At 41.9% G+C, this 115,343-nt stretch carries 92 protein-coding genes and 1 tRNA gene (1 of these 93 running past the window's edge); 56 read left to right on the top strand and 37 right to left on the bottom strand.

Annotated features, from left to right (window positions below):
- Both HX021_RS13000 and HX021_RS12995 read left to right on the top strand, forming a co-directional pair.
- Nucleotides 1-2,004 carry the 3' portion of a glycoside hydrolase domain-containing protein gene (locus HX021_RS13000; RefSeq protein WP_286590812.1) on the top strand. Its footprint begins 1,002 nt before the window's first position, so 2,004 of the gene's 3,006 nt are visible here — the last part of the coding sequence; its start codon lies off the left edge, out of view; the stop codon is at nucleotides 2,002-2,004.
- Nucleotides 2,005-2,029: 25 nt separating this feature from the next.
- Entirely contained in the window at nucleotides 2,030-5,062 is a 3,033-nt protein-coding gene (locus tag HX021_RS12995) for a DUF5107 domain-containing protein (RefSeq protein ID WP_286590811.1), read from the top strand.
- 114 nt (nucleotides 5,063-5,176) lie between these two features.
- Here the strand turns inward: HX021_RS12995 and HX021_RS12990 are convergent.
- The 3 genes from HX021_RS12990 to HX021_RS12980 all read right to left on the bottom strand — a co-directional run bounded on the left by HX021_RS12990 (nucleotide 5,177) and on the right by HX021_RS12980 (nucleotide 6,304).
- Nucleotides 5,177-5,250 (bottom strand) — tRNA-Pro (locus HX021_RS12990).
- Nucleotides 5,251-5,474: 224 nt separating this feature from the next.
- Nucleotides 5,475-6,038, bottom strand: coding sequence for a porin family protein (locus tag HX021_RS12985; protein ID WP_286590810.1), 564 nt, complete (start codon nucleotides 6,036-6,038; stop codon nucleotides 5,475-5,477).
- Nucleotides 6,039-6,151: 113 nt separating this feature from the next.
- On the bottom strand, nucleotides 6,152-6,304 hold the full coding sequence (locus tag HX021_RS12980; RefSeq protein WP_286590807.1) for a hypothetical protein: 153 nt from the start codon (nucleotides 6,302-6,304) through the stop codon (nucleotides 6,152-6,154).
- Between the two features lie 113 nt (nucleotides 6,305-6,417).
- Here HX021_RS12980 and HX021_RS12975 point away from each other — a divergent pair, with 113 nt between their 5' ends.
- From HX021_RS12975 to HX021_RS12965, 3 genes are read left to right on the top strand one after another with little or no spacing between them, the layout of a single operon-like run.
- On the top strand, nucleotides 6,418-6,951 hold the full coding sequence (locus HX021_RS12975) for an RNA polymerase sigma-70 factor (protein ID WP_286590806.1): 534 nt from the start codon (nucleotides 6,418-6,420) through the stop codon (nucleotides 6,949-6,951).
- A complete protein-coding gene (locus HX021_RS12970) occupies nucleotides 6,948-8,063 on the top strand; it encodes a FecR family protein (protein ID WP_286590805.1) in 1,116 nt (371 codons plus the stop codon). The genes HX021_RS12975 and HX021_RS12970 overlap by 4 nt, the downstream gene beginning before the upstream one ends.
- Before the next feature lie 35 nt (nucleotides 8,064-8,098).
- On the top strand, nucleotides 8,099-9,790 hold the full coding sequence (locus tag HX021_RS12965) for a peptidase associated/transthyretin-like domain-containing protein (RefSeq protein WP_286590804.1): 1,692 nt from the start codon (nucleotides 8,099-8,101) through the stop codon (nucleotides 9,788-9,790).
- Nucleotides 9,791-9,906: 116 nt separating this feature from the next.
- Here HX021_RS12965 and HX021_RS12960 read toward each other — a convergent pair whose 3' ends face one another.
- The 3 genes from HX021_RS12960 to HX021_RS12950 form a co-directional block, all read right to left on the bottom strand.
- On the bottom strand, nucleotides 9,907-10,359 hold the full coding sequence (locus HX021_RS12960; protein WP_286590803.1) for a KTSC domain-containing protein: 453 nt from the start codon (nucleotides 10,357-10,359) through the stop codon (nucleotides 9,907-9,909).
- A gap of 55 nt (nucleotides 10,360-10,414) precedes the next feature.
- Nucleotides 10,415-10,636: a VF530 family protein gene (locus HX021_RS12955; protein WP_286590802.1), complete on the bottom strand. Its 222-nt coding sequence runs from the start codon at nucleotides 10,634-10,636 to the stop codon at nucleotides 10,415-10,417.
- Nucleotides 10,637-10,706: 70 nt separating this feature from the next.
- Nucleotides 10,707-11,225 carry an NADPH-dependent FMN reductase gene (locus HX021_RS12950; protein ID WP_286590801.1) on the bottom strand — a complete coding sequence of 173 codons (519 nt, stop codon included), beginning with the start codon at nucleotides 11,223-11,225 and terminating at the stop codon, nucleotides 10,707-10,709.
- Nucleotides 11,226-11,599: 374 nt separating this feature from the next.
- Here HX021_RS12950 and HX021_RS12945 point away from each other — a divergent pair, with 374 nt between their 5' ends.
- The 8 genes from HX021_RS12945 (at nucleotide 11,600) to HX021_RS12910 (ending at nucleotide 21,643) form a co-directional block, all read left to right on the top strand.
- On the top strand, nucleotides 11,600-12,157 hold the full coding sequence (locus HX021_RS12945; protein ID WP_286590800.1) for an RNA polymerase sigma factor: 558 nt from the start codon (nucleotides 11,600-11,602) through the stop codon (nucleotides 12,155-12,157).
- Nucleotides 12,158-12,343: 186 nt separating this feature from the next.
- Nucleotides 12,344-13,447 carry a FecR family protein gene (locus tag HX021_RS12940; RefSeq protein WP_286590799.1) on the top strand — a complete coding sequence of 368 codons (1,104 nt, stop codon included), beginning with the start codon at nucleotides 12,344-12,346 and terminating at the stop codon, nucleotides 13,445-13,447.
- A 168-nt stretch (nucleotides 13,448-13,615) separates the two neighbouring features.
- A complete protein-coding gene (locus HX021_RS12935; protein ID WP_286590798.1) occupies nucleotides 13,616-16,891 on the top strand; it encodes a SusC/RagA family TonB-linked outer membrane protein in 3,276 nt (1,091 codons plus the stop codon).
- A gap of 12 nt (nucleotides 16,892-16,903) precedes the next feature.
- Complete coding sequence (locus HX021_RS12930; protein ID WP_286590797.1) at nucleotides 16,904-18,499, top strand: SusD/RagB family nutrient-binding outer membrane lipoprotein; 1,596 nt, start codon at nucleotides 16,904-16,906, stop codon at nucleotides 18,497-18,499.
- A 71-nt stretch (nucleotides 18,500-18,570) separates the two neighbouring features.
- Entirely contained in the window at nucleotides 18,571-19,056 is a 486-nt protein-coding gene (locus HX021_RS12925; RefSeq protein ID WP_286590796.1) for a hypothetical protein, read from the top strand.
- 208 nt (nucleotides 19,057-19,264) lie between these two features.
- Nucleotides 19,265-19,822 carry an RNA polymerase sigma factor gene (locus HX021_RS12920; protein ID WP_286590795.1) on the top strand — a complete coding sequence of 186 codons (558 nt, stop codon included), beginning with the start codon at nucleotides 19,265-19,267 and terminating at the stop codon, nucleotides 19,820-19,822.
- Nucleotides 19,812-20,642 carry a hypothetical protein gene (locus HX021_RS12915; RefSeq protein WP_286590794.1) on the top strand — a complete coding sequence of 277 codons (831 nt, stop codon included), beginning with the start codon at nucleotides 19,812-19,814 and terminating at the stop codon, nucleotides 20,640-20,642. The genes HX021_RS12920 and HX021_RS12915 overlap by 11 nt, the downstream gene beginning before the upstream one ends.
- A gap of 101 nt (nucleotides 20,643-20,743) precedes the next feature.
- Nucleotides 20,744-21,643, top strand: a complete 900-nt coding sequence (locus tag HX021_RS12910; protein ID WP_286590793.1) for a DUF4097 family beta strand repeat-containing protein — start codon at nucleotides 20,744-20,746, stop codon at nucleotides 21,641-21,643.
- A gap of 50 nt (nucleotides 21,644-21,693) precedes the next feature.
- Here HX021_RS12910 and HX021_RS12905 read toward each other — a convergent pair whose 3' ends face one another.
- The gene (locus HX021_RS12905) at nucleotides 21,694-22,401 is read right to left on the bottom strand and encodes a class I SAM-dependent methyltransferase (RefSeq protein ID WP_286590792.1); all 708 of its coding nucleotides are present in this window, start codon (nucleotides 22,399-22,401) and stop codon (nucleotides 21,694-21,696) included.
- Entirely contained in the window at nucleotides 22,388-23,569 is a 1,182-nt protein-coding gene (pncB, locus tag HX021_RS12900; RefSeq protein WP_286590791.1) for a nicotinate phosphoribosyltransferase, read from the bottom strand. Before pncB ends, HX021_RS12905 begins: the two co-directional genes overlap by 14 nt.
- Nucleotides 23,570-23,856: 287 nt before the next feature.
- On the opposite strand from pncB, the gene HX021_RS12895 reads away from it, so the two are divergent.
- Nucleotides 23,857-24,876, top strand: coding sequence for an IS110 family RNA-guided transposase (locus tag HX021_RS12895; RefSeq protein ID WP_286590790.1), 1,020 nt, complete (start codon nucleotides 23,857-23,859; stop codon nucleotides 24,874-24,876).
- Between the two features lie 122 nt (nucleotides 24,877-24,998).
- On the opposite strand, the gene HX021_RS12890 is transcribed toward HX021_RS12895, so the two are convergent.
- Nucleotides 24,999-26,444 carry a DUF6600 domain-containing protein gene (locus HX021_RS12890; protein WP_286590789.1) on the bottom strand — a complete coding sequence of 482 codons (1,446 nt, stop codon included), beginning with the start codon at nucleotides 26,442-26,444 and terminating at the stop codon, nucleotides 24,999-25,001.
- A 256-nt stretch (nucleotides 26,445-26,700) separates the two neighbouring features.
- Between HX021_RS12890 and HX021_RS12885 the strand changes: the two genes are divergently transcribed.
- The 6 genes from HX021_RS12885 (at nucleotide 26,701) to HX021_RS12860 (ending at nucleotide 30,780) form a co-directional block, all read left to right on the top strand.
- On the top strand, nucleotides 26,701-27,459 hold the full coding sequence (locus HX021_RS12885) for an MlaE family ABC transporter permease (protein WP_209579062.1): 759 nt from the start codon (nucleotides 26,701-26,703) through the stop codon (nucleotides 27,457-27,459).
- Nucleotides 27,460-27,465: 6 nt separating this feature from the next.
- The gene (locus HX021_RS12880; RefSeq protein ID WP_286590787.1) at nucleotides 27,466-28,239 is read left to right on the top strand and encodes an ABC transporter ATP-binding protein; all 774 of its coding nucleotides are present in this window, start codon (nucleotides 27,466-27,468) and stop codon (nucleotides 28,237-28,239) included.
- Nucleotides 28,240-28,244: 5 nt separating this feature from the next.
- A complete protein-coding gene (locus HX021_RS12875) occupies nucleotides 28,245-29,249 on the top strand; it encodes an MlaD family protein (protein ID WP_286590786.1) in 1,005 nt (334 codons plus the stop codon).
- Nucleotides 29,250-29,359: 110 nt separating this feature from the next.
- Complete coding sequence (locus HX021_RS12870; protein WP_286590785.1) at nucleotides 29,360-30,061, top strand: RluA family pseudouridine synthase; 702 nt, start codon at nucleotides 29,360-29,362, stop codon at nucleotides 30,059-30,061.
- Between the two features lie 27 nt (nucleotides 30,062-30,088).
- Complete coding sequence (locus tag HX021_RS12865; protein ID WP_286590784.1) at nucleotides 30,089-30,358, top strand: CAMCR motif-containing small membrane protein; 270 nt, start codon at nucleotides 30,089-30,091, stop codon at nucleotides 30,356-30,358.
- 23 nt (nucleotides 30,359-30,381) lie between these two features.
- Complete coding sequence (locus HX021_RS12860; protein WP_286590783.1) at nucleotides 30,382-30,780, top strand: DUF983 domain-containing protein; 399 nt, start codon at nucleotides 30,382-30,384, stop codon at nucleotides 30,778-30,780.
- Nucleotides 30,781-30,804: 24 nt separating this feature from the next.
- Here the strand turns inward: HX021_RS12860 and HX021_RS12855 are convergent, their stop codons facing one another.
- Entirely contained in the window at nucleotides 30,805-31,095 is a 291-nt protein-coding gene (locus HX021_RS12855) for a DUF4286 family protein (RefSeq protein ID WP_286590782.1), read from the bottom strand.
- A gap of 181 nt (nucleotides 31,096-31,276) precedes the next feature.
- Here HX021_RS12855 and HX021_RS12850 point away from each other — a divergent pair, with 181 nt between their 5' ends.
- The 9 genes from HX021_RS12850 (at nucleotide 31,277) to HX021_RS12810 (ending at nucleotide 40,252) form a co-directional block, all read left to right on the top strand.
- The gene (locus HX021_RS12850; protein WP_286590780.1) at nucleotides 31,277-33,121 is read left to right on the top strand and encodes an alpha/beta hydrolase family protein; all 1,845 of its coding nucleotides are present in this window, start codon (nucleotides 31,277-31,279) and stop codon (nucleotides 33,119-33,121) included.
- 9 nt (nucleotides 33,122-33,130) lie between these two features.
- Nucleotides 33,131-34,789 carry a sensor histidine kinase gene (locus HX021_RS12845; protein ID WP_286590779.1) on the top strand — a complete coding sequence of 553 codons (1,659 nt, stop codon included), beginning with the start codon at nucleotides 33,131-33,133 and terminating at the stop codon, nucleotides 34,787-34,789.
- A gap of 102 nt (nucleotides 34,790-34,891) precedes the next feature.
- Nucleotides 34,892-35,590, top strand: a complete 699-nt coding sequence (locus HX021_RS12840) for a response regulator transcription factor (protein ID WP_286590778.1) — start codon at nucleotides 34,892-34,894, stop codon at nucleotides 35,588-35,590.
- Nucleotides 35,591-35,815: 225 nt separating this feature from the next.
- Nucleotides 35,816-36,289: a transcription elongation factor GreA gene (gene greA / locus HX021_RS12835; RefSeq protein WP_286590777.1), complete on the top strand. Its 474-nt coding sequence runs from the start codon at nucleotides 35,816-35,818 to the stop codon at nucleotides 36,287-36,289.
- A 145-nt stretch (nucleotides 36,290-36,434) separates the two neighbouring features.
- The gene (locus HX021_RS12830) at nucleotides 36,435-36,851 is read left to right on the top strand and encodes an HIT family protein (RefSeq protein ID WP_286590776.1); all 417 of its coding nucleotides are present in this window, start codon (nucleotides 36,435-36,437) and stop codon (nucleotides 36,849-36,851) included.
- Between the two features lie 141 nt (nucleotides 36,852-36,992).
- Nucleotides 36,993-37,643, top strand: a complete 651-nt coding sequence (locus tag HX021_RS12825; protein ID WP_286590775.1) for a DedA family protein — start codon at nucleotides 36,993-36,995, stop codon at nucleotides 37,641-37,643.
- 7 nt (nucleotides 37,644-37,650) lie between these two features.
- Nucleotides 37,651-38,193, top strand: a complete 543-nt coding sequence (locus HX021_RS12820; protein ID WP_286590774.1) for an inorganic diphosphatase — start codon at nucleotides 37,651-37,653, stop codon at nucleotides 38,191-38,193.
- 8 nt (nucleotides 38,194-38,201) lie between these two features.
- Nucleotides 38,202-39,515 (top strand): hemolysin family protein, encoded by a 1,314-nt coding sequence (locus tag HX021_RS12815; protein WP_286590773.1) that lies wholly within the window; start codon nucleotides 38,202-38,204, stop codon nucleotides 39,513-39,515.
- Between the two features lie 20 nt (nucleotides 39,516-39,535).
- On the top strand, nucleotides 39,536-40,252 hold the full coding sequence (locus tag HX021_RS12810; RefSeq protein ID WP_286590772.1) for a 16S rRNA (uracil(1498)-N(3))-methyltransferase: 717 nt from the start codon (nucleotides 39,536-39,538) through the stop codon (nucleotides 40,250-40,252).
- A 27-nt stretch (nucleotides 40,253-40,279) separates the two neighbouring features.
- On the opposite strand, the gene HX021_RS12805 is transcribed toward HX021_RS12810, so the two are convergent.
- The 3 genes from HX021_RS12805 to HX021_RS12795 all read right to left on the bottom strand — a co-directional run bounded on the left by HX021_RS12805 (nucleotide 40,280) and on the right by HX021_RS12795 (nucleotide 43,042).
- Nucleotides 40,280-40,756 carry a hypothetical protein gene (locus HX021_RS12805; protein WP_286590771.1) on the bottom strand — a complete coding sequence of 159 codons (477 nt, stop codon included), beginning with the start codon at nucleotides 40,754-40,756 and terminating at the stop codon, nucleotides 40,280-40,282.
- A 71-nt stretch (nucleotides 40,757-40,827) separates the two neighbouring features.
- The gene (locus HX021_RS12800; RefSeq protein ID WP_286590770.1) at nucleotides 40,828-42,237 is read right to left on the bottom strand and encodes an ABC transporter permease; all 1,410 of its coding nucleotides are present in this window, start codon (nucleotides 42,235-42,237) and stop codon (nucleotides 40,828-40,830) included.
- A gap of 163 nt (nucleotides 42,238-42,400) precedes the next feature.
- Nucleotides 42,401-43,042: an ABC transporter ATP-binding protein gene (locus HX021_RS12795; RefSeq protein WP_286590769.1), complete on the bottom strand. Its 642-nt coding sequence runs from the start codon at nucleotides 43,040-43,042 to the stop codon at nucleotides 42,401-42,403.
- 387 nt (nucleotides 43,043-43,429) lie between these two features.
- Here HX021_RS12795 and HX021_RS12790 point away from each other — a divergent pair, with 387 nt between their 5' ends.
- On the top strand, nucleotides 43,430-44,671 hold the full coding sequence (locus HX021_RS12790; RefSeq protein WP_286590768.1) for a beta-helix domain-containing protein: 1,242 nt from the start codon (nucleotides 43,430-43,432) through the stop codon (nucleotides 44,669-44,671).
- A 97-nt stretch (nucleotides 44,672-44,768) separates the two neighbouring features.
- Complete coding sequence (locus HX021_RS12785; protein ID WP_286590767.1) at nucleotides 44,769-47,594, top strand: TonB-dependent receptor; 2,826 nt, start codon at nucleotides 44,769-44,771, stop codon at nucleotides 47,592-47,594.
- 83 nt (nucleotides 47,595-47,677) lie between these two features.
- Here the strand turns inward: HX021_RS12785 and HX021_RS12780 are convergent, their stop codons facing one another.
- Nucleotides 47,678-48,874, bottom strand: coding sequence for a hypothetical protein (locus HX021_RS12780; RefSeq protein WP_286590766.1), 1,197 nt, complete (start codon nucleotides 48,872-48,874; stop codon nucleotides 47,678-47,680).
- Nucleotides 48,875-49,026: 152 nt separating this feature from the next.
- On the opposite strand from HX021_RS12780, the gene HX021_RS12775 reads away from it, so the two are divergent.
- Both HX021_RS12775 and rlmB read left to right on the top strand, forming a co-directional pair.
- A complete protein-coding gene (locus HX021_RS12775; protein ID WP_286590765.1) occupies nucleotides 49,027-50,931 on the top strand; it encodes a DNA polymerase III subunit gamma/tau in 1,905 nt (634 codons plus the stop codon).
- A gap of 247 nt (nucleotides 50,932-51,178) precedes the next feature.
- Entirely contained in the window at nucleotides 51,179-51,967 is a 789-nt protein-coding gene (rlmB, locus tag HX021_RS12770; protein WP_286590764.1) for a 23S rRNA (guanosine(2251)-2'-O)-methyltransferase RlmB, read from the top strand.
- 20 nt (nucleotides 51,968-51,987) lie between these two features.
- Here rlmB and HX021_RS12765 read toward each other — a convergent pair whose 3' ends face one another.
- The 6 genes from HX021_RS12765 to HX021_RS12740 form a co-directional block, all read right to left on the bottom strand.
- On the bottom strand, nucleotides 51,988-53,751 hold the full coding sequence (locus tag HX021_RS12765) for an AMP-dependent synthetase/ligase (protein ID WP_286590763.1): 1,764 nt from the start codon (nucleotides 53,749-53,751) through the stop codon (nucleotides 51,988-51,990).
- A gap of 209 nt (nucleotides 53,752-53,960) precedes the next feature.
- A complete protein-coding gene (locus HX021_RS12760) occupies nucleotides 53,961-55,793 on the bottom strand; it encodes a DEAD/DEAH box helicase (RefSeq protein WP_286590762.1) in 1,833 nt (610 codons plus the stop codon).
- A 249-nt stretch (nucleotides 55,794-56,042) separates the two neighbouring features.
- Nucleotides 56,043-57,374, bottom strand: a complete 1,332-nt coding sequence (locus HX021_RS12755; RefSeq protein ID WP_286590760.1) for an OmpA family protein — start codon at nucleotides 57,372-57,374, stop codon at nucleotides 56,043-56,045.
- A gap of 146 nt (nucleotides 57,375-57,520) precedes the next feature.
- Nucleotides 57,521-58,858, bottom strand: a complete 1,338-nt coding sequence (locus HX021_RS12750) for an OmpA family protein (protein WP_286590997.1) — start codon at nucleotides 58,856-58,858, stop codon at nucleotides 57,521-57,523.
- Between the two features lie 92 nt (nucleotides 58,859-58,950).
- Entirely contained in the window at nucleotides 58,951-59,793 is an 843-nt protein-coding gene (locus HX021_RS12745; RefSeq protein ID WP_286590759.1) for a universal stress protein, read from the bottom strand.
- Nucleotides 59,794-59,805: 12 nt separating this feature from the next.
- On the bottom strand, nucleotides 59,806-60,654 hold the full coding sequence (locus tag HX021_RS12740) for a universal stress protein (protein WP_286590758.1): 849 nt from the start codon (nucleotides 60,652-60,654) through the stop codon (nucleotides 59,806-59,808).
- Nucleotides 60,655-61,075: 421 nt separating this feature from the next.
- Between HX021_RS12740 and alaS the strand changes: the two genes are divergently transcribed.
- From alaS to HX021_RS12710, 6 genes are all read left to right on the top strand, one after another.
- On the top strand, nucleotides 61,076-63,691 hold the full coding sequence (gene alaS, locus HX021_RS12735) for an alanine--tRNA ligase (protein ID WP_286590757.1): 2,616 nt from the start codon (nucleotides 61,076-61,078) through the stop codon (nucleotides 63,689-63,691).
- A 71-nt stretch (nucleotides 63,692-63,762) separates the two neighbouring features.
- A complete protein-coding gene (locus tag HX021_RS12730) occupies nucleotides 63,763-64,860 on the top strand; it encodes a TlpA disulfide reductase family protein (protein WP_286590756.1) in 1,098 nt (365 codons plus the stop codon).
- 103 nt (nucleotides 64,861-64,963) lie between these two features.
- A complete protein-coding gene (locus tag HX021_RS12725) occupies nucleotides 64,964-65,659 on the top strand; it encodes a response regulator transcription factor (protein ID WP_286590755.1) in 696 nt (231 codons plus the stop codon).
- A gap of 112 nt (nucleotides 65,660-65,771) precedes the next feature.
- Nucleotides 65,772-67,109, top strand: a complete 1,338-nt coding sequence (locus tag HX021_RS12720; protein WP_286590754.1) for a dihydroorotase — start codon at nucleotides 65,772-65,774, stop codon at nucleotides 67,107-67,109.
- A gap of 9 nt (nucleotides 67,110-67,118) precedes the next feature.
- Nucleotides 67,119-68,174 (top strand): S66 peptidase family protein, encoded by a 1,056-nt coding sequence (locus tag HX021_RS12715; RefSeq protein WP_286590753.1) that lies wholly within the window; start codon nucleotides 67,119-67,121, stop codon nucleotides 68,172-68,174.
- Between the two features lies 1 nt (nucleotide 68,175).
- On the top strand, nucleotides 68,176-69,585 hold the full coding sequence (locus HX021_RS12710) for a M14 family zinc carboxypeptidase (protein WP_286590752.1): 1,410 nt from the start codon (nucleotides 68,176-68,178) through the stop codon (nucleotides 69,583-69,585).
- 63 nt (nucleotides 69,586-69,648) lie between these two features.
- Here the strand turns inward: HX021_RS12710 and HX021_RS12705 are convergent, their stop codons facing one another.
- The 4 genes from HX021_RS12705 to HX021_RS12690 all read right to left on the bottom strand — a co-directional run bounded on the left by HX021_RS12705 (nucleotide 69,649) and on the right by HX021_RS12690 (nucleotide 76,953).
- A complete protein-coding gene (locus HX021_RS12705; protein ID WP_286590751.1) occupies nucleotides 69,649-71,136 on the bottom strand; it encodes a RagB/SusD family nutrient uptake outer membrane protein in 1,488 nt (495 codons plus the stop codon).
- A 124-nt stretch (nucleotides 71,137-71,260) separates the two neighbouring features.
- A complete protein-coding gene (locus tag HX021_RS12700) occupies nucleotides 71,261-74,452 on the bottom strand; it encodes a SusC/RagA family TonB-linked outer membrane protein (RefSeq protein WP_286590750.1) in 3,192 nt (1,063 codons plus the stop codon).
- Nucleotides 74,453-74,664: 212 nt separating this feature from the next.
- Nucleotides 74,665-75,720, bottom strand: coding sequence for a dipeptide epimerase (locus HX021_RS12695; RefSeq protein ID WP_286590749.1), 1,056 nt, complete (start codon nucleotides 75,718-75,720; stop codon nucleotides 74,665-74,667).
- A gap of 6 nt (nucleotides 75,721-75,726) precedes the next feature.
- Nucleotides 75,727-76,953 carry a C40 family peptidase gene (locus HX021_RS12690; protein WP_286590748.1) on the bottom strand — a complete coding sequence of 409 codons (1,227 nt, stop codon included), beginning with the start codon at nucleotides 76,951-76,953 and terminating at the stop codon, nucleotides 75,727-75,729.
- Between the two features lie 296 nt (nucleotides 76,954-77,249).
- On the opposite strand from HX021_RS12690, the gene HX021_RS12685 reads away from it, so the two are divergent.
- Both HX021_RS12685 and msrA read left to right on the top strand, forming a co-directional pair.
- Nucleotides 77,250-78,281, top strand: a complete 1,032-nt coding sequence (locus HX021_RS12685; protein ID WP_286590747.1) for a glycosylasparaginase — start codon at nucleotides 77,250-77,252, stop codon at nucleotides 78,279-78,281.
- Nucleotides 78,282-78,537: 256 nt separating this feature from the next.
- Nucleotides 78,538-79,053: a peptide-methionine (S)-S-oxide reductase MsrA gene (gene msrA / locus HX021_RS12680; RefSeq protein ID WP_286590746.1), complete on the top strand. Its 516-nt coding sequence runs from the start codon at nucleotides 78,538-78,540 to the stop codon at nucleotides 79,051-79,053.
- 57 nt (nucleotides 79,054-79,110) lie between these two features.
- Here msrA and HX021_RS12675 read toward each other — a convergent pair whose 3' ends face one another.
- Entirely contained in the window at nucleotides 79,111-81,825 is a 2,715-nt protein-coding gene (locus HX021_RS12675; RefSeq protein ID WP_286590745.1) for a DNA gyrase/topoisomerase IV subunit A, read from the bottom strand.
- Nucleotides 81,826-82,588: 763 nt separating this feature from the next.
- Here HX021_RS12675 and HX021_RS12670 point away from each other — a divergent pair.
- Nucleotides 82,589-84,892 (top strand): TonB-dependent receptor, encoded by a 2,304-nt coding sequence (locus HX021_RS12670; RefSeq protein ID WP_286590744.1) that lies wholly within the window; start codon nucleotides 82,589-82,591, stop codon nucleotides 84,890-84,892.
- A gap of 14 nt (nucleotides 84,893-84,906) precedes the next feature.
- Nucleotides 84,907-86,316 (top strand): exo-alpha-sialidase, encoded by a 1,410-nt coding sequence (locus HX021_RS12665; RefSeq protein ID WP_286590743.1) that lies wholly within the window; start codon nucleotides 84,907-84,909, stop codon nucleotides 86,314-86,316.
- Nucleotides 86,317-86,383: 67 nt separating this feature from the next.
- On the opposite strand, the gene HX021_RS12660 is transcribed toward HX021_RS12665, so the two are convergent.
- The 4 genes from HX021_RS12660 to HX021_RS12645 form a co-directional block, all read right to left on the bottom strand.
- On the bottom strand, nucleotides 86,384-87,061 hold the full coding sequence (locus tag HX021_RS12660; protein ID WP_286590742.1) for an ABC transporter ATP-binding protein: 678 nt from the start codon (nucleotides 87,059-87,061) through the stop codon (nucleotides 86,384-86,386).
- Complete coding sequence (locus HX021_RS12655) at nucleotides 87,058-87,972, bottom strand: hypothetical protein (protein ID WP_286590741.1); 915 nt, start codon at nucleotides 87,970-87,972, stop codon at nucleotides 87,058-87,060. The genes HX021_RS12660 and HX021_RS12655 overlap by 4 nt, the downstream gene beginning before the upstream one ends.
- Nucleotides 87,973-88,042: 70 nt before the next feature.
- Entirely contained in the window at nucleotides 88,043-89,212 is a 1,170-nt protein-coding gene (locus HX021_RS12650; protein ID WP_286590740.1) for an MFS transporter, read from the bottom strand.
- A gap of 32 nt (nucleotides 89,213-89,244) precedes the next feature.
- The gene (locus HX021_RS12645) at nucleotides 89,245-89,994 is read right to left on the bottom strand and encodes a TrmH family RNA methyltransferase (RefSeq protein WP_286590739.1); all 750 of its coding nucleotides are present in this window, start codon (nucleotides 89,992-89,994) and stop codon (nucleotides 89,245-89,247) included.
- Between the two features lie 8 nt (nucleotides 89,995-90,002).
- Here HX021_RS12645 and tamL point away from each other — a divergent pair, with 8 nt between their 5' ends.
- Nucleotides 90,003-92,354, top strand: coding sequence for a translocation and assembly module lipoprotein TamL (gene tamL, locus HX021_RS12640; protein ID WP_286590738.1), 2,352 nt, complete (start codon nucleotides 90,003-90,005; stop codon nucleotides 92,352-92,354).
- A gap of 61 nt (nucleotides 92,355-92,415) precedes the next feature.
- Here tamL and HX021_RS12635 read toward each other — a convergent pair whose 3' ends face one another.
- From HX021_RS12635 to HX021_RS12625, 3 genes are all read right to left on the bottom strand, one after another.
- Entirely contained in the window at nucleotides 92,416-92,943 is a 528-nt protein-coding gene (locus tag HX021_RS12635; protein WP_286590737.1) for a hypothetical protein, read from the bottom strand.
- Between the two features lie 178 nt (nucleotides 92,944-93,121).
- Entirely contained in the window at nucleotides 93,122-94,003 is an 882-nt protein-coding gene (locus tag HX021_RS12630) for a hypothetical protein (RefSeq protein ID WP_286590735.1), read from the bottom strand.
- A 311-nt stretch (nucleotides 94,004-94,314) separates the two neighbouring features.
- Nucleotides 94,315-94,917, bottom strand: coding sequence for an SMI1/KNR4 family protein (locus HX021_RS12625; protein ID WP_286590734.1), 603 nt, complete (start codon nucleotides 94,915-94,917; stop codon nucleotides 94,315-94,317).
- 166 nt (nucleotides 94,918-95,083) lie between these two features.
- Between HX021_RS12625 and HX021_RS12620 the strand changes: the two genes are divergently transcribed.
- Together HX021_RS12620 and HX021_RS12615 are read left to right on the top strand one after the other, a co-directional pair.
- Nucleotides 95,084-96,112: a PDDEXK nuclease domain-containing protein gene (locus tag HX021_RS12620; protein WP_286590733.1), complete on the top strand. Its 1,029-nt coding sequence runs from the start codon at nucleotides 95,084-95,086 to the stop codon at nucleotides 96,110-96,112.
- Between the two features lie 101 nt (nucleotides 96,113-96,213).
- The gene (locus HX021_RS12615) at nucleotides 96,214-96,474 is read left to right on the top strand and encodes a hypothetical protein (RefSeq protein WP_286590732.1); all 261 of its coding nucleotides are present in this window, start codon (nucleotides 96,214-96,216) and stop codon (nucleotides 96,472-96,474) included.
- A 228-nt stretch (nucleotides 96,475-96,702) separates the two neighbouring features.
- Here the strand turns inward: HX021_RS12615 and HX021_RS12610 are convergent, their stop codons facing one another.
- Together HX021_RS12610 and HX021_RS12605 are read right to left on the bottom strand one after the other, a co-directional pair.
- A complete protein-coding gene (locus HX021_RS12610; protein ID WP_286590730.1) occupies nucleotides 96,703-97,116 on the bottom strand; it encodes a hypothetical protein in 414 nt (137 codons plus the stop codon).
- Nucleotides 97,117-97,183: 67 nt separating this feature from the next.
- The gene (locus tag HX021_RS12605) at nucleotides 97,184-97,798 is read right to left on the bottom strand and encodes a SprT family zinc-dependent metalloprotease (protein ID WP_286590729.1); all 615 of its coding nucleotides are present in this window, start codon (nucleotides 97,796-97,798) and stop codon (nucleotides 97,184-97,186) included.
- Between the two features lie 388 nt (nucleotides 97,799-98,186).
- Here HX021_RS12605 and recN point away from each other — a divergent pair, with 388 nt between their 5' ends.
- Nucleotides 98,187-99,848 carry a DNA repair protein RecN gene (recN, locus tag HX021_RS12600; RefSeq protein WP_286590728.1) on the top strand — a complete coding sequence of 554 codons (1,662 nt, stop codon included), beginning with the start codon at nucleotides 98,187-98,189 and terminating at the stop codon, nucleotides 99,846-99,848.
- Between the two features lie 45 nt (nucleotides 99,849-99,893).
- Here the strand turns inward: recN and HX021_RS12595 are convergent, their stop codons facing one another.
- Both HX021_RS12595 and HX021_RS12590 read right to left on the bottom strand, forming a co-directional pair.
- On the bottom strand, nucleotides 99,894-100,313 hold the full coding sequence (locus HX021_RS12595) for a hypothetical protein (protein ID WP_286590727.1): 420 nt from the start codon (nucleotides 100,311-100,313) through the stop codon (nucleotides 99,894-99,896).
- Nucleotides 100,314-100,447: 134 nt separating this feature from the next.
- Nucleotides 100,448-102,973 (bottom strand): ATP-dependent Clp protease ATP-binding subunit, encoded by a 2,526-nt coding sequence (locus HX021_RS12590; protein WP_286590726.1) that lies wholly within the window; start codon nucleotides 102,971-102,973, stop codon nucleotides 100,448-100,450.
- 184 nt (nucleotides 102,974-103,157) lie between these two features.
- Here HX021_RS12590 and ettA point away from each other — a divergent pair, with 184 nt between their 5' ends.
- The 9 genes from ettA (at nucleotide 103,158) to uxuA (ending at nucleotide 113,800) form a co-directional block, all read left to right on the top strand.
- Complete coding sequence (gene ettA, locus HX021_RS12585; RefSeq protein ID WP_286590725.1) at nucleotides 103,158-104,840, top strand: energy-dependent translational throttle protein EttA; 1,683 nt, start codon at nucleotides 103,158-103,160, stop codon at nucleotides 104,838-104,840.
- Nucleotides 104,841-104,849: 9 nt separating this feature from the next.
- Entirely contained in the window at nucleotides 104,850-106,046 is a 1,197-nt protein-coding gene (locus HX021_RS12580) for a PAS domain-containing sensor histidine kinase (protein WP_286590724.1), read from the top strand.
- 18 nt (nucleotides 106,047-106,064) lie between these two features.
- Nucleotides 106,065-107,129: a response regulator gene (locus HX021_RS12575; RefSeq protein WP_286590722.1), complete on the top strand. Its 1,065-nt coding sequence runs from the start codon at nucleotides 106,065-106,067 to the stop codon at nucleotides 107,127-107,129.
- A gap of 210 nt (nucleotides 107,130-107,339) precedes the next feature.
- Complete coding sequence (locus HX021_RS12570; RefSeq protein WP_286590720.1) at nucleotides 107,340-107,750, top strand: Rossmann-fold NAD(P)-binding domain-containing protein; 411 nt, start codon at nucleotides 107,340-107,342, stop codon at nucleotides 107,748-107,750.
- A 12-nt stretch (nucleotides 107,751-107,762) separates the two neighbouring features.
- The gene (gene hemN, locus HX021_RS12565) at nucleotides 107,763-109,127 is read left to right on the top strand and encodes an oxygen-independent coproporphyrinogen III oxidase (protein WP_286590996.1); all 1,365 of its coding nucleotides are present in this window, start codon (nucleotides 107,763-107,765) and stop codon (nucleotides 109,125-109,127) included.
- Nucleotides 109,128-109,135: 8 nt separating this feature from the next.
- The gene (locus HX021_RS12560; RefSeq protein WP_286590718.1) at nucleotides 109,136-111,529 is read left to right on the top strand and encodes a heavy metal translocating P-type ATPase; all 2,394 of its coding nucleotides are present in this window, start codon (nucleotides 109,136-109,138) and stop codon (nucleotides 111,527-111,529) included.
- A 5-nt stretch (nucleotides 111,530-111,534) separates the two neighbouring features.
- A complete protein-coding gene (ccoS, locus tag HX021_RS12555) occupies nucleotides 111,535-111,699 on the top strand; it encodes a cbb3-type cytochrome oxidase assembly protein CcoS (RefSeq protein WP_286590716.1) in 165 nt (54 codons plus the stop codon).
- A 108-nt stretch (nucleotides 111,700-111,807) separates the two neighbouring features.
- A complete protein-coding gene (locus HX021_RS12550; RefSeq protein WP_286590715.1) occupies nucleotides 111,808-112,626 on the top strand; it encodes an SDR family oxidoreductase in 819 nt (272 codons plus the stop codon).
- A 13-nt stretch (nucleotides 112,627-112,639) separates the two neighbouring features.
- Complete coding sequence (gene uxuA / locus HX021_RS12545) at nucleotides 112,640-113,800, top strand: mannonate dehydratase (protein WP_286590713.1); 1,161 nt, start codon at nucleotides 112,640-112,642, stop codon at nucleotides 113,798-113,800.
- Between the two features lie 170 nt (nucleotides 113,801-113,970).
- Here uxuA and HX021_RS12540 read toward each other — a convergent pair whose 3' ends face one another.
- Nucleotides 113,971-115,119, bottom strand: coding sequence for a LacI family DNA-binding transcriptional regulator (locus tag HX021_RS12540; RefSeq protein WP_286590711.1), 1,149 nt, complete (start codon nucleotides 115,117-115,119; stop codon nucleotides 113,971-113,973).
- Nucleotides 115,120-115,343: the final 224 nt, after the last annotated feature.

The raw sequence follows: 115,343 nt of genomic DNA, 5'->3' as shown, positions 1-115,343 counted from the left end.
GTCAGTGACGGAATCCTGGACAATCATGGTGCAGATCAGCCCTGGAAGATGACGCGGCTACCCTGGCTCAATTCGACACTGGCACAAAAAAATACGGTCATAGCACCTTATACTGCAGTGAAGCTCAAGGCGGATTCAACCTTGCAGATCCTGGGGCGTGAGGTGAAATTAAGCCCGACGGGGCTGCCTCAGCAGATCAGCACATTTTTTACGCCGGAATTGACATCCATAGCAAGCCAGCCAAATGCCTTGCTCTATGAACCCATGCATTTTCATTTTTATCGGGGAGCAGATGGAAAGGAGATACAACTGAAGGCCTCAGGGGTTCAGTTTACAGCAAAAAATGACGGAGAATATAGCTGGGTTGCCAACAATAGGTCCACGGATCTCTCCATGGATGTGGAAGGAAAACTGGAGTTTGATGGTTATCTGCATTATGTCGTCAAAATCACGGCGCTGAATGATATTGCCCTAAAGGATGTCAATATGCATATCCCGATGAGGCCACAGTATGCCGAATACTTTATGGGGTTGGGACAGAAGGGAGGCAAGCGGCCTGAGCAGCTGACCTGGAAATGGGATGTCGCCAATAAGAATCAGGATGGTGGATGGATCGGGGCTGTCCATGGTGGCTTACAGTTCTCCTTGCGTGATGAACACTACTCACGGCCACTCAATACCAATTTTTACCTCCAGAAGCCATTGGTATTGCCCCAATCTTGGGGCAACGGAAACAAGGGGGGAATTGATGTGGGGCCTAAGGGAAAATCCATCCTGGTGAATAATTACAGTGGAAGCAGGACGCTGAAAAAAGGGGCGGTGCTTTACTATAATTTTAACGTATTGATTACCCCCTTCCATCCGTTAAATACCGAAGCGCAATGGAATGAACGTTATTACCATGCCTACAAACCAGTGGATTCGGTGCTGGCCAGTGGATCCAATGTCATCAATATTCACCATGGCAATGAAATTAACCCCTATATCAATTACCCTTTTATTGCTACCCGTGAAATGAAACAATATGTCGATCAGGCCCATGCAGCAGGATTGAAAGTTAAGATTTATAATACGGTGCGTGAAGTCTCGAACAGGGTATATGAGCTGTATCCACTGCGGAGTCTTGGTACTGAAGTATTCTCCCCGGGAAAAGGCGGCGGATACTCCTGGCTGCAGGAACATGTAGGCAAAAATTATATTGCGGCATGGTATGTCCCTCAGTTTAAGGATGCAGCCATCATCAACAGTGGGATGAACAGGTGGCATAACTATTATGTTGAAGGCATGAACTGGCTGGTAGACCATATTGGTATCGACGGGATCTATTTAGATGATGTAGCCTTTGACCGCGTCACCATGAAGCGGATCAAGCGTGTGCTGACCAAGAATGGAAAACCAGGACTCATAGACCTACATTCTGCCAATCAGTACAATAAGAATGATGGGTTCAATAACAGTGCTAACCTGTACCTGGAGCATTTCCCTTATATCAACAGGTTGTGGTTTGGCGAGTATTTCGATTATGAAAACAACCAGCCTGATTTCTTCCTGACCGAAGTGAGTGGAATTCCCTTTGGGTTGATGGGTGAGATGCTTCAGGATGGGGGTAATCCCTGGCGGGGCATGTTGTATGGGATGACCAATCGGATGCCTTATCAAAAGCTGACACCTGCCGGTCTGTGGAAGGCCTGGGACGAGTTTGGCATCAAAGGTAGTAAGATGGTCGGCTATTGGTCGCCAAATGTTCCGGTGAAAACCGACCATGAAAAGGTCTTGACGACGGTATACAGCAAAGCGGGGAAAGCCATGGTGGCGATTGCCAGCTGGGCAGAAAGCGATGTCTCGGTACAATTGACGGTAGATTGGGCCCAACTGGGCATCGATGCAAAGAGGGCTAAATTATCGGCTCCGGTCATCAAGGATTTCCAGTCGGGAGCAACCTATCAGATTGGCGACGCCATCCCTATCGTAAAGAATAAAGGTATGATCCTCATCATCGAATAATGTCATGGGCGTATTAAAGAAATGTATGGCACTATGGGCACTGAGCACATGTATGTTCGGTGCCATGGCCCAAAATCCAACACAGATTACCGAAATAAAGAAACGTTATGTCACGTATCCATTTTCGGACCCTGATCCCATAGCTGCAGCACAAAAGTTGTATCCTTATTTTCGTTTCGATGGTTTCACGAGTAAGGCCACTGAAAAGGAATGGACGGCTGTTATATTAGAAAACGACTATATCCGTGTGCAGATAATGCCCGAGATCGGCGGGAAGATCTGGTCTGCCTATGATAAGGTAAACAAGCGGGACTATATTTACAATAATGGGGTGGTGAAATTCAGGGATATTGCCATGCGCGGCCCCTGGACCAGTGGTGGTATTGAAGCAAATTATGGTATTATTGGGCACACCCCCAATACTTCAACACCGGTAGATTACCTGCTGCGGGAATACCCAGATGGAAGTGCAAGTTGCTTTATCCATGCTTTTGACCTGTTGAGCCGCAGCAGCTGGACGCTGGAGATCCGGCTGGAAAAGGACAAGGGGTATTTTTCAACGCGTTCTTTTTGGTCCAATAGCCAAGCGATAGAACAGCCTTATTATACCTGGATGAACCTGGGAGTAGCTGCTGGCGATGATCTACAATTTCTATATCCGGGCAACCGGTATATTGGGCACGACGGTGATGCTCATCCTTGGCCTATGGATGAGCAGGGACGGGACCTGTCCAAGTATGTGGAAAATGCTTTTGGGAGCTCCAAATCATACCATGTTTTGGGGGCACATAGCAATGCTTTTGGGGTGTATTATAAAAACCGTGATTACGGTATGGGCCGTTATGCCCTGCGTGAAGATAAGTTAGGGAAGAAAATATTTCTGTGGTCCCAGGCCGGGGATGGCCAAATATGGGAAAAGTTGCTGACGGACAAGAGTGGACAGTATGTCGAGATCCAGAGCGGAAGACTGTTTAACCAAAATGTGGTATCGAGCAGCTTCACTCCCTTTAAGCAGGTGGGGTTTGCACCTTACCAGAGTGACAGCTGGACTGAGTATTGGCTGCCATTTGCGGGGATCGGAAAACCTAGTGCCATTCAGCCATCGGCAGCCATCGAAGCGAAAATGGCGGGGAATAAGTTGCTGCTGCATATTGATCCAAAGCGACGGTTAAAAGACAGTATTCTTGTCCTTGACAGTTTGGGCGCTATACTACAGGGCAGTTTTATACAGGCTCAGGTAGCTGAAGTGCAAGAGATGGGCTTTGAACTGAAAACAGGGCAGCGGCCTTATTATCTCAAAATAGGAAAGGACTATGTTGATCTCAGGTTATCAGCTGCTGAAAAACAGCTCCATCGTCCTGCCGAAATAGATCCTGAAGTTGCTGCAGATTCGGCCCAGGTCAAGTTGTTTGAAGTGCGGGACCTGATCCGTTTTCGGCAGTATGAACTGGCCGAGATGAAACTGAAAGAACTGATGTTGATGCAGCGGCCTAGCCTTCCCCTATATTTGGAACAGGCTAAGTTGGCTTGGTTCAAAATGAACTATCAGCAATGTTATGACTATGCACGACAAGCATTGTCTGTCGATGCTTATCAGGGAGAAGCAAACTATTATTATGGGCTGGCGGCCCTGAAAATCGGCAGAGAAAATGATGCTCAGGATGGTTTTGAGGTGGCTTCACTGGACCCTGCCTGGCGGAGTGCAGCTTATCTGCAGCTGGCTAAATATTATTATCGGATAAAACAATACGAATCGGCATTTGGCTATTCGGTCAGGTCCTTGCAGGCCAATGGCCTGAATATCGATGCGCTGCAGCTGCAGTGTCTGCTGCAGCTAAAATATGGCCTGGGTAAAGGACAGGAGCCTGCGGCTGTGCTGGCAGAACATGATCCTTTCAATACATTTATGCAGTTTGAAACGAACAAGAAGATTCGTTCAAGACAGGAGTTTGCCTCGGAAAAGATCATGGAACTGGCGGTATGGTATGCTGATCTGAATGAATATGAACGTGCTGCCGATGTGCTCGTACAGGCAAAACAGACACCTGAAACGCTGTGCTGGCTGGCCTGGCTGACCCGGATGGACCCCGCAGCCAGCCAGGAATGGATTGCACAAGCCGAAGTCAGCAGTGCGGCTTTTGTTTTCCCATTCCGTGAGGAAAGTGAAGCCATATTCCAATGGATGAAGGAAAGGAGCACAAGCTGGAAGGTGGATTATCTGCTGGCCCTGCTCTACCGCTTCAGAAACCAGCCACAAAAGGGACAGCAGCTATTGGCAAATGTACAGCATGAGCCCCAGGATTTTGCCGCATATTATGCCCTGAAATCTAGCTTGAATGCCGTAGACCATATTCCGCTGGCTGTAAAGGAAATGCAGCAGGCCTGTAGGGTAGCACCCGATGAATGGCGCTATGGCCTTCATCTGGTAGAACTGCAAAATCAGCAGGCCGCTTTTGCCGGTGCCCTCAAGAACAGTACGGCCTATCATAAGAAATTTCCGGACAACTATATCCTGACGCTGGCCCATATCCGAACCTTACTGCTCAACAGGGACTATGCCAGTGCCGAACGGGAGCTGCAAGGGGTAGAAATACTTCCATTTGAAGGAGCGACAGAAGGACATAGGTATTTTGTACAGGCTAAACTTATGCTGGCTTATCAATATATCCTGCAGAAGAAATATGCTGAAGCAAGCCAAAAGCTGCAGGAATCACGGCTATGGCCAATAAACCTGGGGGCTGGTGAACCCTATGATTCGGAGAAAAACGAACTGTTGGCCGATTGGCTTTCAGCTTACCTGAAAAAACAGGCTTCGGATCAGGAAGGGGAGCAGCACTTGTTGAAGAAGATCGTGGCGAATAAAAAGACAAAAAATAGCTATGAACTGCTTCTCCAACAAATTGCCAGCGAAAGGCTGGGACAGGGAAATAGGGGCACCTTATCGACTACAACATTAAATGAGAGCTTAGTGGAGCATGTACGAAAGGATGCACTGGCACAATATTGGCCTGAGTTGATCCGAAAAATTTATTTTGAAAAAGATCAACGGATGTTCTGATCCACCGATAGGCGGATATGCTTTTTGTTTCCCCAAAAAAGGCATATCCCCTACAAAGCTGATGCTTAGCATCAGCTTTGTAGGGGATATCGTTTCATAAGAATTGAGTAAAAGTCGGGATGGCCGGATTTGAACCGACGACCTCCAGCACCCCATGCTGGCGCGATACCGGGCTACGCTACATCCCGTGTTATTCCCTGATGTAATGAAATCGGATGGTAATCAACCAGGCCTTTATCTGGAATAATTTTTTGGTAGCGCTAAAATAGTAATTATTGACAAAAAATAAAATCTATTTTTCATTTGACGGAAAAATAGACGACCATGATGCTGAAATGAACGGTGGTTGCCCTAAGGTACCCAGGTCATGCGGTTAAGGATGACCTGGGACGATGTTGGCTGAAGGTGAAAATTAAAATTTATAACCGACCATAATACCAATGGTTCTATTTTTGGCATCCAGGGTCTTGTCCACACTGGTAAATCCATGACTATAATAGGCATCCAGTGTCAGGTTGCTGAAGTCAACACCAACACCTGCCCGGCCGTCAAATGAAAACTTCTTATAGTCTGTATGCGCACTGGACTTAACGGTCTTTAGATCGTAATTCAGTTGTGGCCCCAGCATTCCTCGCACCTTAAAATCGCCGTTCTCCAAAAAATTGTACCCGACCTGTAGCGGCATGTTAAGCTGGTAAAATTCAGGTGCTTTCTGCACATTTTCGAACTTGTATTCTTTACGCAATAGGCTGGCCCCGATACCTGGTTGAAAAAAGAGACGGTCTCCGATACGGGCAAATCCAGCTATAGAAACACCTACTTTGCCATTGTGGTCTTTTACGGACTTATTGCCAAAAGAGGTCATGTGATAGTTGCTTCCGACCTGTATACCATAAGTTACCTCCTGTGCTTTTGTCCTGCTTGCCAGACCTACTAATGTCAATCCCAAAAGGATCACTTTGAATGTTGCTTTCATGTTTAATGTTATTTTTGTTTATACTGTACGCTTTCTTTTATGACAATGGAACATTCACATACCCTTAGAAAAAAAACATTTTTTATTTTTAACAGGGATAATTTAAACAGATATTATCTGATAGTCAGTTGATTATATAAAACAATACACCAATCGTTGGATGGGGATGGTGGTGGCAGCCCGATGCATTTTGTATAGGTATAGGTATAGGTATAGGTATAGGTATAGGTATAGGTATAGGTATAGGTATAGGTATCGAAGGCCACAGGAAAGATGAATTTGGGGAAAAGAAAAAAAGTGAAAAATAAATAAGGGTAACGACGGATTGTGTTGTCTTAGTAATAAAGAAGATTGTTTAATCCTATGGTAGATTTGATCAATGTCGGAAAATAAAGAGAAGAATTTCGAGCAGCTTTTTCGAGCGCACTACAAAGAATTGCATGGCTATGCGTTCAGGTACCTGGGCGATAGTGATGTGGCCGAGGAGGTCGTGCAACAGGTGTTTTTAAGGCTTTGGGAGCGGGATTGGGAAGAGCAGATCCATACTTCGCTGAAGGCGTATCTGTACCGTGCCATCTATAATGAGAGCATGAACCAGCTCAAGAGAGAGCAGCGTAAGCTGAAGTATCAGTCTTATGGGCAACATCGGCAGGATTTTGAACCGGCAGTAGATGAAAGTAGCAAAGACCTGGACAAAAAATTACAGATTGCACTGGCTGAACTGCCCGAAAAAAGTCGTACAGTCTTTGAACTGAGCCGTTTTCAGGAAATGAAATATAAAGATATCGCAGCGACATTGGATCTTTCCATAAAAACCGTCGAAGGACATATGAGTAAAGCGCTGCGGCATTTGCGCACAGAGCTAATGGATTATTTAACCCTGATTATTTTCTATCTTATCTATATGCTATGAATAAGGAATTGTTAGAAAGATATATCATTGGCGGGACCAATGAAGTAGAGAATATGATGGTACAGGAGTGGTTGGACAAAGACGCCAATAATCGGGTGGAATACCTGAAAATGAAAGAGATATTTCAATCTTATCTGTATGCTATGAATAAAGAATTGTTAGAAAGATATATCGTTGGAGAATCAAACGAAGCGGAACGTCTGATCGTACAGGAGTGGTTGGACAAAGACGCCAATAATAGAGAGGCATACTTGAAAATGAAAAAACTATGGGATAGCTTACCGAAACCTGTGGAGGTGCCGGATGTGGACGTGGACAAAGCCTGGGGGGACTTTAAGGCCATGAGGGATAAGCGGGCATTGGAACGATCCGATATCCCGAATAAGAAAACCAAGGTGATCCAATGGAACTGGTGGGCAGCAGCGAGTGTATTGATCCTCTGTGCACTGGGGTTTTACCTGTTTGATCGGGCGCACCGAGAGACCATGCTTCTGTCAAGCCATGATGTGGTCCGAAAAGACTCTTTACCCGATGGATCTGTGGTGACACTCAATAGAAATACCGAACTTGCCTATTCCAGTGCATGGACCAGTACATACAGGAATGTAGCCCTGAAGCAGGGAGAAGTATTTTTTCAGGTCCATAAAGATCAGCAGCATCCTTTTGTGATTGAGACTGGAAAAAGTAAGATCACTGTATTGGGCACGAGCTTCAATGTACGCCGCATGTCCAATGCCACGGAGGTGATCGTATCCACAGGGCTTGTACGGGTGAACTATGGCAATAAAGAAGTGCTCCTGCGGCCCGAACAAATGATCACGATCAGGGATTCGGATACTACCAAAGCCGAAACAAAGCGGGTGAAGGATCAATTCTATAAATATTATGTGGACCGGGAGCTTCTGTTTGAGAATACGCCATTACAACGTGTGGTCGAAGTGTTGGAAAGGGCTTATGGTTATAAAATTGAAATAGACCACCCTGCTGACCGAAAGCTTTTATTGACGGCAACATTTGAACAAAACAGCCTGACTGAAATATTGAAAGTGCTGAGGGATACATTTGCCCTAAAAATTGTCGCGAAGGACAAAGAAATCCATCTAACAAGATAATTATGTTTTCGGAACCAAATTGTAGCGTTATTAACATGATACCACTGATAAAGAACGTAAGAAGTTATATTCTATTTTTAATGCTGTGCTGCTGCCATGTAGGCTATGCTCAGCAGAAGCTTGCGGCTGAGGTTAGGCTACCGGCTTTTTCGCATACAACCGTGGGAGAAGTATTTCACTTGCTGAAAGAACAGCAGGATGTTTTATTCTCCTTCAATGGAAATATTTTACAGATGGACAGTGTGATCCATACCGGGCCTTACCGGGGCACCTTATATGGCTACTTGGATAGGATACTGGGAAAAGAATATAGTTTTAAAGAACTTGGAAAACATATCATTGTTCAGTTTACACCCCAACGTATGTCGGTGGATGTTGAAGTACAGACACCCAGTAAACATAAGACCGTCATCACTGGATATATCAAGAATATTCGAACCAACAATCCAGTCTCCGATGCCAGTATCTTTGACCGTAGTGCCTTGCTGTCTACCCTGACCGACGAGAATGGTTATTTTGAACTGGACGTAAAGAAAAAAAGCAATCTTATCGCGGTGAATGTCAGCAAAGAAACTTTCCGGGATACCAGTGTGATGGTGATTTTTCCGATCGAGGCAAAGGTGGGGGATAAAAAGAAACGTGAATATGGTTATTTTGAAGGCTATGAGGAGGATAATGGTTTGTATCGGTCTTTCTTTGGCAGGTTATTTCTTTCCCCGGCCCAACGGATCCAAAGCATGAATCTGGGCGGGATGTTTTTATACAGTCCTTATCAAATTTCGATGACCCCTGGGCTGAGTTCACACGGTTTTATACGGTCTCAGATCGTCAATAAATTTTCGCTGAACATCATTGGTGGGGCCACCGCCGGAGTTAAGGGGCTTGAGCTTGGGGGCGTGTTTAATATCAATCAGTACGATATGCAGGGCTTTCAGGCGGCAGGTGTATTCAATGCCGTAGGCGGCCATGTAAAAGGTATGCAGATGGCGGGAGTATCCAACCGTGTTTTTGGCCATGTGAATGGCCTGCAGCTGACAGGTGTCTGGAACAAAGCTGATACGGTCAAAGGGATGCAGATCGCCGGAATCGCCAATACCATCAAGGAAGGGCGTCGGGCAACACAAATCGCCGGAGTATTCAACCATAGCCGTGGAACTGTTGGCAATCAGGTGGCAGGTATTGTCAATAGCGCCAGGAAAGTTAAAGGGATCCAGCTGGCGGCGATTGCCAATATTGCAGATAGCAGCGACTATCCGATCGGCCTGGTGAATGTGATCAAAAACGGTGAGATGAACCTATCTCTTGCCATAAACGAAGACAGTTATCTAGGGCTGCAATTTCGTTCGGGTGGGCGGGTCCTTTATAGTATACTGTCGATGAATGTGGCCCTAGCCAACGATAGACAGGCAAAATATGCATTCGAAGCTGGACTGGGGGCAATATTGTTGAACCGGTCTCCATTTACCCTGCGAACCGAGATCGCGACGCGCAACCTGCTGACGGATAAATTTAAACTATTGGATCACAATCAATATACCTTCCGCGTGATCCCGGCCTACAGGCTGGGCAAAAACTTGTCCATATTTGTGGCGCCAAGTTTTAACTATGCAGAGAAGGACGACAATATTATTTCTACGGGCGGAACCCGTTGGAAAGCTTGGGGGCGCGACAGGACAAGAAATACCTTTTATGGCGGTGGGATGGCCGGTCTGATGTTAAAATTATAAGACCCAAACTATTTGAGCACCAGGGTTGTTCTATAAGTAGCTTTTAACATTTAACATTTGGTGAGCGCCTGCTATTCGTTGGATAGCGGGCGCTTATCTTTTTGTACCTCAGTAGCTTATTTGGTCGCTGCGGTACTTTTTAAGACATTTCGGTAAGGATAGGAATGAAAAACATGCCTCCGGGCAAAACGTCCTAAGGAATCGGCATTGATAAACTTGATATAGTCGTTTCTTTGGACACCAAAGTATTCATACTGGCTACCATCGTGGAAGGTAACGGTCAATACCTGTGCTTTCCAATCAATATCCTGAATACTAGAATTGCTGATGGTCTCGGTATATATTGGCAGTTGTTGTTCCAGGGTCTCCGGGCAGATGCTGACCAAAAAATGATAAGCTTCAATCATGGCGACACTTTTCTCTTCGGCAGCCAAGCGACCCGCTTCGTCGTTGACAAATTTATCGGGATGGCATGCTTTCATAATGTTCCGATAAGTGGATTTAAGTGTTTTGAGATCCACAGACTTATCCACATTTAGCAACTTACGGTAGTCGGCAATTTTTTTCATGGCGGCAAAGGTATGCTTAATAATCAGATTATTTGCATCGGCTGCATAAATTAACTTATTTTTTGTGTAGGGTCTTTATATACAGCTGTTCTACTTTTTCACGTGCCCAGGGTGTCTTGCGGAGAAAGGTGAGCGAAGATTTGACGCTGGGGTTATCGTTGAAGCATCTGATGGATATTCTCCGGCCAAGTTCTTCCCATCCATAATAAGCGACCAAATGCTCAATGATGGCGTCTAATCTTTTTCCGTGTAAAGGATTATTGATCTGTTCCTGCATGATGTAAAGATAAGAATCTTTTGGTGTTAATTGCGGTGACTTATACGGTTGTGGGGCAAATAACTGTGTCTTAGGAGCTTTTTAAGTACTCTGCCAGCTGGTCCAGCTGAATGTCGAGTTGTTGATCCCAGATATTTCCCGCTGCATCGAATTTTCCTTTGACCCCCTGAATAAGAAGGTTGCTTTCTGCATGGAGCCGGGCCCCCAAACCTCGCATAATACGCTGTAATTCCGCGTGTCCAGTTTCGCCCTGCGCAGCGGCGGTAATGATGCTGACTGGTTTATCCGTGAACACGGTGGTCGCAGCACACCATTCCAGCAGGTTTTTTAATCCGCTCGGTATGCTGAAAATATATTCTGGACTGCTGATCAAGACCAGGTCGGCATCTTGAATGACCTGACGCAGGGCAATAATTTCAATCGGCGGCTGTGATCGGCTTTCTTCAGGATCAAAATGGGGCAATTCTTTGAGACGATCAAAGACGGTGAGGTGAACTTCAGGACTTAGCTTATGTTGGAGATGGCGAAGCACCTGATGATTGGACGAATCTTGACTGGCACTACCGATAATAGCAAAAATAGTTTTCATAGCCGCTGTTACTGTGATGGACCCGAAAGCCCGGATGTCTGTTTTTTTAAGGATGAATTCTTCAAGGGATCTGCACCGCGCAGGATGCTGCATACCGAAAAGCTAAATTACATATCTTTTTCTGTTTTTTTGACACTTGCTCCACTAAAAATGCACTGACATGCGCATGCGCCTAGAGCCATCATGTGATCACCAATAGGGGACGGCCGATCTAAAAAAAAATGTCAGCAATGGCTGCCCCTTAGGACGGCTGTTTCTTAATTTTGATTGACAGGGTATAACCTAAAGATAAAAACTTTTTCCTTTTACGGATTAAGTTTATACTTTTGGAAAGCAAGACTTATTATTGGCTTAGACGGATTATATGCTTTGTTATGAAAAATAAAATGGGGTACCGCTTATTGTGGGAGCGTATTCGTACAGGAGACGAGACGGCTTTCTTTGACCTCTATGCGGCACTCTACCAGGAGCTTGTAAATTTTGGAATCCGAACCTGTGGCGATACCGACCTGGCGAGCGAAGCCACGGACCAAGTCTTTGTCAAGATCTGGGAAAGAAGGGAGCAGCTCGAACGTGTTGAACATGTAAAGGCTTATCTGATTACCTTTTTAAAACGCCGCATCCTACGCCTGATCGAGAAACAGCATAAAATCAATACAGCCTTACAGCATGTTAAAGCTGAGGATGATTGGATCGAAATGTCCTATGAAGAATTTATCATCAAAGTACAGACCAATGAGATTATCCAGACCCGTCTGAAAGAAGCCTTGGGGAAATTGTCTTTCCGACAAAAGCAATTGGTCAATCTTAAATTTTTTGAAGGATACTCCTATGAACAGATTTCCGATATCACCCACATGTCGGTTAAGACGGCTTACAATACGCTGTACGATGCGCTAAAAATCTTAAGGGAAGAGCTAAAAGATATGTAGTGTCAATTTCGTCAGAAACTGTACTTCTCCGGTACGCTTTAGGCCTAAAAAATGAATGAAAACTTGATGTTTTGGATTATTTGAATGAAAATAAATCCATTGTTTTTCAGTGTTTTGCATGTTTTTTTTATTTTTTCTTAGGAAAAAGAACCATTTGTGGGCACTATAGTGTAAATACCCATTCGAATGAGCCAAAAAGATTATAAACAGTTAGAAGATTTTTTGATTGATGATAGCTTTCAGAAATATTGTTCTGGTGAAGATAAAAACTGTATACTCTATTGGCAACAGTACTGTTTAAACCATCCCGAACAGGCTGTGATGATTCATCAAGCCAAGCGTGTTTATCAATTATTGGTTGGCAACCGCAAGGCGGTCAATACACAACTGGAACAGCTGAAGATGAAACTGCAAGATACTGCGGCTGAATCTGTGCCCTCATATCCTATCCGCTGGGCAAGATGGGCCGGCATTGCGGCGATGTTTGTGGCCATGGTGGCGGCGGGAATATGGTATTATAACCGCCCAGTCAAGGAGATCCCCACGCAGTCGATTAAGGCTGTTGGGCTGGTCTACCAAACAAAAAAGGGCGAGAAAAAGACGGTTGAATTGGTGGATGGGAGTATCGTCACTTTAAATTCGGCCAGTAAACTGGAAATATCTGCCGACTTTAATGCTGAATCGCGTCAGGTGAGACTGATGGGGGAGGGCTATTTTCAGGTGGCTAAAAATAAGGAAAAACCATTTATCGTACAGGCTCCCGACTTTGATATTAGGGTGTTGGGGACAACATTCAATGTGAAGAGCTATAGTGAGGAGCCCACTGCGGAGGCTCTGCTGGTGGAAGGATCTATAGAGATGAAGAGTAAAGGACAGCAGGAAAACTCGGTCGTCATCAAACCAAATCAAAAAATTACGGTTTTTAAAAGCCTGGAAGGAGCTGCAATAAGCCATCCTAAAACAGATAAGCCTGTTATCAATACATTACCGATCCGAGAAATTGCCATTGAGAATATAGCCCTGGCAGAATCGAATATTGCTGAAATACCGGATATTGCATGGAAAGAAAATAGACTGGAGATCGTGGACCAAGATTTCGAGTCATTGCGCCGCACACTGGAACGTTGGTATGATGTCGATATCCAGCTGCGGGGCGAACAGCTGAAACAATACCGGTTTACAGCAACTTTTAGCAAGGAAACGATTAGCGAGGTATTGCGTGCCTTACAGAAAGTGGAACCATTTAAATTTGAAGTATATGGAAAAAAAATAACTATATCTGAAAAGTAAAAGGATGGTGGACCAACACCATCCTTCATTGAAAAAATGATTAACCAAAAGCAGCAACATTGGGACGTGCTGCTCAATATTAATTTTAACCAACACTAAAATATGATTAAAAATTGCTTATTGCAAATGCGCAATGGATATATTGTGCATTTTAGATTCATTATCCGGATGAAACTAGCCTTAATTATGACGACTTGTGCTGTAATGAATGTTTCAGCCCATGTATTTTCCCAACAAAAAGTTACCCTTGATGTCAAAAAAACAAAACTGAGCAGGGTACTTAAGATGATCGAAGAGCAAAGCGATTATTATTTTGTCTATAATTCGACAAATGAAAATTTAAATAAAGAGGTGTCGGTCAATGTCAATAATACCAAGGTATTGGATGTATTGACCAAGCTTTTTAATAAAAATGGATTGATTTATTCTGTTTCTCAAGCAGGACTTGTGGTGGTGAGCCAGCAGCAGCAAGTGGCTGTCAAGGGTACCGTAACGGATGATAAAGGAAATCCACTGGCGGGGGCAAGTGTGCGTGTGAAAGGCACTGCCGTGGGTAGGGCAACAGATATCAGTGGCCGGTTTACAATTGATGCCGCGACGGGCAATACGCTCATTGTCTCTTTTGCCGGCTATACTTCTCAGGAAATTCCCGTAACCAAAGACGGAAGCCTGGATATTATACTGTTGGAAGACAACCGGATGTTAAATGAAGTTGTCGTTACAGCGCTGGGAATGAAAAAAGAAAAACGCTCTTTGGGATATTCTGTCACACAGGTGGCAGGAGAATCGTTGACCACCGCCCGTGAAAATAACGTGATGAATTCGCTGGTCGGAAAAGTCGCGGGACTAGATATCAGTTCAACATCGGGGGGTGCAGGAGCCGCATCCAATGTAACCATACGGGGAATATCCAGTTTGAACCAGACCAACCAACCATTATATGTCATCAATGGTATACCTATGGAAAGCAAGCCGGTGGGTATTGGTAATGCCAATACCAAGGGGAATGCTGGCAGCCAATGGGATAATGCCCCCGACTTAGGGGATGCCATCAGCAATATTAATCCCGATGATATCGAGAGCATATCCGTTTTGAAAGGCGCCGCAGCATCGGCTTTATATGGATCCCGAGCAAAGGCCGGGGTGATCTTAATTACGACTAAATCCGGAAAAGGAAATTCGATCGATTTTAACAGTAATTTTGTCGCCGAACATATCATAGACAATACCGATTGGCAAACGGTTTATGGACAGGGTGCAAACGGTGAAAAACCAAACTCCCAAGCTGGGGCTGCACAGGTGGGTGGATCAAGCTGGGGGGCCAGGCTAGACGGTTCCCCGGTTGTGCAATTTGATGGGGTAGAACGGCCTTATTCACTACAGCAAGGAAACCTGAGCCGATTTTATAGAACGGGCTCAACCTGGACAAATACCCTGGCATTGAACAAATCATTCGAAGGTGGATCCATCCGCTTGTCCGGAACGGATGTAAACAATAGGTCCGTGGTGCCCAATTCGGGCCTGAAAAGACAGTCCTTCAACCTGGTGGGATTATTCGAACCATTAAAAGGCCTGACGATTGATGCCCGCTACAATATGATCTTGGAGCAGGTAAAAAACAGACCCATGGTGTCTGATGGGGCCGGGAACGCAAATTATAATGTCATGTTTCTGCCTACCAGCATCAACGTAAATAACCTGAAACCATGGAAAGATGCTGATGGCAATGAAGTGCTCTATAATTCAGGGAATGTATATGCCACCAATCCTTGGTTTGCTGCCAATGAATTTATCAATAACACCAATAGGGATCGGTCTATCGCGTCCGTTACAGCAAAATATACCTTAGACAATGGCTTATTTTTCCAGGGTAGGGCCGGGCGAGATGGTTATGCGGACCATTATAAGAATGTCGTGCCTTCGGGTACAGGATATTATCCAGGGGGAAAGATTGCCGAACAGGAAACAAAATTTGCGGATGTGAATGCGGATATCTTGGTCGGTAAATCATTTGTCCTTGGAGATTATACGCTGACACCCAACCTTGGGGCCAGCTACCGGAATACCAAGATCAAGCAAACAACCAATTTGGGGACGGATTATGCCATATTTGGGGTATATAATATCCTGAATGCAAAAAACAAATCAGTAGGGTACCTGGAAAGTGAATCGGAGACCCAATCGACCTATGGTACATTGGAGCTTGCTTATAAAGATGTTGCATATTTAACAGGTAGCCTGCGTTCGGACTGGTTTTCTACCCTGGCGACACCTGGGGTCGATAATAAGCTGAATTCGGTCTATCCTGCAATCTCGGGATCTTTTATTTTCTCAGAATATGTGCAGCCTGCTTGGTTGAGCTATGGTAAGCTTCGGGCAGGTTTTGCACAGGTAGGCCAGGCAACAGATCCTTACCAAACCTTACTGGCCTATAATTTTAGAAGTGAAACACTCAATGGACAACCGCTGGGAACAATTTCGAATGTCAATATTCCAAACTCTTCCTTAAAAGCCTCCACAGCGACAGAACTGGAAATCGGTACGGAGCTGCGCCTTTTCAATGATCGCCTGAATCTTGATCTGACCTGGTATAATAAGAAGTCCAAAGATGAAATCTCCTTTATTACCACACCTTCATCCAGCGGCTATACGGGAGCTGTACTGAATGCTGGCAAGATGCAGAATAAAGGATTTGAGGCCTTGATTTCGGCTACAGTTGTCAAATCAGGTCAATTTAAATGGGTATCCTCGCTGAATGGATCCTACAACGATAATAAAGTGCTTTCGTTGGCAGAGGGAATGGATGAACAGACCGTGGCGACTTCACGATCGGGTGTTGGGTATTTGATGAACAAGGTGGGAATGCCTGCTTTCCAGATCATGGCTTTTGACTATAAATACGATAGCAACGGTGAGATCGTAAAATTGGCAGACGGTTCACCTGACCGTGGTGAACTGACATCTTATGGGTCTGCCATGAACAAATGGTTTGCGGGTTGGAACAATGAATTTAATTATAAAGGCTTGAATTTCTCTTTCCTGATTGACGGTAAATGGGGCGGAAAGCTTTTCTCGGGAACTGATTATTATGGCTATATCTTTGGGTTACATCAGGAGACGGTGACGGAGCGGGAGAATCTTGGCCGGACTGCCGCAACTTATTATACCAATACAGCAAATAATGTATCGAAGCTATTTGTCAATAGTGCTGACTTTGTCAAATTGAGGCAGGTCGTGGTGGGCTATACCTTTCCGGCCAATACGTTCCACAACAGGATTAAGGCCGTTACCCTCAGTGCCGTTGCGCGCAACCTGTGGACGATCATGAAGAAAACGAACAATATTGATCCGGAATCGAGCTATAATGCCACTTTTCCGGGACTGGAGCTAGGTGGGGTACCTGCTGTGCGTACTTATGGTGTTAATCTAAGTGTTAAATTCTAACTGCAAATAATCATGAAAAGATATATTAAACCTTTATATGTTGGCTTAATGGCCACAACCTTACTGCTGGGGAGCAGCTGTACAAAAGATTTTGAAAAAATAAATACGGACCCCATTTCTTATGGTAAAGATACCTGGGATCCCAATTATACATTTAGTTCTGCCCAGCTGTTTTATACGGGAAGTTTTGATTTTGCATATGACACATGGCGGGGAAATCTGATCTATTCGGCAACGATGATGCAGGGGCTATCCACTGTGGTGAGTTATTGGGCGGGTGATAAATATCTGCTGAACGAAAACTATACTGCAGCTTACTGGGGGAACGGGACTGTCGGCGCCTATATTGAACAGGTCCGTAATATTGTGGATGTCGTGGAGTTTACAAAAGATAAGCCCAAATATGCAAACTTGCATCAGGTGGCAAGGATCTGGAAAGCACTGATCTTTGCTCGGCTGACAGATCTGTATGGGGACGTTCCGTATTCGGAAGCGGGGCTGGGTTTTTATAATAAAATCTATAAACCGAAGTATGATAAACAAGCGGATATCTACAATGATCTGTTGAAAGAAATTGAAACGGCCACGGCTGCGTTAAAAGATGATGGTGATAACATCACGGGCGATATCATCTACAAAGGGGATATCGGCAAATGGCGAAAGTTTGGAAACTCTTTATTGCTGCGGACGGCGATGCGCCTGGTGAAAGTGGATCCCGCCAAAGCAAAGGAATATGCACAGAAAGTGATCGGAAAAACGATGAGCAGCAATGCTGATAATGCGATTATATGGCATGATGTGGCTGGCTCGCGTGTGACACAGAATAGAAATAGCCAGGTGCTTTTGGGAGATGGGGGGCAGGAGAATTATTATGTGAAGTGGTCAAAGACTTTTATTGACCATCTGAAATCGAATAACGATCCAAGGTTAAAAAAAGTAGCGGTCACGCAATTGTATTTATCGGAGAAGAGTAAGGATCAAAATGCAGGCTTTGTAACGGATCCTGCCAAACAAAAAGGGATGCCAAATGGTAAGGACCTGGGATCAAATCCGCTGTATAATATTAGCAGCGACCCCAGCTTCACCTCTTTTGCGGATTACTCATCGCCTAATCCCAATATGATTAAAAGAACGGGTGCTACTTTTATTTTATCCTTTGGGGAGTCTGAATTACTGTTGGCGGAAGCTGCACAGCGCTGGGGGATAGGGGGCAATGCCGCCGACCATTACCAAAGGGGGGTGAAAGCAGGCATCACTTTCTTGGATCAATATGATGCTTCTCTGGCCATCAGTGAAGCCGAGGCGGATGCTTACCTGGCCGCACATCCATTCAGTACTGCCGAAGGTCTGAAGCAGATCAACACACAATACTGGATACATACCATTACGATGATGGATTTTTATGAAACCTGGAGCAACTGGCGGAGAACAGGGTATCCGGAGCTGAAGGCTGTAAACTATCCGGGAAATGCGACGTCGGGAACTATTCCAAGGCGCTTTCCGTATCCGTCTACTGAAGCGGCTATAAATGGTGAAAATTATCGGGCTGCCTCTGCCGCGGTCCCAGGGGGTGATAAATTGTCAGGCCGCGTCTGGTGGGATAAATAATCGCCAGCCTATGTTTTTATTTGAGTCCAAATTTGTGTAGTTTGGACTCGTTAAACCTTTTATAAAATAGCATGAACCTAAAAAATCAAATTTTATGGCTGCCAGCAGCATTGGCTGCCCTGTTTTTTTCCTGTGAAAATAGCAGTGAGAAGGCTAAAGATAATACTGCTGTCAAAAACAGTACATTGAGTGGAACCTATAAACTCATTGAAAGTAAGACGATCAAGGAAAAAGACACGGTAATAGCTTTTACGGATACGAGTAAGACAGAGATGTTCAAAATGTTCAATGAGGATCATTTTTCCTTTTTTAACCATGATAAGGAAAAGGGCAAAGGAAAAGATCCGCTGTTTGTGGCCGGGGGTGGAACTTATTCTTTTGATGGCACAAAATACCAGGAAAGGTTACAATATTGCTCCATGCGGGACTGGGAAAATAATAAGTTTGATTTTGAACTTACTATAAAAGGGGATACACTCATTCAGCGGGGGGAAGAAAACCTGCCTGAGCTTGGTGTAAAACATGAAATCATTGAAACCTATCTTAAAGTGAAATAGCGAGGCTGCACTGCTGGTGAAAAAACCAGCGGTGATTTATTTTGTTAAATGCATACACCCGGGGGAAGCCCTGGGTGTTTTTTATTCTTTAATGGTATCCTTTAATAGGGATGGTGAAAAAAAATAAAATTAAATTGCAACATTTTCCGTAGGGGGCCGACTACTTAGTAGAAACATTAAAAGGAACAGTATTTAATTAGCAAAAGAAGTGCAAAATCAACTTAGCGATAAAGATTTATTGGGGATGTGCCGCTCGGGCAACGAGGCTGGATTTGCACAGCTCTACCATCGTTATGCAAAGAAGATTTTTAATTCAATCTACCGGATTTTGTCAAATCAGGAGGAGAGTGAGGATATTTTGCAGGAGACTTTTGTTGATTTTTTTTCAAGGTCGGATAAATGGGAATCTGTACTATGTGTAGAAGCCTGGTTGCGTAGGATGGGAGTCAATAAAGCAATTTCTCTATTACGGAAAAATAAACAGTATTTTACGCCAGTAGACGATTTAGAGATTGAGGATGGCAGTGAAGATGAACTGCTGGAAAAAGAGTGGCGGGAGTGCCAGTTGACGGACCTGGAAATGGTGATTGATCAATTGACGGGAATTCCGAAAATGGTGATCAATCTTTATCTCTTTGAAGACATGAGTCACGATGAGGTCGCCGAGGCATTGGGCATGACAGCTGTAGCGGTGCGGAGCCAGTATCATCGTGCGAAAAAGAAAATTTACGAACAGTTGAAGGAAAGGTATAATTATGCGGGATAATTTGAAGGATTTTGTGAATGCGCATCGGGATGAATTTGATCATAGGGAACCGGCCGCGGACTTATGGAAAAAAATCCAACCACAGATAGCGCCTCAGCCCCAGGTGAAGAAAGTGAAAACGTTATGGAAATGGGTAAGTATTGCTGCTGCTGTAGTATTGGTGGGAACGGCTGCTTTTGTCGCCTTTTACCAATATGAAGGGCATGACAGCGCTGGAAAAATGGTGGACATAGGTCCGGTCACAGTACGGAAAAATTCGACGGGGCCGATAACAACACAACAGCAGGATGCTACCGTGGAGATGGAAAATAAAAATACGCTCAGGTCAATTCAGACAGCTAGCCATGCAAAGGCTATGGTAGAACGGACGGCTGTACATAAATCTAGGCGCACTGCCACAATGGACCAAGCTGTGGAACCTGCCAAAATAGATTACCTGCTGATGCTGCAGGATTCAAGCTCGGCAAGTACCCGGTTGAGTGCCGTCCTTGAACTCAAAAAACAGGAAACATTGAATAACGCTGTAACAGTAGCATTGGAAAAAGCGGCTACCTCGGATCAGAATAGCAATGTGCGGATGGCAGCGATAGAAACACTATTAAATGGTATGGCTCCGGAAGACTGCGAGCAAAAAGTACAGGATCTTTTTATCGCGCAGAATGATCCTACCCTGCAAGTTGAACTTATGCAGCTGATCGCACAACGTGACGAGCTTGCCATAAAGGCGGAGACAAAAGAAAAATTAAATGAGATTGTTGAAGATCCACTGACCATGGACTTTGTCAAAGAACGGGCGTATGCTGTATTGCTTAATCAATAAGAGGATATTGCATGGTCGGTTAAGAAAATGAAATAAGCAAATTGAGTGTGCCGAATGCATCGATAACAATGGAAATCGGTATTTATAAATAATATTTAGCTATGAAAATGATAAGGATAATGATGATTGGGGTGGCACTGATTGTTGCAAATGCACTGCAGGCCCAAATAAAAGAACATGAAGGGGGGATACCTGAGCCAAAGGCTCCGGGGAGCCCAGCAAAAGCCAAAGTGCTGAATGGGTTTAATTTTCCAGGAATACGTAAAGACGGTCCAAAAAGCTGGAAAGAGATCAAAGTGCCTAACCTGGGCAAAAAACTGTTGTTAAAACTGGATAATGTCTATATCGAAGGCTACAGGGGAAAGGAGGTGCTGATCACGGCTAAAGTGGAGGACCAAGCTGAAAATGATCGTGCAAAAGGCCTGCGTGTCATCAATGGATCGGGGCTCTCGGATAATTCGGGGATCGGTATGCATATGGAGACAAATGCTGGTGTAACAGAAATCAGCATGGTGGGAATGCCTTTGGAAGATTCAATTCATATCAAGGTTCCATATGATCTTCCGCTTACAGTAAAAGGCGGCCGTGGAGCGATGTTCAATGGTGGGCAAATTGAGTTGAAAGATATCCGGGCTGAAGTGGAGGTGGCTAATACCATGGGGAATGTAAACCTGGTGAACATCACCGGCCCGATCAATGTCAAAGTCTCCCAAGGCGATGTCACGGCAAAATTTGCACAACCGGTTAAGGGACCGATTTCACTGATCGCAGCAATGGGGGCTGTGGATGTTACTTTCCCTAAAAAATTCAGTGCAAATGTAGATATCAGATCATCCATGGGAAATATTTATGCGGCTGATGAGTTTCAGTTTGATAAAACAACTGAAGCCCCTCAATCGATGTCTATGTCGAATGCGGTAAAAGGAAAGATGAATGGTGGTGGACAGGATGTGATCTTGAAAACATCCATGGGCGATATCTATATCAGGGCTCAGAATTAGATAGGGAGCCAACGAGATGGAGTTAAAAAAATAGCCTGTTTTTAAACAGGCTATTTTTTTAACTCCATACGAACAAGGTATTGGTCGTTTTCATCTTCATATAAGATCTGGACCACCCAGCCCATCTCATGCGCCATCTTGATCAATAGGTTTTGATCCAAATAAAGCCATTTAAAAAGATTGCCCCGCTGACCTTTGTATTCATATTGATATTGGATTTCTCCAAAATAATGAGCGGGTTTTTTGATATTATAATCCTGGTAAAGGTAGCTGATGTCGGAGGAATCAAAAATCAGCTGTCCTTTTTCGGTTAGTAGCGATTTGCTATGCTCAAGCAATTTTTTGAATCCGTCGATATCGCCAGCGATGCCTATACCATTCATGAGAAATAAGAGAGTGTCATAATGCTGACCTTGATATTGGTAGAAATCGGCACAGATGACCTGTTGTACACCCCGTTGCTGCATGATATGGCAGGCGGTCTGGGATATTTCTAAGGCATCGACGGTAAAACCTTTCTCCTGAAGATAAAGGCTATGGCTGCCGACACCAGCTCCGACATCGAGTACACGGCCATCGCAGAGCGAGAGCCCTATGAATTCCAGTTCGGGAAAATCTGCTGCATCTCTAAAAAAAATCTCAACGGGCATCTCATCCTGGTCTCCATAGCTGCTGTGAAGTACTAAAGGGAATTTTTCTTCCTGATGGATGAAATAATCATCCAGCGCTTCTCCATATACGTCTCTATGCATTGTCATCGTCGATCATTAATACTTTTTTTGCGATATAGATGGAATCTTCATCACCGGTATGTTTCATGGGTTCATCGGATAGTTTGATGACAGGAGTCCATTGATCATCTTCGGGCAGGGCATCGGTCATTTTGATCACGATGTTCATGGGTTTGAGTCCTACGTCGTTGGTGAAATTGGTACCTACTCCGAAAGAATGCAAGATCTTTCCTTCACAATAGTTGGCTATTCGTTCGACTTTTTGGTAATCGAGTCCATCGGAGAATATAATGGTCTTTGAAAGTGGATCTATGCCATTTTTCTTGTAGTGCGCAATGACCTTATCGGTGAATTCCAGGGGGTCGCCACTATCGTGGCGAACACCATCAAAAAGCTTGGTCAGCTTTTTATCAAACTGCTGGAAGAAGACCTCTGTGGTATAGGTATCAGATAAGGCAATACCGAGATCCCCGCGATATACGTCCGACCAGTGTTCCAGGCCTAGGAGATTGGCCATTTTATAGCCATATTTGGCGGCATGAAACATAAACCATTCGTGCGCATGTGTACCAATGGGTTTGGTCTCGTATTTCATGGCCAGATGCATGTTGCTGGACCCGATAAAGGAGCGTTCACCATACTGTTTTAGGGTACGGACGACAAGATCATGAACCTCATAGGAATGGCGCCTGCGGGTACCAAAATCGGCGATGGTGATGTGTAGTTTTTTATATTTCTCGATTTTGTCTTTGGCTGTGGCGATCACTTCCGCATCGGAAGCGCGGTGCAATCCCTGTGATTCATAAAACAGTTCACAGATGAGCGACATCAAGGGCACCTCCCATAGGATGGTCCGGTACCAATAGCCCTCGATGATGACTTCCAGATCAGGACCATCTTGGGTGATTTTGACTTCATCGGGATCATAGCGGTAACCCTGAAGGAAGTCAAAATAAGTAGGGTCTATATAAGGACAGGTTTTCGCAAAGAAGGCTTTTTCAGCTTTTGTGAGCCGCAAGTCAGCCATTGCATGAACGGCTTCTTTGAGTAAGCTGTCGAAACCTGGAGGAAATTTGTGGTGCCCCCGATTGATAAAGTGATAGCGAGCCTTTGCTTTGGGAAATAGCTTGACCACGGCGTGTTGCATGGTAAACTTATAGAAATCATTGTCTAATATAGAGGTTAATGCAGCCATCTTTATTGATCTGTTTTTGTTTGAAGCCGTAAATTTACTAATTAACATCGTTAGTTTGTACTTCGTTAGTTTGTACTTGAGAAATAAATAAGCAATAAAAAAGATCGTGAAGTACTATCTTGGATAAAAAAGCTCCATCTGCTGCATTAACTTTAAAATTAACAAAGGTAAAACCTATTTTTCATATTAAGGACAGCAGATTCATTGAGTTAAAGCCAGAGAGTATTTAGGGCAGAACCCATTATCACGATGTTAGCCACTCAATAAGGAGCATAAACAAAAAGTTTATGCAAGTATATGGAATAGATTTATCAAAGGACAAATTTGATGTAAATTTCTTTGATGTAAACGGAAAAATTAATTTAAGAACTGTGAAAAATAGCTTATCAGGTATATCAGAATTCTTGTCGGGAGTTCCTTCGGAAGCTATCCTCTGTGCGGAGAATACAGGCAGTTACGGAGATCTTCTTGTATTTTTATGCGGACAATATGGTATTGATATCGCATTAGTCCCAGGCTATACAGTAAAACACAGTCTGGGTCTGGTGCGGGGAAAATCGGATCCCATTGATGCTGGTCGTCTTCGGGAGTATGGGGAGCGCTTCTATGACAAGTTAAGCTTCAAAAAGTATCAGGGCGAAACTATGTCAGAGCTCAGGCAATTGTATACACTTCGTTCACAATTGGTTCAAGCACGCAAGGAATTGCGGACCGGAGCACATGCAAGACAAACTATGCCTATGCAGAGCATCAGCGCTAATCAGATTTTACAGCATGCTTTACATGCACTTGATGAACAGATCATGTGTGTTGAAAACCAGATCGAATTCATTGTTAAGAATGATTCGGAACTGAAAGAAAATTACACATTATCCGTTTCAGTCAAAGGTGTAGGATCTGTTATTGCAACGGATATCATCATCAAAACAGGGAATTTCAAAGTAATAGACACTGCTCGCAAGGCCGCTTCCTATGCAGGTGTATGTCCATTTCCGAATGCTTCAGGCAATATGGTGGGCAAGTCCAGAACAAGCCACTTTGCCGACAAGGAACTCAAATGTCTATTGTATATGGGAGCAAAATCGGCCGTAAGACATAATAAGGAATATAATCTCTATTACCAAAAAAAGAAACTGGAGGGGAAACCTCATTATCTAATTATAAATAACATCATGAACAAATTACTACGAACCATATATAGTGTGGTCAAGAATAAAACAGCATACACACCCGAATACATGTGTATCGATCCTAGAGAGAAAAATGTAAACAGCTCCGAAAAAAGTGGAAAAAAAACTTGTATTTAATTAGAGTATATGAAAATTTATGGATTGTTCGTGAGGAATACCAGAAACCTTCAGAAAAAAAGGCGGGTAAATCATTTAATCTACCCGCCTTTGCTTTAATCTATATGGTATAACCGAATTTTTTATCTTGTTCGGGAGGACCGTTCTGCTCCTCCTGAGGAGCGGCTGGAACCACGTTCACCGGAGCTTTGTGTGGCCCTACTCCGAGATACCGAGGGAGAGTTGCCTCTGTTTGAGGAGTTTGAGCGTTGCACAGCAGGCGCAGAGGACCTCGTTCTGGTATTCTCATAGCTTCTGTTTTGAGGCCGGCTTGGTTGCGATGCCGGCTGGCTGGCACGGCTCCGGCTACTGTTGGCCTCAGCCCCCCGGCTGCGTTGCGTGACCTGCCCTGTATTGTTGCTATTGGTTCGTGCACGCGAATTATAATCGGCGTTTCTGCCGTTGGCAACACCATTGCTGCCAACGGAGCCGCCTTGCCTGGTTCTACTGGTAGAGGTAGGGTTGCCATTGCGATTTTGATCGATATTGTTTCTGTTTGTCGTACCGTTATTTCTTGTACGGCTATTGCTTTCATTGGCACGGGTGCTTGTTCCTGAGCTGTTCGAACCGTTACGTGATCTGACAGAAGCATTTCCCTTATTGTCAATATACAATTCGCGGTTTCCAGACCGGGTATTGATATTATCCCGGTTGGAGATAACACGGTTATTACGATCTGAGATCTCACGATTGTTGCTGCGTGTTCTGGATGAAGCGTTCACAACATTGCTTGGACGGGCCGAAGAGCGGGTATTGCGATCTACGGCAGGTCTGTACATACTGATCTCATTATTTCGGCTACTGCGTGAAGAACCGGGTCTACTTGCATTGGTGATGCGATTGACACGTACACTTCTTCCGGTAGTCCGTTCGATATCGGATCTTCTTGGACCACCAACATAATGGTTGTTGTTGATGATCGTGGTATTATTGATAATGGTCGTCCGATTGTAAATGCTATTATAGTTTCTACGATTGACATAATATCTGTCCATGTTGCGGTTCATGAAATGGTTGACCGAAACGAATGTCCAGAAGTTCATCGGAATATTGACGGAAACATTGATGCTCATACCTGGACCCAAGGGAGCCCAGCCATAATAATCGTTGCTCTGACGCCAGTTTACCCATGCTGGTCCCCACTCGTAATCGGGAACCCATCCCCAGCCATAACGATCGTTGTAGTTCCATCGGCCGTAATGGAATGGAGCCCAGCCCCAGTCGTAATCAGAGACCCAGGTATTCCCGTAGTCTGTCATGGTCCAATAACCATTGGTGGCATAAGGTTGAAAGTCGGGACCTGCATCCGGGATCCAGACATATCCATAGTTGGGATCATTTACCCATTGCCCGTAGGGTGAAAGCTCATCATAGAATGTCTGAAATGAGATTCCAGAATTATTATATGTGTTATAGTTGTCATAGCCAACGTAGCCACCTCTTTGAGCCATTGAGGTTGCACAGCTTGTCATAGAAGCCACACCTATTAAACCCAATACCCAATATTTTATGTTACCTAAGCTTTTCATCTCTGTCATATTTTAAATGTAACAAAAACTCTATGTTCATGTCTTTGTTATTATGACAGCATAACGTATAAAATGGTTTAATCGGTATCCTGGAAATCTGATTTTTTTACATAAAAGTCAAATTGATGATCTTTTTACATAAACGACAATTTTAGATACATATTTTTTCTTTACCTTTACCGCTCGAATTGTTACGTGTTTGTTCAGCATAAGACGTGTTTTGGGACACATTAATTTGAAATAGACATATTTTTAAATGGCTAAAAAACTTCAGACTTTTTTTCTAGAATTCGCAAACATCCATCGTTTTTTACTACGGTTTTGGCGCGAATTGGTAACTCCACCATATGAATTCAAAGAAATCGTCCGTCAATGTTATGAGATAGGCTATAAATCTTTGCCTTTGATCAGTTTAACTGGATTTATTGTGGGATTTGTTTTTACAAAACAGTCGCGTCCTTCTTTGGAAGAATTTGGTGCAACCTCGATGTTGCCTTCCCTTATTTCCATTGCCATTGTCCGTGCTCTTGCGCCATTGGTGACCGCATTAATTGCTTCAGGAAAGGTGGGGTCTCAGATCGGGGCTGAATTAAGTTCGATGAATGTCACGGAACAGATCGATGCGATGGAAGTTTCAGGGACAAATCCTTATAAATACTTGATCGTGAGTAGAATTTTGGCTACAACGATAGGAATTCCGGTATTATGTTTTTATGTTGCGGGTATTGGACTGTTGGGTGGATATTTGAGCATGATGAGCAAGGATGATTTGAGTTTTCTAAGCTTCTTCACCCAAGTGTTTGAGACGATCGCTTTCAAGGATCTTGGAGCCATGGTATTGCGTGCGGTAATATTCGGCTTTACCATTGGAGCAGTCAGTTGTTACTGTGGTTATTTTTCATCCAAAGGTACGGAAGGGGTTGGTAAAGCGGCGAATGCTGCCGTTGTGGCCTCGATGTTCCTGGTATTTATTGAGGAAATAATTATTGTTCAGATTTTATCGTTCTTTGGATAGGGGTATATGGAAAAAGCTAAGTTAAATATAGATCATTCGAAATCGGTCATAACGATCAGAAATGTAAGTAAATCCTTTGGCGATAACCATGTACTACGCGGTGTAAATCTGGACTTATTTCAGGAGGAGAACCTTGTTGTATTGGGACGTTCAGGAACTGGAAAATCGGTATTGATCAAGCTGATTTCAGGTTTGTTGAAACCGGATGAGGGCACGATCAATGTCCTGGGAGATTCAGTGACAGGCTTGAATGATCGCCAGCTCCGTGAGCTGCGGTTGAAGATTGGTTTTTCGTTTCAAAATAGTGCGCTTTATGACAGTATGACGGTCCGTGAAAACCTGGAATTCCCATTGGTACGGAATAAACGGAATCTGACGCGGTCAGAGATTAACCAGGCAGTAGAAGATGTGTTGGACGGTGTTGGGCTGTCACAGACGATCAACCAGATGCCGTCGGAGCTGTCGGGGGGGCAACGCAAACGGATCGGTATTGCGCGTACATTAATCCTCCGGCCCGAGATTATGATGTATGACGAGCCGACAGCAGGTCTTGATCCGATCACTTGTTTGGATATCAATGCGTTAATCAATGAAGTCCAGGAACGGTATAAGACAGCATCGATTATCATTACCCACGATCTGGCCTGTGCCAAGGAAGTAGGGGACCGCATTGTGATGTTACTGGATGGGAAATTTGAGCGGCAGGGATCTTTTGAAGAAATTTTTGATACAGATGATGAGCGTGTAAAAGCGTTTTATAATTATAATTTTATTCTATAATATACATGAGTAAGGCAGAAAATAAAAGAGCAATCATTGTTGGTATTTTTGTTTTTTTTGGCGTATTGATTCTTTTGGCCGGAATTTTTATTCTGGGCAGTCAGCAAAAGAAATTTACCAAAAATATAGAGATTACAACTTCATTTCCGGATGTGGCGGGGTTGAAAGTCGGAAGTAATGTCTGGTTTTCTGGTGTTAAGGTTGGTATTATCAAAAATATCCATTTCAAAAGTGTGCAGGATGTTGAAGTTGTATTGACTATTGAAGAGAAATCTGCAGAATATATCCGTAAAGATGCGGTAACCAAGCTGGGGTCTGATGGACTGATCGGGAATAAAATTGTGGTTATTTCTGGTGGTTCACAGAACGCTCCAACAGTAGAAAGCGGCGATTTTTTGCGCTCTGCCAAAACTGCTGACATGGAAGCCATGATGGAGACGCTGCAGGTCAACAATGAAAATCTCGCCAAAATTACCACTGATTTTGTGGAGATCTCACGGGGTCTGGCCGATGGTAAAGGAATGGTCGGGGCGATGTTGACGGATACCTCCATGGTTAACACTTTGCGGGCAACCTTATTGTCCATCAGTGCGGCAATGAACAATGCCAATAAGGCCTCGGCCAATTTGGTGGCATTGACAAATTCATTGAACAGCAATACGGGGTTGATCCATGACCTGACTACAGATACGGCTATTTTTTCAAATTTACGCCAATCTGCAGCGCAGCTGCAAGGCGTCTCTCAGACAGCAAATGCATTAATCAATAACCTGAACAATGCTTCAAGCCGGCTAAATGATAAGGATAATGCAGTCGGTGTGCTGTTGAATGATACCGCTTCGGCAGGTCAGATTAAATCAGCGATCAATAACCTGAATTCAAGTACCTCAAAGCTGGATGAAAATATGGAAGCTTTACAGCATAACTTCTTATTGCGTGGTTTCTTTAAGAAAAAACAGAAAGAAGATGCTAAAAAAGCAGAATTGATGCAGTCCGATAGCCTGAAGTAGTTGGTATTGAATAAGATAAGGAAAGGCTGTACGCTTGCGTAGAGCCTTTTTTAATATCAGAAAATAACATGTAACATGGAAGGGCTAATGCTCTCTTTAGTTTGGAAGAAATGAATATAGCTGAAATTACAGATCAAGACGTTATCTATGAAGATAATCACCTGATTGCGGTAAACAAAAGAGCCGGTGATATTGTGCAGGTTGATGAAACGGGAGACCTTTCTTTGGAGGATATGGTCAAAGCCTATCTGAAAAAAAAATATAATAAGCCCAATGATGCTTTTGTCGGTGTGATCCATCGTCTGGATAGACCAGTAAGTGGGATGATCCTTTTTGCAAAAACAAGCAAGGCGCTGGAACGTATGAACAAGTTTTTTCAGGACCGTTCGGTGAAGAAGACTTACTTTGCTATCGTCAGGCAACGCCCACGGAAAACAGCAGGAAAGCTGATCAATTGGTTGATCAGAAACCGACAAACAAGGGTCACCAAAGCATTTCCACGGGAGGTTAAAGGAGGTACTTATGCTGAACTGGACTATGAATTGATAGGTGAACTGAATGGCTTCTACCTATTGCGAATAGAACCCCTTACGGGACGGACACATCAGATTCGCGCACAGCTGTCGGCAATGGGCTGTCCGATTGTCGGTGATAATAAGTATGGTTATCCTAGAGGCAGTTCGTTAGGAAGCATTTGTTTACATTCCCGGGCTTTGCACTTTACACATCCCATCAAAAAGGAACAAATGAAGCTGGTTGCTTCTCTGCCTCATGATGGTTTTTGGGATAAATTCGAATCACTGGTACGCTAATCATTAAATTTTCAGTAACTTTGCCCTATGAAATGGTTTAAATATCTATTCTTCATATTTGCCTTAAGCTGTTCAACCGTGTCTGTTTCCCATGCACAGTGCGCGATGTGTACACTGAATGCAGAGAATGGTACCAAAGAAGGTAATACACAGGGAAAAGGTTTGAATGACGGTATCTTATTTTTATTGGCAATTCCATATTTGGCTGCTGCAGGACTTGGATTGCTATGGTATAAAAAATACCGGAAAAAGAGTCCGGCCACGAAAAAGTTTGTTAACGAAATGAATAGATTGTAATGCCTACATCCAAGTTTCATGCAATGATTCATTCCAAATGTCCTAAATGTCATGTTGGAAATGTGTTTGAAGGAAAGGTCTATAGCTTACACAAGCAACAGATGAACGAGGTATGCCCACATTGCGGTGTGAAATATGAGGTTGAACCCGGGTATTTCTATGCCGCCATGTATGTCAGTTATGCCCTGTCGGTCGCACAGACTGTTACCGTATCGATTGCGATCGCCATTTTGACGCGAAGTGAGTCTCCTTGGTTGTATATTGCAGGACTGGCTTTGACCATTCTGATCTTTTCACCTTTTAATTTTCGATACGCCCGTTTGATATTATTGCACTTCTTGACCCCAAAAATCAGTTATGATCCGCGCTATGAACTTGCATTGGAAGCTGAAAACAAGAATCAGGAGGCTTCAAAACAATAAAAAAATAAAGAGCATTTATGCTCTTTATTTTTTTAGATATTTCATGGTGCTATCAAAAAGAAAAACTTTGTCCTTGTATTCTTCCGAAATAAATTGCTGCAACGGAGTCAAATGTATTTGTTGGAAGTCCGCTATGTGCTCTTCGGAAGGCAGAACCACCTGAATACAATAGGTCATTCCTTCATGCGGTGATTGAAGCATCTCCAGGAAATGCACTTGAAATTTTTGGGATTGCACGATATTATCCTGAATCCATGAAACGATCTCCTGATGGATCGTTTCTTCTGCTATGACAGATACATTGTATAAAAACATAAACAAAAATACGCTTTTATACGCTAAGTTTGAATATTACGTTTATTAACTATATCTTGTAAAAATAAGGTTGCATTTGATGCAATTTCGTATTAAATTATAATATTTGGAATAATTGATAAGGACGTATTTGGGATATATGAGGATGCAATTTTGGTCAGGCTTGTTTTTTTGTGCCATAATGATGTTGGGCTGTCAACAACGTAAAGTTGATCCTATTCCAATAAATCAGTTCTTTGCAACGCCTGAAAAATCTAATTTTAAGATTTCTCCCAATGGCCGTTTTATTGCCTATATCGGACTGGATAACCACTGTAAAAATATTTATCTTCTTGACCTGCTGCATCAAGACAGTTCCAAGCAACTGACCTATCAGAATGCGATTAATGTGAAATCTTTTGTCTGGAATAACGATTCAAACATTTCCTTTTTGACGGAACAAGCCACACAGGACAGTTTGCGTTTGTATGCTGTGGATATCCATACCGAAAAGATCCGAAAACTGATCAGACCGGTCCGTGCGAGATTTAGATGGGTTCACTCTGTGACTACAGGGGGGGATAGCTTTATCGCGGGTATCAATGATCGGGATTCTTCCATTTTTGACCTTTATCGGATCTATTTGGACGGAAGACCGCGGGAACTGATATTGAAAAATCCGGGGAATATGAGTTCGTGGATAGTTTCCAATGATGGACAGGTGAGGTTGGCCATTGCCAATGATTCTGTTCAGCAATCGGTGCTTTTCCGTGCTTCTGACAAGGAGCCATTTAAGGAAGTTGTCCGTTGTGATGTTGAAAGCAGTTTCACACCATTGGGCTTTCAAGAAGGTTCGCGCACATTGATTTATGCCTTGTCAAATATCAACCGAGATAAACTTGCCCTTGTAGGTTATGACCTGGCAAAGGAAAAGGAGCTGGGAGAGCTGTTTAGCCATAAAGAGGTGGATATTAACCCGGGCGGATATTTTTCCGAGCAGAACCGCTTGCTATTTGTCAATTATACCACATCGAGGCAAAATCGGCATTTTTTTGACGAGAACATCAAAAGAAAATATGACCAGCTGTCAAAGAAAATCGGCGGATTTGAATTCCAGGTGCTCAATACGGATGTTTCAGGAGAAAAAGTGATCATCAAAACCTATACTGATGTGAACCCTGGGGGGATTTATTTTTATGATTTCACCACGCAAAAGCTGACGAAACTGGCCGATAACAATTCCGTTCTTAAGGATAAGGAATTGTCGCCGAATGAGTTTGTGACCTATAAAGCAAGGGATGGGGTACAGATAACAGGGTACCTGACCTATCCAGTACATTCAAAACGCAAGAATCTGCCAATGGTGGTATTGCCTCATGATGGACCCAACGGACGGGAAGTATGGGGCTTTGACACAGAGGCACAGTTTTTGGCTAATAGGGGATATTTGGTTTTCCAGATGAATTACCGCGGATCTACCGGATTTGGTAAAAAGTTTTGGACAGCTGGTTTTAAAGAGTGGGGCGGCAAGATCCAGGACGATATTACAGATGGTGTGAAATGGCTGATCAAAGAAGGGATTGCTGATCGTGAACGTATTGCCATTGTTGGAAAGGGGTTTGGTGGTTATTCGGCCCTTCATGCGGCCTGCTTTAATTCTGACTTGTATAAATGTGCGGTATCTTATTCGGGCTATACCAATCTATTTACCTATTTTAGGGATATTCCTCCCTATTTTAAATCCTATGTGCAAAAAATGTATCAGATCGTAGGTAACCCTATCCGGGAGGCTGAACTGTTCAAAAATATCTCACCCGTATTCCATTCAGATAAGGTCAAGATCCCCGTACTGTTGGTGCAGGGAGGAAAGGACCGATTCAGTTCGGTAACCGATGCGAATCAGTTTGTTCAAAAGTTAAAGAACAACCATATTCCAGTTCAATATTTATTGAAGGAAGATGAAGACAGGACTTTTAAAAAGGACGAGAATGTATTTGGTTACTATAACGAGCTGGAGCGATTTTTGGCTAAATATCTTGTAGATTAGGGGCAAATTATGAAAGCAGCGAAATACAGCTATCGAAAAAATTATGGTCTATTGCTGATGTTTTTCATCGTGATCAGTGGATTGTATATTTTTGCACTCTTTCTTTCACGGAGTTATACGGAATCACATATTAAAAACGAATTTACCAATAGAAAGTCCGAAATTTTTGACCAGACCTTAGTTCCTTTTAATGATTTTTTTCAGAATAGAATCCCCGAAGTGTCATTTTACCAAGGCTTTCTGGATTCTGTACAAGCAGGTAAATTTGCATATAGCATATTGAGTTCTTATCCTTTTGTCCGTGAAATCGGTTTTTTTGACCTTCAATTTAACAATGACCATAATTTAAATTATGGTTTTATCGTTAATAACTTAAGGATTCAGCCGAAGACGATTACTTTTTTTACGATGTCTCGCTCAGGCTTGAATAAAAATACGATTCGCGACCGGGGGCAGATAGCCCTGCATGCTGAAGAAATCAATAATATTGGTGTTAAACTGGCAAATTACATCGATAAGCTGCAGCCAAATGCAAAATTATCCGATAAGGATATTTTAAAGGTGTTTTACACCATCAGGCCAGGGCAGATTACTTATTTGAATATACCGCGGATCAATGATCTGATTGCCTATAAATCCATTATGGATGGCAGCCTGGACCATACTGTGGGCTATGAACAGGATATGTTCAATTTTCAGATTGACCCTATGTATCTGGAAGTGAAAAACAGCTACTCCAATCTTTATGAAAAAGTAGAGATTGTGCCTTTGGTCGGGGCACCGATTACACCGGAGAATGATGAGATTTCAACAGAAATGCCTTTGCCAGGTGCATTGGCGGATTACAAACTGCTCTTTCGGTCGAGCAAAGGTTTTCTTTCCAAAGAAATAAATCGGAGTTTTTGGCCTGTACTGGGCGGAATATCCTTGATTTATATTATTTTAATTGCTATTCTATATTTAATTTATAGAAATTTAGAAATTAACGGAAGACTTTTTAAATTGCAGTATGATTTTATAAACAATCTCACGCATGAGTTTAAAACTCCCGTGAGTGTTATAAAGATTGCTGGAAATAATATTAAAAGTGCACAGGTGCTTTCCGATGAAGAGCGCAGGATGTATGGTAATATACTCGATCAGGAGGCGGACCGACTGAATAATCTGATGAACAAATTATTGTCGTTTAGTCAGATCGAAAATAAGACGATAAAGCTGAACAGGGAAGAAGTAGATTTGGAAGAATTTACCGAAAACTTGGTCGCATCCTCACGGATAAAGTATGTTGACTTTAAGATTAGCACAAGGATTGATGTAAGGACATCCATGCTCGCAGATCCGGTATTGTTAAGCAGTGTGTTTCAAAATATGATTGATAATGCTTACAAATACTCGAAAACAGGGCATAAAATATTGGATATTAGAATACAACAAAACAAGAAGAATTTTGTTATCACGTTTAGGGATGAGGGGATTGGGATTGAAAAGGCAGAGTTTAACAATATCTTCAAAAAGTTTTATAGGATAAAAAGTCAATATAATCAGCAAGGAAGTATTGGTTTGGGTTTGGCATTCTGCAAAGAGATTACTGAATTTATCGGTGGCGATATTACAGTAAAAAGTCAGTTGGGGCAAGGCACGACCTTTACCTTAGTATTTCCGGTTTAAAAAATAAATTTAAATATGAAATATCCCTGTTTGGAAAGCATGAATACCTGCTAAAATAAACAGGATATTCCATAAGACATTTAAAAGACAAATTATTTACTTATGAATAAAGACATCACTGTTGCTGTTATTGAAGATGATGAGAACTTACGTTTTCTGGTAAAGCATCGATTAGAATCTGAAGGCTATCAAGTCATCCAAAGCGGAAATGGGAATGAAGCGGAGAATTTAATTTTAGAAAAGCGGCCAGATGTGGTCTTATTGGATTGGATGCTTCCGGGAAAAGAGGGTAATGAAATCTGTGAAGATGTCCGTAAGGCGGGCTTTGAAAATATCATCATCATGATGACTGCAAAGTCCCAAGATGTGGACAAAATTGAAGCGTATAGTTTCGGTGTGACCGATTATATCAGCAAGCCATTCAATATGGATGTGCTGATTGCGATGATCGATAATAAGGTGAAGTTTTTCTTGCCCAAAAATAGTCCGGAGATTTATAAATTTGGTCAGACGGAGCATCATCCCAATATCCATTCGTTGATACGTGATGGCAAGAAGGTGGAGCTGACCATTTTGGAAAACCGGATTTTGTTGCATTTTCTTCAGAATCTGGGTCGGGAAATTACGCGTGAAGAACTGATGGAAGTGGTATGGGGCTATAGTTCAAATGTGAATACACGAACGTTGGATATGCATGTGGTACGTTTACGGAAGAAAATTGAGACAAATCCCGATAAACCACATTACCTGCAAACGGTACGCGGATTAGGGTATAAATTTGTGGATGAAGAAGAAGCGTAGGGGATCAAAAAATATCCAGGTTCAGTAGGGGCTAGGCGGGAAAGAAAATATCGACCTGGATATGTCATATGGACATTACGGGACAAATTTTATACGGATGAATTTGTTTTGTTGAAAACAATTATTATCTTCGTATAGATTCAAAGCAAGACCATGTTACCCGACGAGGGTAATATGGTCTTGTTTCTTTTTTAAAATGTAGAAAATAAGAAAAAAGATAAAATTATGGCAGAAGTAACTTATTTTACGGAAGAAGGATTGCGTAAGCTTAAAGAGGAATTAGCTTATCTGAAGACGGAAGGAAGGTCTAAAATTGCCAATGCTATTGCAGAGGCTCGGGACAAAGGTGATTTATCGGAAAATGCAGAGTATGATGCAGCGAAGGAAGCGCAAGGGCTTCATGAAGCTAAAATAGCCAATCTGGAAAATACGTTGGCTACAGCACGTTTGATTGACGAGTCAAAACTGGATACATCAAAAGTCTTGGCCTTATCTATTGTGAAGATCAAGAATAAAAAGAATGGGGCGGAGATGACCTATCAATTGGTTGCTGAATCAGAAGCTGATTTGAAATCGGGTAAGATTTCGGTTAAATCGCCTATTGCACAGGGGTTATTGGGAAAATCGAAAGGCGATACTGCTGTGATCGATGTGCCTGCAGGTAAGATTGAGTTTGAAATCGTAGAGGTTTCAAGATAATATATGTCGGTTATGTGCGGTATGCCATAACCGCACATCCACAAATTAACTTTATATTAAGAAGGTCGTGTTCTAGTAATCGCGACCTTTTTTGTTTATATTTGTTGAATACAACAAGGATAAGTTTATTCCAATTTAGAATAATATGTCAACAATTTTCTCAAAAATCGTTGCTGGAGAGATTCCAGCTTATAAAGTCGCGGAAAGTAATGATTTTCTTGCTTTCTTGGATATCAGTCCACTTGCCAAGGGGCATGTATTGGTAATCCCAAAGAAAGAAACCGATTATATTTTTGATATTGCAGATGATGAGTACATGGCACTGTGGGTATTCGCCAAAATTGTTGCACAGGGGATAAAAAAAGTAATTCCATGTGTTAAAGTCGGGGTGGCAGTTGTCGGGCTGGAAGTCGCCCATGCACATATTCACCTGGTGCCGATCAATAAGGTCAGTGACCTAAATTTTGCAGGTCCTAAATTAAACCTTGGTGAAGACGAACTTCATCAGATTGCCGAGACCATTCGGGAATCTATTATCAGTATAACTACACAAAATCAATAAACGAAGGATATATTACACTTGATTTACTTTCGATTTTTAGGAGAATACTATATTTGTACTTTGTTGTTTTTAAAAATTGTACAAGGATAAGCGTAGATTTGGTTCTAAATAGAAAAGCAACATTGATTTTTACTAAAAGTTATGCATGAACTTTTGTTGTCATTTCAACAATTAATGAATCCTGAAGAGCTGTTGAGCTCGGGGGGATTTTATTTAGTTATTTTGATCGTATTTGCCGAAACAGGTCTGTTTTTTGGTTTCTTTCTACCAGGCGATTATTTGTTATTTTTAGCAGGATTATTTTGTGCTCTTGATAAGATAGATGTCAGTATATATACACTTTGTTTGGGGCTGCTTGGAGCAGGAATACTGGGTAATTTTACGGGATATTGGTTTGGCTATCGGGCCGGGCCAATGCTGTTTAAACGAAAGGACAGCTTCATTTTTAAGCGCAAATATGTGGTGATGGCAGAAGAATTTTATCATAAATATGGTGGTACAGCTTTAATTATAGGTAGATTTGTCCCAATTGTTCGTACTTTTGCACCTATCTTTGCAGGTGTTGTAAAGTTGGATTTCAAAAAATTCGTTCTATATAACATCAGTGGAGCCTTGATATGGGTGTTGGTATTGACGCTCTCGGGCTATTTTCTAGGGATAGAATTTCCCTGGATCATACATTATGTAGAGTACGTAGTGGTTGGGATGATTGTGATCGCTTTTTTACCAATAGCGATTACCTTGCTTAAAAAGCGGATTAGAGACAAAAGAAACAAACAAAATATACAGTAAAATAAAAATGAGTAAACAAAACCCTTGGCACATGGTTTCTCCAGGTGAGAATGTGCCAAATGCCGTAAATGCTATCATTGAGATTACAAACGGATCTAAAGGAAAGTACGAATTAGACAAAGAAACAGGTTTATTGCTTTTGGATAGAGTAATGAGCTCTTCAGTTGTTTATCCAGCCAATTATGGATTTATTCCTCAGACTTATTGCGATGACAAAGATCCATTGGATATTTTGGTCATTTGTTCAGTTGATATTTTGCCGTTGACTTTGGTAGAAGCACAGATTGTCGGTGTGATGAACATGGTCGATGGTGGTGAGCAGGATGATAAGATTATTGCGGTAGCTAAAAATGACCCAGTTTTTAATTATATTAAAGATATTGATCAGCTGCCGCCGCATACCATGAAAGAAATTGTACAATTTTTTGAGAGTTACAAAGCCCTAGAGAAGAAACATGTGGTGGTGGAAGGTGTGAAAGGACGCGAAGAAGCACAAAGAATCTTGGTTGAGGCTATTGAATTGTATCAACAAGTATTTGTTAACAAATAACCCCAAGCATGGCGCTCGATATTTTTTGGACATTGTTTTTAGTATTGGCCAACGGTTTTTTTGTTGCTGCCGAGTTTGCTATTGTCAAAGTCCGAGTCTCCCAAATTGAAGTTCAGGCAAAAACAGGTAGCAAAGTTGCTACAATAGCCAAAAGTATAACGGAGCATTTGGATGGTTATTTGGCTGCTACACAATTGGGAATTACACTTTCTTCACTTGCCTTAGGTTGGGTAGGAGAAGCTGTAATGACCCAAATTGTGCAGGGCGCATTAGGTTTTTTTGGTGTTGAATTGACCGGGGCGATCGCAAAAAATGCTGGCCATGTCCTTGCTTTTACGATCATCACCGTGTTACACATCGTATTTGGTGAGTTGGCACCCAAGTCAATCGCCATACAAAAACCTGTGGCAACAACAATGAAAATTGCTGTTCCCCTACAATTTTTCTATTTTATCTTCAGACCTTTTATCTGGATCCTAAATGGATTTGCAAACTTCTTGTTGAAGATTCTGGGATTTGAGGTTACAAAGGGTGAATCGGCTCACTCTTCAGAAGAGCTGCAATACCTTCTGGACAAGGGAAAGGAATCTGGAGCATTGGATATCGCGGAACATGAGCTGATCAAGAATGTCTTCGATTTTAATGAACGTATCGTCAAGAACATTATGGTACCTCGTACAAAGATCGTTGCAGTAGAGGTGACTAGTGATGCTTCGGAACTGATTGAAACGATGACGGAGGAGGGCTATTCCCGGATTCCGATCTATGAGGATAATATCGATCAGATCGTGGGGATTGTGCATACCAAAGATATCCTTCCACTCTTGGCAAAGGGAAAGGAGGTGGTGATGAAAAATATCATGCGTAAGCCTTATTTTATTCCTGAAACCAAGAAAATCAATGATCTGATGGCTGAATTCCAGCAGAGACGTTTGCAACTGGCAATTGTCTTGGATGAGTTTGGCGGTACTGCGGGCATGGCCACCTTGGAGGATATTGTAGAAGAATTGGTCGGTGAGATTCAGGATGAGTATGACGAAGAAACACCTGTTGTGGAACGTATCTCTGAAACAGAGTATATGGTTGATGCAGGTGCAAGCATTCATGATGTCAATGAATTTTTACCAATTGAGCTGCCCGAAAGCCAAGATTACGATACCATGTCGGGTCTGGTGAGTGAAATCTTTGATAAGATTCCTGAAGTGGGTGAACGGAAGCAAGAATACGGTTATGTATTCACTATTATCCGTAGAGCTCAGCAGAACATCGAATTTGTTAAACTGGAGTTGGTTGAATCTCCGGATGATGAGACAGAAGAATAGGGGATCACTAAAAACAATACATGCAGTTATTTTTTACACCGGATTTAAATCCTTCTTTAGAAAATTTTATCCTTAGTGAGGAAGAGAGTAAGCATGCTATTCGTGTGCTTCGCATGGAGAGCGGCGATCGATTGCATTTAATAGATGGTCGTGGAGGTTTGTATGAAGCCCAAATTATAGATCCGCATCCGAAGCGTACTGTACTTGCTATTTTGCAGGTAAAGGAAAATTTTCAGCAATCAGCTTATCACTTACATGTTGCTGTGGCACCCACCAAGAATATTGACCGTATTGAATGGTTTTTGGAGAAAGCAACGGAAGTCGGTATTCAAGAGATCACACCGATTATCTGTGAGCATTCTGAGCGGAAGGAGGTCAAGCCTGACCGCCTGAATAAGGTCATTGTTGCTGCGATGAAACAATCCTTGAAAGCCTACTTACCTCGGTTGAATCCGGCCATTACTTTCAAACAATTTCTCAAAGAACTCCCACAGGATGGTGTAGGAAAAGCGATTGCACACTGTGTGGACTCAGATAAAAAATACCTGAATCAGGTCTTTGAACCTGGTCAACATTATATTGTTTTAATAGGTCCTGAGGGGGACTTTTCTACTGAAGAAATAGCACTTGCCCTGGAGGCGGGTTTTCAGCCGATATCTTTAGGCGACGCTCGTCTGCGTACTGAAACGGCTGCACTGGCAGCGAGCCTGGAAATCTCTTTGTTGAATAGGCACTAACAGCTATTGCAGGAATTCCTAGCCGGGTTATCTGACGACTTCAGCATCCACAATCTGAATTTCAGAGTTCCCTTTCAGGGGATCTTTGGTAAAGACCATTTTGCCTTTCAATTTAATGGGATCTTCCGAAAATTTGACAGCCCCACCTTTTAGCGTTACTTCGACCATGGGCGGAATGCCATTTGACCCACAGAATTGGCATTGCATGACCGGTAAAACAGACATCATAAAGTTTTTGTGATTACGACCACTATGAAGGGGAACCATATATCCAGGAAGCTCCACCACCTTATTCTCCAGGACTTTAAGCTCCTTTGGATAGAAAGGGGTATATATTTTTTTTGCGCCATTATAGGTTACCTTGTAAGCCATTTTATCGATAGCCTCCCAGGTCTTATTCATCATGGGGGTATGATCAGGCACGTCGGGGTTGCTTCCTATCTGTGCCTGGCTATGGTTGATAAAGAAAAATATAAAAGCGAATATAGTGATGATCTTTTTCATGGTGTTAAAGTTATGAATATTACTTTGGTTTGAAGTTATCGTTTCGTCAAGATATTGTGTTATGATACAGTTTATTGATTGGACAATGTGCCTGAGATACTTGTCCGGTATGCTTTAATTGCAGGGATTAGCGCAGCGAGAATACCGATGAGGCAAGCGACACCCAGAAATACCAGTTCCCTTGGATAAAGGACAAAAGATTCGATAAAGTCGGCGCTCTGGCTGGTCTGGCTGCTGATATAATACAATGCGAGGTGAGCAAGGACCAGGCCTATCAGTCCACCTACAATCGTAATGGCCAATCCTTCCAGAAGCACAATGGCAAATAACTTGACTTTGGAGGCACCAAGTGTACGCATGATAGCGAGATCATATTTGCGCTGTTTTAATGCATTGTATAAGTTAATGAAGACACTCAGTCCTGCAATCAGCATAATCACATAAGCAAGGATCGAAAGTGAATCTATCCCTACCCCCAACAGGGAGAACAAACGGGTACTTTCCATTGCAGGTGATGCAGCTTGCATATCAGTTTGCTGATCGATCATTTTTGGTAGTATGCCAATTGCGGCTGGAGATTGATATTTTACCAGTATTGCCGTTATTTCAAGTCCATTCTGTTTGACCATATCGGCGCCAATAGATTTAACGAATACGCCTTCTTCTTCAGCTTCGTGCTCATGGTCAGCATGTCCTTCGTGATCATGATCGTGCTGGTCTTCCTGTTTTTCGATCGGGGCAGCAGCTCCTTCAGGGAGATCTTCACCATGATGATGCAGGTGTGCTTTGACTGTTTCGGCCCTGTCTTCCTCACGTTCACGCTGTTCTTTTTGCTGTGGTGTTTCGTGATCCCCATGTGCATGGGCGATCCCGTGTACATCCCAGACACTTTCCAGGTTGGTCAGTATCAGGTTGTCGGTGACATTGTTGTTCTGTTTTAATATCCCCACGATGGTAAAAGGATGCTGATCATGGCTATGACCGTCTTTACTTAGCCCATGGGAGCTATTGATCTGATCCCCAATTTTAAGCTGATTTTTTTTTGCAACCTGTTCGCCAATGACCACTTCAAAGTTTTTCTGCCAGAGGCGCCCGGTATTGATACTGGTTGCGTATAGGGCAAGAAAAGTTGAATCGGTACCCACAATGCGATGCCCCTTAAAGTTATCGCCTAAAGATAGGGGGACAGCCAACTGTACCAGGGGATTCTGACGGAGTGGACCAAGTTCATCCAAGGGGATATTCCCTGTCGGATTATCAATATGATAGACGCTGGATAAGATCAGCTGAAGGGGGCTTCCTTTGGCACCGATGACCAAGTCTATATTTTTACTATTATTGTCCAGTTGTTTTTCAAATATTTCGCCTGTAATGGAAAGCACAGCAAGAATGGAGACCCCAAATGCTGTAAGTAAAATACTTAAAAAAACAGAACCGAATTGTCTACTTAAATTTTTCCAGACCAGTTGTAGTGTATTCATATGTGATTTTTTTGTCTTTTAAAGGTTCTATGGAGTCCTCATCTATTGTATGCGCAGGTTTCATTTCAGACCCTATGCATTCTAGCATTTTTTTGCGTTTGCGAACAGGAATATAGCATAAGAGCTTTAAAAGCTAGCAGTGATGAATAAAAAGTAAAACAATTTATGTTAAAAGATACATTTTGGAAAAGCGATCCTTGATCCTTTTGTCATGTGTTGTTATTAACAAGGTTGACCCAGCTGTATCTGCCATATGTAAAAGAAGCTCCAGTACACGATTTGTATTGTTGTCATCCAAGGCGGCAGTTGGCTCGTCAGCAATGAGTAACGCTGGTTTGTTGATGACACTACGTGCGATTGCAGCGCGCTGTAGTTGGCCACGGCTTAACTCATTGGGGTAGGCAGCCGTTTTGTGATCCAGCTGCAACTGTGTTAACACTGCATGAATGGCATTGATATCTATCTTTTTTCCGGCCAGTGACTGGGCCAGTTTGATGTTCTCCATTAAAGTCAGGTTTTTGAGCATATGAGCTTCCTGAAATATAAAGCCTATATATTGTGACCTGAATTGATCCAATTTACTATTTGACAATAAAGAAAGATCCTGTCCATTGATTTTAACATGCCCTGTTTCCGTTTTAGATAAGCCACCCAGTATATTGAGCAGGGTAGTCTTTCCGGTACCTGAATCTCCCAGTAATAAAGTGTGCTCTCCCTTTTCAATATGAATGTCGGGAAACTCGATGCTGTTTGCATTGATGTATCGAAATGATAGCTGTTCAGTAGATACGATTGGATTGCTCATGCGGATCTGAAATTGAAAATATATTCAAACTTAGATAAATTGCCTTGTATATGCAATATTATTGCAATAATAAGATCGTGCTTTATCTTTTCACGAATGAGTCAAAAAAGAATCCTTCACTCCGAGAGATGATCTTATCATAGGAAATACACTGAAAATATAAAAATAGCCTAACTATGTTAATAATATGCATGCTTAATAATTTTATTACACTGCTTTAATATGATGGAGGAAATCGATCTGATTTAATTTGAGAACTGGGGGTGAAGGAACCGAATTTAGTGTTGTATACATTAAGTTAACACAGATGTAATGTATAAATAACTTGAAAACAACATAAAGTTAATATGTGCTAGGTTAATTTGTAGTGTCAAAAAAAATTAAATCATGAGAAAGAAATTTTTACCAATCTTCGGAGCATTAGCAGTAAGTTTAGCTACTGTAGGTTGTAGTAGTGACGATCCGATCAGTCCAGGACCTGAGCCGACACCAGAGCCAGGAAAGGATATCGTGAAGTCGGGTATTTTAAAATCCAACGAAACATGGACGGCAAACAATATCTATGTATTAGATGGTCGTGTTGTTGTGGATGAAGGTGTTACATTGACAATTGAACCAGGAACTATCATAAAAGCAGAGGATGGCCAAGAGGCTAATGCGACAACTTTAATCGTAGATCAAGGTGGAAAATTAGTAGCGAACGGTACTGCTGATAAACCTATTATTTTCACGAGCGTAAACGATCAGATCAAAGTTGGTGAGAAAAAGAGCACATTGAAACCAAGTGATGCTGGACAATGGGGCGGAGTAATCTTATTGGGTAAGGCTCCTATTTCTGTTGCAGCTTCATCAGGTAAGGGATACATTGAAGGAGTTCCTGCCGGATTAAGCTATGGTGAGTATGGTGGAACTGATGCAGCAGACAATTCCGGTTCATTGAAATATGTCTCTATCCGTTATAGTGGGACTACAGTAGCTACTGATAGTGAGATACAAGGACTAACATTGGCGGGTGTGGGTAACGGCACAACAATCGAAAATATTGAGATTTTTTCAAATAAAGATGACGGAATCGAGTTTTTCGGAGGTACAGTGAATGTGAAAAATGTCGTTGTGTACGGACAGGAAGATGACGGTTTGGATATTGACCAAGCTTATGCCGGAACAATTGACAATGCCCTTGTGATCCAGACAGAAAAATCTGATTCAGGACTTGAAATTGATGGTCCTGAAGGTAATGCAGTAGGTTCATTCACCTTAAAAAACATCACTATTAATATGAGTAATCTTGCTGGTAAGAAAATCGCAGATTTCCGTGATGGTGCAACTGGTAAATTAGAAAATGTTTATGTAAGTAACATCAATGCTGATGGCAATGTAGTGAATGTTAATGATGAGAAATCCGTTATTTCATTTAATGGTGGCAAGATCGGCCTGGCAAGATGGGAGATGGTATTACCAACCGGCAAAACAATCGCCAACTTGTTAACATCTAAAGGAACAACGGCGATAGACGCAACTAAATTTACAAGTAATGCAATCAGTGTTACAGCAGGCTCACAAACAGTAGGAGCCAACGTTTCAGCATTTGACTGGACATTTACAAAAGCTAGTGATTTATTGAAATAATTTAAATCATATATATATCCACCTTTCGATAGTAAGAAATTAGTCGAAAGGTGGATTTCCCTAAAATACACACATCAATCCTATCAATCAAAAATTAATGAACAAGCTATTTTCGGTTTTATTGTTTGTTTTAGCAGTAATTCCAACCCTATTATTTGCACAAAATGGTAAAATTACGGGCGTCATTAAGGAAGAAGGTTCTAATTCTCCTTTAGCCGGCGTCAGTGTGGCCATTGTTGGTGCTCCCCAAGCTACCAGTTCAGACTTTGAAGGGGACTATACATTAGAAGTAGCTCCTGGTACCTACAAGATTGTTTTTAGCTATGTTGGTTACCAAAAAAAAGAAATTACAGACATTAAAGTAGAAGCTGGGAAATCAGCTGTTGTAGATGTCGCCATGACTTCCACTGCCAATCAGATGGATGAGGTGGTAATAACGGTTTCGGCCCGGAAAAATACGGAACAATCGATCTTGAATATGCAAAAAAGCTCAGGAGTCGTGATGGATGGTTTATCTTCACAGGCCATTCAGCGTTCGGGAGCAAGCAATATTGCTTCAGCTGTACGGGTTGTTCCGGGGGTGTCTGTTCAAGAAGGCAAATATTTGTATGTCCGGGGGCTGGGAGACCGTTATACAAAATCGATTTTGAACGGCGTCGATATTCCGGGTTTAGATCCGGATAAGAATACGGTTCAGATGGATATATTTCCTACGGGGGTATTGGAAAATATCATTGTCATGAAAACGGCTTCTGCCGAATTGCCGGCGGATTTTACAGGTGGTGTTATTGATATTGTTACGAAAGATATTCCAGCTCAAAGAAATCTTGGTATCTCTGCATCTCTGGGATATAATCCTAATGCGCATTTTAGGGATGATTTCGTTGGTTATAAAGGAAGCAAAACAGATTTTTTAGGTTATGACTATGGGGATAGAAACCTTCCTGTTAAGAAGGATTACACAATTTTAAACCCAGTTGTATCACAAAATAGAAAAGCTGTGGAGCAAGTTGCAAAAGCTTTTGATCCTATTATGGCAGCAGAACGGAAATCAAATAACATGCCTGACCTGAGTTTGGGGATTGATTATAGTAACCAATTTAATATTGCCGGAAATAAACTGGGCGTTATAGGTTTGCTAAATTATAAACGCACAAGCATGTTTTATAAAGATTTCAAAAATGGAATCTATCAAAAACCAAATCAAACGGATGCGAGTTCTGAACTTAGGGAAGACAAGGTATCTACGGGAGATTTGGGTGAACAAAATGTATTGCTATCCGGAATGCTGGGATTGAATTATAAAACAGCTCGCTCTAAGTATACTTTGAATGCATTACGTATCCAAAATGGTGAATCCAGAGCGGCTATTTTCAATCAAACTACAAAGATTTCAAACTCAAGTGAAACCATGCGCCATACCTTGGAGTATACCGAGCGTGCCATAACGAACCTATTGTTAAGTGGTAAGCATAGTAATGAGAAAGCTGATTTTATCACCGAATGGAAATTATCACCTACTTGGGTTAAGGTAAATGACAAAGACATGCGCCAAACAACCTTTGTGTTGAACAGTAGCGGAAACTATGTCGTCAATACGGATGCAGGTCTTCCAATACGTTTTTGGCGGTACTTGGATGAATTCAATGGAGTATCTAAATTAGACTTTACCAAAAAAATGAATTTATTCGATCGTGAATCATCGTTTAAATTTGGAGGTCTGTATAGCTATAAAAAGAGAGATTATCGCATCAATAATTATAGTATTGAATACCGTAACAACAATAAGGATGTAACCAATGGTGATCCTAATGGTTTCTTAAATCCTGAAAATGTTTACAATGCAGCTACGGACCAAGGTTTTTGGGTAAGAGGTAACTATCAGGCTTCAAATACATTTGAAGCATCACAACAGACAGCGGCCGCTTATGCCTCACTGGAAGTGAAACCTATGGAAAAGCTGAAAGCTATTGTAGGCTTGCGTGGTGAAAATTATACAACCATTTTTACAGGGGAGAATATTGACGGACTGAAATATGATAAGGTAAAAACCATCAATAAATTTGATCTATTTCCCTCACTGAATTTGATTTATAATACGTATTCCAATCATAATCTAAGAGCATCTTATTCACGTACAGTAGCCAGACCATCATTTAAGGAATTATCTGTCGTTCAAATTTATGATCCATTAACGCAAATACGGTTTTTGGGAAATTTGGAATTGGTTCCAACTTATATCAATAATATAGATGTTCGCTATGAAGTTTTCGCTAAAGATGCACAGATGTTTGCATTGAGTGGATTCTATAAAGGTTTTAAAAATCCGATTGAGCTACAAGCCTATAATGACGCGGCACCTTTGGATATTACCCCAAAAAACTCACCGTCAGCAACAGTGATCGGTTTGGAGCTTGAAGGACGTAAGAATTTTGGCTTTATCTCGGAAGAGCTGAAAAATTTAAGTTTAAACTTGAATGTTACCGTGGTTAAGTCCGAAATTGAAATGACAGAAGAAGAGTATACCTCAAGACAATCATTTGCCCGTGAGGGACAGGAAATTTCAAAAAAGAGACAATTGCAGGGTCAGTCTCCATATTTGATCAATACGGGGTTATCGTATAACAGTGCTAGTAAAGGTTTAGAAGCTGGGGTGTTCTACAATGTGCAGGGCAGAACATTGGAAATCATCGGCTTTGCGAGAAACTCAGATGTCTATTCAAGACCTTTTAACTCGCTAAACCTGAATGTTTCCAAAAAGATCGGTACGAATATGAAAGCTGGTACAATCTCTTTGAAAGTAGACAATCTTTTGGACAGCAAACGTATGAGCGTGTATGAGGCTTTCCAAGCTACAGACCAGATTTATCAACAACGTATTCCAGGCCGTAACTTTAGCATCGGATACAGCTATAATTTTTAATCAGCAAAATAATGAATTCTAAATAACGTCAAAAGGGATTCGGAAAATGAGAGCCTCTGTCGAACGATCGGCAGGGGCTCTTTTTATGGTAAATAATTATAGACAACCTCGTATTTTTCGTGTTGATGTTTCAGTGAGACTTGTCCTATGCTTAGATTCTTATCCTGAGGTGTGGGTTCGCAGATGGTATAATAATTGCCGTTATAGAATATGCCTTGCCCCATAGGTTTTTCAAATTGAACAGCAATGGTCACATGGGTAGGATACCGGATGGCAATCATTGGTAAGTTATAAATCTCTTTTACCAAATAAAAGAAAAGTGCGGCACGGTCATCACAATCACTGGCATCGTTGAGCAATGTTTGTTCAGGAGGAAACCGTTTTTCTTGACCAAATATTTCACGATCATCTTCATATAGAAATGCATACCGTGTAAACTGCATCAGGTAATCAATGCCTTTTTTTGTAGACATTTTTGTCATATACTCTTTAAGTCTGGGAACGAGTGACTGATAAGTCTGCGAGCTCAAAGGTATATTAAAGTAGGTCTCGAAATCAACAATGGGATAATTTTTGAAGATCTCGTTGACTTCCGAATTGACCTTTAAATTAAAATGATACGCTTTGCCACGGTATTTAAATCCAATTTCCTTCTCACTATAACTATCAGGCTTGAATTCGGGTAAGCGGGTGACTTTATAACTGAACCCTTGAGTAGCTTCAGGAACTTTTACATCCACTAATTTGTACTGTTCTTGATAATTAAAAATGCTTTTGTAGTCATGATAGTTCAAGCATATATAATTGTTATTGTTTAGATTAAAGAAAGGTAAATCTGAGATGTCGTCTTTACTTTTAATATACAAGATAATTTGATTGTCTCTAAGCCCTAATCGTGCATCATAGCCAGATTTGCACATCAAAAACCATTTGTATAATGTATAGCGTACATAATTGTCAGATTTAGGTGCAATTTGCTGTGCTACACGACGCACAAGCTGATAATATACCCAATCATTGAGATGCTGCTTGTCTTTGTAGGCTAATATGCTGTCTATCAGTCTCTGATATTCAGTCTGGTTAATCTCCTGGTAAAACTGCTGCACACGGGCAGCACTCAGGCTATCATCAAAAGGAACATGGAAGGATAAAGGTACATCAATAGAAACTCTTCCATCATAAAAATCAAAATCATGATGCTGCGCCTTGAGCTCGTATGATATACAGCTCAAACCCATTAAAATGCTAACCAGCGCAATATAAAATCTTTTGATGTACAATTCTTAACAATTTAATAACATTAATGTAATATAAATTTAATGATAATATTTTTGTATTTGTAAGCTCCCAACCAATTATTATTTAAAAATTACATTCCAATTTTAGCTTTTAGTTTCTCCTTTTTCTTTTTTAAAATCCGTATCTTCGTGCAATGGATAATTTTATTGTTTCTGCACGTAAATACCGCCCGATTACCTTTGATTCGGTTGTAGGACAGCAACACATTACTGGCACATTGAAGAATGCAATTCACAACAATCAGTTGGCGCAGGCATTTTTGTTTTGTGGACCACGTGGTGTTGGGAAGACTACATGTGCCCGTATTTTGGCCAAGACAATAAATTGTGAAAATATTTTGCCGGGAACTGAGCCTTGTGGGGACTGTGATAGCTGTAAGTCTTTCCAAAATGGAAACTCTTTTAGCATCCATGAACTTGATGCTGCATCCAATAATTCTGTGGATGATATCAGGAACCTGATTGATCAGGTCCGTATACCGCCGCAAGCTGGAAAATATAAGATCTACATCATCGATGAGGTACACATGCTTTCACAAGCGGCTTTCAATGCTTTCCTGAAAACATTGGAAGAACCACCTTCCTATGCTATATTTATATTGGCTACCACTGAGAAGCATAAGATTTTGCCGACTATTCTTTCACGTTGTCAGATTTTTGATTTTAACCGAATCAAGGTAGAAGATATGGCGGGCCATTTGGCGGGTATTGCTGATCGTGAGTCGATCGCTTATGATCAGGATGGTTTGCATATCATCGCTCAGAAAGCCGATGGCGGATTGCGGGATGCTTTGTCGATGTTTGACCAGATTGTCAGTTTTTCCAACAAAAATGTGACCTATCAGGCTGTTATCGACAATCTGAATATTCTGGATTACGATTATTATTTTAAGCTAACGGATTCAATTTTGGCTGAGGATGCCGCGCAAACACTGTTGACATTTAACGAAATCTTGAACCATGGTTTTGATGGAAGTCACTTTATTGCCGGATTATCTGCCCATTTTCGAAATTTGCTGGTCGCAAAAGAACCCGCGACCTTAAAATTATTGGAGGTGAGTGATACAATACGTCAAAAGTATCTGAAACAATCGCAAATTGCCTCAGCAGGATTTTTATTGTCGGCATTGAATATTTCAAATCAATGCGAAATTAACTACAAGACGAGTAAAAATCAGCGCTTACAGGTTGAGCTGGCTTTGTTAAAGATGTGCCATATTACAAGTGCGATAAAATTGAGTCAGCTTGGTCAGGTACAGGTTCCCTCGGTTGGCGAAGGAGTAAAAAAAAAACTTCCTGACCCAGTAAAGTCCGTTGGCAACGAAACAACTTCAGCAACAGTACTTTCCAATAATACGACTCCGGCCAATGCGAACCATCAGTCTCCGGCACATGTTAACACAACCGAGCGTGCAGTAAGTTCTGCCCAGCCAGCGGCCATCAACTATCCTTCGGCAATAAGTCCTGAAGCGACAATAGGCCATCCAACTTCAGCAACAAAAACTGAAATAAAGAATGATGGAAATTCCAACACGCCACCTAAGGTAAAAAAGGGGGGGTGGGGAGCCTCTGCGGCCACGATTATACCATCCTTACCGGATCTCAATACCATTTACGATAATCATGCTGTAGCAAAGGAAGGCGATGAGCCCGAACTGATCGGTGGAACGGAGGCACGTGAGGTAACATTCAACCAATTTATTGCTGTTTGGAATGCCTATGCTGAGCAATTGAAGAGAGAGAACAAAATCAATCTATATACGATGATGACTGCAATGGCCCCCAGGCTGAAGGGGACATTGATTGAAATCGATGTCGAAAATGCTGTACAGATGGACGTATTGCAAAGCGCCAAGGTTGATGTGTTGAACTATCTCCGGGTGAAATTACAGAACTTTGCGCTGGACCTGCAAGGTGTGATGATGGAACATACTGTTTCCCGAAAGCCTTATACTTCACAGGAAAAATATCAGGCTATGGTTACCAAAAATCCGCTCCTGGATACCTTGCGTAAAGAGTTTAATTTAGGTTTGAGCTAAAACTACATGGAGTAAATGATGGCCAACTGCTTTTTTCGGAAAGCATACAATGGCACTGGAAGGCTGATTTAGGTATTGGATGAAGAATGTGATGAAACAAACGAACTGAATCGGTTCATGAATGCAATTTGAAAATAGACAGAAATGAATAATTGTTGCCCTGTGGGGCGCAATTAAATTGCATATAAAAAGCAATTTGTCTAAGTTTGCATTCTCTTCTGTTGACAGAGGAATATTTAGTATTATTATGCAAGGAAATTTTCAGAGACGTGATCGCGATCACGGAGAAAGACGTGAAGTAAACCAAATGGTTTTTGGTATTCGTGCCGTCATTGAGGCCATCGATAGTGGTAAAGAAATTGAATCGTTATTCGTGCAGCGTGGTTTGAATGGTAGTTTGATCTTAGAATTAAAGTCCTTGCTGAAAGAACATAACATTGCTTATCAACAGGTGCCCGTCGAGAAATTAAACCGCATTACACGGAAGAACCATCAAGGTGTAATTGCTGTAATTTCTCCGATCACATATCAGAATATTGAAGAATTGCTGCCACAGATTTATGAGAAGGGTGAAACGCCACTTCTCTTGATGTTGGATGGGGTGACCGATGTGCGTAACCTTGGGGCTATTGCGCGTACGGCTGAATGTTCAGGAGTACATGCCATTATTGTTCCCAAAAAAGGGTCGGCAGAAGTAAATCCTGATGCCATCAAAACTTCAGCTGGAGCCTTATATAAAATACCTGTATGTCGTCATGATAGCCTCTCGAAGGTGGGCAAATTTTTGATTGACTCAGGCGTGCAGCTTGTGGTAAGCACAGAGAAGACCACATCCAGTATCTATGATGTGGATTATACTGCTCCGACTTGTGTTATTATGGGGGCTGAGGATGTCGGTGTATCCAATGATCTGATCCGCATTGCGGATCATTTGGCAAAGATTCCCATGTATGGGGAAATAGGTTCGCTCAATGTTTCTGTTTCAGCCGCTGTCGTCATTTATGAGGCCATCCGCCAACGTATAGCGAATAAATAGAATCGTCGGACCTTAAAGAGTTATTGATTGTATATTCCTTCTACCTCTTTTTCATATTTTTGTAAGATTATCTTCCGTTTCATCTTTAAGGTAGGGGTCAGTTCGCCCGTTTCCACCGTCATCTCATCCGGAAGTACAGCAAACTTTTTGATCTGCTCCCAGTTGCCGAACGATTGGTTAATGTGCTGGAGCTCGGCTTCAATCTTCTGTTGAATCTCTTGTCGGTCCAGAAAGTCTGCTTTGGCAAGGTGGACCAAAGTGGGCTGCGAACTTCTCGCCCAATCCAGTAGATTGTGATAATTGGGGACAATGAGCGCTGCTGGAAATTTACGGCCCTCACCGATAACCATGGCTTGTTCAATGAAAGAAGATTCAACGAGCCTGGATTCGATCTGCTGTGGTACAATGTACTTTCCGCCAGAAGTTTTGAACATTTCTTTCTTGCGGTCTATGATTTTGAGAAATCTTCCTTCAACCCATTGACCAATGTCTCCGGTATATAGCCAGCCATCTTTTAAGACTTCGGCGGTTGCCTCAGGATTTTTATAATAGCCGATCATATTATTTTCGCCCTTGGTCAAGATCTCACCATCTTCTGCGAGTTTGATGTCGATGTTGATCAATGGTAATCCCACAGTTCCTATTTTCATTCCTCTTTTAAAGCAATTGACCGCAATGCATGGCCCTGCTTCAGTCAGGCCATAACCTTCATAGATAGGGATACCAGCGGCCATATATAATCGGATCAGTTTTTCCTGTAAAGCAGCACTGCCGGAGGCTATACCTTTTATATCACCACCCAGGGCCTCGCGCCATTTGGAGAATACCAGTTTGCGGGCAATGCTTAACCTGAAATCATACCACCATGAACGGTTTTCTAATTCATACTGTTCACCCAGGCGAATGGACCATAGGAATATACGACGTTTCCATCCGTTAAGCTGTTCTCCGGTAGCTTTTATTTTTTCATAAACTTTTTCCAGTACACGTGGTACGGCAGAAAAAATATGTGGTTTGGCCGATTTGAAATCTTCACCGATCGTATCCATTGACCGGGCAAAGAAGATTGTCAATCCTTTGTACATATAGACGTATTGAAATACACGTTCATAGGCGTGACAGACAGGCAGAAAGGAGAGTGCCCGGTCCCCGCGTTGGACAGGAAATGAATATTCACTGCTCATGGTATCTGCCAGAAGATTTTTATGTGAAAGCATGACACCTTTTGGGCTTCCTGTTGTCCCTGAAGTATAGATGATGGAGGCCAGTGTATTGCCGTCTGTGGCTTCACGTAGTTTGCTGAGCTGCTCATCGGAGACTGTTTGGCCGGCAGCGACAAAATCTTGCCAATGATCCAGACCCTCTTCTTTATCAAAACTAAAAATCTTGCTCAGCTGTGGGCAGGATGCCACAATGGACGATATCTTTGCGTACAGTTTTTTTGAACTTACAATACAATGTCTGATTTCAGCGTGATTGAAGATATAGGTGTAATCATCAGTTGAAATGTTGGGATATATTGCCACCACGACTGCGCCTATTTGTTGGATGGCAAAATCAAGTATATTCCATTCCACCCGGTTTTCACTGATCAGGGCAACTTTCTCACCGGGGTGAATACCCAGTGCGATTAAGCCTTTGGATGTTTCATTGACCTGTTGGATAAATTCCGAACAGCTTACCTTTATCCATTCGTCGTTCTTCCTGTAGCAGAACATGGGAAAGTCTGCTGCAATAGTATATTGCCGATAGGCTAAATCAAATAATCTTGTTGCTGTTGGCATGTTGGCGATCCAGTTCGTGTAATAGGGCTAATTTACGTTTTTTTATGGATATTCAGATGTTGGACCGGAGGAATCATCACCTGTTGGAGTTATGGGATTGGTCTGAATTGGAGCTGGGATGCGCTGTGCCATCAATGAAAAAGACCCTGATCTGAAAAGCATGCAGCTTTCCGAATCAGGGTCTTTTTACAGGTATCTAAATACTAAGCTTAATATTTGCTTTTAGATTCTTTACGTCTGCCTGAGAAATCACGGAAACCACCGCCATTTCCACCACGGTCACGTCTTTCACCTCTGTCGCGTCTTTCTCCACTGAATCCACCATCACGTCTTCCGCCACGATCACTGCGGTATCCACCATCGCGTCTTGCACCACGGCTTCTTCCACGATCGCCACCACGACCTTCACCTCTTCCTTCTCCGGACACTTCAATACGTACTTGACGACCGTTATAGTCTACACCTTGGAATCCTTGGAATACTTTCTCTACTTCAGCATCTTGGACCTCAAAGAAGGTAAATACGCCTTTTAGATCAATTTTACCAATAGATTTTCCTGAGATATTGGCATTGTTGCAGATAAAGCCCAACATGTCTCCACGTGTGAATTCATCGACCGAGCCCAAGTTCATAAATAAACGCGTGTAGCCTTTTGAGCCCTCACGTGAACGGCCATCACGTCTATCGCCACGATCTTCACGAGAACCTTCGCGTGCTTCGATATTTAAATCAGGTGCATTTTTGTAATAATCCAAGAAACGGTTAAACTCAAGGGAAGCAAATCTTTTAATGATATCCTCTTTTGAAAGAGATTCCAGATTTTCCATGATAGCTGGTAAAAATGGAGCGATCTGTTCATCGTTGACTTCAACGTTTTCAATCTTTTTAACGATTGAAAATAATTGTTTCTCACAAACTTCCGCACCTTGAGGTACTTGTTTCTTTTCGAAAGGTTTACCGATGATTTTTTCGATATGACGGATTTTGCTCAATTCTTTTACATTGACCAAAGAAAGAGAAATACCAGTTTTACCAGCGCGGGCTGTACGGCCTGAGCGGTGGGTATAGTTCTCTACTTCATCAGGTAAAGAGAAGTTGATCACGTGAGTGACATCGTTTACGTCAATACCACGAGCAGCAACATCTGTAGCAATTAAAAGCTGTAAGCTGCGGTCACGGTAACGTTTCATTACCTTGTCACGTTGTTGTTGGGAAAGATCACCATGCAAAGAGTCTGCATTGTAACCATCTTTAATCAACGCTTCAGCGATATCTTGTGTTTCGATCTTAGTACGACAGAACACAATACCAAAAATATCAGGGTTTGAATCAACAATACGTTTGAACGCAGCATATTTATCTTTTGCTTTGATCAAATAATAGTGATGCTCAATGTTTGCATTACCTGTATTTTTTGTTCCTACAGTAAGCTCAAAAGGATCATTCATGTATTTTTGTGCAATACGACGAACTTCTCTTGGCATTGTAGCAGAGAACAACCATGTTTTTTTCTCATCAGGGGTTTCAGATAAGATATTGTTGATATCTTCTTGAAAGCCCATGTTCAACATTTCGTCAGCTTCGTCCAATACGACATATTTGACGTTTGAGAAATCAATAGCATTACGTCCGATGATGTCAAGCATACGACCAGGGGTCGCTACGACAATCTGTACACCACGACGGATCTGACGCAATTGGTCAGAGATGTTTGCGCCACCGTATACTGCAACAACATGTACGTTGTCAATATACTTCGCAAAATTTTGTAAATCTTTCGCAATTTGTAAACACAGTTCACGTGTTGGACATAATACCAACGCTTGTGGGTGTTTTTGAGAAAAGTCTAATTGTTCTAATAATGGAAGACCAAATGCCGCGGTCTTTCCTGTGCCAGTTTGGGCTAATCCGACAAAATCGTCGTTACCAGTCAGTAATACAGGAATGGCTTTTTCCTGAATAGGAGAAGGTTTTTCGAAACCTAACTCAGAGATGGCATTAACAACCTCATGACGGATTCCCAGTTCTAAAAATGGGTTCATGAAATATTTTATACAATAGGCACTATTGCCTAAGGCGTTGCAAAGGTAGAAATAATATTTTAATAATCAAAGAATTTAACAAGTTGATTTTTAAGGAGATTTGTTCTTTTAATGTCAAATAAATGAAATTAACCTCTGATGTACGTATTCACCGCCGTGGATTTTCTTCAGAACCGTGTTATAAAAAAAAGGTAACACCGATCGGTGTTACCTTTTTTATCCTTATGATGGACCTGCTGAATGGAGCTATTAATAAAGCGTGAATTCCACACGGCGGTTTTGCTGACGTCCTTCCGCATTTTTGTTGGATGCGATCGGTTGGTCAGGGCCATATCCAATCGCTTCGATACGTGAAGCATTGGCACCTTTGGATACTAAGTATGCTTTCACTGATTCAGCACGTTCTTTGGACAGACGCATGTTCAATGCGCGGGAACCTGTGTTATCGGTGTGACCGGCCAATTTCAGACTGAAGTTTTTCTCGATCAACAATTCAGCTACTTTATTCAGTGTTGCATATGAAGTAGGCCGTATTGTCGCTTTGCTCAAATCGAATTCTAAGTTCTTGATGGCATCTGCAACAACTTTTTTATCGGCTTCAGTAACCACTACCTTTTCTACAACTTTAGTCTCGTTTTTCACGACGATCGGACAACCAGAACCATCTACCTGCACGCCTGAAGGGGTGCCTGGACATTTGTCGTATTTGTTGGCCACACCATCTCCATCATCATCTTTCAGGTCGCTGTTCAAACCATCCAATTGATTTTGCAATTCTTGGTTTTTGGCATTCAATGCATCGTTTTGTGCTTTTAGATCGTCGTATTTTACGGTGTAATCATTGACCAGGGTTGCTACAGGATTTGAATTGTTCAATGCTGGTTTGCTGCCGTTACCCAATGCAAATTCTAGACCGCCATGGATGTAGCTGAACAAGTCGTTTTTATATTGACCACCTTGGATGCCGTCAAAGTTTTGGTTAACCCAATTCAATTGGTAGCCCAGTTCGAAGTTGATGCCCTTAGCAACTGCAAACTTCAATCCCATGTCTAAGGGTACATATATTTTGCTGATACCATCCGCTTCTACGGAAGTAGTACCGGTTGTCAATGTCGTTTTGCTGTTCATCACCCCCACACCGATGGATGCATAAGGTTTGATAAAACTGTTGAAGAATCTCCAGTTGGTGTTGGCTGCCTGGAACTCTCCGGAAAGAGCTGCCGACCAGGGTGTCTTAGCTTCAAAAGACTGTTGTCCATTAACTTCCTGGAAGGCACCGCCAGTTTTGCCGCCAAAATAACTCGCCTTGATTCCAAAAGAGGGAGAAATTTGCTTTTTGATATAGGCACTATATCCGAGGTTCCAGTCTAAATCATCATATCCCGCACGGTTGAAGCCTGCGATGTTGGTCTGATTGGTTACCCCGGCGCCGATACCGATGGACCATGTTCTGTATTGGGCAGCCGGACCAAAAGGTTGTGTTCCTTCTATTGATGCTACTTTTGCGTTTTGTGCAAAAGTAGAATTGGCAAATAAACCTGCAGTTGCGAAAGCAAGTGCTAATTGTAATTTTAGTTTCATAGAATTTGTTCTTGTATAAACTGAAGCAAAAGTAATAGGTTAAAAATTAAAATCCCAATGGATTTGTAGTTGATATATGACAATATGGTAAATAAAAAGGTGCTTTTGAGAAAAAGCACCTTTTTATTGTTGTAATTTATTAGCTATTAATAAAGTGTAAATTCCACACGGCGGTTTTGCTGACGTCCTTCCGCATTTTTGTTGGATGCGATCGGTTGGTCAGGGCCATATCCAGTCGCTTCGATACGTGAAGCATTGGCACCTTGGGATACTAAATATGCTTTTACTGATTCAGCACGCTCTTTGGACAGACGCATGTTCAATGCGCGGGAACCTGTGTTATCGGTGTGACCGGCCAATTTCAGGCTGAAGTTTTTCTCGATCAACAATGCAGCTACTTTATTCAGTGTTGCATATGAAGTAGGCCGTATTGTCGCTTTGCTCAAATCGAATTCTAAGTTCTTGATGGCATCTGCAACAACTTTTTTGTCGGCTTCAGTAACCACGACCTTCTCTACAACTCTAGTTTCATTTTTCACAACGATCGGACAACCAGAGCCATCTACCTGCACACCTGATGGTGTACCTGGACATTTGTCGTATCTGTTTGCCACACCATCCCCATCATCATCTTTCAGGTCGCTGTTCAAACCATCCAATTGATTTTGCAATTCTTGGTTTTTGGCATTCAATGCTTCATTTTGTGCCTTTAGATCGTCATATTTCACGGTGTAATCATTGACCAGGGTTGCAACAGGATTTGAATTGTTCAATGCTGGTTTACTACCGCTACCCAATGCAAACTCTAAACCGGCATGGGCATATGTGAATAAATCATTTTTGTATTGTTGCGAAGGGCCAACTCTATTGTCAAATCTTTGGTTCGCCCAGTTTAACTGGTAGCCTAATTCAAAATTGATGCCTTTGGCAACCGCGAACTTTAGACCAAAGTCGGCAGGAACGAAAATTTTGGAGTACGAATCGCCAAATTCGCCTTTATTGCCGTCGGCAATGGCCGCTGTTTCGGCATTCATCACGCCCACACCAATGGATGCATAAGGTTTGACAATGCTGTTAAAAAATCTCCAGTTGGTATTAGCTGCCAAAAACTCGCCCGACAGTGCTACCGACCAAGGTGTTTTGGTTTCAAAACCTATTTGTTTGTCACTATTTTCATACCCTGATGTTTTACCACCAAAGTAGGTTGCTTTCAATCCAAAAGATGGTGAAATTTGCTTTTTGATATAAGCACTATAACCTAGGTTCCAATCTAATTTATCGTAACCACCATTGTTGAATTTGGCAATATTCTGTAAACTGGTCACACCAGCTCCCACACCAATAGACCAGGTTCTGTATGCCGAGGATGGACCAAAAGGAGTGGTACCCTCAATGGACGCTACTTTGGTATTTTGCGCAAAGGCAGCAGTTGAGAGTATTCCCGCTGCTACAAGTAATCCTGATTTTTTTAGGCTAATTTTCATCATGTGTTTTTTTGTAAAATTTTCTACTATAAGACTCTTGTTAAATGTATTTATTGACTACTCTTACAATAAATTTGCCAAAAAATATTTGGCTAATCAACTCGGCCAAAAAAGTTCGGTACCTCAATTTCGAAGGCCATGTGCTTAACAATGTTTTCAGTAAAAAGGTTTTGGAAAAAAGTTTTTCTACTTTTTGTAATCAGGATGACATCAATATCTTCGTCTCTCAAGATGGTGTGTATTCCATTGACAATATTCTCGCGCGAGCCGGCAAAATAACTGGGCGCTTTCACAATGTAGGAAATATCTTCTATGCCCGTTTCAGCGATGATTTGCGTGATCCATTGTTTTAGTTTTGAATCTAATACACTGATTTCTAGTTCATTCTTGTTGATATGAATGAGCTGTAAATGAAAGTCTTTTCCATATAAAGGGATAGCCTGCTTGAGTACTTCCAGTTCACCGGGTTTAAAATTTGTCAGCAGTGCGATATTGTCTTTTTTTAATTCTACTGCATTTTTTGGAACGGCCAAGACCGGGATTTTCGACTCTTTGATAACGTCATAAGTGTTGCTTCCGATTAAAACTGACTCCAGTCCGGTGACACCTTTGGTACCCATAATAACCGTTTGATATTGGTCTTTTATCTCCTGTTTTTCTAAAGATTCGGCTAAAATTCCGTTTGTAAACAGTGTAGATATTTTTATCGAAGGATATTTTTGTAGCAGTTTGGCCACAAGGTCCTCCATCTTGCGGTGGGCTTCTTCCTCCGTGGGGTCTACTAAATGCTTCGCATTGGCAAATTTATTGATGTGCGATGTGAAGGAATGAAAGAGCGTAATTTCATTATTTGTGGTTTGTGCAATTTGTGCCGCATATGCTGCAGCCACTTGTGCATTTTCTGAAAAATCAACAGGTATTAATAATTTAGACATAGCGATTGTATATTATGCTTTGGTGAAAAAAATGGGAACTAAGGGATGGCTAAATAATGCTTTGGCCACGGATCTGGTAAAGACACGTTCGAAAAATGTTTTTCTTGAACGCGTTACCAATAATATCTTAATTTTTTCTTCATGGATCATTTCATTGATGACTTCGGGGACGGTGTCCAGGTCCTCGATGTCACCTTGGATAGAATCAACCTCTATGGCGATATTGGTTACTCCAATGTATTTTTTGATCTTGTATTTCCAGACTTCCAGTTTGTCTTCGACCCGATTCTCTGAGGAATGATCGTAATGGACATGCATGAGCTTCAGTTCAAAATCCTTTCCCATAATATTGACAAAATCCTGGACCGTCTGTACTTCTTCTTCTTTGAAATTGGACAATAGACCTACACGGTCAATTGCGCTGAACGCTGCTTCGGAGGGAATGGCCAGGACGGGAACTTTGGCCTTTTTACTAATGACATAGGTGGTGCTTCCGATAAGCTGACTATCATCGTTTGTGATTCCTTTGGTGCCCATGATGACAAAATCGAAACGATCGGGGGTCGCCAATTCCGGTAGCGTTTCTGTAATCATGCCCCGTTCACATTGTGTGCTCACCTCGAGATTGGGATGTGCGGACTTGATATCCTCTGCCAGGTTCTTGATCAGGATGTCAGCCTTAAAGATTGGTATTTGTTGTTCATCCGAACTGACTTCCTCCTCAAATACAGCCGATGCCGAGGTATAATTATGGTAAAGATGAATGGTGTAGCCCTGTTGAGTTGCCAGGTCTGCAGCATAATGTACCGCATTGTTTGAATGAGCCGAAAAATCTACCGGTAGTAGAATGCTTTTTTTCATTGGAAGGAATTTTATCTACAAAATCTTATCTTAATATTTATCTCATTTCGGGATATTCCAGGAAAGCTGCCTTTCAAGTCCCTTGCTCTATCAAATGTAATAAAACAAATGCAATTGTGGACGTTTACAGGTCAAATTGTTTTTATTGTTTAACATGTTAAATGGAGCAGTATGCTGCAAAGTTGATCAATAATAAATGCATGGATGATGTTATATTTTATGGGCTATGGTGATTTAGATCATTCAAAAAATAAGACTGTGCTGAGCCCTTGGATTTTATGGATTTATTTTCTGGTTTGAAAAGTCAGAAGGGCTTATTCATCTGTTTGTTAAAATACCTGTTTTAAGGTCAATATCTGGAATTCTACATTGCATAACCTACCAATTTTGAGTAAGTTTGCACATATTTTTAGATAATTAAATGACAAGCAGAGAAATTCGTCAAGCCTTTTTGGATTTTTTCAAAAGTAAAGGACATCAGATCGTACCTTCAGCACCAGTAGTTGTAAAAAATGACCCTACATTAATGTTTACCAATGCGGGGATGAATCAGTTTAAAGATTTATTTCTTGGGGAAGCGCCCATTAAATTTCCGCGTGTGGCCGATACGCAGCGTTGTTTGCGGGTGTCGGGTAAACACAATGATCTGGAAGAAGTCGGAATTGATACTTACCACCATACGCTCTTTGAGATGTTGGGAAATTGGAGCTTTGGTGACTATTTTAAAAAGGAGGCTATCGCTTGGGCTTGGGAGTTACTGACAGCAGTCTATCAATTGGACAAGGACCGTCTGTATGTCACCATATTTGAAGGCGATGCCGCTGAGGGGCTTGAACGTGACCTAGAAGCATTTGATTTTTGGAAACAATGGATTGCAGAAGACCGTATCTTATTGGGCAATAAAAAGGATAATTTTTGGGAGATGGGAGAGACAGGTCCTTGTGGTCCCTGTTCTGAAATCCATTTTGATATGCGTAGTGCAGAAGAACGTGCGGCGGTCAGTGGACAGTCTTTGGTCAATGCAGATCACCCACAGGTCATTGAAATCTGGAACCTGGTCTTTATGCAGTTCAATCGCCTGAAGGATGGATCACTTCAGCCCTTACCGGCAAAACATGTGGATACCGGAATGGGCTTTGAACGTTTGGTGCGTTGTATTCAGGGAAAAACTTCCAACTATGATACGGATGTTTTCACACCGACTATTGATTTTATTTCTGAACGTGCCGGAATTAAATATGGTGTTGATGAGAAGAATGATATTGCCATGCGTGTGGTATCTGACCACATTCGCGCTGTAAGCTTCGCTATTGCCGATGGACAATTGCCGTCCAACAATAAGGCCGGCTATGTAATCCGTCGTATCTTGCGTCGTGCTGTACGTTATGCCTATACCTTTTTAGGCTTCAAAACACCATTTATCCATGAACTTGTACCGGTATTGGCAGCACAATTCAGTGGCGTATTTGATGAATTGATCCAACAGCAGGACTTTGTCCAAAAAGTTATCCTGGAAGAGGAGATCTCGTTTTTAAGAACATTGTCTACAGGTGTACAGCGCTTTGAAAATTATATTGAGGATCATACGGTGATCAACGGTGATTTTGCTTTTGAATTGTATGACACCTATGGCTTTCCGATAGATTTAACAGAATTATTAGCACGTGAGAAGGGACTTGCTGTTGATATGGACGGTTTTAACAATGCGCTTCAGGTCCAAAAGGATCGTTCCCGGGCTGCCACAGCGATTGATACTGGGGATTGGGTTGTGGTCAATGCGGATGATGGGTTTGAATTTGTGGGGTATGATACCTTAACGGCCCAAACAGAAATTGTTAAATACCGAAAAGTCGTTACGAAAAATAAAGAGCAATATCAGCTGGTTCTTTCTGTGAGCCCGTTCTATGCTGAAGGCGGTGGACAGGTCGGAGATTCCGGTGAGCTGGTTTCGGAGGAAACGGGAGAGAAGATCTATATCACGGATACGAAAAAAGAGAATGGGCTTTTTGTTCATTTTACCAATAAACTACCGATAGATTTAAATGGGGTATTCGTTGCTCAGGTTGATAAGAGCAAGCGTTTAGATACAGAAAATAACCACTCGGCGACTCATTTGTTGCATGCGGCATTGAAGCAAGTACTGGGAAATCATGTGAATCAGAAAGGATCATTGGTCAATGCGGACGTTTTGCGTTTTGATGTCTCTCACTTTGCCAAAATGAGCGATGAGGAGATCAGGCAGGTGGAGGATATTGTCAATGCTAAGATCCGTGAAAATATCCCATTGAAGGAGGAACGGAATGTTCCCTATCAGCAGGCTTTGGACTCGGGCGTAACAGCTTTATTTGGTGAAAAATATGGCGACTTTGTTCGTGTGATTACTTTTGAGGATACCTTTTCCAAAGAGCTATGCGGAGGGACCCATGTGAAAGCTACGGGTCAGATAGGGTTTTTTAAGATTATTGCTGAATCGGCCGTAGCGGCTGGTGTGCGCCGTATTGAAGCGATTACGGGTACGAAATCCGCGGCAGTGATCCGGGAGCACTTTGAACTTGTGCAGCATTTGAAAGAGTTAATGAACAACCCGAAAGATTTCGTGTCTGCGCTTGGCAAGGTCATAGATGAGAATGGTGCATTGAAAAAAGAAATAGAGAAGAGTATTACCGAGAAGTCATTGGCGCTCAAATCTGATTTGGAAGCTAAAATTGAACAAATTGACGGCATTAATTTCTTATCCACCCGGGTTGATTTGCCTAATGCCGAAGCTGTCAAGACATTGGCTTACGCTGTAAAAGGAGCTGTCAATAACCTGTTTTTAGTTATTGGGGCAGAATTTGATGGGAAACCGAGCCTCACTGTTGTGATCTCTGATGAATTGGCAAAAGAACGTGGTTTAAATGCCGGTAATATTGTTCGTGATCTAGCAAAAGACATCCAAGGTGGTGGTGGTGGACAACCATTTTTTGCGACAGCAGGAGGGAAGAATGTTGCAGGATTAAGCACCGCAATTGGACGTGCAAAGGATTTTTTGAAATAAAGTATTGAGATATGAGCGCCTATGGCTTATAAGCTGTCTTCATTTTTTAATTTTGACTTTTAATTTTTAACATGAACAAGGCAATTTTTTTAGTAGTGGGATTCGCAGGATTGATGTTTAGTTGCCAAAATAAAGAGCAGTTTACCATCGAGGGAAATATAGAGAACCCAGGAAATATAAAAGTAATCTCTTTGTATGAAGGAGATAACAAACTGGATTCGATGTTCTTTGGGGATAATAATAAATTTCAATTTGTGCGTCCGGCAAGTCAGTCAAGGTTGTTGTCCCTACGTGTGGGCAAGAACCGTTATGATCTGATTGCATCTCCAGGAGAGACTATTTCGTTCAAAGCGGACATGCATCAAGATGTCAATGCATATCAGGTGGAAGGTTCGGTGTTGTCAAAAACCATTCAACCTTTTGCCAAAGAACGCAATCACCGTGATTATGTGCAGGATTCATTGCAGGGTGTTTTTTCGAAACTGACGGCTAGTTCGACGGCAGATGAAATTGAAAAGCTCCGTGCTGAATATAAATCCAAATTTGCTGATGAGCTTCGTTCTTATACGGCCAAGGCGGTTGACTTTTCAAATCAGCACAATGACCTGGCTGGATTTTATGCAATCTCAACATTGGATCCAGAGGTAGCCGAAAGTGAGATTATAGCCTATGCAGATAAAATCAAGGACGAGTTTACGGAAAACAGGTATGTAACCCAGTTTAAGGAGGAGACCCAAAAACTGAAGAAAATGGCCATTGGCCAGCCTGCTCCTGAATTAATTTCCTTTACACCGTCAAACAAGGAGGTGAAGTTGTCCAGTTTTAAGGGGAAATATACATTGGTGGATTTTTGGGCTTCCTGGTGTATGCCTTGCCGTCAGGAGAATCCCAATCTTGTCAGACTGTATGCCATGTATCATAATAAAGGGTTTGATATCCTATCGGTTTCGTTTGATGACAACCCCGGATCTTGGATGCGGGCTATCGAAGATGATAAGCTAAGCTGGACCCATGTATCGGATTTAAAGGCTTGGAGTTCGCCTGTAGTGGTTGACTATCGTGTAAAAGCATTACCAACCTCCTATGTTCTCGATCCCAATGGGATTATTATTGCCAAAAATTTACGTGGAGCGGAGCTTGAGTCGTTTTTGAAGAAAACAATTAAATAATCAATGTGTTATTGTTAATTGAAATATTACTTAATGATTTGGTAACATTAGATTAACTAATTGTTATCATTTTGTTCATATTTTAGCAAAAAAAATAAGACAAATGAGTTCTTCGAAACAAAAGATTTTAATTGTTGATGACGAGAAGGATATCTTGGATTTAATTGCATTCAATTTAAATCGTGAAGGTTATCAGGTCTCCACAGCGCAAAATGGGGAAGAGGCAATTCATGTTGCCAAGCAAGTAAATCCCGATCTCATCATTTTGGACGTCATGATGCCCAAAATGGATGGTATTGAAGCTTGTCGCATTATGCGTGCTATGCCTGAATTCAAAAGTACTTTCATGGTATTTTTGACAGCAAGAAGCGAAGAATATTCAGAAATAGCCGGATTTCATGTCGGTGCGGATGACTATATCGCCAAACCGATTAAACCTCGGGCCCTAATGAGTCGTATCAATGCGATTCTAAGACGAAATGCATCTGAAGAGTCTGATGCTGCTGCACAGGACAAAATTGAAATAGCGGATTTGATCATCGATAGAGATTCTTTTCTGGTATATAAGGGAGAGCAAAAGATTGTCTTGGCAAAGAAAGAGTTTGAGTTGCTTTATCTGTTGGCCTCCAAACCGAACAAGGTCTTTACGCGTGAACAGATTTTGAAAAGCATCTGGGAAGACTCGGTGGTGGTAACCAATCGGACCATTGATGTACATATCCGTAAGCTCCGTGAGAAAATAGGTGATGATTATGTGACGACCGTAAAAGGTGTCGGTTACAAATTTGATAAAGAATAGAAAAAGGAGAGGTTTAGGCCTCTCTTTCTTTTTTGAAAGTATAGGTTTAATGATTTGATAAGCCCGTTGCAAATCTTTATTTTTGAGACATAGCAAAGTAAAAAAGAGCAACATGTCATCTATTCTTATAAAATCTGCTCAACTTGTCAACGAAGGCAAAGTTGAAGCTGCTGACGTATATATCAGTAATGGCCGAATTGAAATGATCGCACAGGAAATCAATCACCCTGCTGATCAGGAAATCAATGCTGAAGGCTTGCATCTATTTCCGGGGCTTATTGACGACCAGGTCCATTTTAGAGAGCCTGGATTGACCTATAAAGCGGATATATGGCACGAAAGTCGTGCTGCTGTAGCTGGTGGGACGACCTCTTTTATGGAGATGCCCAATACGGTTCCCAATACCTTGACACAGACCTTGCTGCAAGATAAATATGACATTGCTGCAAAGAACTCCTTGGCCAATTATTCATTCTTTATGGGAGCAGCAAATGATAACTTGGATGAAGTGCTGAAAACTGATCCCAAAAAGGTATGCGGGGTCAAAGTGTTTATGGGGTCTTCGACTGGGAATATGTTGGTGGACAATGAAAAAGCTTTGGAAGGCATCTTTGCCAATTCACCCACTTTGATTGCCACGCATTGCGAGGATGAGGCTACTATAAAAGCAAATTTGGCACTTTTTAAAGAGAAATATGGTGAAGATGGACTGAAGGTTGAAATGCATCCATTGATCCGATCGGCTGAAGCCTGTTACCTATCTTCCTCCAAAGCAGTCGCGCTGGCCAAGAAACATCATACCAGATTGCATATTCTCCATATATCCACGGCAAAAGAAATTGCACTCTTCCGAAACGATATCCCATTAAAAGATAAAAAGATCACTGCCGAAGCTTGTATCCATCACCTATGGTTTTCTGATCAGGACTATGCCCAAAAAGGAAATTTCATTAAATGGAATCCAGCGGTAAAAACCGCTCATGACCGCGATGAAATTGTCAAGGCCGTTTTGGATGGACACATTGATGTCATTGCAACGGACCATGCACCGCATACCTTTGAAGAGAAGTCCCAAAATTATGCTGCAGCACCTAGCGGAGGACCATTGGTACAGCATGCCTTACAGGCGCTATTAGACATGGTTAAGGCCGGTAAAATGACTTTGGAGCAATTGGTTCAGAAGTCGGCACACAATACGGCGACTTTATTTCAGATTGAAGATCGTGGCTATATCCGTGAGGGATATTGGGCTGATCTGGTTCTGGTGGACCTCAATAGACCTTACACAGTTTCAAAAACAAATATCCTATCCAAATGTGGCTGGTCCCCGTTTGAAGGGCATACATTCAGTTCGACTGTCGCGCATACAATTGTATCTGGGAAAGTGGCTTTTTCCAATGGACAGCTTATAGAAAAGGGAGCTGGTGAACGTTTATCATTCGACCGGTAAAATTAGGATATGGAAAAGCGGGCTTTCATAAAATCGGTTGCTCTGGGCGCATTATCCATTCCTATTTTAGGAGCCGGACGGACCACACAGATAAAAATGGAGCTACCTGAGCAGGCCGTTAGGCTGGCTAAAAAACTACAGCCTGGGGATACCATTGGTCTGATTGCACCTGCGGGTGTATTGGACGATGAGGAGTCCATCGCCATTTCGCGGGAAATTTTTGAAGCCCTGGGATTCAAGGTGAAGGAAGGAGACCATATCCGTGATCGTTATGGCAATCTGGCCGGCACGGATCAGCAGCGAATAGCCGATATACACCAGATGTTTGCAGATAAGACCGTGAAGGCTATTGTCTGTATCCGGGGTGGTTCGGGGACCTCACGTTTATTGGACCGGCTTGACTACAAGATGATTGCCCAGAATCCTAAGGTTTTATTGGGTTATTCGGATATCACAGCTTTGATTCTTGCATTGTACGCTAAAACAGGGCTGGTGAGCTTCCATGGGGCGGTAGGAATCAGTACCTGGTCCACAAAACTTGCTGCGGCATTCAAGAGACAGTTTATCGATAATGAGCCAGTTGTATTTGAGAACCCGAAATCCAAAGGTGATCAAATTGTACAGACCAAGGATCGGGTGACGACCATACATCCTGGTATTGCAGAAGGAATACTTCTGGGTGGAAACATGACCGTATTGACAGGGCTTTGCGGGTCTCCTTATTTGCCAGATTTTAAAGATAAGATCCTTTTTATTGAGGAGGTGGATGAAGATATGGGACGTATGGACCGAATGTTCTGTCAATTAAAAAATGCGGGCGTATTGGCGGCCATCAAAGGGTTTGTTTTTGGAAAATGTACCAATTGTAAGCCTTCCGGGGGATATGGTTCAATGACGCTGGACCAGCTGTTCAACGACTATATCAAACCTTTGGAGATACCCGCTTATACCGGTGCAATTATTGGACATATTGCCGACCAGTTTATCCTTCCGGTAGGGGTGCGGGTCAAAATGGATGCTACTCAAGGAACGATCTCTTTGCTGGAAGATGCATTAAAGGATTAACATGAAATTAGTAAAAAATGATTTGATCAAAGCCTTTTCTTTGTACGAAGAAAAGGCTTTGAAGCACAGGAGATTTAAGCATGCCACTATCTTGCAGCTACTGGACTGTGAAAAGATCAGCAGAAGATTCAGCGTAACGGAAATTGGCAAGTCGGTAGAGGACCGCTCTATTTTCCGGTTGACTTACGGCAATGGACCAACGAAATTATTGCTTTGGTCCCAGATGCATGGCGATGAGCCTACGGCAACAATGGCACTATTTGACCTGTTCAATTTCTTCAACGGGGAAGCTGATGGGTTTGCGGAATTTAGGCAAGAGATCGCCAGCAAGCTGACGCTACACTTTATTCCCATGTTGAATCCTGATGGGGCAGAGCGCTATCAGCGAAGAACGGCCATGGACGTCGATATGAACCGTGATGCACGTGCAACAGCTACTGTAGAAGGGGCCTTGCTGAAAGAACAGGCAGCATTGATCAAGCCAGATTTTGCTTTTAATCTCCATAATCAGAACAATTACTACAATATCCCTGGCACACCGACACCAGTGGCAATTTCCCTGTTAGCCCCTGCCTATGATTATGCCAGAAACATCAATCTGGTACGTGCTAATGCCATGCGCGTGATCGTAGGAATTCATGAAAAATTACAGGAATTCATACCGGGAGCTGTAGCTAAATACGATGATGAGCATACTCCACGCGGTTTTGGGGATAATTTCCAGCAGTGGGGTATCAGTACTATTTTAATTGAGTCCGGCGCCTGTGTGGGCGATAGCGAAAAACTGGAAATTAGAAAATGCAATTTTGTGGCCCTGTTGCATGCCTTTGCTGAGATTGCATCCACAGCATATTTAGCACATGATGTTGTGGATTATGAGCGTATCCCTTTCAATGATGAAAAGCTGCATGATGTGGTGATCAGGAATCTGTCTATTGTTAAAAATGAGAAGACTATGCTGGTTGATGTTGCGGTGCGGCAAAGTGAAAAAACGGTTGGGAGCGATTATTATGTTGAGGGGGTAATTGAAGATATCGGTGACCTGCAGGACTTTTACGGTTATCAGGATGTGGATGTTAAGGGAATGCAATTCATTCCGGCAAAATCATATACGGATCAGTTGTCGGTCGAAGAGGTAAGTTTACCCTTGGTAGCAACCTTGTTGAAAAAGGGATTCGGAACTGTTCGGATCGCAGGGGAAGCATTGCGGGGACAACGACATGATTATCCAATTAACATCATACTAGGGAATCATCCCCGGGCTGCTGAAAGTGCTATATTGGCACTTGGAGGAGCGGCCAATTTCTTTATAGGAACAGAGCAAGAGCTGCGCTATGCTGTAATCAATGGTTATTGGCTGGATCTGAAAGAACAACTCTCAGGGCAGAAATATAAAAATATAATCTATTAACCTTTCAGTTGTATGAACTCAAAAAGACCATTTTATATGGCCCTTTTGAGTGTTCGGGATTGTTTAGTAGCCTGGATTTTGCTGGTCCTTTAATGTGGGGTTAGCATTTATTTCAGCTTGCGGGATCGGCAGGATATATTTTTCAAAAGTCCGATCAATTTCCTTTGGTCGGGTTTTGATCGTCAGTTCCTGGAAGTCATCATTGAACGTGATTTTTTTATTCAGGCGGATCATATCCCAGTACCGGTGTCCTTCGCCAAACAGTTCCTTACTTTTTTCCTTAAGGATGGCATCCTCATTCACGGTAGCGGCGGTAAAAGGTAGGCGATTAGGTGAGCGTTTGCTGATGGCATTCAATAGTTCGGCCGCTTTCACCGGATTGGAAGTCGCTTTTTTTAATACAGCTTCGGCAGCGATGAGGTAGATCTCCGAGAGCCTGACGACCTTGATGTTTACGGCAGTATTATTGGTATTTCCCTTGTCACCGAGAGAATTTAACGGAAGTGAGGTGTTGGTATTTACGCTGCCCAGGTTTTTATATACTGCACCTTTGCGTGTATCCGAACTTTCATCATTACCCAAAATAGCCCAACGAACATCATTATTGTCTTCTTTCATCCGGTTGAGGTAATAATCACTAGCATAGAACATTCCGCCCTGTCCACCCGTTCTTTTCATGAGGTAATAGCCCAAGCTGGCCGTACCTAAATCAGCTTCACCTTCATTGATTCCGAGTTCGTAAATAGATTCACTGCCATACATACTAGCCCAGGAAGATGCCCATTTTTCATTTGCATACAAGCTGTATACATTGCTGCTGATGATTTCATCTGCTGTTGAATAAGCATTGTCATAATCGGCCATGGTCAAATAGACGCGGCTCTGAATGGCCAAGTTTGCATAGTAATTGATATAACCATTATCTGCTGTCTTGCTTCCTTCAAGCAGTTTCTGTCCCGCTTTTAGGTCTTTCAAAATCTGTATGTAAACCTCATCGACCGTTGCTCGGGCGGGTTTGGTGTCATGGGATGCCGAATTGGTGATAATTGGCACACCTTTGGATGTTTTGTCATGCGTGTACGATTTACCGTATAAACGAACCAGGTCGAAATAGAACAGGGCTCGCAAAGTCAGTAGCTGCCCTTCGGCATTGGCATATTGATCCTTGGTGGTACCACTGACTTGGTCAATTTTTTCCAATACATCGTTCGTCTGTGCGATACAGTTGTAAATTTGTGACCAAAAGCCCGAAAAATTGTTGGTCTCAGCATCCTGATTGAATGAGTATAGCTGATCTAATCCCCTTCCTTGTGAAAAAACGGTCAGGTCGCCACCTTTTACTTCACCATATAGTTCAAAATTGCGCCCATAGTAGCTTGGTGATGCGATGAGCCTGTTCAGCCCATTGATCCTGTTGCGGGCATCATCAGCCCCATTTAGGGGCGTGTTGGCATCGACGGAATTACCCGGTTCGACATCCAGAAAATCTTTACAGCTACTAAAAGATGTCAGTAGCGCTGCTGTTATTATAGATATTTTAATAATTTTCATCTCTATCAATTTGTTTATTCATTAATCAATTGTTTTCTAAGGTATTATTCAATCTAACATACCTTTTGCGCTGATCATTGATTGTACTTTTTGAATGGATTTTATGTCTTCAAAAAATGAAAGATTAAAAACCCAGCTCAATACCAAATGTGTATGTTTTGCCAATTGGCGTTTCCCAGCCACGTGTTGCATATTGGCCTACCTCGGGATCTGCAATTTTATATTTTGATGCCGTCAAAAGATTTGTTCCATTGAAGTATACACGGGCATTGCTGAATCCTATTTTATTTAAAACGGTTTTAGGCAGTCTATAGCCAAAGTTAATGTTCTTCAGCCGGAGGAAGGAGGCGTCATGCAGCTGTCTGGAGCTATATTTTTGTGGATCGGTCAAGTCATTACCATCCAGTTTGGGTAAGGTACCAGTGCTGTTGTTGTCGGTCCACATATTTTCAAAGGCATATGCTGACCGGATCCTTTCCCAATAATAACCATCGTCAGCAACATCTTTGAATGCACCGTCGTATAATTTGCCGCCAATCTTATAAATAAAATTGAAACCCAGATTGAAGTTTTTATATTCGAAATCAGTGTTCAAGCCACCACTGACCTTTGGAATGCCACTTCCAATGATTGTATAATCGGCTTGATTGAAATCATAAGTCGCCTTCCGGCCATTGTAATCAAAAATGCCTTCACCGGTCTGGTTATTGTTGGTATAATAAACATTTTTACCGTTTTTAGCATCTACACCAGCCCATTCATATCCATAAAATGCAAGTGTTGACTGACCTTCTCGGTAGATAAACTGGGCCCTGACATCTCCACTTCCCTTGGTGTCGTTCCCCACGGATCCTGTGGGGTCATACCAGATGATATCCTGATTATCATTTAATCGCTGAACTTTGGAAGTGATGAAGGCCGCATTTATATTGGCACTCCATCTGAAATCCTCTTTCTTGATGATGTCGCCTGCCAGCTCAATTTCAAGTCCCTTATTGTTGATCTGTCCCACATTTCGCAGTACGGTACTGAATCCAGTGGTTTGCGAAGTCGGAACATCCTGCAAGAGGTTTTTTGAAGTCCGGTTGAAGTATTCAACTGACCCTGTGATCCTGTTCTGTAGGAAACCAAATTCCAGTCCAGCATTGGTTGTATAGGAGGTTTCCCATGTAATGTCCGGATCAGGATTGGATATGAGGTTTCCTCCTGGTTGCCCTTTGTAATTAAAGTTGTTAAAGGATACCAGTCTTCTCCAGCCGAAATTATCTGTCGGCAAGGTTCCATTGACACCATAAGATGCCTTAAGGCGTAGTGTGCTGATCGCATCGTTGTCTTTTAAAGCAGGAAGACTTTTTATGCTGTACGCTCCAGAGATAGACCAGAAATCTCCCCATCGGTTTTTAGGTCCAAGTTTTGAGGAACCATCACGTCGATAAGAGGCTGAGAGAAAATAGGTGTTATCATAGTTATATTCTGCTCTTCCCAGAAAGGAGAGGAGGTTATAGCCCCAGCTATAGGCATTTGCCTCAAACTTACCTGCGGATGAAATATACGGAAGCTCAGCAGAGCCCAGACCCCTGCCTGTGGTACGCATAAAGTCTGTTTTATTTTTTTCCGCTTCAAATCCAGCGAGCAAGTTGAGGTTGTGCTTATCAAACGACTTGCTGTAATTTAACGTATTTGAGCTGACCAGCTTTAGCATATTTGTATTAAACTGGTGAACGACTCCGCCATCACTGACGCCGTTAAAATGCTTTGCACTGTAATATAGATAGTCTTTCATATCCGTATAATCGTAGGAAAACACTGTTTTGGCGGTCAGGCTGGGAAGAATGTTCCAGGTAAGATTCGTGATGACCCCCAATTTGTTTGTTTTGGAACTGTTGTCCCATTGCTGGTCGTAATAATCGGCATTATAGGCATAGCTTCCATAGCGGTCTGTCCAGGCTTCACCAGTCTTATAGTCCGTAGGCCAATATAAAGGCCATAGGAGATTCCGGGATTGCAAGAAATAGTTTGATCCAGTACTTCGGGTATCATTAAATCCTTTCTTCTTATTGTGGCCGATATTGATATTTGCTCCGAATTCGAGCTTATCAACTATCTTCTGTGTTAGGTTAAGGCGACCTGAAATACGTTCAAAATCATTGACCCGAATTCGGCTCTTATCAGTTGTATAGCCTAGGGAAGAGAAGTATTTTGTGGCTTCGGTGCCACCTGAGAGTGACAGATTATTATCTTGATAGATGCCCGTACGGAAGAGGGCTTTGTCCCAGTCGTAATATTTTCCTTCTCTATTCTCTATGCCGTCGGTCATCCCCAATATGCTTACATTGTCATAGCGGCCTGAGCCATTAGTTTCAAAGCGATAACCATGTCGGTTAAATTTATTGTTTAATTGTGACAGGGCATAGGTATTGGCCTCCACTTCTGATTTTCCATTGGAGGTACGGTAGTCGTGGAAGATCTGGTACAGCATATTGACCTGATCTTGCGGCGATGCGGTTTCGTAGTTGTCCGTTGCCCAGGTGGGGGTAAAACCAATGGAGCTTTTGACGTTGACAGTAGGTTTTCCTGTTTTTCCTTTTTTGGTGGTGATGAGGACAACCCCGTTCGCCGCACGGGATCCGTACAAGGAAGATGCTGCAGCGTCCTTTAAGACGGTTATGGTTTCAATATCGTCAGGATTAAGGTTTCCCATGACGTTGTTGGAGGTATAAATATAATCACCCATTTGTCCACCCGAACCTGAATTTGCCGGAACTCCATCGATAACATATAAGGGGTCATTGGAGGCATTCATGGACCCGATACCACGGATCCGAATGCTCGGGGTTGATCCAGCCTGGCCTGAGGGAGTGGAGACCGTAAGACCTGCCACACGGCCGCTCAGTGCGCTTTCGAATGAAGTTGTTGGAACATTGTCAATGTCCTTGGCTTTTACCGTGGCAGCCGAACCTGTATAGGTACTTTTTGTTGCTGTGCCATAGGCCACGACCATGACTTCATCTAATGCCTGTTCATTATTTGAAAGGCTGATATGGATTGTTTTTCGGCCATTGATCTGGATCTCCTGGCTTTTATAACCGACAGCCGAAATTATTAATGTGGCATTGGGGCTTGCATTGAGGGTAAACAAGCCTTTTTCGTTTGCAGAGGTTCCCTGGCCCGAGCCTTTTACATTAATGGTAACTCCGTTGAGGGGATTCCCATTGCTGTCGGTGATTTTACCAGCAACTTGAATCTGTTGTGCATGTAAAGACTGCATTGAACTACAGGCAATGAGACACAACGTTGTGAGCACATGTCGTTTCATATGGAAATTATTTGTCTTTTAAGGCCTTATGAAATATCCGGTTGATGTGATATCGGTGTTTGTGCATTTCAAACATGGATATTTCATAAAAGTATAAATTGATTAATTTAGTTTGTTTATGTTTTGGTGCTGTCGAATGCTGGTTAGAACTTCGATCGCTATTCAATGTCCTGTTTTTGTTTTAAAGAAAAAACAGGACATTGAATATAGTGTTATTTTTTTATAATTCCAATTCCAGGTCTATCGGGCAGGATACAGATTCCATTTTCCACAGTCATCCCTGCATAGAGATCATTGCTGATCAATAGTGCGCCGTCCAGATCGGCCCAGTCTGTCAGGGGAGCCAATTGTGCAGCTGCACTAATGGCACATGAGGTCTCTGTCATACAGCCGATCATTACTTTCATTTCCAGGGATCGTGCGAGTTCGGCCATACGTTTTGCTTCTCGCATTCCAGTGCATTTCATGAGTTTAATATTAATGCCACTGTACACCCCTTGTAGCGCTGGGACATCGACCAGTCGCTGACATCCTTCATCAGCAATGGTTGGGATGGGGCTACGTTCGGTCAGCCAGGCGTTATCATCAACTTGTTCCTTGGGCATGGGCTGTTCCAAAAAAGAGACGTTTCTTTCGGCCAGCCAGTGTGCCATTTCCAAAGCTTCTTCCCGTGTTTTCCAGCCCTGATTGACATCGGCACAGAGGGGGCGGTCGGTTACCTGGCGGATGGTGTCAATGATCATCTTGTCTGTATCGAGTCCCAGTTTTACTTTTAGTATCTTAAATTGATCTGCTTCAGCGACTTTTTTACGGATCATCTCTTCGGTATCGATCCCAATCGTATACGAAGTTGGGGGAATACGTGCTGGATTTAATCCCCATATTTTATAGCAAGGTTGCCCCATGATTTTTCCCAGCACATCGTGTAAGGCAATGTCGATGGCAGCTTTGGCAGCCGTATTTTTTAGGGCGAGCTGATCGACGTAATGGAGGATTTCTTCTGTTTGAAAAGGTGAGTTGAAAGCTGAGAGGTCGATCTGATGAAGAAAGGAGATGACACTCTCTTGTGACTCACCGAGATAGGGAGGCATACTCGCTTCACCATAACCGGTGATGCCATCATATTCCAGTTCAGTCAATACGACAGGCGTGGTGCTGCGGCTATAGGAAGCAACAGTAAAGACATGGCGTAATTCTAGCGTATAGGGCCGGAATCTTAATTTGAAGGCGCCAAAATCTTTGCTGATCCATTCAGGTTGATTGCTCATCTTGATTTATTTTTTGATGTAATACTTGCTTTCGGCGATCTTTTGGACCGCTGGGTCCTTGGCTCCGAGATAACGGCGAGCGGCAACCACAGTACGGGTCTGGAAATCATCATAATCTGCAGCATCCTTTAGCATGCTGTTGATCCGAACCAGTCCTGCCGCGTGGATAAAACGACCATTGCCCATATAGAGGGCAACATGTGTCACCCGGGCATTTGGATTGCTGTTTTTGCCTGCGGCAAAGAACAATAAATCTGCAGGCTTAAGATTTCTAAGTGCTTTATCGGGATCGAAATGTCCTTCATGATCCAAAATGTCAATTTTTTCACCGGCAAGGACCTGTTGAGAAGCATCCCTGGGGATCACAAAACCGTTCATAAAAAAACTTGTTTTGGTAAACCCGCTGCAATCAACACCCTTGACAGAGGTGCCACCCCATAGGTAGGGTAATCCAAGCATGGTCTTTGCGCTTGCGATCACATTGTCGGCAGTGGGATTACGGGTATCCAGCCATTTTTTTAAAGTCAGACTTTCTGATTTTTTGATGTATCCTTTTCGGCCATCAGGATAAACGATTTCATAAAAAGCCCCTTTTTGACCAGTTAGCCGTAGGATGTCGCCATACACAAGATCCGAAACACGCAGACTTTTCTCGTCGGGTTGAGAATAGGATTTGCCAAACTCAGTGGTATAGATCACTTTTTCAGCTTGCTTCCAGTCTTCGATTTCTGCAGCATCCATGGCTGCGATGGAAGAAGTGGGGACCCAAGCAATGTAACCATCAGGCGTGCGGACACGATATTCACCACTTTTTTTCTGTAACAGGTCTACTTGTGTACCGAGTAATACTTGACTTGTCAGTTCGGCCGCATTATTCGGAAAGGTACGCATATTGGCTACTGAAAGCCGTATGACCCCGGCAGTTTTGCCTTGGACGCTGGTGTCCGGGAGCAGCTGTACTTGAATATTGGCTGTTAGCGCTTTGGCTTTTTGTTCTAAAACGAATTTAGCGTCCTTTTCAGTCGTTTCAAGTATATACTGATTGTGAGCAACATCTGCATGTTGAATGGCTACGATCTTGGTTCGCTGATCAGGTGCAAATTCACGTTTTACGTTTTCTTGCAATTCTTTGATGGTGAAATATAAGGTGGAATCAACCTGCTGCGCATAGCTGTAACTTGTGCCAATAGTACTTATACAGGCTAAAAACACTAATTTTAGGGGGTATTTCATGCTACTTAGTTTGTTTCTAAAGATAAGATTAATTCACAATATAAGACAATGTTTGTTGTCGATTTTTAAGTGATTTAAATATTGTATTGCTAAAAAACGAATCTTTGGACCTAATTTTAATTAATTTGTCCATTTGCTAAAACCATTTTGTATTATTGCTTATTGATTTGATGGGATTTGCTGATTGGCGTAGGTTGTATGGGGTGAAATAAAAGCTATGGTTTTCTGGTCGGCTGAAAGCGATGTCATTATAATCTGAGCAAATTCAATATAAGGAAGAAAAATTTAATAAAGAGATGAGTTCTAGACGTAATTTTATTAAACAGAGTTTTATAGCGGCGGCGGCGATTGGTACTTTGAACAGCTTGGAAGCGAAAGGGCTGACGGTGGTACCTTCAAAGGGTAAAGCGAATAAATTTCCTATTGTGATCTCGACTTGGGACTTTGGGATTGCAGCGAATAAGGCTGCCTGGGAAGTCCTGTCAACAGGAGGCAAAGCACTGGATGCTGTTGAGCAAGGGGTGCGTGTACCGGAGGCGGACCTGAAAAATATGACTGTAGGTAAAGGGGGCTATCCCGATCGTGATGGCCATGTAACATTAGATGCCTGTATCATGGATGCGGACGGAAATTGTGGGGCTGTAGCGGGCATGGAAAAGATTGGCCATCCGATATCAGTGGCGCGGCTGGTAATGGAAAAAACACCGCATGTGATGCTTGTCGGTGAAGGCGCATTACAGTTCGCATTGGAAAATGGTTTTGAAGAGGAGAACCTGCTCACTCCCGAAGGTGAGAAGGCCTGGAAGGAGTGGTTAAAGGAGAAGAAATACAAACCGGTTGTCAACATAGAGAATAAATCTTTCGCCGCCGAGCGTCTACCTGGGAACCAGTACAACCATGATACCATTGGTATGTTGGCTTTGGATGCCAAGGGCAATATTTCGGGGGCCTGTACGACAAGTGGTATGGCCTTCAAGATGCATGGCAGGGTAGGTGATAGCCCGATTATTGGCGCAGGGCTTTATGTGGATAATGAGGTGGGAGGTGCGACGTCCACTGGTGTGGGGGAGGAAGTCATCCGGAACGTCGGCAGTTTCTTGGTAGTTGAATTGATGCGTCAGGGATATTCGCCTGAAGATGCCTGTAAGGAGGCTGTTATGCGCATTGTCAAGAAAAAACCAGCTATTGCCAAAGAAATACAGGTTGGATTTTTGGCGATCAATAAAAAAGGGGAGTACGGTGCTTTTGCGTTGCAGGAGGGTTTTTCCTATGCAGTTTGCGACAGCAAACAACAGGATCTGCTCATCAAAGGGAAACATTACTATTAGTAGTAGGGTTGGGGACCTGCTTTGCTTGAACGTGTTCCTGCTAAAAAGTATTCCTGCTTAAATGCTGGGCAATGGATAAAATCAACAGCGATCTGCCTGCCGGGAAAGCGTATGTTTAGCTGTGCCATCTTTCCTGCTCAGGCATCTTTAGCATACATGTTCAGGATCATGAATTTAATATTGATTATCTTTGTGTATAGGCTACTTGAGCTTTAGTACGTCATGTGCACTACGAATTACACTATACTATAAAAATATGAAAGCAACATTTGGAGGAGGTTGTTTCTGGTGTACAGAAGTAATTTTTCAAAATACTGAAGGTGTAACATCTGTCCTGCCAGGATATATGGGTGGCCATGTGGATCATCCGACTTACGAACAAGTCTGTACGGGTACGACAGACCATGTTGAAGTGGTTGAACTGCTGTATGATGAGGACTTGGTGAATTATGAGGATCTGTTGAAAATTTTCTTCAAGACACATAATCCCACAACGTTAAACCGTCAGGGCAATGATGTGGGTACACAGTATCGTTCTGTGGTTTTTTATCATAATGAAGAACAGGAAATTCTGGCCAAAAACTTTATTGATGAGCTGGAGAATGAAGAGGTTTATGAGGACCCGGTTGTCACTGCTGTTGAGCCTGCAGCGACATTCTGGTTAGCGGAAGATTATCATCATAATTATTTCAATGATCATCCGGAAAATCCATTCTGTTCGGTTGTGATCGCTCCAAAACTTCAAAAGTTTCTTAAGGAGTTTAAGGCATAACGCATGAAGATAAAAGGCCCGAATAATAAATTCGGGCCTTTTTTATGTGCTGATCTCTTAAAACATTTCCATTTGGCCTTTGTCATCGATTTGGATGTCATCTGGGTTGGTGATTTCCAGCTTGATGTCATCTTCTTTGTTTTCATCTGACGGCTCGTTAGGGGTGTTGTCCTCTTCTGATGAAGGGGCCGCGGGTTCTTCCGTTGCGGAGGCCGCTTTTTCTTTTCCTTTTTCACTTAGATCTTCATCCGGAGTAATCAGGGCAACAGATTTTACGGTATGGAAAGACAGGCGATTGCCCTGTGCTTTCATACCTTTGATATCAATGATTTCGGTCAAGGGCTGCTCTAGACTTTCTTCGGTCTGTGATTTTCCTTTCAGGATATCGAGTTTGACGGCGGGGTCAGCAGCATTGCTCATCAATATCAGTTTCGATCCGGCTTCTTCATTGATGAAGGAAACACGTTTGCCGACCGGCTGATCATCGAATTTAAAGCGTTTGACGTAATACGTACCGCTTTTACCATCTTGATGTACGACTGTGTAGATATGGTCGGGATAGTATTTTTCGATACGGATCATTTTCTCGTCAAAGTGGTTGCTGAGGTCAAAGTTTGATAACTCATAAGTACCATCAGAGAGTACAATGAGTATCTTATCATCACCATCAAATTCACCGAGGTATTTTCCACGCTCGTCGGCATTCAGTCGTTTCATGATGGTATCGTACCAAATTTTACGGCCTGCGAGTGTGGAGATGCCAGCACTTTTGAAGCTGATCTTTTTGACAGGATATTTGGATACAATATTTCCTTGGGAGGCACGTCCTTTAATGGCTATTTCCGCAAAATCCATATCAAAATTCAGTTTCCTCAATTTTGTATGGGGTTTGAGCTGTATATTGACGACTTCAGCTTCACCATTTGGATTCGCTGTAAAATATAATATTTTTGATCCTTTTGATCCTTTTGAGACATCATATTCTTTATCACGGGTAACACCCATCACAGAGAAGCGTTTGATATAACTTGTACCTGTCGAACCTTCCTTGTAGATGGCGTTGTATATGGTGCGGTCATCGCCTTTCTTAAAGACTGCCACATGGATGATGCCTTTGCCAACGAAGACCTTATCCTGGATCTTGCTGACGACGTATTTACCATCTTCACGGAAGACAATGATGTCATCAATATCGGAACAGTCGCAGACAAATTCATCTTTTTTCATCCCAGAGCCAATGAAGCCTTCCTCGCGGTTGACATACAGTTTTGCATTGGCTAGGGCAACTTGTGTAGCCTCTACTTTGTCGAATATGCGGAGTTCGGTTTTACGCTCACGGTCTTTACCGTATTTCTCACGCAGTTTTTCATACCAGGCAATAGCATACTCTGTTAACTGACGAAGGTGGCGCTTGACTTCCTTGATTTCATTTTCGAGCGTTTTCATCATTTCGTCGGCCTTTTTGACATCGAAACGTGTAATGCTACTCATCGGTTTGTCGATCAATTTTTTGTAGTCTTCAGGACGTATCTCGCGGTAGAATTGATCAAAGAATGGCTCAAACAAGCGGTCGAGCACCTGTACAACGGTGTCAAAGTCCCCGGCATTTTCATAGTCGGCATGCTTGTACATCCCCTCTTGGATGAAAATCTTGAGCAGGCTGCTGAAGAAGATCTTCTCCTGCAGGTCGTTCAGGCGAATCTCCAATTCTTGCTTTAGCAAGTTCTTGGTGTTCTTGGTGTTCTCGATCAGGATATCGTTGACACTCATAAAATGAGGTTTCTCCCCCTTGATCACACAGGTATTTGGCGAAATAGAAGCTTCACAGGCCGTAAATGCATATAGGGCATCTATGGTCACATCGGGAGATATTCCAGGTGCGAGGTGAACAATGATTTCAACTTTATCAGCTGTGTTGTCTTCTATTTTTTTGATTTTGATTTTCCCTTTGTCATTTGCGGTGACCACGCTTTCAATGAGGCCACCTGTGGTCGTGCCAAATGGGATTTCAGTAATGGCCAGGGTTTTTTTATCGCGTTCTTCGATTTTGGCGCGCACACGGATTTTTCCACCACGTTGACCTTCGTTATAGTTGGAAACGTCGGCCATACCCCCTGTTGGGAAATCGGGATAAATATTTGGACGTTCGCCATTCAGTACCTGGATTGATCCGTCGATAAGCTCGATAAAGTTGTGGGGCATGATCTTGGTCGCTAGACCTACGGCGATACCCTCAGCTCCCTGTGCCAGGAGCAAAGGGAATTTTACAGGTAAAGTGACAGGCTCACGGTTACGTCCATCGTAGCTTTGCTGCCATTCGGTTGTTTCCGGATTGAAGACCACCTCGTTGGCAAATTTGGACAATCTGCCTTCAATATAACGTGGTGCCGCAGCTGAATCGCCGGTGATGGGATCCCCCCAGTTACCTTGGCAGTCGATCAACAGGTCTTTTTGCCCTAACTGTACCATGGCATCCCCAATAGAAGCATCCCCATGTGGATGATATTTCATGGTATTACCGATGACATTGGCCGCTTTATTATATCGTCCATCGTCCATTTCTTTTAAAGAATGGAGGATACGGCGTTGTACGGGTTTAAAACCGTCATTTATATGCGGTACGGCTCTGTCCAAGATAACATAGGACGCATAATCCAAAAACCAGTTCTCGTAAAGTCCCGACAAAGGAATGGTCTGACTTCCGCTTTCTGTTTTTTCTGCCCCTGATTCTTCTTGGTTATCTTCCGTTGGGAAGTTTGTTTCGTCACTCATTTACTCAACAATAGATTAAATTGTACAATACAGAAATATTCGAAATCTTATTTTATTCGAACGTGTAAAAATACAAAACCATTTTGTTTTATCCCAGTGAAACTATAAAAAGTTAAAAAAATTAGCTTAATAAACTAATTATATTAGTCTTTGTGCCATAAGGCCTTCATTCGCGATAAAATAACCTTTATGTTTTTTTCTTCTCCTGTGATAAAAGTGAAAATAATTAATAGTTTTGTAACGTGTTGAAGACTTTGATCACATATCAAAAAATCGGGATTCCTCTTTTGTTGATAGCCCTGCTGTTGCAGACGTTTAACAAGACGTTGCTGGTAGGTGATTACTATCTCAATACTGCTCGATATGCGGAAAACTGTGAGAATAAGTCTAAAATTTGGATGCATTGTGATGGAAAATGCCAGCTCTCCAAATTGATAAAAAAGCAACAAGAAGAGGAAAAAAAACATCAGGAAAAAAGAAATGAGAAGCACAGCGAATACTTTTGTTTTAATCCATGTGTCAGTTCTCTTTCAACGATCTTGGTTACGGAGTGTAAAGAGTCCTTCAGCTCGCTGCCAGACGTAAAAACCAGCGAACGTCCGCGTACAATTTTCAAACCACCCACCTGCTAGCATTTCATTAATGACACCTTTATTTTTCGTTCCCTTAGGGGAAGGAACAGGATAATTGTGTTCAATTTTTTAAAAAAGGCCCCACAGCCTTGCTTGATCACAGAAAGATTTTTCTTTCACATCTTAATTTAATGAAATCGATAAAAAGCTATTTACTATGTGTGGCCGCACTTGTTATCAGCGAGTGTACGACTGCACAACAATATATAATCAAGGGACGGGTGTTTGATTTACAAACAGAAGCTCCATTAAACGGAGCGTTAATCAAAATTCTATCCAAAGAAGCAGTTTCTGCCGACGATAGGGGGTATTTTGAAATCAGTACAAATCAAGCTGATGGAAATCTAACGATTTCTATGCTGGGCTATAAGAAACAAACCGTGCACTATATGGCGGGAGAAAAAGAACTTCACATTCAGCTTGAAGGGGATGAGGTTCATTTGAACGAAGTTCGTGTTGGAGCTTTTCTGAGCCATAAATCCCTCAAAGAGACCGCAGGAGCAATTGCTGTTGTTTCGGGTAATCAGATTCGTCAAGGGAGCGGCGTGTCCCTTCAAGCTGCACTAAATAGCATTCCTGGTGTCCGGATGGATCAGAGCACACTGTCAGAAGCCCGTATTTCTATCCGCGGCAACGGTGTTAGAGCTCAGTACGGGATTCGAAATGTGAAAATATACGTTAATGATATCCCTGTCACAGAGGCCGACGGGACTTCCCGTATAGAGGCGCTCGATATAAATGATCTGGGGCAAGCCGAGGTCATCAAGGGGCCTGCCTCGAGTATTTATGGCGGAGGTACCGGTGGGGTGATTAATTTTCAATTATTGCGTTCACCCTATCAGGAGCAGAGTGTAGAGGTTTCCGCTTTAAGTGGATCTTATGGACTCAGACGACTGGCAACAGCCTATCGCTCGGGTGGTGATAAAATGAACAGCTATGTTTCCTATGGTTGGCAGGAATACGACGGTTACCGGGATCACAGTAATGATAAAAGACGTTTCCTCACGGGGAACTTTCAGTTTTTTCCTTCTGCTAAGCGGACGGTTACCGTTTTGCTCAATAGGACGTCCCAAGATTCCCAAATACCAGGATCCCTTACCCAAGCGCAAATGGAAGAAAATCCCAAGCAGGCAAATGCCACCAATCTGGACAAGAAGGCTGCCCGCTATCAAAATTGGACCCGAATAGGCTTAGGCCAGCTGTACCTCTTCAATGATCGCTTTTCCAATTCTACCAGTATTTTCACCTATTTCTATGACCTTGATCACCCACTGCCATACGCCTATTTAAGAAATTACTACCAGAGTTATGGTGGGCGGACCAGATTTACGTATAATGCCGGAATAAAGCTTTTTCCAACAACTTTTACAGTCGGGACGGAATTTAACCAAGCACTTACCAAAGGTGTTCAGTATGTGAATGAGCATGGGGCAGAAGGTGCTATTAGTGGCAATAGCGATTATAAAAATAGTTTTTATTCGCTGTTTTATCAATCTGCTACTACAATCGGCAAGAAGACGACTTTAACCCTGGGGATGAGTTACACCGGTATTAACTACCAGGTGAAAGACTATTTGATTTCTACCCGTAGTGGTACAAAGCGGTTCAAGCCACAGGCTTCTCCAAGAATTGCGTTAAGCCACAATTTTGGAACTGCCCTTTCTCTTCATGCAAGCATCAGTTCTGGATTTTCACCACCTTCAAGTTCAGAAATACAAAACGAAGACCGGTCCATCAATACACGGATACAGGCTGAAAGGGGAACCAATTACGAGCTGAATGCCAAAGGTAGTTTCTTTGATTCCAGGTTGTCTTATGAGCTTGATCTATTTAAAATGGATATGAAAGGCGAGCTCATTGCCCAATCTATCCAACAAGGCATCACGATTTATAATAATTCTGGCCGAACGGATCACAAAGGAACTGAATTATCCATTGCTTATTTGCCAATTCGGGAGGAAGACGGATATGCGGTGACATTATTACGGCCTTATATCGCATTGACGTATTCAGATTTTAAGTTCATAGATTATAAGGTGCTTGACGCACAAAACCAGGTCAACGCAATATATGATGGAAATGATCTAACCGGAATTGCTCCCTGGGTTGTCAATGCCGGTGTGAATATGGAAACGAAATGTGGGATATACTTTTTTGGAAGTTATTTCTTTAACGATCGACTTCCAGTAAACGATGCAAATACCGTATTCAATTCTTCTTACCAATTGCTTCATGCTAAAATTGGATGGAGAAAAAAAGTAACTAAACATGTTGCAGTCAATTTATATGGGGGGATGGACAATATGACAAATACACGTTATAGCTCCCTGACTTCGCTAAATGCGAGTGGATGGAATGGGGGAGCGGCACCTTACTTCAATCCTTCGCCGGGAAGAAATGCTTATGGGGGATTTAATTTGAAATATATTTTTTAGTTGAAGATAAAAAAATGAAAAAGCTAATTTTTTATACAGTAATAGCCATCTTTTTGCACGGATGTGATGCTCTTGACCGAGGGCATACAGTACAGGATCCAGTTGTGATTTCAGGGACAAAATCTACTGCATCTTGTGTTTTTTTAACAAAAGACAATAAGGGCCTGCCCGCTATCAGTTGGATCGAACAAGACAGCTTAAAGAATAAAAACTTTTATTTTGCAACTTGGGATACAACTGCTCACCGATTTGGAGCGGCAATCAGCATACCGATTGAAGCCAATACAAGTATACATGAGGAGGGGATGCCAAAGGTTGCTTTCAAAGGAGATGGGACTATCGTTGCGATTTATGAAACTTCGGTTCCGTCTTCAACAAGTAAATGGGGCCTGAGTGATATTCAATATACGATGTCCAATGACATGGGTAAGACATGGACGGAGCGAAAATCAATACAGGCAGATGCACCATTATTAGGTTCCCGTTCCTTTGCCGATATTATTCGTCTGGATGACGGGGAAATAGCGGTTTCGTGGTTGGATACCAACCCAATACACGCAGAATTAGGGCGGCCTGTAAAATTTGCGAAGACAGGCTCCAAGACAGGCTTTGGGGATGCCCTGTTGATTGATTCAGCGGCTTGTCAGTGCTGCCGTACCGCTATGAGCACAAACGGGAAAGGTCAGGTCAATGTTGCGTTTCGTGATCTTTTGCCGGGATCTGTTCGGGATATTTCGATAAGTGTTTCATTGGATAATGGATTAAAATTTAATGAGCCAACTCCTTTTAGTAATGATCATTGGGTCATCGACGGTTGTCCCCATAATGGTCCTTCGGTGGTCTTGCACAACCATACGAAATATGTATCTTGGTATACAGGAGCAAAGCAAGGTGGGGTATACTATGCAGAATTGGATGGCAACAATAGAACAGTAATAAAACGAGAACTAAGCCCTGCAGGTCGATTTGCACAATTGGAACTTATGCCGAATGGAGATCGAATTGCTACGTTTGATGTATCTTATGAAAAGGAAGGAGCAGCATTTAAAAAAATCATGGTCAATCGAATCAATGACCAAGAATTTTTTGAAAAAGAAATTTCCTTACCCTTGTCACATGCTTCTTATCCAGTTATCGCAGCGCTAGGAAAAGATCAAATTGTCGTTGCATGGGTAGATGACAATAAAATTTATTATAGATTAGAAAATACAAAGGCGATCAATAAGGCTGTTCATAAAGCGGATGTAAAATCCATAAGCAGGAAAGAGACAAACTTATCGGCAAATCTGCCCTCTTCAACGGATCCGATATGTGGCATGATGGTTAGCGCTGAGACTGGAACGGAACAGGTGGTGAAAAATGGGAAAACGATCAGGTTTTGTAGCCCAGCTTGTAAAAGAGCATTCTTAAGTAAGACTGATTAGTATATATATCATAAAAAAATCAGAAAAGCAACTAAGATGACTCAGCATAGTTGCTTTTTCTGATTTATCATTGCCATAATTTGTCAATGTCTTTTTTCAGTATTTTTTCTTTCATTTCTTCTTCGAAATCGCCGAATAATGCACTGGGGACCGATTTGCTGATCCGGCCATTTTCGAGTACCAGTATTTCATCGCAAGTATCTTTTAGTGTCGAAAAAATATGGGATGAAATCAGGATCGTCTTTTTCATGGCTTTCAGCCGAAGGATGATCTCGGTCAGGATAATACTGCTCTGTAAATCAATGCCATTAAAGGGTTCGTCTAGGATATAGTAGCTGTTGCCCTGCAGCAGTGTTGCGGTCAGGGCCAGTTTCTTTTTCATGCCAGTGGAATATGAACTGGCATATTCCTTTAGGGGCAATTCAAAAATATTTCTTTCTTCGAGGTTTCTGATGCTTTTTCCCCGGGCATCTGTAAGCAGATAGATGTATTCCGCTCCAGTTAGTTTGGATAGAAAATAAGGATCTGATGGAAGGTAGCCCAGCTGATTCTTTAAGGGCTGGATGTCGGCCTTTATTTTTCCGTCGGCAGCTTCTAAACCGGCAATACAGCGAAATAAAGTTGTTTTTCCGGCACCATTTTCACCAACGATACCATATACCTTTCCCGTGTCGAAGGTAAAGCTGATGTCGTGCAGGACCTGATGTGCAGCAAAAGATTTGCTGAGATTAATGAGCTCGATCATAAGTAGCTTTTAAGGTTTTTGAGTGCTTTGCTATAGTAAAATGGAAATAGAGCCAATATCAATGGATAAAAGCTGAAACATAATGCCAGGGCAAATCCTTCCGGAAAGTTAATTTCCCTTGGGTAAGCGACATATTTGAGGGTAATGACAAAGGGGACTAGAAAGAATATTCCAGTCAGCAGCAGAATTGCATGAAACAGTATTTCAGGAAAGATAACACTGTAGATGACTAAAAGGGGAAGTGTATATACAAGGCATTGACCGACCCCACGTCTAAATTTACGAAATAAAAATGCCGCTGGTCTGTTCCGATGATTCCATAAGTAAAACTCAGGTTCAGGCAATTGATAATAAAAGACAGAGGTTAATGTCATGCAGGCCACACAAAAGAGAACAAGATTGGGATTGGCCACATAAAAACCGATCGCTGCCAATAAATAAAGAACGAGTAGGATAGGGTAACTTCGACGGAAACCGAGAATAAATTCAAACGGCTTTCTTGTAAATGGTGTCGGAATAGATCGGCCAAAGGTCCTCAAGGTAATAAAAACAAATACCAGGGAGAGGGGTGGCAGGGCCATCGCCTGCATCCATTGCCGCTGAACCAGCAAGATGATAAAGCTGGGAAGGATGACAAGGCTATTTTCCACCAGCCTTATGGTATAGAAATCTTTTTTGTTAAATGTATTTTTGAGAAAATCATTTCTATTTTTTTCTGTCAGCAGAAAGAGCAGTTGAAAATTACCCAATAGAAGTGCATAAGATCCAAAGACCGGATATTGAACCAATGCATAACAGGTTAAAAAGCATAAGCCAATGAACACGAGCACTGCGACCGGAATGGGGAGGCCTGTAGCCTTAATATGACGCGTGAGTAGGGTATATTGGAGCTTTAGATAGCTATTTATCATCTGTTAATAAAGATTAAAGATCAAGGATTAAAGATACAATGTAAGTCTAAATATAAAAAATAGAGCCAAATTACGATCTCATTCTTCTTTGCCAGTTTAACATATAGATCAGCGCGATCAGCAGAACAGCGGCATTGGCATACATGATCAATGGAATGCGCAGGATAATATCACTGTAATACAATCCGGCCAAGAGCGCTCCCAGTCCTATCCCTGCTTCAAGTGAGATATACATCGTTGCGACGGCTTTACCACGGTGTTCAGGCAGGCTGAGGTCTATGGTCCATGCATTGACCGCTGGGGAAAGTATGCCTGTTCCGATGCCATAGATGCTGGCACCTATCATCATGCCGACAAAGCTGTTCCCGATACCAATAGCAACCAAGGCGATGGCAATAATGATTAGGCCTACGACAATGATTTTTGGTCTTCCATAGCGATCGGAAACCTTCCCGGAAACAAAGCGTACAAGTACCGATGCAATGGTAAAAGCCAGAAAAAAAAGCCCTTTATTTTTAAGTCCCAAGTATTCGCTCCAGTCGGGTATTAAGGTGAGGATCACACCATAAGCAGTATAGGAGAGAAATGTAACGATTCCGGCCGGAAGGGCCCGCCATTCGATGATATCCTTGCGGTTTATTTTAAGCATGGACCGGTTGAACTTTTCCCTTTTGACCAATGTTTCTTTCATGTTGATCACGATCAGGATGGAGAGCAGTGCCATGAACGAAGAAGAATAGAACATGACATTGATCCCAAAGGCATCAAAAATTGCACTGCCGATGGCAGGGCCAACTGCTGTTCCTATACTGAATGCCAAGCCATGCATCCCCAGGGCCTCGCCCCACCTGTTCTGGGGGACCAGATCCGCAACATAGGCAGAGGTGGATGTGGGTTTAAAGCCTGTTGAGAAACCATGGATCAGCCGAAGGAACAGGAAACCGGCGACTGAAGTCAGGATTGGATAGAGGAAACCACAGATGAAGCAGACGATAGACCCGATAGCCATTACAGGAACACGCCCCCAGCGATCGGTCAACTTACCGCTGAAAGGCCTCGAAATACCCGCAGTCAGGGTAAATAAGGCAATAATCAAACCTTTGTATTCCGCTCCCCCCAGACTGCTGAGGTAATTGGGGAGTTCGGGAATGATCATGTTGAAGCTGGAAGAGAATAAAAGGGAGCTTAGGCAAAGTAAGATAAATTGAAGTGTATAGATGGATTTCTGTTCAGCGAGCATGATCTAATGGTGTTGTATGTGAATATTCTTTGTTACAGTAGTTTCCGGCGGGCAATTTCACTGCAAAATATGGTAGTGGCAACGGCCACATTAAGTGATTCTGCCTGACCGATACGTGGTATGGTCACGGCTTGGTCTATTCGCGCAATGAGTTCATCACTGATTCCATTGCCTTCGTTGCCCATGACGATGAGCCCAGCATCCTTCCATTCGGTCTGATAAATGGACTGCCCCTGGAGTAGGGCCCCATAGACGGGTAAGTCAGCCTTAGAAATGAAATCCATTAAATCTGTATAGTGTATCTTGACCCTGGCCAGGGAACCCATTGTTGCCTGCACTACTTTGGGATTATACGCATCTACAGTACCGGAGGAACAGATAATATGCGTTATTCCAAACCATTCTGCTGTCCGGATGATGGTGCCCAGGTTGCCCGGGTCCTGAACATCATCCAGCACAATGCTGTATTCATTTGCTAGATCAGCTATTTCGATCTGCTGCTGTGTCGGGAGTTTGACCAGAGCCAATACACCCTGTGGTGACTTTAGGCTACTAATCTTTTGAAATTCAGCCTCGGTAAGCATATGGGATTTTATATTATGCGAGATTTTACCCACTTTTGTGTTGGCGTCACCAGTATAGAAAATAGACTCGACTTGATAGTTAGAGGAAAGAAATTCCATGACGGATTTAACTCCTTCAACCACGAATAGGCCATGTTGTTTTCTATACTTTTTATTTTGTAGAGACGTTATTAGACTGATTTGCGCTTTTGACAACATTTTTATTGATGATTAAGTATTCTCGTTTTACCGGATTTGCAAGTATAATGCTTTTGACGCTATTTTTTGCATCTTGCCGATCCTCAAAATATCTTGACAACGATCAGGCTCTGGTTACAAAAGTACAGATTTCTGGCATTGAACCTGCACTGAGAGAATCTTCGGAAACCTATGTCTCCAATGAAATAAGACCTAACTCGCGGGTAAACCTATTTATTTATAATACCTTCAACACCAAAAAAGGACGTTATAAAACCAAGAATATCCGGAATGTAGGCGAAGCTCCACATTTACTGGATTCGGCCATGGTGGATCTTTCTGCCAATCAGATCAGACGTTTTCTATTTACAAAAGGATATTTTCAGGCTAAAGTTAATCCTGAAATTACGGTCAACCAGAAAAAAGCACGTATCAACTTTCAGGTTGAAGAGGGGATTCCGTATCAGGTCAGGAATATTGACCGAAAATTTGACGATGATCAAGTAAAAGCACTGTTCGAACGTGAGGTTTTAGGTAAAACAGCTGTAAAGCCAAACACACAATATGATGCTGCAAAATTGTTGGAAGAAAGAGAGCGTTTATATACTTCCATGCGCAATAATGGCTATTACGATTATTTACGCCAGTACATGCGTGCTGGCATCGATTCGGCAGTGGAAGGAAATCAGATTGATTTGAAAATAAACGTTGAAAATCCCAGTGATTCTACGATACATAAAAGGTATCAAATAGATAGTGTTTATATGACTATCAGGAATTATGGAACATTGTCCAAGAAAGTGCCCCGCCGAATTGAAGATTCGGCAAAACGGCTTTTGTTTGTCGATGAGACAAATAGTTTCCGTTGGAAGCCTCTGGAACGCTATATGTATTTGCGCAGTGGTCACTTTTATTCTTTGGCTGAGGAAAACAAATCTTATGATCGACTTTATGAAATGAATGGCTTTCGTTCGGTAAAAATACAATATGTCAAGAAGGACTCCAATAAGCTCGATGTTCATTATGATTTTATTCCCAGACCCAGAATGGGAAACCAAATTGAGGGAGAATACACCTTTAGTTCGGGTATGAGCGGGTTCAATATTGGAAACACGTTTTCACAGCGAAATATTTTTGGGGGATCTGAACAGCTGGAGGTCAAACTACGTTATGGTGTATTGTTTGATCCTCGGCTGGCGGGTGGTCTTTCTAGTAAGATATTCAACAATGATTTTCAGGTCGGTGTTAATTTGGTTATTCCACGGCTGATGGTTCCCTTCCCTATCAATCCTGGCGGGAAATTTGGACTGCCCAAAACGACCTATTCCATGACATTGCAGCTGTTTGACCAAGACAGGACTTATTCAAACCGCTATTTTATTACCTCATTGAATTATTCGTGGTACGAAACAGAAAATAAGTATCACAGTTTTACCCCCATCGTTCTGGAATACCGGGATGGCAGGTTGGATTCGAATTTTCGGAAAAATCTGGAGCAGGAAGGATATCAGTTATACGTACGTAGCAATGACCGGCAATACTTTGGATTAGGAACCCAGTATAATTTTGTCCTGAATGGGAAAAAGCTGACAAGCAAGGAAGATTTTCATTATTTCAGAGGTACTGTTGACGTAAGCGGAAATGTGTTGGATCTCATCAGTAGTCTGGCCAAGCTACCTGCCAATGCAGATGGTGAGAAAGAAATCTTTGGAGTACCTTTTCTGCAGTATGCCAAAACCGAGCTCGATTATCGGCTGTACCGTAATCTGGGAGGGAACAGGCAGTTTGTTTTCAGATTTAATCCTGGAATTGCCATACCTTATGGCAATAACTCGAAGCTGCTTATTTTCGAGAAGAGTTTTTATAGTGGTGGAATGAATGGCATACGTGCATGGCAGGCAAGGACTTTGGGGCCTGGATCTTATAACCGTGAAAATCTGAGTGAGGATCTGCGATTGAATCTTCGAAACCTGGATCAGTTGGGTGAAATTAAATTGGAAGCAAATGCGGAATATCGTTTTCGTCTCTTAAATAATTTTTTAGGCGCAAAGATGAATGGGGCAACATTCGTGGATATGGGGAATGTGTGGCGAATCAAAAAAGATGAGGAACTGAATCCGGGTGGAGAATTCAAGTTCAATAAATTTCTTGGACAGGTTGCCATTGGTACAGGGTTTGGTCTGCGCTTCGATTCGGATTACTTTGTCATTCGTCTTGATGCCGGATTAAAGATAAAGGATCCGCAGTTCTCGGGCAGTGATCAATGGGTGATCAAACACTTCTTTGATTCCAAAGAATTTAAACAACAGTATTATGAGAGCCACAGGCCTGACCGGTACAATTTTATCCAGTACAATTTTGGGATCGGTATGCCCTTCTAATCGTTGAAGACTGCTCCAGCAACTGCTTTATGTCATTAAAAGTGGGCTGCCCGGAGAGATGTTACCCAATGAGATTTTTGAGGCTTGAGAATATGGACTCGAAAATTTTGCTTAGGTCCAGCCCCTGTGAATGATTGAATAAAAAGAATACAATAGCTAATGCGATAGCAGTCATAATTACTTTTTTAAACATATAAGCAATTCCCAGTACGATAGCGGGGATAATTAGAAACATCAATCCACTGATTGCAAATGGAGAAAGCCCACTGTCACTTTTGTAAATATAAAATAGACGTCCCTTGGATTTTTGGTGATTTTTGTGGCTAAAGAATACGAAAGTAGAAGATTCAATTTTCTGGTTTGGTACGGCAACACCGTCGTGAAACTGAAGGGCTTGGGAGAAACCGTTTATCGTGAACATATAGTTCCCGTTGATTGTCTCATTGGTATTTCCTAATGAATCCAATGCAACTACGGCCAATTTTCCATTTTTTGAAAGGTTTTCCTTTACGACAAAGTTTTGGATATTTTGTTCCTGGGCACTGGCCCAAAAAGGTATCAATAATAGAAAAAATATAATCTTTTTCATCCTTTTATTTTTATTCACTCACCCGTAACACTTTATTGGACCTCTTAGCGTCGTATTAAGATCGTTTGGAAGTAACTGGCCCTGAAATGCCATAGCCAATATACCTGAAATGAGATTGCAATTTTAGGAATTTTAATTTTCTTTTGAAAATCTTTAAATATTCGAATGTTAAGATTTTTTAGTTCTGTGAGAGCTCTTCGATCAATTGAAGTTTGACAATTTCATCCAGAATTCCTTTTGGGTCATCAATGGTTATTTTTCCAAGAATATCCTTTTTTATGGAAGCTCTATTTCCTTTGTTGTCACTGGCATCATAATTTCCAAAAATATCCTTTCTTATGGATACGTTGTTTCCACGATTATCTTCAATTGTTTTACCTCCAAGAATATCAGTTTTAACTGTTGTACGTTTACCATTACTATTTTCAATGGTGAGGTTATCAAGGATGTCTTTTGTAACCCTACTGCTATTCCCCTTGTTGTCACGGATCTCTAAACCACCTGTTGCATTTTTGGATACAGTAGAGCGGTTTCCACTTGCATCACGGATATCCAAACCGTCGAAGATATTTTTTGAAACAGTCGTAAGATTTTCATTCGTGTCACGAATCTCCAGATCCCCCAAGGTGTTTATAAAGGCCGTGGATGGACTCCTGTCCTTAGATGGAATATCAAAGTCACCACTTATATTTTTTCTGACTGTGGCTTTTTGTCCGTCATCATATTTTACGACTATATTGCCTGAAAAATCTTGTTTTATTGATGTTTTACGTCCGCTTCTATCCGTTTTCGTATATCCATCCCAATGGCTTTTACTGTATTTGACGCTTTTACCCCAGTTATCTGAGACAGTTACCTCACCCCAGCTATCAGTTTTTATTTTAATCGAGCTTTTATCTAGGCCATCTGAAACAGCTAATTGCGTGATGTACTGTCTGATATTGTCAGAAAGCGTATCAGTCAACACTTTTATATTGGGGTGCCCAATAGAAAGTTTGTTTTTGGCCATTACTGTAGACATGGACAGTACAAAACTGAATAGGATATATATGCGTACCATATGACTGTGATTTATGGTAAGATACGAATTTTTGCTTTTATCTTCTCCATCTTTTGATGAAGCTGAAAACTTTCTGTAACCATGCTAGATTGAGTAACTTAAAATACCCAGATAGTTAATACCTCTATTTTGATAGAGTCTGAGATCTCCTTGCCATTGTTATAGGCTCCCGTCCTCATTAGGAAGAGAACGAGGAAGGTAAAGATGTATTTGATTTTCATTTAATCTAAGGTGGTTTGAATACGGCTTTTGGTGCTAATTTATGGTTATTTTCTTGTTTCCCAATTATGTCTGGCTATTTGCTTGGTAATCTATTCCAGATAATCTTCGATAATGAAATCAAATTGATTGTCGATTAATTTTTGAAGATATTCTTCAAAGTTGTCTGCGATGACACGAAACTCATCGGGGTCATGCAGGAAGCGTACGATTTGGCCAGCTTTGCCTTTCCCCGAGGGACTGAAATCAATGAATAATTGTGAAGTTCCACCGTTATTCATACAATCAGAGAAGTGGAGCCAATTTAAATGGGCGCCATTATCCGTGATTTTCGGGTCGATCTCCACATGACCGTATTCTCGATTGATATAATCCCGATAGTACGCTATCGCTACCCCTTGATTTTCTATCATTTCCTCCGATGAAAGCAGATAATATGGGTACTCAAAAACATCGGATCCCAGGAAATACAAAGCAATTTTCTCGTCATTGTAGGTTCTCCAATAAGTGCCATCCACATAGAGGAGCAGATCGATTAACGTTTCGGGTAGGGCTGGATAAATCTGCTTGAGTCTGTAGATATTCTCGTCGCTTGCGCCATGTTTGATTTTTTCAAAGTTGTCCCATATTTTTTTACCACCATTCTCGTAGTATGCATTTCTGAGGGCGGAAATATAATTTACAGCTGTTTTCATTTGGCTTGTTGTTAGTCGGTGAAGTTAAATAAACTTTCTGAAATAGCTTTTATATCCCAACGCTCATTATTTGATGTTTTTGCTAAAATATTTAGTATTTTTCGTTAGTTTTGTTTATTTTTGTTTGATGAAAGTGCGGTAGTACACGAACTAAAAATAAGCAGATATGATATCAGATAAAACCTTAGTATCCGATATAAAGGCGATTATTTCGCAGTCTAAAGAAGATGCTATTCGCGCTGTCGACCATCAGCGCACGTTAATGTATTGGCACATCGGCAAGCGTATTTTTGAGGAAGAACAGCAAGGAAAGGAGAGAGCCGATTATGGGAAATATATCATCAAATATCTTTCGGAGCAGCTACAGCCTGAATTTGGTAGTGGTTTTTCATCTCGACAGTTAAATTGGTACCGCCAATTTTATCGCACATTTCCAATTGTGTCTACACTGTGGACACAATTGAGCTGGAGTCAATACAAGTTGCTTCTAAGTCTGAATAGTGGGGAACAGCGGGAGTTTTATATAGCCGAGACCATAAAGAATAATTGGACAGTCCGCCAGCTTGAGCGGCAGATCAATACCAGTCTATATGAACGTCTGCTACTTAGTAACGATAAGGAAAGTGTACTGGCTGTTGCAAAAAGAGAAAAGATACCATCTGATGCCAAGGAGATTATAAAAGATCCAATGGTACTGGAATTTTTGGGTTTGAAGCGGGAAGATTCATATTATGAGAAGGATCTCGAAAGTGCTATTATAACCCATCTGCAGGAGTTTTTGCTGGAATTAGGGAATGGCTTTTCCTTTGTCGCCCGTCAAAAACGCATACATATTGAAGGGGATGAGTTTTTTGTTGATCTGGTCTTTTACAACCGTCTCTTGCAAAGTTTTGTGATCATTGAGATCAAGACACACAAATTAACCCATCAGGACATTGGTCAATTGCAGATGTATGTCAATTACTATGACCGTATTGAAAGGCTTCCACATGAACATCCCACGATCGGCATTTTACTCTGTGCGAGTAAGAACGATGCGGTTGTGAAATTTACCCTTCCCGAAGACCAAAAACAGATCGTTGCCAGTCAATATGAGCTTTACTTGCCTACAGAACAGCAGTTACTGGATGAGGTGAATAAGGAATTGGACAGTTTTGTAAGTAAAGATAGAGAGGAGCATAACAGGAAAAATTGAATGGAAATATGGTGAATAAATGATTGTTTTCCCTTTTTTCAATTTTATTTTTCAAACATAGAATATTTTGTACATTTGTATCGAATAAAATCGAAATAGAAATGGCAGAAACTGTACAACCAAGAGGTCCAAAGACAACTGATAATAATGCGAATCAAACTCATTACTACAAAACATTGGTAGTAGCGATCGCTTTAGGTTTAATAGGTACATTTATTCGTTTTGTACCGGATGTATGCACTGCATTGGACCAACAAACATTTTTGTTTTCCGCGATAGCAAACATCTGCATGATCGTTGGTGCTCTTATCGCGTTCAAGACCGTTTTTGGTATTTTGGGATTTGGAAAAAACCGTGACTAATCCATAGTCAATTAAAATATTAGGAAGCCTCAGTTTTACTGGGGCTTTTTTTTGTTATCTTAAATCCATAGACTACTGATCTTGAACTTCAACCCTGATAGTACGCGTGGAATAGATTAGGCACGGAGAAAAAGGTAGTGCTACTTTGCCTGATGCAGGCTGAACTCTGCCACATAAAAAAAAGGCATCAATAACTTGATGCCTTTTGTATGATTGATAATTTTATGATTATGCAAAGAATGACCAAGTAGCCCAAGGAATGCGTGCAAGCATCAGGATCAGACCGATAATATAGAAAATAACAACAGTCTGATTTGCTTTTCTGGCATTTTCCATCTTTTTAGCTTTCGAATAACCAATTGTGATCAATATAATGGCAATGATCATGGTCAAAGGATGTTCAATGATTTTTAAACGTAATGTCGGGTCCTTCATTGCAGCGCCAGACATCATGGATGGGTATTTTAGAACGAAATATAGGATCAATCCAACAAGTAATTGAATGTGCGATACGATAAATCCTAATAAGGCAATTTTGCGGTTGTACGGTTTATTGCCTAAATAATTTGATAGGGTGATCACAATCGATATCACCAAGGCTAGCAATAAGACTATTGCTATAGTCGAGTGTAAGTGTAACATAAAAGCTCTCTTTAATTGTTTCCTAAGTTAGCAAAGATAAAAATATAATGAATGTATTTGTTAAAAATCATTGTTCTAAAGGAAATACTTCTGCAATAGGGTTGAAGAGGTACATTCGTTTGCTTGTCAGCTCCATGCATTTATAGCGCTTCCGAATTTTTTCGATACGCTGAAACGAGCGGCCATTTTTTAAACGGAAGAAATGGCCGTCCTCCAGTGACTCCACTGTTAAGGCGGTTGCGTTCACGGTATCGTATGCTTTTAGTGTGCGGAACAGGTGAAGATCAGTACAGCTCGAAGCTGCTGGATTAGCCATGTAATTTTTGATGGCCTGACTGATATCGACCGGAAAAATATCCAATTTTAAAAATGGATCCATTAATTCCTTGAAGTTATTTTTCCATTCTGTTCCATGTGGTTTGACATGGTGTTGATATTTGTTCCAGGTTTGAAGATGAGCAAATTCATGAATCGTTGTAATCAGAAAAGAATAAGGATTAAGATCATGGTTGACTGAAATGCGGTGCGGACTGCCTTTAAAAGGTGCCCGATAATCCCCTAATTTGGTACTTCTTGTTCGGGAGATCTTAAATAGGCATCCCGTATGGTTGATCCAGCTGGATATGATTGGGGCAGCCTCTTCGGGCATGTATTTTTTTAGGGTAGCACTATAATCTTGCATGTGGTAAAAATAAGCATTTATAGGTCTGCTTATAACGGAAAGAGGACATTATTTTGTCATAAAGACAAGTGACATTGTCTTTGTGGATTTTACAGCATTTATTAAATAATCATTACTAACCCAATCCTACCGAAGGCGATGTATGTTAATATTACTATTATGTTTAGTTTTATTTGGATAAATGATATTATTTTTAGTATTTAGCGGGGTTGAAACAGTTGTTGAGCAATATTACCAACTTAAATCCAATAATTTTTATCATAAAAATTATTGAAATCGCCTGAGTTTAGGTAAATTACCTGCTAAAGAGGGGAGCAGGCAGACAAGGTGATACGAACCGGAGGGGGACCGGTATTTTTCCCTCAAAATGAAATATACCTTCAAAAGTATGCTAGATACCTTACATATTAAGAATTATGCCTTGATTGATTTGTTAGAAATCCAATTCGACAAGGGGTTAAATATGATCACTGGGGAAACTGGGGCTGGTAAATCCATTATTATGGGGGCATTGTCCCTAATTTTGGGGAATAGAGCAGAGGGGAAGCATTTTTTTGACCCATCGAAGAAATGCGTGATTGAGGGCGAGTTTAGAATTGGTGCTTATCAGTTAAGCAGCTTTTTTGAAGCAAATGACCTGGATTATGCGGATCATACCATCATCAGGCGGGAGATAACACCGGATGGTAAATCACGGGCATTTGTCAATGACTCACCTGTAACATTGACGATCCTGAAGCAGTTGGGTGAACAGCTGATTGATGTTCATTCACAGCAGGCAACATTACAGGTCAATACAGAAGACTTCCAGTTCTTGGTTGTCGATAGTGTGGCCGGGACTTTTGGACTAAAGCAGGCCTTCAGAGAGAGTTTTTTAGCTTATAGAAAAGCGAAGAAAGAATTGGAAGAGCTTAAAGAGACGGTGAAGAAGGCTGCGCTCGAACAGGACTATTTCCAGTTTCAGTTTGATGAACTGGATGCGGCTCAATTGCAGGGCGATGAGCAGGAAACATTGGAAATACAGCAGCGCCAACTGGAGAATGCGGAGGATATCCAGCGAGCCTTAAATGCCGCATCACATCTGCTTGAAAACCATGATGCTGCCATATTAAATCAATTGAAAGATTCATTGAACCAAATAGAGGGCATTTCGTCGTTTTTACCTGTGGCCGAGGATATCGCTACACGTTTGAAAAGTACCTGGATTGAGTTGAAAGATATTGCTGCTGAACTGTCCTCACTGGAGGGTGATACACAGCTGGATGGCGGAGCGCTGTTGGAAATCAATGATCGGTTGAGCCTTCTCTATTCATTGCAAAAGAAACATCATGTAGACTCTGTAGAGGAATTGATCGTATTGCGGGATGACCTGGAAGCAAAACTACAGGCCATAAATTCCTCCGATGAGCAATTGGAACGATTAGAAAGAGATGTTGAGCATCGATTGGAAATTGCTCAACAGCAGGCGAAAAAACTCTCAGAAGCACGGAAAGTGGTACTGGATCGTATTACTGAAAGTGTACAGCAAACGTTGTCAAATGTGGGAATGCCAAATGCAGTCCTACAAATTGAGCTGCAAGCTTTGAAAGAAGGTGAAATGCGTGAGTCGGGTATAGATACGATTCAGTTTCTGTTTTCAGCGAATAAGGGGCAAGCATTGCAGTCCATTCATCGCGTGGCATCTGGTGGTGAATTGTCGCGTGTTATGTTGGCGATCAAATCATTGGTGGCCAAAACTTCAGCTTTGCCGACGATTATTTTTGATGAGATTGATACAGGGATTTCCGGGGAAATAGCCTTACGTGTGGGGGAGGTTATGGAAGATCTGGCCAAAAATATGCAGGTGATTGCTATATCCCACTTACCGCAAATAGCCTCTAAAGGAGCGGCACATTATAAAGTTTACAAGGAAGACAAGGAGAACCGTACCCTATCCAATATTATTCGTTTGGATCAAGCAGGGCGGGTTAGGGAGATTGCGCAAATGCTCAGCGGTGCGAATCCGACTGATGCGGCAATGGAACATGCCGGGTTGCTGTTGAAGGGGTAGATAATGTAAAAAGGTCTGAAAATATATTTTCAGACCTTTTTACACTTAGTTTCCTCCGTTATCAGCATCGGTTAATGTTACTTTTACTAACATGTCATCTGGTGCTACAGGCTTATTATCACTTCCAACATAATCCGCATATAGGTATACTTTTCCGATTTTGTATTCTACACGATAATTGTAAGGACCTATAGCTGATGGAATATTAATAAAATATTGCTGATCATTATCAAATGATATAGCGACTCCCACGTGTCCATAGTCAAAATATTGAGCGTCCAATTCAGGAAAATCCAACTCATTTGAAAAAGAATATCCAGAGTTGTCAGCGACCCAAGTTGATGACTTTACACTAGTGTTATAACTTACCCCAGGCAGATAATTTGTAACGTACTCCTTTTTACAAGAAGAAAATGAAACCAAGGCTGCGGTTCCAATTAAAGCTGCTAATAAAAGTCTTTTCATATTTTATGTTATTTGTGACGAAATTTTATTATAGGACGATAAAATTCAGCGAAAGTTTAACGTCAACCTTCTATACAACAAAAAATGCACCATTATGGTGCATTTTTTGAAATTATTTCGAATACAGCGGTTGACTATTTCTCCGCTGTATCTTTTGAAGACTTCGGATCAGAGCTAGATACCTCAATATCTTTGGTTTCCGGATTAATGCTTACGGTCAAAACTGAACCGGTCTGCACATTGCCTTTGAGGATTTCTTCCGCAATAGGATCTTCCAGGTATTTTTGGATTGCCCGCTTTAAAGGACGAGCACCGAAATTACTGTCGTACCCTTTATCGGCGATGAAATCTTTTGCTTCATCCGTCAAATTGATGGTATATCCTAAATCTGCAATACGCTTGAACAAAGCTTTCAGCTCAATATCGATAATTTTGAAAATATTCTCCTTTGTCAATGAGTTGAAAACGATGACATCATCGATACGGTTCAAAAATTCTGGTGCAAAAGCACGTTTCAATGCTGTCTCGATCACACCACGGGAATGTGCATCAGATTGCTGTTCCTTGGCTGCTGTGGTGAAACCTACACCTTGACCAAATTCCTTCAATTGACGTGCGCCAATGTTGGATGTCATGATCACAATCGTATTGCGGAAATCGACCTTACGACCCAAACTGTCTGTCAATTGCCCTTCATCTAGTACCTGTAACAAGAGATTGAATACATCTGGATGCGCTTTTTCGATCTCATCCAATAAGATTACAGCATAAGGTTTACGGCGTACTTTCTCCGTTAGCTGACCTCCTTCTTCATAACCCACATATCCTGGAGGCGCTCCAACTAAACGTGAAACCGCAAATTTCTCCATATATTCACTCATGTCAATTTGGATCAACGCATCTTCGGTATCAAACATAAATCGAGCAAGCTCTTTTGCTAATTCTGTTTTACCAACGCCAGTAGGGCCCAGGAAGATAAATGAACCTATTGGTTTTTTTGGATCTTTCAAACCAGCACGTGTACGTTGAATGGCTTTGACCAGTTTACCTACAGCATCATCTTGACCAATGATTCTTCCTTTCATCAGTTCGGCCATGTTCAATAGTTTTTGACTATCAGTCTGGCTGACACGTTGTACCGGGATACCTGTCATCATGGCGACTACCTCTGCAACATTTTCCTCTGAAACGGTATATCGCTTTGATTTGGTTTCTTCTTCCCAGGCTATTTTCTCTTTTTCCAGTTCTTCGATCAGTTTTTTCTCCGTGTCTCGCAACTTGGCAGCTTCTTCGTATTTCTGACTGCGAACCACTTTGTTTTTCTCCAACTTGACTTCTTCGATCTTGTTCTCAATGTCAATGATGGACTGCGGAACGTGGATGTTGTTCAAATGCACACGAGAACCAGCTTCGTCTAATGCATCGATTGCCTTATCTGGTAAGAACCTATCCGTAATATAACGTGTGGTCAATGACACACAGGCTTCAATCGCTTCTGGTGTATAGGTCACATTATGGTGATCCTCATATTTTTCCTTGATACGGTTCAATATCTCCACTGTTTCATCGTGTGTAGCCGGTTCGATAGTTACCCGTTGGAAACGACGGTCTAAGGCACCATCTTTTTCAATATACTGACGATATTCATCCAGCGTGGTTGCACCGATACATTGAATTTCTCCCCTTGCCAAGGCTGGTTTGAACATGTTGGAGGCATCGAGTGAGCCAGAAGCACCGCCCGCTCCGACAATCGTGTGAATTTCGTCAATAAACAAGATCACATCTGGCGATTTTTCCAGTTCATTCATGACCGCTTTCATACGCTCTTCAAACTGACCACGGTATTTTGTACCTGCTACCAAGGATGCTAGATCCAGGGTAACCACACGCTTGTTGAACAAGACACGTGATACTTTGCGTTGCACAATACGTAAGGCCAACCCTTCAGCAATGGCGGATTTACCAACCCCCGGCTCTCCGATGAGCAAAGGATTATTCTTTTTGCGGCGTGAAAGAATTTGCGATACACGTTCGATTTCTTTTTCACGGCCCACAATAGGATCCAGTCGGCCTTCCTCAGCAGCTTTGGTCAGATCACGGCCAAAGTTGTCCAGTACCGGAGTCTTGGATTTTATATCCGAAACCTTCTTCGGCTGGATATATTGATCATCTTCAGCAAAATCGTCGTCGCCAGTAGGTGAACCCGGAGCTTCATCCTTAATGGTTGTTCTATTTTGTTCGACTTCAGATTTGAAGATGTCATAAGTCACATTATATTGCTGTAAAATTTGCGAAGCAATATTATCTTCATCCCGTAGGATGGCCAACAATAAATGCTCTGTTCCTATGATATCCGATTTGAAAATCTTTGCCTCCAAATAGGTGATTTTCAGAACTTTTTCAGCTTGTTTAGTTAATGGCATATTGCCAATAGGAGCGCGTGATACGGAGGCCCCCTTCACTGCGTCTTCCACAGATTGACGTAGGGCTGTAGTGTCAATGCCTATGTTTTTAAGGATTTTGATCGCCATTCCATCGCCTTCACGAATAAGCCCAAGCAACAAATGCTCAGTGCCAATATAATCGTGACGCAATCTCAAAGCTTCCTCTCTACTGTACGATATGACATCCTTTACGCGCGGTGAAAATTTTGCTTCCATTGAATACCTTTCTGTTTTATATTAAGGATATATAAATGTAGTAAATTCTGCATTTCAATCCTTAAAATTATTTTAAATAATGTCATCAACAATTAAGCCATGACCATTATACGTCCAAAATGTCAGTATAAAAGATTACATTTGTATGTTAATATAACAAGAGTTTTCCAATTTTTTAAATTTTATGTCAGACGAGAAGATTATTTTTTCGATGGCGGGTGTCAACAAAATTTATCCGCCTCAAAAACAAGTTCTAAAAAATATCTATTTATCTTTTTTCTATGGTGCCAAAATCGGTGTGATCGGTTTGAATGGATCTGGAAAATCATCATTGCTCAAAATTATTGCTGGTTTGGACAAGTCCTATCAGGGTGAAGTTGTGTTCTCCCCAGGCTATTCTGTGGGATATTTGGCGCAGGAACCTGAATTGGATCTCGAAAAAACTGTACTTGAAGTAGTCCAGGAAGGAGTAGCCGAAATTACAGCAATCTTACAAGAATACGAAGAAATCAATGAAAAATTTGGCTTGCCAGAGGTCTATGAAAATGCGGACGAAATGGACAGGTTGCTGACTCGGCAAGGTGAACTTCAGGATAAAATTGATGCAACAAATGCATGGGAAATTGATTCAAAATTGGAACGGGCGATGGATGCTTTGCGCTGTCCGGAACCGGAAGCAAAAATTGTCAATTTGTCAGGTGGAGAACGCCGGCGTGTAGCATTATGTCGCTTACTGTTGCAGGAACCTGATGTATTATTGCTGGACGAACCGACCAACCACTTGGATGCGGAATCCATAGACTGGTTGGAACAACATCTTAAACAATATAAAGGAACTGTAATTGCAGTGACCCACGACCGGTATTTCTTGGATAATGTAGCTGGCTGGATCCTGGAATTGGACCGTGGTGAAGGAATTCCTTGGAAAGGAAACTATTCTTCCTGGTTGGATCAGAAAGCAAAACGTCTGGCACAGGAGGAAAAACAGGAAACGAAGCGCCAAAAAACCTTGGAACGTGAGTTGGAATGGGTACGGATGGCTCCCAAGGCCCGTCACGCTAAATCGAAAGCCCGTCTTCATAATTATGAAAAACTAGCTTCAGAAGAAACAAAAGAACGGGAAGAAAAATTGGAATTGTTTATTCCGCCGGGGCCACGATTGGGGAATTCGGTCATTGAAGCTACGAATATTTCTAAAGCTTATGGTGACCGTATCTTGTTTGAAAATTTAAGCTTTATGCTGCCACCGGCAGGGATCGTGGGGATCATTGGACCAAACGGTGCTGGAAAGACGACTTTATTTCGTTTGATCACTGGACAGGAAACACCAGATACAGGTTCATTCAAGGTAGGGGAAACTGTCAAATTGGGCTACGTGGATCAAATGCACCATGACCTGGATCCTGAAAAATCCGTATGGGAGAATATTACGGGGGGGAATGATAATATGACATTGGGAAACCGTAACGTTAACTCCAGGGCATATGTGTCCAAGTTCAATTTTAATGGTGCCGACCAACAGAAGAAAGTAGGTGTACTATCGGGTGGGGAGCGCAACCGTGTTCATCTGGCCATTACCCTTAAAGAAGGATCGAATGTGCTTTTACTCGATGAGCCGACCAATGATATCGATGTCAATACATTACGTGCACTGGAGGAAGGATTGGAGAATTTTGGTGGCTGTGCGGTAGTGATTTCCCATGATAGATGGTTCCTTGACCGTATATGTACGCATATCCTGGCTTTTGAAGGCGATTCTCAAGTCTATTTCTTCGAAGGAAATTACACAGAATACGAAGAGAACCGCAAAAAACGCCTGGGTGACGTGACACCTCATCGCATTAAATATAAGAAACTGGTAAAATAGAAGCTCAACATGGAAAGCGGAAGGCTACTGGCAGCAATCATAGACCATGCAATTGATGGGATCATTACCATAGACAACAGGGGGCATGTGGAGAGCATTAACCCTGCTGCACTTGAATTGTTCGGTTATCAGGCTGAAGAAGTGATCGGGCATAATGTGTCGATGTTAATGCCTGAGCCGGATCGGAGTAACCATGATGGCTATATTCACAATTACCAAACAACGGGACATAAAAAAATCATCGGAATCGGTCGTGAGGTAATGGGACTTCGGAAAAATGGGGAAACATTCCCCTTCCGACTGGCGGTCAGTGAGGTGTGGCTCAAGGATAAAAATATCTTTACCGGCTTTATCCATGATTTATCCCGGGAGAAAGCTGCAGAAGATCTGCTTAAACAACATGCCGCTGAATTGGAACATAAAGTCAGCGAGCGGACACGTGATTTGATATCTTTGGTTTCGGAACTCGAGAAAGCAAAGGCAGAAGTCTCCAAATCTTTGGAGAAAGAAATTGAGCTGAACCAGCTGAAATCGAGGTTTGTTTCCATGGCATCCCATGAATTCCGTACCCCCTTGAGCTCGGTGCAACTGTCAGCTTCACTCATTGAAAAATATGCGGAGAGACCCGATGATAAGGCAAGTATCTTGAAGCATACCAACCGGATCAAAGGGGCTGTACAGTTATTGACCAGCATATTGAACGATTTCCTTTCCCTGGAAAAATTGGAAACAGGTATTGTTGTCATGAACCGACAGGAGATCAATCTGGTTGAACTTGCTGAAGAAATTACGGAGGAAATGCAGCTTATCTGTAAGAAAAATCAGCACATCGTGTATCAGCATACAGGTGAGATCGGGCATTTTTCCTTGGATCAAAATCTATTAAAAAATGTATTGGTAAATCTGATATCCAATGCCATTAAATATTCGGGTGAGGATACCCTGATTGAGTTTACTACTTATATTGATGAAGAAGGTTGTTCAATAGCTGTCAAAGACAACGGTATCGGTATCCCTGAAGAAGATCATGTTCATCTGTTTGAACCATTTTTTAGAGCACACAATACAGGAAATATTCCAGGAACTGGATTGGGATTGAATATCGTCAAAAGATATATCGAACTCATGGAGGGAAAAATGGAGTTTGAATCTGAAGTGCATAAGGGGACATCGTTTAAAGTTAGTTTTAGGAAGAATGGCCTTTAAGAGATAGACTATTTACGTATGAAAAATAAAAAAACAATTCTAATCATTGAAGATAATATTGACATCCGTGAGGGGACGAGCGAAATTTTGGAACTGACAGGACGGTATGATGTGATTACGGCTGAAAATGGACGGATCGGTGTTGATCTGGCTACCCGACATATCCCGGACTTGATCCTTTGCGATATTATGATGCCTGAATTGGATGGCTATGGCGTACTTTTTATGTTGAGCAAAATTGAAAGTACGGCAAAGATTCCTTTTATTTTTTTAACTGCGAAAGCCGAACGTGCCGATATGCGCAAAGCAATGGAAATGGGGGCAGATGATTATTTGACAAAGCCTTTTGATGATGTTGAACTGATGAATGCCATCGACGTTCGCTTGAAAAGGCATGAACAGCTAGCTGCTGAAGCAGCTCCGGAAGATCTCAATTTGAGTGCCGCAGAGCAGGTGCTGCTGTTGCATGAGCTGATAGCCAATTCACGAGTGAAAACGGTGAAGAAAAAACAGGCCATATATGAAAAAGATGATTCTCCGACTTATATCTACTATGTAAAATCTGGCCAGGTACGCAGCTTCAAATCTTATAAGGATGGCCGGGAACTGTCTACGGGTATATTCATCCAGGGAAATTATTTTGGCTATGCTTCTATTCTGCTGAATGAAAACTATGAAGATTATGCTGAAGCTGTTGAACCGAGCGAAATCGTGCTTATTCCAAAAGATAGTTTTTTGGAACTGTTATGGAAAAAGCCGGCTATTGCCAGTAAGTTTATCAAGTTACTTTCCAGCGATATTCGGGAGAAGGAAGAACAACTCCTTGGTTTTGCCTACCATTCTGTACGCAAACGGGTGGCAAATGCGCTGATCAGTGTGGCTGAGAAAAGTGGTGTCAATATCAGCCAAATCGATGAATGTATCATTGATATCACGCGGGATGGACTGGCATCCATTGCTGGTACTGCCAATGAAACTGTTTCTCGTATGCTCTCTGATTTTAAAGAGGAGAGATTGATTTCCAAAGAAAAGGGCAAAATATATATACATTCTATCAAGAATCTGCGAGATATCAAGCAATGATGAAAAGGAAGGATTAAAAACTCAAATGGATTAATAACCATATCCACTATTGAAAAAAGAGCGTGTCTGAAAAAGTCAGACATGCTCTTTTTTTTTGATAATTGTGATCTATATCATTTTATAGTGTGGTCTCACATCATGTTTTTGACTGTATACATGAAGTACTTTTGTTTGAGGATAAAACCCTAAAATTGATTTGGAGCATCTAGAATGAAAGTAGTAGTATATAATGTGAGATCATTTGAAAAAGAGTTTTGGGCATTGGCCAATGCTAAACAGCATGATTTGACTTTGATTTCAAATGGATTAAATGCAGAAACACAGAATTACGCCCGTGGGAAGGACGTGGTTGTCATTTCCATAGTTGATGTTTTGGACGAGGAGATGCTACTCAGCCTAAAAGAATTGGGGATAAATAAAATTATGACACGAAGTAAGGAAACTTCGCATATAGATCTGGTTAAAGCAGGCGATCTGCATATTCAGATCGCCAATGCACCTTTTGAGGACCAGAGCCCAAAAGGCCTGGCGGAGCAGACAATCCGAAACCTAAATCTATGGGGAATAGAAAAATGTGTTGGAAAAGCATGTTGTTGTTTAAACGACTGTGCAAAAAAATAATTTATGATGAATATGCAGCAGATGACAATGGAAGAATTGGTGCAGAAATACAATGTTGCGGCACCGCGTTACACAAGTTATCCCACAGTACCTTTTTGGGACAATGCGACATTTTCTGTCAAAGCATGGGCCGATCAGGTTTATCAGACCTTTCAGCAATCAAAAGAAAAGGGGCTGAGCCTGTATATACATCTTCCTTTTTGTGAGAGCCTTTGTACCTATTGCGGTTGCAATACACGTATCACAAAAAATCATCAGGTCGAGAGACCCTATATTGAATCTCTTCTGAAAGAATGGGAAATGTACCTCGCTATTTTCAAAGGAGAAAGACCGCTGCTTTCTGAAATCCATCTTGGTGGTGGTACACCTACCTTTTTTCAGCCTGACATGCTTAGGCGATTGATAGAGGGGATATTGAGTCAGGTAGATGTAGCAGCAGATAGTTCATTTTCTTTTGAAGCTCATCCGGCAAATACCCGTATCGAGCATCTGCAGACTTTGTTTGACTTGGGCTTTCGTCGGTTGAGCCTGGGGATACAGGACTTTGATCCGGTAGTGCAATTTGTGATCAATAGGCATCAGACCGTGGAAGAAGTTGAAGCAGTGATGCTAAATGCGAGAAAAATCGGGTTTGAATCGATCAACTTTGATTTGATTTACGGTCTGCCAAAGCAGACATTAGCTTCAGTGGAAGATACGATTCAAAAATCGATGCTGCTCGGTCCAGACCGTATTTCCTTTTACAGTTATGCGCATGTGCCATGGATAAAGCCTGGCCAACGGCATTATACAGAAGCTGACTTGCCTTCCGGTTCCGCTAAATTGGCCCTTTATCATATTGGAAAAAAACTGATTTTGGAACATGGTTATGAAGATATTGGAATGGATCATTTTGCACGACGGGAAGATGCACTCTACCTGGCTTTTCAACAAGGAAAGTTACATCGTAATTTTATGGGGTATGCGGATCGATTTAGTTCATTGCTGATCGGTATTGGTGTATCGTCCATCAGTGATGCCTGGGGTGGTTTTGCTCAAAATGTGAAGACAGTGGAAGAATACCATAAATGGATTGAATCTGGCATATTGCCTGTCGTGAAAGGTCATCTGCTCGACGACGAAGATCTAATGATAAGGCGCTATATCCTTGCTATGATGTGCCAGGGGGAAGTGAAGCTTGAACCAGGCTCTGACCTCAATGCGCAAATTAAGCATAAGCTGTCCGAGCTTGTTGCTGATGGTTTGGTCGTTCTATTGGGAGACCGTATCCAAGCTACCCCCACCGGGCGCTCATTTTTAAGAAATATCTGTATGGCTTTTGATCAACGTCTGCTGCGGTCAGGTTCGCAAAACCAGCTGTTCAGTCAAGCAATTTAAGTCGAGATATGGCAGAATTTAAGGAAAGAATACAATTGGAAGAGCTATGTTTCCATTGTGGAGACAAGATCCAGGAAACTGGATATCATCTGGATGACCATGATTTTTGTTGTCTGGGTTGTCAGACTGTTTACCAGGTGCTGAAGGCTGGTGGTATGCAGCAGTACTATAGGTACAATCAACATCCTGGAAAGTCCAATAAATCCAGACAGGAAGATTTTTCTTATCTGGATGAACCTCAGATTGCAAATAAACTCATTGATTTTAAGGACAGCAAAATCACGATCATTACCTTTTATATCCCTGCGATTCATTGTAGCTCATGTATCTGGCTGCTGGAGAACCTATACAAACTTAATCCCAATATATTGCAGTCGCGGGTGGATTTTATGAAAAAGCAGGCTAGTATTACATTTAATCATGAGCTAATCTCTTTGAAAGATCTGGTCTATCTACTGGTGAACATCGGTTATGATCCCAAAATCACCTTACAGGATGTGATCAAAGAGGGGAATCAGAAAAACCTAAATCCTTTAGTAGCCAAGATTGCTGTCGCAGGATTTTGTTTTGGAAATTCGATGCTGTTTAGCTTCCCTGACTATTTTGGCATGGGTGACTTTGAGCATGAATATGCAAGTTTTTTCGGGTATATCAATTTGGCATTTGGCTTACCTGTCTTGCTATATTGCGCTTCTGATTACTTTAAATCGGCCTATTTCAGTTTAACACAAAAACGGTTGAATCTCGATGTTCCATTGGCGCTGGGGATTCTGGTCCTGTTTTTACGATCGGCCTTTGAAGTGATCACCCATGCAGGTGCCGGTTTTACAGATACCCTCTGCAGCCTGGTATTTTTTATTTTGATCGGAAAATGGGTGCAGCAGCGTACTTACTATCACATATCCTTTGAACGGGATTACCGCAGTTACTTTCCTGTTGCTGTAACGGTACTGACTGAAGCTGGTGATAAACCCGTACAATTGTCTGAGGTGCGTATCGGAGACCGAATCCTTGTCCGAAACAATGAGATTATACCTGCGGATGCGATATTGTTAAAAGGAGAGGCAGCGATTGATTTTAGCTTTGTGACCGGAGAGTCAAGCCCTATAAATAAGATCTTGGGAGAGATTATCTATGCAGGTGGACGTCAGACAGGGGAGGCTATTGAACTGGAAGTGGTTAAACCCATTTCACAGTCCTACCTGACTAAGCTTTGGAATAATGAAAACTATAAAGATTATGACAGACACTTCCAGACCTTTGTCAACTTTATAAGCAAATATTTTACTGTTGTTTTATTGGCAATAGCCTGTTTTGCAGCCATATTCTGGGCGTCTGACGGTAATGCCAATAGGGCATGGGGAGCTTTTACTGCCGTGCTGATCATCGCATGTCCATGTGCATTGGCGTTGAGCTCTCCATTTACCCTTTCCGCAGCCTTGAGTATCTTTGACCGGAATAAATTTTATGTAAAAAATACAGCAGCAATAGAACAGATGGCGACAATTGATACTTTGGTCTTCGATAAAACCGGGACGATCTCCTCACCGAGGTCATCTTCCATCTATTTTGAGGGAACACTTGGTGTGGCGGACAGAAAACTTCTCCATGCGGTATGCCGAAATTCCGGACATCCCCTGAGCCGTGAGATTGTGAAGTGGCTGGAGGTGTCGTCGGATATGTTGGTGCAGGATTTTAAAGAACTTCCGGGAAAAGGGATTACTGCAGTTGTCAATAGCCGTGTCATACAGGTTGGTAGTGCTGCTTTTTTAGGTATAGGTGATATAAAAACCGATGGATCAGCTGTATTTATACGGATAGGAGGGGAACTGAAAGGGTATTTTACCATGGAACAATCGTGGCGGAATGGTCTGTCTGCGTTGGTGGAAAATTTTAAACCTCATTATGATCTTCATTTGATCTCTGGAGACAATGACCGACGCCTGGATGCCTTGAGATTGATATTTCCTTCCAAGTCGAAGCTGCTGTTCAATCAGTCTCCTCTGGAGAAGCTTGAAGTCGTTCAGCATTTTCAGCAAGAGGGGAAACATGTTTGTATGATTGGGGATGGGCTAAATGATGCCGGTGCGCTTCGAAGAGCGGATATGGGTATTGCAGTGAGCGATGATATCAATAATTTTTCACCCGGATGTGATGCCATATTAGACGGTGAATCTTTTTCAAAACTACCTGATTTTTTTGCCTTTAGTAAAGATGCGGTCAAAGTAATTCATATGAGTTTTGTGATCTCTTTGCTGTATAATGTAATCGGGCTTAGTTTTGCTGTACGAGGGATGATGTCGCCGTTGTTCGCGGCTATCTTGATGCCGATAAGTACCGTTACGATTATCTCTTTTACCAGCTTAATGACCAGATGGTATGCCAAACGTCATAAATTATAGTTGCCATGGAAATCATGTACATATTGATCGGTTGTAGCGTATTATTGGCGCTGGTTTTCTTATGTGCCTTTTTTTGGGCCAATAAGACCGGACAGCATAATGATACATATACCCCCTCTGTAAGGATTCTGTTTGATGATGAAACTACAGAAGAAGAAGAAGAAAGATAGGCCGTCTTAACTAAAACGTTATCGTAATTAAATCAATTATTTTTTTTTGTAATTCAGGTTATTATGAATAAAATTGGGGGAGAAATACCAATTTGAAATAAAATATACATGAGTAATAACCCATTTTCATTAAAAGATAAAGTTGTTGTCATTACAGGCGGTACAGGAGTTTTAGGCGAAGCATTTATAGAGGCGTTAGCCGAAGCAGAAGCAAAAGTTGCTATTCTTGGGCGTAATGGACAAGTAGGTGCGGAACGAGTTCAACAGGTAAAATCCATAGGGGGAGAAGCGATATTTGTGGAGGTTGACATTATGGACGAACAGGATGTTAACCGTGCAAAAGATGAAATTCTTCAACAATGGGGAAGGATCGATGCATTGGTGAATGCTGTTGGAGGAAATATTCCTGGAGCGACCATAGGGGCAGACCAGGATTTATTTGCAAGTAATATTCAAGATACCATCAAAGCTATAGAGCTCAATCTCTATGGCACAATGATCCCCACGCATATTATTGGGCGGGTGATTGCCGAAAGAGGCAAGGGGGCAATCGTTAATATTTCATCATTGACGGCTAGCCGACCTTTTACACGTGTATTGGGGTATACGGTAGCGAAACATGGTATAGATGGCTATACCAAATGGATGGCAACGGAGCTTGCGCAACGTTATGGTGATCAAGTCCGTGTGAATGCAATTGCCCCAGGTGTATTCCTCACCAAACAAAATAAGAATTTATTGATCAATGCTGATGGTAGCTATAGTGAGCGTACCCAACGTATTCTCAGTGGAACGCCTTATAACCGTTTGGGAGACCCTCGGGAGCTGAAAGGGACATTAATCTATTTATTGAGTGATGCATCAGCATTTGTGACAGGAGAGACTGTTTTTGTTGATGGAGGCTTTAATGCATGGTGTGGTGTATAACAACGATATTGAAATGAAAAAATTAGAACAAACATGGCGCTGGTACGGACCTAATGATCCAGTGACTTTGCAAGATATAAAACAGGCTGGTGCAACAGGTATTGTGACAGCTTTGCATCATATTCCTCATGGCGAAGTATGGCCTTTGGCAGATATCCAGGAACGAAAAAGGCTGATTGAAGAAGCCGGTCTGACCTGGTCCGTGGTGGAAAGTGTGACCGTACATGAAGAGATCAAAACAAAAGGACCTAAAGTAGATGAATATATTGAGAAATATAAACAGACGCTGACCAATCTGGCGCAATGTGGCATTAAGACAGTATGTTACAATTTTATGCCTGTATTGGATTGGACCCGGACACAATTGGATCTGTTGATGCGAGATGGTTCAAAAGCGCTGTATTTCGATTGGATTGATCTGGCACTTTTTGATATTTTCATATTAAAACGGGAGTCGGCGGAGAGCGAATACCCGGCCGATATTGTCCGTCAGGCTACCCAGCGCTTTGATGAAATTTCTGAACAGCAGAAGGTAGACCTGAGCAATGTGGTTCTCATGGGGATTCCAGGAGAGAAGAGCGTGGAATTGGATGCATTGAAAATAAGCATCCATACTTATAAGCATATTGGTAAAGAGGGATTACGTAAAAACCTAGTTTACTTTTTAAATGGAATTGCAGCTGCATGCGAGGAAAATGGTGTTCGTATGACGATACACCCGGATGATCCTCCTTATCCGATCCTGGGATTGCCCCGCATCGCAAGTAATGGTGAAGACTTTGATTATTTTTTAAAAGAGGTGCCTCAAGCATTTAATGGTATTTGCTTCTGCACGGGTTCTTTGGGTGCAAGCCAGACCAACGATCTGCCCGCCATTTTGGAAAGCGTCAAAGGACGTGTGAATTTTGTTCACCTGCGTAATGTGAAGAAAGATGCGATTGGCAGTTTTTATGAAGCAGATCATCTGGATGGGGATGTGAATATGTATAAGATCATGAAAATATTGGTTGCTGAAAATCAATTGCGTGCTACAGCTATTCCATTTAGGCCTGATCACGGCCATCAGATGCTGGATGATCTCCATAAAGTAACAAACCCAGGTTATTCTGCCATCGGCCGGTTGAGAGGTTTGGCTGAATTGCGTGGACTGGAATATGGAATTTTGGGAGAGTAGTGATCCTTGAGTCAGCGGCGACCCATCGAAGTAAGGGAGACATGAAGATAGATTGAAGCTGCATGGGGATAGCGGTTGAAAAAAAGTCAATACAATCAGGTGGTATGTCTATTCGTGACCACCTGATTGTATTTTTTTATTTCTTAAGCGATAAGTCGGAGATATAAATTTTACAGTGATGACTTTCGAACAATGAGCTGTGTAGGAAGTTCGATGGTTTCAAATTCATGGATAGGCCTTGTCATATTGATGGTTTCAATCAATTTTTTTGTTGCCAGTTCGCCTATTTCTGTTGCTGGCTGGACTACGGTGGACAATGCGGGATTTAATGAAGCAGCGATTTGTGTATTTGAAAACCCGATTACAGCAACTTGAGCGGGGACCTCTACCTGCAATTCGGCTAAAATACCCAGTGTACGTGTTGTGATTACATCGGTAGCACCGAAAATGGCATCTATATTTTTATGGTTAACATATTCTTTAATTAAAATTTCCTTTATCGTCTTATCCAAGTCTGCAGTGCTATTAAAATTACATTCAATGTAGTGGTTTTTGTTAAAGGGAATGCCCGCATCTGACAGTGCTGCTTTAAAACCGTTCAATCGCTCTTCCGCAACCCCCAGATTTTTGCCAGTTATATGTAATATGTTTCGTTTTCCCTGCTGGATGAGGTGTTGTGTAGCATCATATGCCCCCTGAAAATTGTTAACTCCAACCTTAAATGTGTCTAGCTTATGATTTATGCGGTCAAAAATAACAACCGGTATTTTTGCTTTAATGAGCGCTTTGAGCTCTTCGATGTTTGAACCTGAAGATACCGGAGCAATCATTAAGCCATCTATCCCTCTCATCCTGAGGACATCGATGCAATTCTTTTCGATTCGTTCGTCTTCCCTGCTTTGCATGAAGATAATATCATAGATGGTTTGTTGGGAAGCTATCTGGATGCCGTCCAAAATCTGTGATACAAAGGTGTTACTGATATTGGATACGATTACGCCTATCGTATTGGATTTTCCAATCTTTAAGCTCCGTGCTAATTTGTTAGGATGGAAATTGTGCTTTCTGGCATATTCCTGTACTATTTTTTTAGTCGCTTCACTTATTTCATAGCTATCAGATAGCGCTTTGGAAACGGTAGAAACAGAAATATTGAGTTCTAATGCTATATCTTTCAGGGTAGTTCTGCTCATCGCTATGGAGGTTATTATATCAGTAGATAAAGCTACATAAAAAAAGTAGATAAACATGGATTTATCATGATAATTACCCATATCATATTTGTTATTGATGTTAAGTGCTTTTAATTTTTCGTCCATGGAGATGTGTTTTTCCTTCCATCCCAGTTTCTGGCATATTTTCCGGTGTCTTGGCTGTTGTTTCTAAGCAGTGGTTTATTTATACTCTAAATTAGTATAGCTATAATAATGAAATAGTTTAGTATTAAGTTAGGTTTTCATTAGGTTTTGAAGTTGCTACATTTGAGTGGACATTAAGTTAAGAGAATTTTAATAACTTAAGAGACTTATGTCAAGAGAAAGAA

It is taken from the genome of Sphingobacterium sp. N143, assembly GCF_030325625.1.
In the GTDB taxonomy this organism is placed as follows: domain Bacteria; phylum Bacteroidota; class Bacteroidia; order Sphingobacteriales; family Sphingobacteriaceae; genus Sphingobacterium.
This window is presented reverse-complemented; position numbering and strand designations above follow the sequence as displayed.

Bases quoted from the DNA above. Each gene is read 5' to 3' on its own strand.
- HX021_RS12995 (WP_286590811.1), top strand. From the start codon at position 2,030: ATGGCACTATGGGCACTGAGCACATGTATGTTCGGTGCCATGGCCCAA.
- HX021_RS12985 (WP_286590810.1), bottom strand. From the start codon at position 6,038: ATGAAAGCAACATTCAAAGTGATCCTTTTGGGATTGACATTAGTAGGT.
- HX021_RS12975 (WP_286590806.1), top strand. From the start codon at position 6,418: ATGTCGGAAAATAAAGAGAAGAATTTCGAGCAGCTTTTTCGAGCGCAC.
- HX021_RS12970 (WP_286590805.1), top strand. From the start codon at position 6,948: ATGAATAAGGAATTGTTAGAAAGATATATCATTGGCGGGACCAATGAA.
- HX021_RS12965 (WP_286590804.1), top strand. From the start codon at position 8,099: ATGATACCACTGATAAAGAACGTAAGAAGTTATATTCTATTTTTAATG.
- HX021_RS12960 (WP_286590803.1), bottom strand. From the start codon at position 10,359: ATGAAAAAAATTGCCGACTACCGTAAGTTGCTAAATGTGGATAAGTCT.
- HX021_RS12955 (WP_286590802.1), bottom strand. From the start codon at position 10,636: ATGCAGGAACAGATCAATAATCCTTTACACGGAAAAAGATTAGACGCC.
- HX021_RS12950 (WP_286590801.1), bottom strand. From the start codon at position 11,225: ATGAAAACTATTTTTGCTATTATCGGTAGTGCCAGTCAAGATTCGTCC.
- HX021_RS12945 (WP_286590800.1), top strand. From the start codon at position 11,600: ATGAAAAATAAAATGGGGTACCGCTTATTGTGGGAGCGTATTCGTACA.
- HX021_RS12940 (WP_286590799.1), top strand. From the start codon at position 12,344: ATGAGCCAAAAAGATTATAAACAGTTAGAAGATTTTTTGATTGATGAT.
- HX021_RS12935 (WP_286590798.1), top strand. From the start codon at position 13,616: ATGAAACTAGCCTTAATTATGACGACTTGTGCTGTAATGAATGTTTCA.
- HX021_RS12930 (WP_286590797.1), top strand. From the start codon at position 16,904: ATGAAAAGATATATTAAACCTTTATATGTTGGCTTAATGGCCACAACC.
- HX021_RS12925 (WP_286590796.1), top strand. From the start codon at position 18,571: ATGAACCTAAAAAATCAAATTTTATGGCTGCCAGCAGCATTGGCTGCC.
- HX021_RS12915 (WP_286590794.1), top strand. From the start codon at position 19,812: ATGCGGGATAATTTGAAGGATTTTGTGAATGCGCATCGGGATGAATTT.
- HX021_RS12910 (WP_286590793.1), top strand. From the start codon at position 20,744: ATGAAAATGATAAGGATAATGATGATTGGGGTGGCACTGATTGTTGCA.
- HX021_RS12905 (WP_286590792.1), bottom strand. From the start codon at position 22,401: ATGACAATGCATAGAGACGTATATGGAGAAGCGCTGGATGATTATTTC.
- pncB (WP_286590791.1), bottom strand. From the start codon at position 23,569: ATGGCTGCATTAACCTCTATATTAGACAATGATTTCTATAAGTTTACC.
- HX021_RS12895 (WP_286590790.1), top strand. From the start codon at position 23,857: ATGCAAGTATATGGAATAGATTTATCAAAGGACAAATTTGATGTAAAT.
- HX021_RS12890 (WP_286590789.1), bottom strand. From the start codon at position 26,444: ATGAAAAGCTTAGGTAACATAAAATATTGGGTATTGGGTTTAATAGGT.
- HX021_RS12885 (WP_209579062.1), top strand. From the start codon at position 26,701: ATGGCTAAAAAACTTCAGACTTTTTTTCTAGAATTCGCAAACATCCAT.
- HX021_RS12880 (WP_286590787.1), top strand. From the start codon at position 27,466: ATGGAAAAAGCTAAGTTAAATATAGATCATTCGAAATCGGTCATAACG.
- HX021_RS12875 (WP_286590786.1), top strand. From the start codon at position 28,245: ATGAGTAAGGCAGAAAATAAAAGAGCAATCATTGTTGGTATTTTTGTT.
- HX021_RS12870 (WP_286590785.1), top strand. From the start codon at position 29,360: ATGAATATAGCTGAAATTACAGATCAAGACGTTATCTATGAAGATAAT.
- HX021_RS12865 (WP_286590784.1), top strand. From the start codon at position 30,089: ATGAAATGGTTTAAATATCTATTCTTCATATTTGCCTTAAGCTGTTCA.
- HX021_RS12860 (WP_286590783.1), top strand. From the start codon at position 30,382: ATGATTCATTCCAAATGTCCTAAATGTCATGTTGGAAATGTGTTTGAA.
- HX021_RS12855 (WP_286590782.1), bottom strand. From the start codon at position 31,095: ATGTTTTTATACAATGTATCTGTCATAGCAGAAGAAACGATCCATCAG.
- HX021_RS12850 (WP_286590780.1), top strand. From the start codon at position 31,277: ATGATGTTGGGCTGTCAACAACGTAAAGTTGATCCTATTCCAATAAAT.
- HX021_RS12845 (WP_286590779.1), top strand. From the start codon at position 33,131: ATGAAAGCAGCGAAATACAGCTATCGAAAAAATTATGGTCTATTGCTG.
- HX021_RS12840 (WP_286590778.1), top strand. From the start codon at position 34,892: ATGAATAAAGACATCACTGTTGCTGTTATTGAAGATGATGAGAACTTA.
- greA (WP_286590777.1), top strand. From the start codon at position 35,816: ATGGCAGAAGTAACTTATTTTACGGAAGAAGGATTGCGTAAGCTTAAA.
- HX021_RS12830 (WP_286590776.1), top strand. From the start codon at position 36,435: ATGTCAACAATTTTCTCAAAAATCGTTGCTGGAGAGATTCCAGCTTAT.
- HX021_RS12825 (WP_286590775.1), top strand. From the start codon at position 36,993: ATGCATGAACTTTTGTTGTCATTTCAACAATTAATGAATCCTGAAGAG.
- HX021_RS12820 (WP_286590774.1), top strand. From the start codon at position 37,651: ATGAGTAAACAAAACCCTTGGCACATGGTTTCTCCAGGTGAGAATGTG.
- HX021_RS12815 (WP_286590773.1), top strand. From the start codon at position 38,202: ATGGCGCTCGATATTTTTTGGACATTGTTTTTAGTATTGGCCAACGGT.
- HX021_RS12810 (WP_286590772.1), top strand. From the start codon at position 39,536: ATGCAGTTATTTTTTACACCGGATTTAAATCCTTCTTTAGAAAATTTT.
- HX021_RS12805 (WP_286590771.1), bottom strand. From the start codon at position 40,756: ATGAAAAAGATCATCACTATATTCGCTTTTATATTTTTCTTTATCAAC.
- HX021_RS12800 (WP_286590770.1), bottom strand. From the start codon at position 42,237: ATGAATACACTACAACTGGTCTGGAAAAATTTAAGTAGACAATTCGGT.
- HX021_RS12795 (WP_286590769.1), bottom strand. From the start codon at position 43,042: ATGAGCAATCCAATCGTATCTACTGAACAGCTATCATTTCGATACATC.
- HX021_RS12790 (WP_286590768.1), top strand. From the start codon at position 43,430: ATGAGAAAGAAATTTTTACCAATCTTCGGAGCATTAGCAGTAAGTTTA.
- HX021_RS12785 (WP_286590767.1), top strand. From the start codon at position 44,769: ATGAACAAGCTATTTTCGGTTTTATTGTTTGTTTTAGCAGTAATTCCA.
- HX021_RS12775 (WP_286590765.1), top strand. From the start codon at position 49,027: ATGGATAATTTTATTGTTTCTGCACGTAAATACCGCCCGATTACCTTT.
- rlmB (WP_286590764.1), top strand. From the start codon at position 51,179: ATGCAAGGAAATTTTCAGAGACGTGATCGCGATCACGGAGAAAGACGT.
- HX021_RS12765 (WP_286590763.1), bottom strand. From the start codon at position 53,751: ATGCCAACAGCAACAAGATTATTTGATTTAGCCTATCGGCAATATACT.
- HX021_RS12760 (WP_286590762.1), bottom strand. From the start codon at position 55,793: ATGAACCCATTTTTAGAACTGGGAATCCGTCATGAGGTTGTTAATGCC.
- HX021_RS12755 (WP_286590760.1), bottom strand. From the start codon at position 57,374: ATGAAACTAAAATTACAATTAGCACTTGCTTTCGCAACTGCAGGTTTA.
- HX021_RS12750 (WP_286590997.1), bottom strand. From the start codon at position 58,858: ATGAAAATTAGCCTAAAAAAATCAGGATTACTTGTAGCAGCGGGAATA.
- HX021_RS12745 (WP_286590759.1), bottom strand. From the start codon at position 59,793: ATGTCTAAATTATTAATACCTGTTGATTTTTCAGAAAATGCACAAGTG.
- HX021_RS12740 (WP_286590758.1), bottom strand. From the start codon at position 60,654: ATGAAAAAAAGCATTCTACTACCGGTAGATTTTTCGGCTCATTCAAAC.
- alaS (WP_286590757.1), top strand. From the start codon at position 61,076: ATGACAAGCAGAGAAATTCGTCAAGCCTTTTTGGATTTTTTCAAAAGT.
- HX021_RS12730 (WP_286590756.1), top strand. From the start codon at position 63,763: ATGAACAAGGCAATTTTTTTAGTAGTGGGATTCGCAGGATTGATGTTT.
- HX021_RS12725 (WP_286590755.1), top strand. From the start codon at position 64,964: ATGAGTTCTTCGAAACAAAAGATTTTAATTGTTGATGACGAGAAGGAT.
- HX021_RS12720 (WP_286590754.1), top strand. From the start codon at position 65,772: ATGTCATCTATTCTTATAAAATCTGCTCAACTTGTCAACGAAGGCAAA.
- HX021_RS12715 (WP_286590753.1), top strand. From the start codon at position 67,119: ATGGAAAAGCGGGCTTTCATAAAATCGGTTGCTCTGGGCGCATTATCC.
- HX021_RS12710 (WP_286590752.1), top strand. From the start codon at position 68,176: ATGAAATTAGTAAAAAATGATTTGATCAAAGCCTTTTCTTTGTACGAA.
- HX021_RS12705 (WP_286590751.1), bottom strand. From the start codon at position 71,136: ATGAAAATTATTAAAATATCTATAATAACAGCAGCGCTACTGACATCT.
- HX021_RS12700 (WP_286590750.1), bottom strand. From the start codon at position 74,452: ATGAAACGACATGTGCTCACAACGTTGTGTCTCATTGCCTGTAGTTCA.
- HX021_RS12695 (WP_286590749.1), bottom strand. From the start codon at position 75,720: ATGAGCAATCAACCTGAATGGATCAGCAAAGATTTTGGCGCCTTCAAA.
- HX021_RS12690 (WP_286590748.1), bottom strand. From the start codon at position 76,953: ATGAAATACCCCCTAAAATTAGTGTTTTTAGCCTGTATAAGTACTATT.
- HX021_RS12685 (WP_286590747.1), top strand. From the start codon at position 77,250: ATGAGTTCTAGACGTAATTTTATTAAACAGAGTTTTATAGCGGCGGCG.
- msrA (WP_286590746.1), top strand. From the start codon at position 78,538: ATGAAAGCAACATTTGGAGGAGGTTGTTTCTGGTGTACAGAAGTAATT.
- HX021_RS12675 (WP_286590745.1), bottom strand. From the start codon at position 81,825: ATGAGTGACGAAACAAACTTCCCAACGGAAGATAACCAAGAAGAATCA.
- HX021_RS12670 (WP_286590744.1), top strand. From the start codon at position 82,589: ATGAAATCGATAAAAAGCTATTTACTATGTGTGGCCGCACTTGTTATC.
- HX021_RS12665 (WP_286590743.1), top strand. From the start codon at position 84,907: ATGAAAAAGCTAATTTTTTATACAGTAATAGCCATCTTTTTGCACGGA.
- HX021_RS12660 (WP_286590742.1), bottom strand. From the start codon at position 87,061: ATGATCGAGCTCATTAATCTCAGCAAATCTTTTGCTGCACATCAGGTC.
- HX021_RS12655 (WP_286590741.1), bottom strand. From the start codon at position 87,972: ATGATAAATAGCTATCTAAAGCTCCAATATACCCTACTCACGCGTCAT.
- HX021_RS12650 (WP_286590740.1), bottom strand. From the start codon at position 89,212: ATGCTCGCTGAACAGAAATCCATCTATACACTTCAATTTATCTTACTT.
- HX021_RS12645 (WP_286590739.1), bottom strand. From the start codon at position 89,994: ATGTTGTCAAAAGCGCAAATCAGTCTAATAACGTCTCTACAAAATAAA.
- tamL (WP_286590738.1), top strand. From the start codon at position 90,003: ATGATTAAGTATTCTCGTTTTACCGGATTTGCAAGTATAATGCTTTTG.
- HX021_RS12635 (WP_286590737.1), bottom strand. From the start codon at position 92,943: ATGAAAAAGATTATATTTTTTCTATTATTGATACCTTTTTGGGCCAGT.
- HX021_RS12630 (WP_286590735.1), bottom strand. From the start codon at position 94,003: ATGGTACGCATATATATCCTATTCAGTTTTGTACTGTCCATGTCTACA.
- HX021_RS12625 (WP_286590734.1), bottom strand. From the start codon at position 94,917: ATGAAAACAGCTGTAAATTATATTTCCGCCCTCAGAAATGCATACTAC.
- HX021_RS12620 (WP_286590733.1), top strand. From the start codon at position 95,084: ATGATATCAGATAAAACCTTAGTATCCGATATAAAGGCGATTATTTCG.
- HX021_RS12615 (WP_286590732.1), top strand. From the start codon at position 96,214: ATGGCAGAAACTGTACAACCAAGAGGTCCAAAGACAACTGATAATAAT.
- HX021_RS12610 (WP_286590730.1), bottom strand. From the start codon at position 97,116: ATGTTACACTTACACTCGACTATAGCAATAGTCTTATTGCTAGCCTTG.
- HX021_RS12605 (WP_286590729.1), bottom strand. From the start codon at position 97,798: ATGCAAGATTATAGTGCTACCCTAAAAAAATACATGCCCGAAGAGGCT.
- recN (WP_286590728.1), top strand. From the start codon at position 98,187: ATGCTAGATACCTTACATATTAAGAATTATGCCTTGATTGATTTGTTA.
- HX021_RS12595 (WP_286590727.1), bottom strand. From the start codon at position 100,313: ATGAAAAGACTTTTATTAGCAGCTTTAATTGGAACCGCAGCCTTGGTT.
- HX021_RS12590 (WP_286590726.1), bottom strand. From the start codon at position 102,973: ATGGAAGCAAAATTTTCACCGCGCGTAAAGGATGTCATATCGTACAGT.
- ettA (WP_286590725.1), top strand. From the start codon at position 103,158: ATGTCAGACGAGAAGATTATTTTTTCGATGGCGGGTGTCAACAAAATT.
- HX021_RS12580 (WP_286590724.1), top strand. From the start codon at position 104,850: ATGGAAAGCGGAAGGCTACTGGCAGCAATCATAGACCATGCAATTGAT.
- HX021_RS12575 (WP_286590722.1), top strand. From the start codon at position 106,065: ATGAAAAATAAAAAAACAATTCTAATCATTGAAGATAATATTGACATC.
- HX021_RS12570 (WP_286590720.1), top strand. From the start codon at position 107,340: ATGAAAGTAGTAGTATATAATGTGAGATCATTTGAAAAAGAGTTTTGG.
- hemN (WP_286590996.1), top strand. From the start codon at position 107,763: ATGCAGCAGATGACAATGGAAGAATTGGTGCAGAAATACAATGTTGCG.
- HX021_RS12560 (WP_286590718.1), top strand. From the start codon at position 109,136: ATGGCAGAATTTAAGGAAAGAATACAATTGGAAGAGCTATGTTTCCAT.
- ccoS (WP_286590716.1), top strand. From the start codon at position 111,535: ATGGAAATCATGTACATATTGATCGGTTGTAGCGTATTATTGGCGCTG.
- HX021_RS12550 (WP_286590715.1), top strand. From the start codon at position 111,808: ATGAGTAATAACCCATTTTCATTAAAAGATAAAGTTGTTGTCATTACA.
- uxuA (WP_286590713.1), top strand. From the start codon at position 112,640: ATGAAAAAATTAGAACAAACATGGCGCTGGTACGGACCTAATGATCCA.
- HX021_RS12540 (WP_286590711.1), bottom strand. From the start codon at position 115,119: ATGGACGAAAAATTAAAAGCACTTAACATCAATAACAAATATGATATG.